Below are 111,995 nucleotides of genomic sequence, written 5' to 3'. Positions count from 1 at the left end.
GTTTGGTGGCGATAGCGGAGGGGTTCCACACGTACCCATCCCGAACACGACCGTTAAGCCCTCTAGCGCCGATGGTACTTGGACCGCAGGGTCCTGGGAGAGTAGGACGCCGCCAAGCAAAGAACCACTGCCGATGTTATTCGGTGGTGGTTTTTATTTATGTTCTTAGAACAACCTAATCTTAGACTAGGCTGTTTTTTTATATTTATGTAATAAACCTCATGTCGGATTAGAAGATCGTGCATGTACCTATAAACATAAGATTAAATTCAAACTATCCCGAAACGGGTTATGAATGCTTAAGGGTCCTTTGAGATATATTAACAAAATGGTTGGATTATAGATCAATAATGATCGTTCTCATTTAAGATGAATAGCTCTTGTTCTATTCTATTTTGGAATGATCGCTGCAATTTATTATTTTTTAGTACCAGATACTAATAGTAGGTGCTATAATAATAAAAACACTAACGGAGGTGCTAGTATGAATCAATCAAAAGCGATAATCACCGCATTCGGAACATATGTGCCAGAGCGCATCCTAAGTAACGCTGATCTGGAGAAAATGGTTGATACGAGCGATGAATGGATTGTACAGCGTACTGGCATGAGAGAACGCCGGATTGCGGATGACAACCAATATGTATCTGACTTGGCTACAAAAGCTGTTGAAGATATGATCGGTCGTTACCAGGTTAACGTAAATGATGTTGATATGATTCTATTTGCAACCAGCACACCTGAATATGCCTTTCCAAGTTCAGCTTCCAGAGTACAGGCCAATCTTGGCATTCCGCATACAGGAGTACTTGATCTAAATGCTGCTTGTGCAGGATTTACGTATGGTATGCAAATGGCAGATAGCTTAGTAACAAGTGGAATGTATCGCAAGATATTAGTGATTGGGGCAGAGACTTTATCTAAAATTACGGATTATACCGACCGCACAACCTGTGTGTTATTTGGGGATGGAGCTGGTGCCTTTTTAGTGGAACGATCTGATGGAGAAGGCGACTTTATGGCAGCAATCTCAGGAACACACGGAGAAGGCGGGGTTCATTTATATAAGAGTGGTTTGTCGTCAGAGATGAATGGGTTACCTTTAAAGGTCGAGGGGAGCCTTGTTCAAAACGGTAGGGAAATCTACAAATGGGCTGTACGCATGATTCCTGAACAATTAAGCCATCTCATCACGAAGGCAGAATTAGAGCCTGAGCAGATTGACTGGTTTGTGCCGCACAGTGCCAATATGAGAATGATCGAGGCAGTCTGCGAACGTGGCCCGATTCCTCTGGAACGAACGTTAACCAGTATGGAATACCGGGGGAATACGTCTGCTGCGTCCATCCCACTTGCATTGCAGCTTGCAGTGGATGAAGGAAAGCTGAAGCATGGTCAACGAGTGGCATTGTTTGGATTCGGAGGTGGCTTAACGTACTCGGGTCTCGTCCTAAAATGGGGCGTGCCAGACAGAGCCTAATCTCAAGCATGATTCCTGACATTATATCGAAGAAAGATGGGATACCGCTCAATATAGAGCGGTATCCCATCTTTCTTTTTTTCTTAATATCTTTTACCCTAACTAGAAAAATGAGCTGTTGATCTGATAACAGGAACATAATGGGTGAACTTGTGTGCTTTCATTATTATCTCTACTTTACCATGAGCCATAGTTTAGGATCTGAACCTTTTACATGATAAAACGGGTCATCTACATATGACTAATATAATGATAGCAGAGGAGCTGTGACTAAGTCGGCAAAATAATTACGGTGTCAGCTCAGGCGCTTGACGGTGATGAGTTCCTTGCTCGTAGCTATAAGCTAGCTTGATCAGTGTACCTTCGTCGAATGCACGCCCCAGAAACTCGATCCCTACTGGTAAGCCGTCAGTTGTGAAGCCTGCTGGAACTGTGATTGCTGGGAAACCAGAAAATGGACTGAGTCGGTTGTTGCCACCGGAAGTTTGTCCTTCGCCAATAAGGCCAGCAGCCTGTGTGGATGTAGGATAGATAATGGCATCCAGGTTATGATCTGCCATGACTTTCAGCAGTGACTCACGTGTAACTTGAGTACGTTTCAGAACGATGTCCTTATATTCTGTCGTATCTAACGTTTCACGTGCATCTCGTGCTCTCATTGATTGCTCCTGCGCTTTGTCGAATTCTCCAGAAGCGATGATCTCAGACAGACTATGGTAAGGAGCCTCTTCGCCTAATGAATCAAGGTAATCATTTAACTGGAATTTGAATTCGTATCCACTGAGACTTGGATATTTATTGATCTCCGTCAGGTTCGGGATGGAGATCGGAACTGCGGTAGCACCGAGTGATTTAAGTTCCTCCACTGCATTATGGATGACGTCAGCGACAGCCCTTTCTTCTGCTTTGGTGCTTGGAATCAGTTCTGGAGCGACACCAATACGTGCTCCTTTAAGCCCGTTAACATCCAGGAAGTCTGTGTAACTAGAAGGGATTTTGCCTACAGCGTAAGCAGTAGACACATCTTTTTTATCGTAACCTACAGTAGCATCGAGCATAATTGCAGCATCACTTACTGTACGAGCCATAGGGCCACCAACATCCTGCGTCAACGCCAGTGGAATGATACCTTCACGACTGGACAGTCCGATCGTTGGACGAATGCCTACGAGACTATTGAAGCTGGACGGAATACGGATTGAGCCACCTGTATCTGTACCCAAGCCGGCAGCAGCGAAGTTTGAGGCAATAGCAGCTCCTGTTCCGCCGCTAGAGCCACCTGGATAGTGATCAAGCGCATATGGGTTAAGTGTTTGACCTCCTAGTGAGCTGGATGTCGTGATGCCAAATGCGAACTCGTGCAGGTTCGTTTTGCCTAATATAATGGCGCCTGCTGCCTTAAGTTTCTTCACTTGTTCAGCATCGTGAGCTGGGATAGAGTCTTTCAGACAGATACAGCCAGCAGTGGTTGGCATATCATTGGTATCGAAGTTGTCTTTCACAAGAACTGGAATGCCATGTAGCGAACCACGAGCACCCTGAGCTGCCCGTTCTGCGTCTAATTGCTCTGCGATTTGCAGTGCATCTGGGTTTATTGTGAGAACAGCGTTAATGCTGACTCCCTGATCATCGTATTTTTCGATACGATCAAGGTATTGTTGTACGAGCTCTTTGGATGTCAGTTTCCCTTGCGTCATTGCCATCTGAAGATCCATGATCGTGGCTTCCTCCAGAACGAATGGTTTTATGTAGTTATATACACGGTCTTTTAATACAGCGACATCGTTCTCAGTAAGAATAGCGTTAGGTAGGAAGAGAGTATCCGTATACCCTTTCATCAGCCCAGCAGCGTTTAAAGAGGCTACAGCATCAGCATAATCAGCCTGTTCGGGTACATCCTTGAAGGAAATTGTGGCAGGGTCGAGTTTAAGCCATTGTTGCAAGGCTACGGCAACATCCTTACGCTTAATGGTAGTGCCGGAGAGCCTGTCCATAGTAAAAGGCACGCCTGCAAGCGTAGCCGCTTCTTCCATGGCTCCTACGAATGTTGCAGCACTAGCTGGTGTTTTGGCCAGGGTTATCGTTGCAGTAGAAGTTTTACTAGCTGGAGTAGCTGTTGCGGCAAATGCTGAAGGTACAGTAGTTCCTCCCCAAGTTGCAGCGATGACAGCACTCGCCATTAACAATGCCCCACTTTTTCTAAATACAGATCCATGATTAGTCATGTATCCACGCTCCCTTCCTGTGTCTCAGATGATGTGTGTAATTAATCTGTGAACAATATGCTTTTGCACATTCTATATGCATGTTAGGTAATCTTACAATTCTAATATTTATCCAAAAAAACGCATACATAATAACTTTATGTGAGTATTCCTCACAATATCTCTTGTTTTCATGTGCTAACAAAAGATATGAATCTATATATTTCTTGGAAATATAACTCATACATAACATTCACATAACACAAATTGGTCGTAAGCAATGTTATATGAAGTATAGGGTATAAGAAGTACCGATCTGGAATAGAAGCGCAAAGCATACCTCCACTGTGAAATGATATAATGAAATAATCTAAACAGCAGAACGTTAAGTGTATGTTCCAAAGCGGACGTTCTGAATAACCTCTTAATGTTTTACCAGAAAGGAAGAGATATGAAGTGAAGACATTGGTACTCGCAGAAAAACCGTCTGTCGCACGCGAAATTGCCAGAGTTATGGGGGCGCGTGATAAACATAAAAGTTATATTGAAGGGCCAAAATACATCGTAACCTGGGCGCTTGGGCATCTTGTAGGTCTTGCAGAGCCAGAGGATTATGACAAAAAATATGCAACATGGAATCTTGAAGATCTACCAATTCTGCCGGAGCGTACCAAGCTTAAAGTGCTTCGGGAAACGAATCATCAATACAAAGCGGTACAGCAATTAATGAAACGTCAGGATGTTGGCGAATTGGTCATCGCTACAGATGCCGCACGTGAGGGAGAATTGCTGGCCCGGTGGATTATGCAGATGGCACAGTGGAAGAAGCCGTTTAAACGTTTGTGGATTTCTTCTCAGACAGATAAGGCGATTAAGGATGGATTTGCATCACTGAAGCCAGGCAGTCAATTCGATCGTCTCTATGAATCTGCACGCTGCCGTGCGGAAGCAGACTGGATGATTGGACTGAATGTAACGCGTGCTCTAACTGTTCGTTTCAATGCGCAGTTGTCAGCTGGCCGTGTTCAGACCCCAACCTTGGGCATGATTATGGATAGAGAAAATGAAATAAATGGCTTCCGCTCACAAGAATATGAGACATTGACAGCAGATCTAGGTGGTTTTCAGGCCGTTTGGCGGGCAAGTGGCGGGGATTCTCGGATCTTTGACCCACAGGAAATGCAACAACTGAAGCAACGGATTGAGGGGCGTAAAGGTACTATCTCTCAAGTGAAGAAGAGTGAGAAGGTAGAGCCGCATCCACTAGCATACGATCTGACAGAGCTACAGCGAGATGCTAACAGAAAATACGGTTTCTCTGCCAAACAAACATCAAATGTTCTACAGCGCTTGTATGAACAGCACAAACTTGTTACGTATCCGCGTACAGACAGCCGTTATTTGACCTCTGACATGGTGGGTACGCTTAAAGAGCGGCTGGAGAGTGTAGCTATTGGTCCTTATGCCTCTATCGCACGTCCTTTGCTGCGCAAAAACCTGAATATCACGAAACGCATCGTAGACGACAGTAAAGTAACAGATCACCATGCCATCATTCCGACGGAGCAGACCGTGCTACTGAATCAACTTAGTCCGGAGGAACGTAAACTGTATGATCTCATTGTTCGTCGTTTTATCAGCTTGTTCTATCCAGCAGCTAGGTATGATTCTGTAGCGATCACCGTTCAGATCGGCAATGATTCATTCCATGCCAAAGGCACAACCGTGAAAGACAGTGGATGGCGTGAAGTATATGGTGGGGATTATAGCGATGATGACGATGACCGTACGGAAGATGATGCTAATCATGGGTCTGTGCTTCTGCCAGATGTGCAGCAAGGGCAGTCTGTAACCGTTCAGCGTTGTCATGTGAAGAGTGGACGGACGATGCCGCCTAAACGGTACACAGAAGCTGCTCTGCTCTCTCAGATGGAGAAACATGGACTTGGCACGCCAGCTACAAGGGCAGATCTCATTGAAAAACTGGTGAACTCCGATACGATTGATCGTCAAGGCAACAGCATGCACCCAACAGGTAAAGGAAAACAGTTAATTGAGCTTGCAGCTCCGCAGCTTCGCACCCCAGAACTAACGGCACGCTGGGAGGCAGAACTCGAGCGGATTGCTCGCGGACAAGGTAAACCAGGTCCTTTCCTGGATAGTATTCGTTCGATGGCGAAAGAACTGGTGTCAACGGTTAAAGGCAGTAAAGCTGAATACAAGCCTCATAATGTATCCAATAGTCACTGTCCTGACTGTAATGCACGATTGCTAGAGAAAAAAGGAAAGCGCGGTAAATTCTTAGTTTGTCCTACAGAGGACTGTGGTTATCGCCGCTCAGCAGAGAAGAGATTGTCGAACCGCCGCTGCGCACAGTGTCACAAAAAGATGGAGATCAAAGAAGGCAAAGCGGGATTATACGTGCAGTGCCTGCCTTGTGGAATCACGGAGACATTGGATAAGGATAAGAAGCATGTGAACAAACGCGAACAGCAAAAGCTGGTGAAGCAATATGCGAAACAGGAATCCATCGGTTCCAATCTCGGTGATTTGCTGAAGGCGGCTATGGAGAAGAAAGAGAACTAAAGGTGCAGGAGCCTCCATCTATTTTAGAATCCTTACAATACCAATCGCCGCATTGAATTCTATTGTGTTGGTTTGACTACAAAACGATTACGATACTGCTTAGGTGTGAGACCTGTATGTTTTCGGAATACCTTAATGAAATAACTCTGATCGTAAAAATTCAATAAGGGGTAAATTTCACTAAGTTGATAGTCTGAGAAAATAATGAGATTCTTCGCTTCTTCAATGCGCTGCTTCTGGATAAAAATCTTCAGAGCCTCTCCAGTCTCTTCCTTAAATTTACGGGAGAGATAGGAGGGGCTTATTTGAAGATGATTGGCAAGTACATCTAGATCGAGATCATCATAAAGGTGATTGAAAATGTATTCCTGACATAGCAGGATATCCTTGGAAAAGTGAGCGCGATGAACCTTCTCTACTCGTTCGGTAAAATCAACAAGAATGTCTTCGAGAAAAGTGTGGATGGATTCAATCCGAGGTACACCCTCAATTTGTTGTATATATGTATCGCTAAGGGTAAGAGCGACCTCCGAATACAACCCACCGTCAATAGCTGCCCGAGTTCCTATGGCAATAGCCGAAATAATGAGATTCTTTTTACTCCGAAGACTATCGTTCTTGGATAATATGCCGTACACCCCGTTAATCTCCATATGTTGTTTCAGGTAGAGCAACATCTTCTTCTTATTTCCTAGACGAACTTGTTCAAAAATTTTCCTCTCCGATAAATACGATTTATGATACAAGCCATTTTCTCGTTGTTCAAGCAATGAAAGATCAAGCACATCCTCCGTTTTGTTGTTGACCACATTCTGATTGTCTTCAATGACCTGCTCCAGATCTAACATTTCATTATGCAATAGGTAGTGAGCCAGTATAGCCGCACTGATTAACTGCCTGTGATCTACCGCTGATCCAGTTGTATCAAGTTGTTGATCGATCATATTGCTATCTAAGAATTTCTGAGAATTAGGCCATAAAATGAGGCGACCCTGCCCCTCCTTCGTGGAGATCGGCATGAGGATCAATTTATCCGCTTGCTTGTTAATGTAGACAAGATGAATTTTCTTGTAGAGAGGAATGGAGAGAAGGTGAACCACGAGCTCTCTAGATAGCTTTGTTTGGTTGGACTTAGAGGTGTGAGTGCTGGTAAAGCCATGTAGCAGTTCCGAACCATCCGTAATATAAAAAGTTGGGATACGGGTAGAGTCATAGATGGAATGGAAGATCCATTGAAGATGTGGGTCAGATATCATCAGTATAGCCCCCTCGTTAAATACGTGATTAATACCATTTATCACAAATTAATACCATAAATATATATAGAATTGATTTATATTTCAATTAGAAAAATAAAGCGCTTTCTAATATGGAGTACATAAGTATAAGCGAATTCTCAATTCTATGGGAATTAAACAATTAGCGAGGAATGAACGCTTACACTCACAACAATGAAAACGCTTAATTAGGGAGGGCACATATATGGCTGTTCACGAAGAAGTCGTAAGAAGGGTAACGGAAATCCATCCAGGTAAATCTAGCAAGACTCATAAAATTCCGTTGAAAGAAAAAGTTAGTTACGGTCTAGGGGATGTTGCTTCGAATCTCATTTATACTGTAATCACAACGTACCTCACCTTTTATTTTACTGATGTTTTTGGTCTGGGAGCTGCTGCTGTAGGTACGATGATGTTAATCGTGCGGTTTGTGGACATGATTGATAGTCCCATCTTCGGAGTTCTCATCGACCGAACCAATACCAAGTGGGGTAAATCAAGACCATGGATATTATGGTTCTGTATTCCATTTGCGTTATCTTCAGTGTTGTTGTTCATGGGGCCTGACCTGAGTCAATCAGGCAAACTGGTATATGCTTATATTTTCTATATTGCCTCTAGTGTTTTGTATGCAGCGGTCAATAATCCACTGACTACGATGTTATCTAGTATGAGTAGCGATGTTCAAGAGAGAACGGTCGCCAATACATTTCGTATGTTCGGTGGTCAGATCGGTGGTCTGATTGTGAACTTAAGCTTGCTGCCACTAGTCGCGTACTTTGGAGGAGGAGATCAGCAAAAAGGCTTCTTCTATACAATGACAATCTTTTCGGTTGTTGGTGTAATTATGTTTTTGATCACCTTCTTCAATACAAGAGAACGAGTACAGAGTGCTTCTGGGAATGAAGCTGTTCCGCTACGGGAAGGTTTGAAAGCGCTCAAAGGAAACAAACCTTGGGTCGTGGTTGCGCTGCTTGGATTAGTATTTTTCACAATGTATATTATCAAGCTATCTGCAGGGATCTATTATATTACGTACAATCTAGGGAGAAAGGATCTAGTGACGACGGTCAATACGCTTGGGATGATGACACTCATTGGCATACTATTAGTCCCGTTCTTAACCAAGTTTTTCAGTAAGCGTAAAGTTGTAATTACAGGAATTATCATTAATATTATCGGTCTGTTGATGATCTGGATTGGTGGTTCTGAGGTTAGCATGATCCTTGCAGGAACGGTCATTTCCGCAATTGGACTGGGACTTCCAGCGGGATTGTTATTCACTCTGATGGCGGATGCTGTAGACTATGGGGAGTGGAAATCAGGGGTACGTGCTCAGGGATTACTTGTATCTGCCTCAGGCATTGGGATCAAACTAGGATCAGGTCTAGGTGCAGCCATCCCAGCTTGGATGCTTGCTGCAGGAGGATATGTAGCAAACCAGACACAGACTGAATCTGCTCTGACAGCAATAACGATCAGTTATATTTGGTTACCTATAATTCTGAGTGCTCTTTCGATCTTGATTATGGCTTTCTTCAAATTCGAGAAACCGCATAATGAAATTATTGCTGAACTTGAATATCAAAGAGCACAGCAGCAATAACACAATCAGACAGTCTTGTTCACCAGTGAGTGATTGGGGACAAGACTATCTTTTCAAATCAACTTTTGGGCAAGGGGTAGGTAGGATGTATTTAGTATTGGATATAGGCGGAACGTTTGTGAAATATGCTTTGATGAGCTCTAGTGGGGATATCGTACATAAGGACAAGCAACCCACTAGGAGAACCGATCTTCAGGAACTGGAGGAAGTTCTATACTCTATCATTGATGGGCAAGAACTGAGTTCCCTCCAGGGCATCGCAATTAGTTGTCCAGGAACGATTGATGTGGAAACAGGCATTGTTTATCACGGCGGATTTTTTCCATTTTTGCATGAGGTCAATTTGGCGAAGCTTCTTGCAGATCGTTATAATATCACCGTTTCAATTGAAAACGATGGGAAATGTGCTGCACTTGCCGAATTATGGCTTGGAAGTGTAAAACACGCGAAAGACTCCATTGTGCTTGTGCTTGGTAGTGGAATCGGCGCAGGTATTATTGTAGACGGCAAGCTCCAACGAGGGGCGAATCTGTCTGCTGGGGAAGTTAGTTACATCATGAGTAAGATTGATCCTGTGACAAAAGAAGCTACGTATTTTGGTCTGGATTGTTCCGCAGTAGGAATGGTTCAGCAGATCGGTGAGAAGAAAGGGTTGCAAGATCCTGCCGATGGAGCAGCGGTATTTGAGTTTATCAACCAACAGGACCCGGAAGCTACGGAAATATTCAATCATTATTGTCTGAATGTAGCGGTGCAGATTATGAATTTGCAATATATTTTAGATCCGGAGCTGTTCGCCATTGGGGGTGGGATCAGTGCCCAGCCTGTTCTCTTGGAGCGTTTAGAGTGGGCGATTAATGAACTGAAACGAACTAATCCATTTCATAAGGCAAGTCCTAAGATTACGGCTTGTACGTTCAGGAACGATGCTAATCTGTATGGGGCACTTTACAATTTTTTGGACAGACAGGATACACGAATTCGTACCACTTCCCAAGCGTAGGCACATCTTCGTATAAGATCCTCCGTTTTCAGGCAACGTAAGCTAAGGAGGTGATACCCATATGCCGCACAACAAACCAGAGAAACGTCATAATCAGCAAAATAAAGACAGTATCCGCGAAGAGAGTATCGCTGTGCGTCCGGAGAAAGCAGCCAAACGTGTACCAAGTTTAAACGGGATACCCAAAGAGGAGTCTTAGATAGGCAGTAAAATTCAGTTCCCTTTCCCGCGTTGAACATGTGCCAGTCTTAGGATTATAATGGAGGCAGGGAGATGTCCCGGGATAGGGGGACTGCTTAATATATGCAAACCGGACTTATCTTGTGGTTTATATTTATTAACGTAGTAGGATATCTGGTGATGTCCGATGACAAAAGGCGTGCACAGCAACGTCGAGATCGTACACCTGAACGTACATTGTTTTTGCTTGCATTCATCGGTGGTGCGCTTGGAGTCTGGATCGCCATGTATCGCAAAAGGCACAAAACGAAGCATCCGAGCTTCACGATCGGTATTCCTCTGCTTTTGTTTCTGAATGCAGTAATGTATGGTTACTTTCTCCAGTAATGGTTTGAGATGAACTGCACTGGATCAAACTTTTTCTAGCTAATTATTCTTAGATCGTAGTATACAAGTTCGATCCATCTCACAGGAGTTGATATGTAAATTCATTCTTATGAATGGTTCATCTTAGCTCTGGAACGTTTAAAGAATGACATGGAGTACAAGGTTTTAATGTGCGTTAGGATATTACCCCGAGGCTTGCTTCGGATGTTATACATATAAAGGAAGGGACGGGATTTACATGTTATTTTCCAAAATCTTAGTAGCTTATGACGGCTCCAAAGCTTCAAATAAAGCACTTGATCGCGCGATTGAATTCGCCAAAGTATCACCAGATGCAGTACTGGATGTTATTCATGCATTTGATTTCCCGCGTGTATTTATCGGCGAGGGATTGGCGCCACTGCCACCTTCTCTCAACAATGACTATTACAATCTTGCAGTACAAACAACGGATGAAGCCAAAGAGCGAATTCAGGCTGCTGGAGTAACGGCTAATGTGGATCTGATCCAAGGAGCTGCTGCTGAAGTGTTGCTTGATTTTGCAAAAGAAAATGGCTCAGACATCATTATTATTGGTAGCCGTGGGCTGGGTGGAATTCGGGAGTTTGTTCTGGGCAGTGTCAGCCATAATGTAGTACAGCATGCTCAGATTCCAGTACTTATTGTTAAATAGTGTAGAAGTGTACAGCACTTCAAAGGAAAAGCCGGTAGTCTTCGAGAGATTGAAGAGGAGCCGGCTTTCTTTTATGGAATGAAATGGTTAGTAGAATACTGTGATATGGGTAATTCCCGAACATTATATTTGTCAATATGTTAAATGTTCGTCTTTAAGTTGACATTCGCTGTAGGGGATTGTTAAAATGTTAGATGTGTCGATCAGGTGAGAATAAGGTCGAGTAGGAACGAATGCTGTTGAATATTTTATTAGATTATAAACGAAGTTTGCAAAAGACTGAACCTAGAATTTTGCAATATAGAGATTTGCTCGTATAACGCCGGGAATAGGCCCGGAAGTATCTACCCGGGAACCGTAAATTTCCGGACTACGAGGAGATACGGCTGAGAGTCGCATGGAATTAAAGTGCGGACAGCAAGCCCCTTTTGGCATGCCCAAATGCGGGATACGTATTTCTTGGAGTCCGGTGTCCGGAGAAAATGTATGTTTTCGCGGGTAGCGGATTTTTTTGTTCCATGAGCATGAGGGTGGAACCAAAAAGGAATGCTGGAACGTGACATTATCCAAAAAGCTCAGACGGGAGTTGAATGTATTCATGTCAGTGCAAGTTGCTGTAATTATGGGCAGTAAGTCAGATTGGGAAACGATGAAGCATGCGTGTGAGGTGCTTGATGAGTTAGAAATCGGCTATGAGAAAAAAGTGGTATCCGCTCATCGTACACCAGATTTGATGTTTGAGTATGCAGAGCAAGCCATTGATCGAGGATTCAAGGTCATCATTGCGGGTGCAGGCGGGGCGGCACATCTACCTGGCATGGTAGCAGCCAAAACGATGTTGCCAGTGATCGGCGTGCCTGTGCAGTCTAAAGCATTAAATGGTCTCGATTCCCTCTTGTCCATTGTTCAGATGCCTGGCGGAATACCTGTTGCTACCGTTGCCATTGGTAAAGCAGGAGCGACGAATGCAGGGTTACTCGCTGCTCAGTTCATCGGTGCTTTTGATGAGGAAGTTCGGAACCGTGCGGAAGCTCGTAGAGAACGAATTAAACGTGAAGTGTTAGAAAGCAGTGATGAGTTATGATGATGCCTAATAAGCAGTCAGAGGCGACTAGCGAAGCCAAACGTGTACTGCTTCCTGGACGGACAACGATTGGTATTCTGGGAGGTGGCCAGCTCGGACGTATGTTAACGTTGTCTGGAACGGCGATGGGGTATCGGTTTGTAACGCTTGATCCTGTCGCTGATGCACCTTGTGGACAAGTTGCCCGTCAGATTGAAGCGGGTTATGACGACGAAGCTGCTGCTAGGAAATTGGCGGAGCAATGCGACGTAATCACGTACGAGTTTGAAAATGTGGATGCTGGCGTTGCCGCTCTTCTGGAGCGTGAATCCTACGTGCCTCAGGGAAGTACATTACTTTATACTACGCAGCATCGTCTACGTGAAAAGCGGGCCATTGAAGCGGCGGGTGTGCGCGTTGCCCCTTATCGGGAAATTACCAACTTGGATACAATGCAAGCGGCTGTTCGAGAACTAGGTGTCCCATGTGTGCTGAAGACGGTAACCGGTGGGTATGATGGCAAAGGCCAGCGCGTTATTCGCGAGGTTAGCCAAGCGGTTGAAGCTTACGAAGAGCTTGCCTCCACAGGTGCGGAATTGGTGCTGGAGCAGTTCATTAAGTTTGATTGCGAGATATCGGTAGTTGTTGCGCGTAGTACACAAGGGGAGATCAAGACCTTCCCGGTAGCCGAGAATATTCATGTGAACAACATTCTGCATACATCCATTGTTCCAGCAAGGGTACCAACGGAGATTCAGCTGGAGGCACAGAGATTGGCGGCAGCCGTTGCAGAATCGATGCAGGCAGTTGGTTTGCTCGCGGTTGAGCTGTTTGTAGCAGCGGATGGAAGACTTTATGTGAATGAGCTAGCTCCAAGACCACATAATTCGGGGCATTATACGATGGAAGCTTGTGCGACTTCACAGTTTGAACAGCATATTCGTGCCATTTGTGGATTGCCGCTTGGAGACACAACACTGTTAAGTCCTGTGGTTATGGTCAATGTGCTTGGTGAGCACCTGGAAGGGGTCATCGATCGGATGGGTCAATCAGACACAGAAGCGATGGAACTCGGGGTTATTCCCAAGCTTCATATATATGGTAAAACTGAAGCGAAAACAGGAAGAAAGATGGGGCATGTCAATCTGCTCTGTCAGGATGTCGAAGAAGGATTGCAATGGATTGAACAAACTAATCTCTGGAGGAATATAAATTCATGATCGAACGTTATAGCAGACCCGAAATGAGAGCCATCTGGACGGAAGAGAACAAATTCAAGTCATGGCTGGAAGTTGAAATTTGTGCATGTGAAGCGTGGGCAGAGCTTGGAGTCATCCCGAAAGAAGAAGCAGCATTGCTTCGTCAGAACGCATCTTTTGACATCGATCGCATCTATGAGATTGAACAGGAAACACGTCATGACGTTATCGCATTTACACGTACAGTATCCGAAAGTCTGGGCGCGGAGCGGAAATGGGTTCACTACGGACTGACTTCTACAGATGTAGTAGATACGGCATTGGGATATGTCCTTCGTCAAGCCAATGAGATTCTGGAACGCGATATCGTGAACTTCATTGAAATTCTGCGTGAGAAAGCACTAGCATATCAGCACACACCAATGATGGGGCGTACACATGGGGTACATGCGGAACCAACGACGTTTGGTTTGAAAATGGCATTGTGGCATGAAGAGATGAAGCGTAACTTGGAGCGTTTCCGTCATGCAGCAGACAATGTGCAGTTCGGCAAAATCTCCGGTGCAGTTGGAACGTACGCGAACATCGATCCATTCGTAGAAGAGTTTGTCTGCGAGAAGCTAGGCACGAAACCGGCACCAATCTCCACACAAACATTGCAGCGTGACCGTCATGCGGAGTATATGGCTACATTGGCACTGATCGCAACTTCCTTGGACAAGTTCGCTACAGAAGTGCGTGCACTGCAAAAGAGTGAGTTCCGTGAAGTAGAAGAGGCTTTCGCTAAAGGTCAAAAGGGATCTTCTGCAATGCCGCATAAACGCAATCCAATCGGTAGTGAAAACATCTCAGGTTTGTCCCGCGTCATTCGCGGACATATGGTATCTGCATATGAGAACGTAACGCTCTGGCATGAGCGCGATATCTCACACTCTTCCGTTGAACGCGTAATCTTGCCGGATGCAACAATGTTGCTGAACTACATGCTGAACCGCTTCGGTAATATCGTGAAAAACTTGACGGTGTTCCCTGAGAACATGAAACGCAACATGGAGCGCACCTTCGGCGTACCGTTCTCGGGCCGCGTTATGACGAAGCTGATCGACAAAGGCTTCAGCCGTGAGCAAGCGTACGATACAGTTCAACCACGTGCGATGCAAGCATGGGAAGAGCAAAGACAGTTCCAAGACATCGTGAAGTCTACACCTGAAATTACAGAAGTGCTGAGCGAGGAAGAAATCGCAGATGCATTCAACCCATCATGGCACCTGAAGCATGTGGATACGATCTTCAAAAAGCTTGGTTTAAACGACTAATACTCCCAATAAGGCTAGAAAGCAAAATGATGGGTCTGCAAGGAACGTAGAGGACAGAAATAAGCTGAAGAAGCAAAGCGTTCGCCTGAAAGCTTTCTGAAAGAAAGCTGCATCGGAAGCATAAGCTATTCCCGGATTTTCACTTTGAAAAAGTGGAACCAAAAAATCTGGGAATAACAGCGATCGGAAGATTGTTCTGTCAGCGGAGTGAAGTATGGACCATGGGAATTTTCGTTTATAGCCTTATATCTCCTGAAAGAAGGTGAGCCAACATGGCGTTGTCCACTGCGGCGGATCTCGTTAAAGCTCCTTTGTTATATAAAGGAAAAGTACGTGAATTGTACGATCTGGGTGAACATTTTTTGATCGTAGTTACAGACCGAATTTCCGCCTTTGACTATGTGTTAGAACCTGCGGTTCCTGAAAAGGGTAATGTGCTCAATAAGCTGAGTAGTTACTGGTTTGAGCTAACGGGCGATATGATGAACAATCACGTCGTTCATACAGATGTGAACCGATTGGGTGACATTGTAACTGAACCTAATCTGCTCAAAGATCGCATCATGGTTACCCGCAAAGCGGAGCGTATCGATATCGAATGCGTCGTACGTGGATATATCACCGGGGGCGGTTGGAGACAATATGAGAAAAGCGGTGAGGTCAACGGTATTACACTGCCGGAAGGACTTCGCAAAAACGCGAAACTCGATTCTCCCATTTTCACGCCAGCAGCCAAAAACGACGTTGGACATGACGAAGACATTCCAATGGATCGTATGAAGGAACTGGTTGGAGACGCGCTGGCCATCGAGCTTCAGGAAAAAAGCCTGCGCTTGTACGAATTCGCACGTGATTACTGTGATCAGCGAGGTATCATCTTAGCAGATTGCAAGTTCGAGTTCGGTATGGTGGATGGCAAAGTCATTTTGATCGACGAAATCTTTACGCCAGATGCTTCCCGCTTCTGGGCTAAAGAAAACTATGCGCTTGATATCGAAATCGATAGCATGGACAAAGAACCGGTTCGTACGTATCTTGCTGGTACGGATTGGGATAAAAACAGCCGGCCAGATCCATTACCTGGGCAGGTTGTGGAGGCGACAACTGCAAGATACGTCGATATCTATAATCGTTTAACGAAAGAGGTTTGAGGCAAGCTACGGGAAAGTTTGGCTTTCGATCGCTGTTGCCCCCGGAATGATTGGATTGGAATCCTTTTTTCAAAAGGAAACATTCCGGTTGCAAAGGCGAACGTTCCACTTCTCCAGCTCAAATCTTTCCCTCCGCCAGTCTCAAACTGGGGAGAGGTAGTATTAAATAAGGCTTCCTCAGATATGGAAGCCTGTAAAGAACAGAACATTCAGTTAATGTTACACATGTTATCTGTAACATTAAAGAACCGCTTATATGTAAACGTAGTGGTTAAGATCTCAACCACTACCCACCGTGCAACGTAAAAGGTTTAGGCCTTTCAAAAAAAGCGCCGTAGGATCAGGCGGAGGGGCGGAATTGTTCGTAAAGGAGCGAAGCGTTCGCCTTTGTCCCCGGGTTTTGACCGCCGAGCGGGCTAAACAAATCAAGAAAACCTGGGGACAACAGCGACCTGCAGAACAATCTGCCCCGGAGCCCACCACCCAAGGCCAATCATTTTTTTAACAGCATAAAGCATTTATCCCGTTCATTACTGAGGAGGAACATAAGGATCATGATTAAAGCAACCGTATATGTCACTATTAAGCAAAGCGTACTCGACCCGCAAGGCGTAGCAGTTCAAGGAGCCCTTCATTCGATGGGATTCAATGAAGTTGAAAGTGTACGGATTGGTAAAGTCATGGAACTGAACTTGGAAACGACAGATCGTGTAGAAGCGGAGAAACGATTGAAAGTGATGTGTGAGAAGCTGCTCGCGAACACCGTTGTTGAAGATTACCGCTACGAATTGGAGGGTTAATCTCATGAAATTTGCAGTTCTTGTGTTCCCTGGCTCCAACTGCGACATCGACTGTTACAAAGCAGTAGAAGACGCGATTGGACAAGAGGTTGATTATGTATGGCACACGGCTACAGATCTATCGGCTTATGATTGCATTCTGGTTCCGGGTGGTTTCTCGTATGGTGACTACCTGCGTTGCGGCGCCATTTCCCGTTTCGCACCTGTAATGAACGAGGTAGCTAAAGCTGCTGAAGAAGGTAAATATATTCTGGGCATTTGTAACGGATTCCAGATCCTGACCGAAGCTGGTTTGCTTCCAGGTGCATTGATCCGTAACACATCCCTGAAATTCCGTTGTCATGATACCGTATTAAAAGTAGCCAATGCAGATACACCATTTACACGTGACTATACGCAAGGTGAAGAGATTATTATTCCAATTGCACACGGTGAAGGAAACTATTATTGCGATGATGCGACACTTGCAAGCTTGCAAGCGAACAACCAGATCGTATTTACGTATGGCAGCAATCCGAATGGTTCCCTTGGCGATATCGCGGGAATCAGCAATATCGGCGGAAACGTGGTCGGCATGATGCCGCATCCAGAGCGCGCAGTAGATTCATTGCTCGGCTCAGAAGACGGCAAACGTATGTTTACATCTATTTTGAAAGCATGGAGGGATAAGCATGACGCAGCAGCTATCCGCTAAGGAACCGACAGCAGAACAGGTCGCAGAACATAAACTTTACGCCCAAATGGGTGTGTCGGACAGTGAATATGAGCTGATCTGTGAATTCATGGGACGTAAGCCAAACTACACAGAGATTGGTGTCTTCAGTGTAATGTGGTCTGAACACTGTGCATACAAAAATTCCAAACCACTCTTGCGTCGCTTCCCAACAAGTGGCCCGCGTGTCCTGATGGGACCGGGTGAAGGTGCGGGTATCGTCGATATCGGGGATAACCAAGCCGTTGTTTTCAAAATTGAAAGCCATAACCACCCTTCCGCGGTTGAGCCTTACCAAGGCGCAGCGACAGGTGTTGGCGGCATTATCCGTGATATTTTCTCCATGGGTGCTAGACCTGTGGCATTGCTGAACTCCCTACGTTTCGGCAAGCTGGAGAGCGATCGCGTTAAATATTTGTTCGAGCATGTCGTAGCTGGTATTGCGGGATATGGTAACTGTATCGGTATTCCTACGGTTGCGGGTGAAGTCATGTTTGACGAGAGCTACGAAGGTAACCCATTGGTTAATGCAATGTGTGTGGGTCTGATTGATCACGATAAAATTCAGCGCGGTGTAGCTAAAGGTGTAGGTAACCCGGTGTATTATGTTGGACCGCCAACAGGCCGTGATGGAATTCACGGAGCAACCTTTGCTTCGGTTGAATTGACTGAAGAATCCGAATCCCAACGTACAGCGGTTCAAGTCGGTGATCCATTCATGGAGAAACTGGTTATGGAATCCTGTCTGGAATTGATCGATACAGGCATCGTGCTGGGTATTCAGGATATGGGCGCTGCGGGCTTAACATGTTCAAGTGCGGAGATGGCAAGTAAAGCAGGCAATGGTCTCGAATTGTATCTGGATCAGGTGCCACAGCGTGAAGAAGGTATGACCCCTTACGAAATGATGCTGTCTGAGTCTCAGGAGCGTATGTTGTTCGTGGTTGAGCCGAAGGATGAAGCACAGGCGATGGAAATCTTCGAACGCTGGGGTGTTATCTGTGCCAAGGTTGGTAAAGTTACGGATGATGGCCGTCTGAAACTGATTCACCATGGCGAAGTGGTTGGAGATATGCCAGTAACGGCACTGGTTGACGAATGTCCGGTGTATGATAAGCCATCTTCTGTACCTGCGTACTATGAAGCTAGTGCTTCCATCGACACGCTTCGTTACGACGAAGTGTCGGATCTCGGTGGCGCGTTGAAACAAGTGCTCGCTTCGCCAACGGTGGCAAGTAAGAAGTGGGTTTATGATCAATACGATTACATGGTACGTACAAGCACAGCCGTTCGTCCGGGTTCAGATGCAGCGGTGGTAACGATTCGTGGAACACGCAAAGGTCTCGCGATGACAACGGATTGCAACGGACGTTATGTATATCTTGATCCAGAAGTGGGCGGAAGAATTGCGGTAAGTGAAGCTGCGCGTAACATTGTATGTTCTGGTGCAGAGCCACTCGCGATTACGGACAACCTGAACTTCGGTAACCCGGAGAAACCGGATATTTTCTGGCAGATGGAAAAAGCGGTTGACGGTATGGCTGAAGCTTGTCGCGTATTGGATACACCAGTCATCGGCGGTAACGTAAGTTTGTACAATGAAAACGCCAAAGGCTCCATCTACCCAACACCAGTTGTTGGTATGGTAGGTCTCGTTCATGATACGGATCATATCACGACACAAGCATTCAAATCCGAAGGAGATGTCATCATCCTCCTCGGTGACACGAAAGCTGAACTGGGCGGCAGCGAGCTGCAATACGCCGTTCATGGTCAGACCGAAGGACGCCCGCCAGAGCTGAACTTGCAAACGGAAAAAACGTTGCTCAGCACCGTGCTCGAAGCAATTCAATCTGGACTTGTTCGTTCGGCACATGACTTGTCCGAGGGTGGTCTGGCGGTTGCACTGGCTGAGTCCTGCATTAGCGGTAAAGTAGGCGCACAAGTGAACGTGGAGACTACACTGCGCGGCGATCATGCACTCTTCAGTGAGAGCCAGTCCCGTATTTTGCTATCGGCTTCGCCGGAGCAAGCAGGTAAGCTTGAAGCATTTGTACGTGAACGTGGTGTTCCTGTAGCTGTGATCGGACGTGTAGAAGGTAGCAACTTGACTATTGAACTGAACGGAACATCGGCCGTGAACGAACCTGTAGGAGGTTTAACTCAGGTCTGGGAGGATGCGATTCCATGTCTCATGAACTGATGACAGGACCGTTGTGGACAGGCGATTATTATAATGAAGGGTCCGGTAAGGAAGGGCTCGACAAATTGAAAGAAGAATGCGGCGTTTTTGGGGTGTTCAGACACCCTGAGGCCGCTTCGTTATCCTATTATGGTTTGCATGCTTTGCAACATCGGGGCGAAGAAAGTGCGGGCATGTGTGTAAGCGATGGCAATCAGTTTAACTACCATCGGGGTATGGGTCTGGTGAAGGAAGTATTCACGAAGGATCTGATGCAGACATTGACCGGGGATATCTCAATCGGACATGTTCGATACTCAACTAGCGGTGATAGCAAGCTGACCAATGCACAGCCACTGGTATTCAAATATCGTGACGGTGATCTGGCCGTTGCGACCAACGGTAATATCGTTAACGCACCAACGATCCGCCGTGAACTAGAACAGAGCGGTTCAATCTTCCAGACGACAAGTGATACAGAAGTTATCGCCCATCTGATTGCACGTTCTCCTAAAGGTCTGGTTGAAGCGGCGAAAGACGCATTTAAGCGGATCGTTGGGGGTTATGCGTTTTTGATCATGACGAATGATAAATTGCTCGTTGCTTCTGATCCGCATGGCTTACGTCCGTTGACGATGGGGAAATTGGGAGATGCGTATCTATTTGCTTCCGAAACCTGTGCGCTCGAAACGATTGGTGCTGAATTAATACGTGATATTGAGCCGGGTGAGCTGCTTGTACTGGATGCAGATGGACTGCATGAAGATCGATTTGATCATCATAAACATCGTAAAGCGCTGTGTGCGATGGAATATATTTATTTTGCTCGTCCCGACAGTGACATGAATGGTGCGAACCAACATGCTGCACGTAAACGGATGGGAAGCCGTATGGCGATTGAAGCATTTGTAGATGCGGACTTGGTTACGGGGGTACCAGATTCCAGTATCTCTGCGGCAATTGGATACGCTGAACAGACGGGGATTCCATATGAGATGGGTATGATCAAAAATAAATACACAGGTCGCACATTTATCCAACCGAGCCAGGAGCTGCGGGAGCAAGGTGTAAAAATGAAACTTAGTGCCGTGCGTCGTGTCGTTGAAGGCAAACGTGTAGTTATGATCGACGATTCCATTGTGCGTGGTACAACATCCCGCCGAATCGTTAATATGCTGCGTGATGCAGGAGCTACCGAGGTTCATGTGCGCATTACATCACCGCCTTTCAAAAATCCATGTTTCTATGGCATAGATACACCGGATAGTCGCGAATTGATCGCCTCACAGCTGTCGGTGGAAGAGATTTGTCGTGAAATCAACGCGGATTCTCTCGCTTTCCTTAGTCCAGACGGATTGATTACTTCTATTCAGGGAGATAATCAGAATGATTACAAAGGTGGACTATGCCTAGCGTGCTTCGATAACGATTATCCGACTGAGCTCGACTTCAATGGCGAAGAAAAATTCGGATGTAGCTGTTAATCAGAGCATATGAGAAAAAGTTATAGCGAAGGCGATATTTTTCTGATTCCGATGCATGATGGGCGTGTTGCTGTGTGTCAGATTGTATGTGCGCTGAAAGGCCGATTCAAAAAGACATTTTCGTTCGGCGTGATGAGCGTTCAACATGACGAGACCGTGAGTTTGAAGGATGGCGAGTTCCTTGCCTATTCTTTCGGGGAGCGTAAGAGCATCGTAATTTTCACATCACCGGCACATCTCAAAGATGGAACATGGAGAATCATCGGTAACATACCGCTTACTTCTGCGAAGAAGGAACTACAGATATTTCAGTGTGCGGGACATTTGTACAATGGAGATGAGTATATCCGTAATCTCTCACCGGCAGAATACAGTCAGTATATTACGCTCGGCGTGGCAGGGTTTGAGTTAGTACAGAACCATCTATTAGAGATGGAATGATAAATACGATTCTTGGAATGAAATATAGAACCAGATGAAGGGTGCGATGGTAGTGTCAGAAGCATACAAAAACGCCGGCGTCGATATCGCGGCAGGCAACGAAGCGGTAGAACGGATGAAAAAGCATGTAAAACGTACCTTCCGTCCGGAAGTCATGACAGACCTGGGTGGATTCGGCGCTCTGTTCGGCTTGAACAAGGATAAGTATGATGAGCCTGTACTTGTTTCCGGTACAGACGGTGTAGGAACGAAGCTGAAAATCGCGTTTGCTATGGATCGCCACGATACGATTGGAATTGACGCGGTAGCCATGTGTGTGAATGATATTGTCGTACAGGGCGCTGAGCCATTGTTTTTCCTAGACTATCTGGCATGTGATAAAGTCATTCCGGAGAAGATTGAAGCGATTGTTGCGGGGATTGCAGAAGGCTGTCATCAGTCCGGCTGTGCGCTGATTGGTGGCGAAACGGCTGAAATGCCGGGGATGTACAGTGAAGGTGAGTACGATATTGCCGGATTTACCGTAGGTATTGTGGATAAAGCAAAAATCATTAACGGGACAACCATCGCTCCTGGCGATACGGTGATTGGACTTGCATCCAGTGGTGTACACAGTAACGGCTTCTCCTTGGTACGTAAGTTGCTGTTGGAGCACGCTGGACTGAGTTTGCAGGACGAAGTGCAGGAACTCGGTGGTAAGCTGGGCGATGCGCTGTTGGAGCCTACGAAGATTTATGTGAAGCCATTGTTGTCCTTGCTGGATAACGTAAAGGTAAAAGGTATGGCTCACATCACCGGTGGTGGATTCATTGAGAATATTCCTCGGATGATGCCTAGCAACGTAAATGTGGATATTGACTACGGCTCTTGGCCAATTCTGCCGATCTTCAACCTGTTACAGGAAAAAGGTAATGTCACTAACCGTGATATGTTCACAACATTTAACATGGGGATCGGTCTTGTGCTGGTTGTTAATGAAGCTGATGCCGCGGAAGCTCTGCAACAACTGAAATCATCTGGTGAAGAAGCGTACATCATTGGCCGTGTTACCGAAGGAGATGCGCGAGTAACCTTCACAGGAGCGGATGTTTAATGACGAACTACCGAATTGCTGTATTTGCCTCGGGTGAAGGGAGTAACTTTCAGTCATTGGTCGATGCAGTGCGGAACGGGGGGCTGAATGCATCCGTTGAGTTGTTGGTATGTGACAAACCTGCTGCACGTGTCGTGCAGCGGGCACAGGATGCTGGCGTGGATTGCCATCTCTTCACTCCGAAGAATTATGAGTCACGAGAAGCCTACGAGAAAGAGATCGTTGAAGTGTTAGAAGCGAAAAATATAGATCTGGTCGTGCTTGCCGGATATATGCGTTTGCTCACTTCAGTCGTGGTGGATCGGTATGCAGGACGATTGATTAATATCCATCCCTCTCTTCTTCCAGCGTTTCCTGGCAAAGATGCTGTCGGACAAGCATTAGAATACGGTGTGAAGATTACAGGTGTGACTGTTCATTTTGTGGATGGAGGTATGGATACAGGGCCTATTATTGCTCAGCATCCAGTACCGGTTTTGCTCGGGGATACGGCGGAAACCATCAGCAAATCTATTCACGCTGCCGAACAGCAGCTATACCCTGAAGTTGTCTCTTGGTTTGCTCAGGGTCTGATCCAATTAAACGGACGCCACGTCACCGTTAACAAACCGGTTTGATATAAGTTGCCTCTTTTTACACGTTAACGGAGAGGACAGAAAAAACCTGGAAAAGCGAAGCGCTCGCCTAAAAGCTTTCTGCAATAAAGCTACATCGGAAGAATACGCTTATCACCGGATTTTTCCCTTGAGAAAAGGGAATCAAAAAAATCTGGGGATAACCGCTACTCTCAAGGTTGTTCTGTCATCGGAGTGTTCCGTGTAAACACCATGGTTCAACATATATAACAGAAGTCGAATATTGGTACGCATTTTGTGATATTTCTCGGGAAATAAATCGGCTGTGTTTCGTCATGAAACGCGAAGCTATGGGACATTAAAGGAGGAGCATATTGTGAGTATCAAAAGAGCGCTGGTCAGCGTATCGGATAAAACAGGCATCGTGGACTTTTGCCGCGAGCTGTCGCAAATGGGTGTAGAAATTATTTCGACAGGGGGCACAAGCAGCCTATTGTCGAAGGAAGGCGTACCTGTTATCGGAATCTCGGATGTAACTGGATTCCCGGAAATTATGGATGGACGTGTCAAAACATTGCATCCCGCTGTTCATAGTGGATTGCTTGCTGTTCGTGATAACGAAGAGCATACACGTCAGATGGAAGAACTCGGCTTAGGTTACATCGACTTGGTTGTTGTTAATTTGTATCCATTCCAGGAGACAATTGCAAAACCGGATGTGGCGTATGAAGATGCCATCGAGAACATCGATATTGGTGGTCCAACTATGCTCCGCTCGGCAGCCAAAAACCATGCTTTTGTCAGTGTTGTTGTAGACGCTGCTGACTACAGCCAAGTGCTGGAGGAAGTACGTAACAGTGGTGATACTACGCTGGAAACACGCAAACGGCTTGCGGCAAAAGTTTTCCGCCATACGGCGGCTTATGATGCACTTATCTCTGATTATCTGTCCAATGTGAATGGTGACCCACTGCCAGAGCGTTTGACCGTTACTTACGAAAAGCTCCAGGATTTGCGTTATGGCGAAAATCCACATCAACAGGCGGCATTCTACCGCAAACCACTTGCTGCTCAGGATACATTAACGACAGCCGAGCAATTGCATGGTAAAGAATTGTCCTACAATAACATCAATGATGCCAACGCAGCATTGCAGATCGTGAAAGAATTCGAAGAGCCTGCTGTAGTCGCAGTAAAACATATGAATCCTTGCGGCGTAGGTGTCGGCGAGAGTATCTATGAAGCTTATGGCAAAGCATATGCAGCAGATCCAACCTCGATCTTTGGCGGGATTGTTGCAGCTAACCGCATTATTGATAGTGATACTGCGGCGAAATTGAGTGAGATTTTCCTTGAGATTGTACTCGCTCCTGACTTCACACAAGAAGCACTTGAAATCTTAACGAAGAAGAAAAATATTCGTTTGCTCAAAACGGGTGAATTGAGTGCGGCTCGTAATCGTGAGAGTCAGTTCGTGGTGACATCTATCGATGGTGGTATGATTGTACAACAATCGGATGTACATTCCATTGAAGCTAGCGAATTGAACGTGGTGACAGATCGTGCACCTTCCGAAGAAGAGCTGAAACAACTGCTGTTTGGCTGGAAAGTGGTTAAACATGTGAAATCTAATGCGATTGTACTCGCGGCAAATGACATGACTGTAGGTGTTGGCGCTGGACAGATGAATCGTGTCGGTGCAGCCAAAATTGCAATTGAGCAGGCTGGCGAGCAAGCTAAGGGAGCAATCTTAGCATCCGATGCATTCTTCCCAATGGGAGACACCCTTGAACTGGCTGCCAAAGCAGGCATTACGGCTGTGATTCAACCTGGCGGTTCCATTAAAGACGAAGAGTCGATCAAAGTAGCAAATGAGTATGGCATTGCTATGGTGTTCACAGGCGTTCGTCATTTCAAACACTAAGACTACACAGTAATACCAACCACGATGAACAAGCGAATTCGCTTGTTCATCCTCATTTTGGGAGAAGAATCGATAGAGGTAAATGGATCAGTGTATATAATGTAGTTGAAATAATTATATAACGAACATCATTCATGAGGGGGAAACGAAGCGATGGATATTCTGGTAGTTGGCGGCGGTGGCCGTGAGCATGCGATCATCTGGGCATTGGCGAAGAGCCCAAAGGTAGATAAAATTCACTGTGCTCCGGGAAATGCAGGTATTGCACAGCTAGCCGAATGTCACCCAATCGGGGTGCATGAATTCGATAAACTAACCGCGCTGGCTGTAGAGCTAAAGGTTGGTCTGGTTGTCATTGGACCAGATGATCCACTTGCAGATGGTATTGTTGATGCATTTGACGACACACGTATTCCAGTGTTTGGTCCACGTCGAAATGCAGCCGAGATTGAGGGTAGCAAAACATTTATGAAGGATCTGCTTCATAAATACAACATTCCAACTGCAGCCTACGAGAAGTTCGATAACTATGAACAAGCACAGACTTATCTGAATGCGCAATCCATTCCTGTGGTAATCAAAGCGGATGGGCTTGCGGCAGGTAAAGGTGTAACGGTAGCTTACTCACGGGAAGAAGCAGATCAGGCGCTGCGCAGCATTATGGTGGACAAGGTATTTGGAGAGGCCGGTGCCAAGGTCATTATCGAAGAATTCCTCGCGGGTCAGGAAATGTCCATTCTCGCCTTTGTCGATGGGGAAACGGTTCGTCCAATGGCTGCAGCTCAGGATCATAAGCCTGTATTCGATAACGATCAGGGGCCTAATACTGGGGGGATGGGTACATATTCACCATTGCCACACATTGATTCTTCTATTATTGAAGAAGCGGTCGAGACAATTATCAAACCAACGGCGAAAGCGATGGTATCTGAAGGACGTCCATTCCAGGGTGTTTTGTTTGCTGGGCTGATGATCTCTCCTGATGGTAAACCTAAAACGATCGAATTCAATGCTCGTTTTGGTGATCCAGAGACACAGGTTGTGTTGCCTCGTCTGAAGTCAGATCTGTTCGACATTTTCTGGGCAACGGTTCATGGTAAGTTGGCTGAGATTGAAATTGATTGGAGCGATGAAGCTGCTGTATGTGTCGTACTCGCTTCCGGTGGTTATCCAGGTCCATATGCTAAGGGTGTACGGATTGAAGGGTTGGATGAAGCCAAGGATGCTATTGTGTTCCATGCAGGAACAGCACGCAATGAATCAGGTGAATGGGTAACGAATGGGGGACGGATCTTGGGTGTTGTTGGTCTGGGTGCTGACATTAGTGAGGCCAGAGACCAAGCATACGCGCAAGCGGAGTTCATTCGTTTTGAGGGTAAACATCAACGGTCTGATATAGCTGCCAAGGCATTGGTTTAATAGAACAAGGAATATTAAAGGCTCGTAGGAAATACGCTGATAGCAAAGTGTATGCATCCTCCGAGCCTTTTGTTGCGTATACTGATTATATGAAACCGAAGAGTAGTTTTAGTTTTATCCCAGAAGTGCAAGACTGCTGCATATCATTCACGCCACTTAAATAGCACAAAAAGATGGTGTTTAGGGAATAAATACGTAGTGTAGTAATTGTATAAATAAACAATTAGATGGATGGATCTTCATACATATAGACTATTCTGTGAACAATACATATGGTTAAGTACTCCAAACCATAACGTGCAACTGGATGGTTGGGAGCAGAACGTGGTATACTTTTCTGAAACAGGAATGAACAAGAAGGGAGGTGGATATCTATTGGGAAGGCGATATTGTAAACTGTCCAAATGGAGAATTAAGGTGGAGTAAATCGGGGAAACAGTTAACAGCATGAGGGGTAACCCTGTTTGGATTGAGAAGGTTTCTAGCATGATTGCTGCATCCTTAGTTCCTGTTTTAACAACTTACAAAGCCAAGGTTGACCTATGTAAGTTCATCATTATCGATTTTATATACGTTTTACGCTTCAAGTTTAGTTGGAAGTAAACAATGTTAACAACGATCAGCCGTTATGGAATTAACAAGGTTAATGGATAACGCTGTAACTATTTCTGGAGGTGAATCCCTGAGAATCGGGGAAATCATTGGACATAATCACCATTATTAATTTAGCATTACTAGTTATCTTGATTGCATTAACTGCATTTTTCGTTGCATCCGAGTTCGCAGTTGTTAAGATTCGTACGTCACGAGTAGATCAACTGATCTTGGAAGGAAATAAAAAGGCTGTTCTTGCTAAAAAAGTCGTATCCGATTTGGATTATTATTTATCGGCCTGTCAGCTTGGTATTACCGTTACGGCTCTGGGGCTTGGTGCCTTGGGTAAACCAACGGTGGAGAGACTGTTATATCCGGTATTCGAATATTTGAGCATTTCGGCTGCCGTATCTTCGGTTGCTTCCTATGCAATCGCCTTTATTCTAGTCACTTTCCTTCACGTTGTTGTGGGTGAAATGGCACCCAAAACACTCGCAATTCAATTTTCGGAAAGATTGACGTTGCTGCTCTCACCGTCGCTGTATTGGTTCGGTAAGATTATGTATCCTTTCATCTGGGCGCTGAATGGCACATCGCGTGTGATCCTTCGCGGATTCGGCGTGAAGCCAGCAGGTCACGAACAGGCTTATTCGGAAGATGAGATCAAGATAATTATGAGTCAAAGCTATGAAGGCGACGAGACGAATCGAACTAAGCTTTCTTATATGGAAAATGTCTTTGTGTTCGATGAGCGCGTAGCTAAAGATATTATGGTACCGAGAACAGAATTGGTTACACTGGATCAGGAGATGGTCTACGATGAGATCATTCCGATTCTAGATGAGCACAACTACTCGCGTTATCCTGTCGTCGAAGAGGGCGATAAAGACCGTATTGTGGGCATGGTCAATGTGAAGAAGATTTTGCCTGACATGGTTACTCGCAGAGAATATCAACTCTCGCATTTTGTTCGTGAGATTCCTTTCGTTTCGGAAATTACCCGTATCCAGGATGCGATGATCAAGATGCAGCAAGAACGAGTGCATATGGCTGTAGTCGTGGATGAATATGGGGGTACGTCGGGAATCCTGACGATGGAGGATATTCTAGAGGAGCTTGTTGGTGAAATTCGTGACGAATTCGATGCCGACGAAGTGGCAGATATCCAAGAGACGGGTGAGAACCAGTATCTCATTAACGGTCGTGTCCTATTAGACGAACTGGAGAGACAGTTTGGTTTGAATTTTGAGGGTAATGAAGAGATGGATACCGTTGCAGGCTGGATTCAGTTCCAAAAGGGAGTTCGCGTTGACAACGGAGATACCGTTGAGCACGGTGATTATGTCTGGACGGTCGTTGAAACCGATAATTACCAGATCAAGCAGGTACTACTGGAGCGTACTAACGGGGCAGAAGTTGAAGTTCCGACCAGCAGTGTATCTGATTAAGGCCATTTTAAAGTGAATGCTTGAATGATGGAGTTCAACACATGAAATATAATTTACTTGGAGGTGAATCCCTCATCTGAGGGAAATCATTGGACGGAATAATAGCCTTGAATTTATTTTTGGTCGCGGTATTTATCGGACTGACTGCATTCTTCGTAGGAGCCGAATTTGCAATTCTCAAAGTCCGAATGTCTCGAATAGATCAATTGATCTCTGAGGGAAACAAGAAAGCAGTACTTGCTAAGAAGGTCGCACACGATCTGGATTACTACCTCTCTGCCTGTCAGTTGGGGATTACGATTACAGCTCTCGTGTTAGGGGCATTAGGTGAACCTACCGTAGAGAAAATGTTACATCCGTTGTTTGACCGCTTAGAAGTACCAGCGGCATTATCTACTGTGTTATCTTATGGTATTGCGCTTGCCATCATCACGTTCTTGCACGTTGTTATTGGTGAGTTGGCACCTAAGACGCTTGCGATTCAATTTGCTGAGCGCATGACGCTGTTGTTAGCACCACCTTTGTACTGGTTTGGTAAGATCATGAACCCGTTCATCTACGCGCTTAATGGCGCTGCTCGTCTTCTGCTTGGTATCTTTGGAGTTAAGCCAGCAGGGCACGATACTGTTCACTCCGAGGAGGAGTTGAAGCTCATCGTGGCTCAGAGTTATGAGAGCGGAGAGATTAATCAGACTGAGCTCGACTATCTGAAAAATATCTTTGCTTTTGATGAACGTCTCCTACAAGAGATTATGATTCGTAGAGAAAAAATCGTTACACTGGAAAAGGAAATGCCTATTGATCGCATGATCGAAGTTCTAAACCGGCATGAATATACACGTTATCCTGTTGTCGCAGGTGGAGATCAATCTCATTTTATCGGATTCATTAATACCAAAGAGATGCTGACAAGTCTGGCAGCAGGCCGAGAGTTCAACATGAACACCTTTGTTCATGACATGCCTAAATTCTCAGAGCAATCCCCAATTAAGGATGTTCTTATTCAGATGCAACAGAGTCGCGTTCATATTGCTGCGGTGCATAACGAGCAAGGCGAAACTGTCGGTATGGTTACGATGGAGGACATTCTGGAAGAAATCGTGGGCGATATCAAGGATGAGTACGAACACAAGGATTTGGTGAATCCACCGAAAAGACTGAAATTGGTATAATTGAAATTCAAAATGTAACTTCTTTAGAACCGGGTTATCCCGTAATGAAAGAAGTAGGGTAAGCTAAGGCAGATTTCCGATTGCATCGGGGATCTGTCTTTTTGTTTTGGACAAATTAGAATGAAGAAGATGCGCAACAGGTTTCAAGAACGACATAAATCTTAAATTTAAAACAAATGCTTGCAATTTGGATGGGGATGGATTAATATAAATTTAAAGAATCTTAAATTAAAGATAAATAACAAAAAGTAATGATGAACAGCAGTAAGAACAAGCAATAAAACGCGCAACAAGAAATGCAATAAGAACAAACTGCAATAAAACAGCAGTGAGAATAAATAACGACTTCAAAATCAAATGATCAACCAACAAAAATAAGGGAGTGGATGTTATGTTCAGAACTTCAGGAATTCACCATGTTACCGCTTTTGTAGACGATGCACAGAAAAATGTTGATTTTTACGCCGGTGTACTGGCTCTGAGATTGGTGAAAAAAACAATAAACTTTGATGCACCCGATGTGTATCATCTGTATTACGGGAATGAAGGCGGAGCGCCTGGAACGATCATCACATTTTTCCCTCAGAAAGAAGCAAGAAGAGGCGTGATTGGTTCAGGTCAGACAGGGGTTACGGTCTATGCTATTCCGACAGGCAGTCTGCCATTCTGGAAAGAACGTCTTACTTCTTTTGATATCCCTTTTGAAAATAAAACACGGTTTGGCGAGCAATATATTCGTTTCTTCGATAAAGGTGGTCTGCTGCTGGAACTGGTTGAACGTGAAGAAGGTCAGCCGAGCCAGTGGACGTTCAATGGTGTAACGCCAGAGCATGCAATCAAAGGCTTCGGAGGTGCGGTATTATTCACTCATGTACCTGAGAAAACAATTGATGTGCTGGAAACGATGCTTGGTCTGGAGCAAGTCGGTGAAGAGGATGGAATCATCCGCTTACGTGCTACCGGAGATATCGGTCAACTCATCGACATTCAATCGACAGGAATCCAGCGCGGAATCGGTGGAGCTGGAACGGTACACCATATTGCATGGCGCGCTAAAGACTACACCGAGCATGAACAAGTACAGAAAGATCTGGAGCAAGCTGGTTATTATCCAACGCCGATCATTGACCGTCAGTACTTCAACGCCGTATATTTCAGAGAGCCGGGAGGTATATTGTTCGAGCTGGCTACCGATCCTCCAGGATTTGCACGGGACGAACCACAAGAGAGCATGGGCGAGAAATTAATGTTGCCTGAATGGTACGAACCACAACGTGAGCAGATTGAACAGATGTTGCCACCAATTCAAGTACGGGAATGGAAAGGAGACGCAAAATCATGACCAATACAATGAAACATATTTATAAAGCAGGCTCACAGCCTGATGCACCGACGTTGCTCTTGCTTCACGGCACAGGAGGCACGGAAAATGATCTAGTCGGTCTGGCTGAGATGATTGCACCTGGAGCTGGTATTCTGGGGGTACGTGGAAATGTATCTGAAAACGGTATGCCTCGCTTCTTCCGTCGTTTAGCCGAAGGTGTATTCGATGAACCAGATCTGATCGCACGGACGGCAGAGCTGGGCGCGTTCATTGATGCAGCAGCCGTAGAATATGGCTTTGACCGCTCGAATGTCATTGTCCTTGGTTACTCCAATGGAGCTAATATTGCTGCAAGCCTAATCTTCCATCAGGCGGATGTGTTCAAAGGAGCAATTCTACATCATCCTATGGTGCCATTACGTGGACTTGAGCTACCTGATCTGAAAGGCTTGCCTGTATACATTGGAGCAGGGGAGAATGACCCTATCGTGCCTAAACGGGAAACTGAAGAGCTGGCGAGCTTGCTAAGCGAAGCTGGAGCAACAGTGCACATGCACTGGGAGCGTCAGGGACATCAGCTTACACGTACCGAGGCAGAAGCTGCGGCAGCATGGTTTGCGTCTCAGGCGTGAGGCTTTACGGAGTGACGGATATCGAACATGGGATAACTGCTCTGTGAGAGGCATAGTTGGACAGCTTGATCTTTAGAGATCAGGCTGTTTTTGTTTTTTTTGCACAAAAGAATAGGAATAACCGTTATGTAAACGTTGCGAATGGGGTAAACATTTGAAAGTGCATTACGAAACCATGTATGCTTTATCTTATATAACAGATCATGAACTGGAGGGGTTATTATGGAACGAAACATCAAAGAATTGGTACAGCGGATGACTTTGGAAGAAAAAGCGGGCATGTGCTCAGGTCTCGATTTCTGGCATCTAAAAGGGGTGGAGCGTCTCGGTATCCCATCCATCATGGTAACGGACGGCCCACACGGGTTACGTAAGCAGGATTCGAGTGCTGATCATCTGGGTCTGATGGCAAGTGTGCCTGCAACGTGTTTCCCATCTGCAGCAGGGCTGGCAAGTTCATGGGACACCGAGTTAGCGCGTCAAGTCGGCGTTGCTCTCGGGGAGGAATGTCAGGCGGAGGACGTATCCGTCTTGCTTGGCCCGGGTGTTAATATTAAACGTTCACCGCTGGGTGGGCGTAATTTTGAATATTTTTCCGAGGATCCATTATTGTCCACACGTTTGGCCGCGGGTCATATTAAGGGAGTCCAGAGTCAGGGTGTAGGCACGTCATTGAAACATTTTGCTGTGAACAATCAGGAAGAGCGACGCATGTCGATTGATGCCGTTGTAGATGAACGAACGTTACGTGAGATTTATCTTGCGAGCTTCGAGGGTGCAGTGAAGGATGCTCAGCCGTGGACGGTGATGAACTCCTATAACAAGGTTAATGGAACCTATGCAGGTGAGAATGAATGGTTACTTATAGATATCCTTAAGAACGAATGGGGTCATGAAGGCATTGTTGTATCAGACTGGGGTGCTGTGAACGAACGTGCGGATGCGCTGGCGGCAGGTATGGAGTTGGAGATGCCGGCAAGTGGCGGAATTGGCGAACGTAAGGTCATTGATGCTGTAGAGAACGGTGAACTGTCTCTGGAGAAGCTGGATCGAGCAGTGGAGCGATTGCTTACACTGATCTTCAAAGCGGTTGATCATAAGCAGGAAAATGCAACGTATGACAAAGAGGAGCACCATCAGCTTGCGCGTAAGGTGGCTTCCGAGAGCATGGTTTTACTGAAAAATGAGGAGAGCATCTTACCGCTACAACGCGAAGGTTCTGTTGCACTGATTGGTGCCTTTGCACGTAAACCACGCTTTCAGGGTGGTGGCAGCTCTCATATTAATCCAACCCAAGTGGATGATATTGTGGATGAGATGACTCGTGTGGCGGGTGAAGAGGTGAAGCTCACCTACGCACCAGGGTACCGAATTGAAGCAGATGATGTAGATGAGTCATTGATGGCTGATGCGATTCAGACGGCTCAGACGGCGGACACGGCAATTGTGTTCGTAGGACTGCCAGACCGCTATGAATCAGAAGGGTATGATCGTTCGCATCTGCGCTTGCCAGACAACCATATCCGTCTAATCGAAGAGGTAGCTAAAGTACAACCACGTGTCATCGTTGTCCTAAGCAACGGTTCACCTGTGGAAATGCCGTGGTTGCCGAAGGTACAAGCTGTGCTTGAAGCATATTTAGGTGGTCAAGCCGTTGGTGGTGCAATTGCTGATTTATTATACGGTGAGGTAAACCCGTCGGGGAAACTGGCAGAGACGTTCCCGATGCAGCTTAGCCATAATCCCTCCTATCTTAACTTTCCGGGTGAGGGTGATCGGGTCGAATATCGTGAAGGAATTTTTGTAGGGTATCGTTATTATGATACCAAGCAGATCGAGCCTTTGTTCCCGTTTGGTTATGGTTTGAGTTATACGACGTTTGAATATGCCGACCTTAAGGTAAACCGGACTGAACTAACGGATCAGGATGAGGTGCAGGTAAGTGTCCGTGTAACCAATACAGGGGACAGAGCCGGTAAAGAAATCGTACAGCTCTATATCCGTGATGTAGAGAGCACCGTCATTCGTCCAGCCAAGGAGTTGAAGGCATTCGCCAAAATTCAGCTGGAGCCAGGCGAGTCGAAAGTGATTGGCTTCTCCCTAGATAAGCGCTCGTTCGCTTATTATAATGTGGACATGAAGGATTGGCATGTAGAGACGGGAGAGTTCGAGATTCAGGTCGGCAGTTCTTCCCGGGACATTCATTTACACACACGAGTGACCGTAGAATCCACGGCTACCTTTATCCCGACGTATACACGTAATAGTACACTAGGCGATATTCAGCGCGATCCTGCCAATAAGAAGCTACTGGAGCAGGCATTGAAGCAATTCCAGGAAGCAAGCGGCTTTGGCGATGACGATGCTGGAGACCATGCAGATATGATGGATGCCATGATGAAATATATGCCGCTACGTGCTCTCGTTGCCTTTAGTGGCGGGGCTATGAGCGAAGAGAACATGAACGAGTTGTTGGAGAAACTGAACAACAAGGATCATGGCATTCGAGCATAATCGTTGTTGTGGCAGCATGATATCCACGGATGAGTGGATGTATCATAAGTTCGAACCCGATCCAATGATGGATCGGGTTTTCTTTCTATTTATAATATGAGATGGATAATTTAGAAAAGAGAAGAGAGGGGCTTAGCTGTGCTATGCTTGTCGTAAAGTGAAGAATATTTTATAATTAACTGATAATCATTTTCAATTAGATTCGGTTCAGGATGACTATACAGATAAACGGGAGGGGAAATATGGATCATCGTCCTAGCTTACATACGTTTGGTTCAAGTGCATATATTCAGACCCGTGATGGTCGCAAGCTGCATTATATGTCCAAAGGATCAGGCGAACTGACAGTGGTATTTGAATCTGGTATGGGGCTCTCGAGATCTACCTGGGGTTTGGTTGCACCAGCTATTGCTGAGCACGCACGAACAGTCGTATATGATAGAGCAGGGGCAGGACGAAGTGAAGTAGATTCTGCTCCGCGCAGTCTGAACCGAATGGCAGAAGATCTGGGAGATTTGCTGTCTGCATTGGAGCCAGGCCCGTTCATTCTTGTTGGGCATAGCTGGGGTGGGCCAATTGTGCGAACTGCTGCGGCTGCCAATACATCCCAACTACGAGGAATTGTACTGGTGGATCCATCAGATGAACATTGCGAGTTGTACTTCTCCAGTCTGGCTAAAAAAAGCTTTGCCTTGAATGGCTTCCTTATTCCCATCATGGCTCATACGGGCTTATATCGCTTGCTCGGAAGTAAGGCTGGAAAGGTTCAGCCAGATGATGTTGTAGCAGATCATCTCAAAGAAGATTTTACTGTGCAGGCAGCAAAAACGATGCTTGCCGAAGGCAAAACATTTCTGGATGATATGACAGCACTTCTGGCACAGCCCCCAGCCTTGGATGATCTTGAGGTCAGCGTGATCTCAGGTACTAAACCAGGCAAGGGAGAAGGGAAGATTAGACCTGCCCTCATTGCGGCGCATCGTCAGACTGTGAGTAAGCTGTCCAATGCGAGATGGATTGGCGCAGATCAGTCCGGTCATACGGTTATGTATACAGATCCACAGGTCATTATTGATGAAACTGTAAGAATGATAAATAATGTGAGCTCAGGCGCAACAATAGAGCAAAAGTGATACAATAATAAAAAAAGAGAGCAGTGCAAGAGCATTGCAGCCAATATAAGTGGAGTGTGGAGATCAGATGAAACCAGTGGAACCAACGGGTACCATGAGTCCCGGACATGTCGGTGTAGGCATGGAAGATATCGTACGCGCACATCATGTGCTGCGTGAAGTCATTGTACGGACACCTCTACAGCGGGATGCTGTATTGTCGGCCAAATATAATTGTAATGTTTATTTAAAAAGGGAAGACCTTCAAGTCGTGCGTTCCTTCAAAATTCGGGGCGCTTATAACATGATTCGTAGCCTTACTCCAGCAGAGATGGAGAAAGGTATTGTCTGTGCAAGTGCGGGGAACCATGCGCAAGGCGTGGCTTTTTCATGTAATGCACTTGGAATCCACGGCAAAATCTTCATGCCGAGCACGACGCCGAACCAAAAGGTAAAGCAGGTACGTCGCTTCGGAGGCAGCAATGTTGAGGTAGTACTGATTGGTGACACGTATGACGATGCGTATGCTGAAGCGATGCGTGCATGTGATGAACATGGGATGACGTTCATTCATCCGTTTGACCAGCCGAAGATTATTGCAGGCAACGGTACAGTGGCGATGGAGATTATGGAGAGCCTCGATGAAAATGCCGATTATGTATTCGTAACGATTGGCGGAGGCGGTCTGGCTGCTGGCGTTGGAACGTATATGAAGACAGTAAGTCCAGAAACGCGCATTATCGGTGTTGAACCGCTTGGTGCTGCATCGATGAGTGAAGCAATGTTCCGCAAACAGGTGGTTACACTGGATGATATTGATAAATTTGTGGATGGTGCAGCCGTTAAACGGGTTGGTGATCTCACCTACAATATCTGTAGTGGAACGCTCGATGATATTGTGAAAGTCCCGGAAGGTAAGGCTTGTACAACTATCCTGGAGCTATACAATGAAAATGCGATTGTTGTTGAGCCTGCCGGCTCACTGGCGGTTGCTGCACTGGATCAGTACCGTGAGCAGATCGCAGGAAAGACTGTAGTATGTGTCATCAGCGGCGGCAATAACGATATTGACCGGATGCAGGAGATCAAAGAACGTTCCCTGATCTATGAAGGGTTGAAGTATTACTTCATGGTTAATTTCCCGCAACGTGCAGGAGCTCTGCGTGAATTCTTGGAAGAAGTTCTTGGTCCGGATGATGATATCACGCGGTTTGAATATACGAAGAAGCATGACAAAGAAAATGGGCCAGCATTAGTTGGAATCGAACTGTTACACAAGGAAGATTACCAACCATTGATTGAACGCATGAACCGTAAAGGCATTGCTTATACGGAACTAAACAAAAATCTTAATCTGTTCAACATGTTGATCTGATGAATGATTCCAACATGTCGATCAATGCTGGTTCTGAAGAGGCGCGTTCTCTGATCCGACCAGCACGTAAAGAGGATGTAGATCAGGTCATTCCGTTACTGTACCAAGCTATAGGCGATATTGCTTATGCCTTGGCGGGTGAAGGTGAGCATGAGGAAGCGATGCGTATTCTGCAACAGTTCTTCGTGCAAGAAGATAATCGGATCAGCTATCGTAATGTGACGGTCATGGAGCAAAATGAAGTTGTGGCAGGGATTCTAGTGGCCTATGACGGAAGCGAAGCAGACCTGCTGGATGAGCCGATTCGGAATCGACCTGGGCGCAGACAGGATGAGAAGTATGCTCTAGTCAAAGAGACACGTCCGGGTGAGTATTATCTGGATACGTTGTCCGTCAGTGAAGCATATCAGGGGCAGGGCATCGGGAGAGCGCTGATGGCTGCTTTTGAAGAGAAGGGGCGCACTCTCGGGCACAAGCAAGTATCCTTGATTGTAGAGCGAGATAATGGTCGTGCCTTGATGCTGTATGAACGACAGGGCTACGTCAAGGATGATGTGCTTGTCATTGCAGGACATGAGTACAGCCATATGGTTAAGCCGGTGTAGTAGATAGACGAATTGAAGAGTGAATTATTATACTCTAGTTAAGCCGAATTAACCGTAATTAAAATGAATTAAAACCAAAATCAAAACCGCGATAGGTCAAAGCCTGTCGCGGTTTTTTTTGTGTACATTTAAGCTACAACACGGAGCATTAAAGTTGGGTCGTAATTGGACAACAAAATGTAAGCTAGCTTGAATGGTAAAAGAGCGACAAGAAGTGCAGAAATCAAACTGAGTAAATCCTGTCTACCTATCTGCTTATTCCCCATAAGGGGTAAGTTTAGCGACTAGAGTCGTTTGGTAACGGAACATTGATGTCCAGCCAGGCTTCAACAGCCGTTGTTTTCTCGTATTTGGCTTCACGTACCACATCCATGAAGGAGGCAAGCTTATCTAGAAAAGGGCTATCGACAGTCGCTAGTCTTTGGATGACAGATGTGTATCCTTTCTGCGCATTAGGCACCATTTTATTCGTCTCGTAATCAAATAACGGCGTGTTATTTAGTCCGTAGAAGGTGTACATGGTGTAACTATCAAGCAGGTTCTGCACTTGCTTCACCCGATTCGATGCTGGATAAAGCTCTAGAAATTGCTCCTGATTACGAGCACGAAGCAATATTTCCTGATAACCGATAAGTAGCCCACCGTCTTCTGCTGGGATCTTCTTAGTCTCTGCAGCCATTATATTCATGTATTGCGAAATGTCAGGCTTCACGTTGGCATTATATTTTTGGAAGGCAGAGTAGTTCATGATGGGGTAGAGAGAACCCTCAATCATGACGAGTTTGTAGCCGCTATCGCGTGCTTCTTTTAACAGGCTCTGTAGACTGCTATCCTGAGTACGCTTCATTAATCCCGTGAAAGTATCATTCCATTGATAAATCTTCATCATCTTGTCCTGCACATTAGGAACAAGCATGCGGTCTGTCATAGTCGTTAATGTCTTCAACCGAGCATTCTCTAATTGTAATACCATCAAGCTCAGATGGTGAGACGTGACTTGTGTAATTCGGTTCGTTAAATAAGCGTCCGCGGCAATTAAGCCATTCTTATGTTTAAGCTTGGATTGAAATGTCTTATAAATGGCAGCAGAACTACTGGTGGTTATTTTGCTCTCGGAAGTGGATGACGCGGCAGCGGCGACTCCTGTTGTGCCTGTCACTCCAGATTGAATTAGCAGTGCAAGAGCTGTCACTGCCATGATGACGCGTACTACGTTACGTTTGGCCGATGGGTACGAAGGTGTCATATGTGTAAACCTCCCGTGAATTAGAAAAGTGTGTGAGAAGAGCGAAAACACGATAATTCCATTTGTACTAACAGTAAACGATTTGAATCGAGATGTTGTTTCGGAATAGTGACAAAAAGTTCTGTTATTTTTAACTTTTGAAAGGTAGAAGATGGAAGGGGGTTTCTGTAAAAATATATTTTGGAAGGATGGAAACTTTTCCATACGTCCGAACGTCATAGATGTACACAGGAAATTACAGGAATTCATTGTGATGAAATGAATACATTTTGCAGTTCAATAATGATAAGAATGGGGATATCGGGATATGAGGAAAGCTGGAGGAAATCAAGTGAAAAAGGTGATGTCAGCATTGGCGGTATCAGCCATGTTAATGTCAGCACTACCAACGTCGGTTATGGATGCTGCTGCAAGAATTAGCATTTATATCAATGATGCAGAGATATCTTCAGCTCAGGCACCTGTAATGAAGGGTGGGCGTGTACTGGTTCCATTAAGATCGATCTTCGAAGGATTGGATGCCAAAGTACAGTACACGAACAAAACCAAAACGATTAAGGCAACACGTGGCGATCAAGAAGTCTCACTGACGCTGGGTTCCAAAGTTGCTTACATCAATGGAGCAGCCGTAGCGCTGGATGTACCTGCCAATACGATCAAAGGAAATACGATGGTTCCCATTCGATTTGTGAGCGAAGCTTTTGGGGAAAAAGTATTCTGGAACTCCCGTATGCAGCGGGTAGATATTAAGAAAACGGAAGCACCTCCTGTGGATGATACACAATATTCAGCATGGAATATTTACGGCTCTGTATCCGGGAGTAATGGAGATGGGCGCGATCTCACCGTAAGCTTCACACGTCCAACCTCGGAAAGAGCGGTATCGGCCTATCGTGTCATGCTGGTCAAAACCCGTGATGTGAATGGCTTCAACGAGTCTTCGGCAACAGCCGTACCATCTGCAAACTATACAACCATTACACCAAATGGCAATAATCCTAAGTTGACACTCAACGCACAGACGCGAGATGTGAATGGAGATCTGTTGAACTCCAATGAAACTTATCGCTTGTATGTACTTACAGTGGGCAATAACAACAACAACTATAAAAATACACTCAGCTGGTCTTCTCAAACGTTGAAATTATCCGCAGTGAAGACAGCCGTTCAATCCGTGACTAGCTTGCGTGCAGCAGACATTAGTGATTACGGCGATGGACGCGATCTGGAGATTAACTTCACGCAACCGAGCAATACGTCTAACATTACGTATTATCGTGCATTCGTGGTGAAAGCGAAGGATGCTTCTTCATTCAATCTAGCTGCAGCGAACAAAGTGAGTAACGCCAATTCAACGATTATCTATAAGGCTAATACGCAAACAATGAAGAGCCAGTTCAGCTCATCCACGCGTGATACATCTGGAGAAATTATCAAAAATGGTACAGCCTACGTTGTCTACATTCTGTCCGTGAGCACTAATGCGGCAACAACAGACAACAAACTGTCTGCTGCATCTGCATCATTAACACTGGGAGTTAACGCTACAACAGCTCCTGTAATCACCCAGGTTAAAGATAACTCTGACTATGGGGATGGACGCGATATTCAAGTGAGCTTCAACCGCTCATCCGATGAATCCAAGGTATCGAGCTACCGGATCTTTGTGGTGCGTAATGCTGTATCCAGTAGCTTCAACTTGACTACAGCCAATAATTTGTCATCTAACTTCTATTATACGGTGAACAAAACAGGCAATAACATTACGACAACGCTACCTTCTTCAATGAAGGACACGAGCGGTTATAATGTGACGAACCTGCAGGATTATCGGATCTACGTGCTGGCTGTAGGTAACAATGGTGCTGCCAATATATTGTCTTCCTCCTCAGCGGTGTTGAGATTGACGAACAATGGGAATGCAGGGGCGGTAAGTAACCTGACGGTTGCCGATGTAAGTGACATTGGAGATAGCCGCGATCTACGGGTTTCATTTACCAAAGCTACAGATGAATCTAGAGTTTCATCGTACCGCGTGTTCGTTGTTCCTTCTGGTAATGTAGGCAGCTTTACGCTGAATGCAGCGAATGCTTCATCTTACTATCAACAAGTGAACAAAACAGGAGGTAATCAGACCTTCACACTTTCTTCTGGTCTAAGGGATATCTATGGTACAACCATTAGAGAAGGTGTAAGCTACCGTGTGTTTGTTCTATCGGTAAGCAGCAGTGGGAACGCTAGTCAGAACTCATTGTCCGGTTATTCTCTACCGATTACACTTACCAAGAATACTGTACTGACTGCACCATCCAATGTTCAGCCTAAGGATATTGGGGATAATGGTGACGGCAGAGATTTACAAGTGACGTTTAACAAATCCACGGATGAGACGAATGTAAGCCAATATCGCGTTTTTGTGGTAAGAGCGAATAGTAATTTTAATCTGGGTAACGCCAATGCACTGAGTAGTTCGTATTACAGAGCTGTTGGCAAAACAGGATCAAACCTAACTGTTAACTTCTTAAGGGATTCTAGGACAGTCGATGGTGACCCAATAATTAATGGTGTTGATTATAAAGTCTACGTACTGGCAGTGAGTAGTAACAACTCCATTGCTAATGTGTTGTCTTCTTCATCAGGAACCATTAGATTGACAGCCAACACTGCGGTAGCGGCAGTGACTGGTGTTAAGGTAGAAGTGAAAAAGCAAGGTCAAGCAGGGGATGCTTCGGATGTTTCTATAACCTTTAACAAGCCAAATGATGATGGAATTGCTGGATATAGAGCATTTATTGTACCTGCAAATCAAGAAGGATCATTTGATAGAAGTTCTGCTCAGGAGATTGGTTACTATGTTTCAATCCAAAAAAATGCTGCGGGTAGCTCAATCGGGCTGAATACGGGGCATAAGGATATTAATGGTAGACCACTTACTACTGGCCAAAATTATGTAGTATTCGTTTTGTCCGTATCAGAAGATAATAATAAACGTGCTTCTAATCTGTCTGCTGCTTCCAGTAGCTTTGTAATTTTAGCTCAAGCTCCTCAAATTGTAGATGTCAAAAAAGCTACGATAAGTGGTTTTGAAAATACCAGTACAGTATCCGATGCAAGTTATGAAGTAACTTTTAGTGCACCATCAGACAATGGTATATCAGAGTATCGACTATTTGTTGTTGAGGGAGCAGGTGCTTTAGATCCAACTTCAGCAATCACAAACCGTAACTTCAACCCAATTCAAACGAATGAAGTTAATGATGGTAAAATTAAAGTAACTATATCTGCTAAGGATTCCGCTGGAAATCCCATTGAGGTTGGAAAGTTTTATAAAGTGTATATATTGTCTTATGCTAACGATTCAACGAAATATAACAGTGCTCTTTCTGGGGCATCTGGTTCAGTTGAGTTGAAATTAGCTCCGCAACCAACACAAGAAACACCTGCATCCACTAATACACCAGCTGTAGATGCATCAGGATCAGAAAATAATCCGGGTGCCACACTATAAGTTGGAGTAAACAGTATGAAATAGTATAACCATAAGCCATAAGTAACGCTTCCTTTCAATACGAAAGAGAGCGTTACTTTTTTATTTGAGGCAATTCCAATTTTACAGAATACAAATAAAATTCTATTAATTTTAAGGGGACGTAATCACATGCAATACCTCTTAATTTAAAATTCCTGTCGCCAAATAGGTTCCTTAGGCTGGTTGTCGAGTCAGACAAACAAAGGGATAATAGGAGGAATAAGCACGAGAAGGACATGTCCGAAAGGAATGATGGAATGCTCGCATTTCGCTTGACCGGCTTGCCGGATTCCCGGTTGCCGCTGTATTTGTATTGCGTTGGAACACATGAAGAGAAGCCGCAGCTCAGACCTGATGGGTTTCCGGTGTATCAATTGTTTTTGTCACGCACTGGCATGGGGAAATTGAAGATTCCCGGTAAGGGAGTTTGGTCAGTGAATGCTGCGCAGATGTTTGTGATCGAACCTGGGGTAGCTTATGAGCATATGCCTCATTCCAAATCTGGCTGGGAACTTGGGTATATCGGTATTGGAGGAGAATCTGTTGAATCGGTGCTTCATGCCGTTGGGTTACTACCTTCGGAACCTCGGAATCTGAAGGATATGGAACAATTTTGGTCAAGAATGACGGATATCTGGCATGCACCAGATCAAGGACACACAGATGGCTGGAACAACTCAGCCTTGATATATCAGCTTATTCTGGATATCGCACGTTGCATCGGATCTCATGAAGAAGCAGGCTCGTTAGAGGTGAGCTCATCCTCCGTAATTGCTGCAGAGCGGGAGAATGATCCGGGAAGTGAGGCATTTGCTCGTGCTATTGAGTTGATGCATGTACACTATCAGGAGGATCTTTTGTTGAAGCATGTTGCGGAAGCGGTAGGTTACTCTGTACAACATCTGAATCGTTTATTTCATCAGAAGCATGGGGTAACCGGGCATCAGTATATGCAGCAGCTAAGATTACAAAAAGCCTCCCAATGGCTGCAAGATCACCCTCAATCTAGTGTTAAAGAGGCGGCGGAGATGATCGGTATGGAAGTGAATTATTTCATTCGCATGTTCAAACGTGAATTCGGGGAAACCCCTGGCAAAGAGATCAAACAGCGCAATCAGTTGAAGGCTAATCAAGACAGTCTCCACTAAAATGCATTGTTAAACCTCATAAACCATTTAGTCAGTTAAGGTTAAAAAGTATCATACATGCATATACCTCATAAGAGGTGACGATCTAAATAAATAAACCAAAAAGGAGCCATTACGGCTCCTTTCCTAACTGAAATATCATTACCAATACCAATTGGTATCCGCTTTACATTAGTAGCTAGCTTAACCCTTCTTTTGACCAAAGAGGGGGCGCAATAAAGCCAACCCTACGATACCAATCACTAGACTAACCCACGGTGCTAGGTTAAACACAGGCAAGCTGTCACGCAATGGGTATCCCACAAACAAGACAAGTACGACGACAGCAAGGTAGATAACGATCCCGCGTAAATTAATTTTCGGTACAGCATTTCTGTCCGCACCTTGATCATCTGGTCGCTCAGCTAGACGGCGTAGCATCTCTACAAGAGCAATACCTCCTACGGCTGCCACGATGATCGAGAAAAGGCTAATATGACTAAACGGCTCGATGTCACCATCTGTCCAACCGATAATTAAACCAGCTCCACCTTGAATCAGCAGGATAAAGGACACAGATGCCCAAGCAATCATCGCATACCATTTCGGCGTGCGTGGTTGTTTCTGTTGCTGTGTGCTATTCGTTTCAAGGCTCTTTGGATGCTCAGAAGATGCGCTATCTTCTTCCTCATCCAGACTCAGGCCAGAGTGTACAGCCGCCTCTAGGTCGTTTCCATATAACTCTTGAGCAGAACGCCCATCCTTTTGCGCCTGAACGATCTCTTTTCCAGCAGATAAAATCCACTCTTCTTGTGCTCTCTCATCCGCAGTGGTGTTTCTCGCAATGGTACTAATCTGGTTAAATAATTTCACATTATCCGGTGTCATTTGACTCAATTCAGTCATTTGTCGATTCTGTATTTCTCTTAGCTTCTTATAGGAAATCCCCACGAATTGCTCCCCCTGTCTAAACCCTTTTCCGTCCCCAATGAAGTGGAAACCCTAACGGTAATTTAGTATACGGGAAGGGCGGTCTTTTCGCAAAGTCATTCCTTATAAAATAGCTGCTCATGGTTCTTCCATATCCAGATACAGGCGAGAATTACACAGGTGCATAATACCACCAGCTTACCATGAGCACGAATCCATTCTATACACTGTTCCATAACATTCAATCCTTTCGCTAGAAGGCACGAGGGAGGTGTGAGTTGTAGCTATTTTTGTTATTTTTCCCATGGTTCATTATTGCTATGCAATGCGTGCCTGAACTCTCGTCTCATAATATTGCGATTGTGTGAATTGTGAATAAAGGAAGCTGGATTCCACCACAATAGTAGCATTTCCAAACGAAAATCTAAGGATGGGAGTGCGACTACGATGAATCAGTCCAACAATGATCTGACGCGAAAACTACTGATGAACAGTAATTCCCGCGGTGTGATGGATGAGGTTGTTCCATTGGAGCAACTAAAGGAGGATACAGAGGTGTCAGATGAGCTTACAGAAGGAAATGAGCAAGAGGGAAGCTTCTGGGCGAGTTCTGATTTTGCACGTGAGCACGAGTGGCAGGGACAGACTGAGACACATGCTATGTTCCGGCGAAGTTACGAGTAAATGCAGCATAAATGAATGAGCTTCATTTAGATCCGTGTGATTACAGGGGTTCCATCTCAGGCAAATCAGTTGCTTGATTGGAACCTCTTTTGTATGTGTACATTTTATGGAACGGACGACACATCCAACAGGAATTTGGCATCGGATGAACAAATGTACATTCATTTTTGGGGCGTGCATGTCGATAAAATAACAATAAAGAGTGGTTGTTGTAGGTGCTATACTTTCCAATGAAAAGAGGAATGCACTCACGTTGACGTGAAGGTTCTGAGATGATAATATACTATTACAACTTTAATACACATTAAACTTATCGGATTTATATATAATTAAAAACGATATAGGTTTAAATTAATAACTTACCCGAGAACGGAAAGGACAGAAATAACCGGAAGAAGCGAAGCGTTCGCCTTTATCCCCGGATTTATCCTTTTAGAAAAGGAATCAAAAAATCTGGGGATAACAGCGATCGGAAGGTTGTTCTGTCCTTGGAGGGACTAATGTAAGTAATTATTATATGAACATATATTGTCAGGGAACGGAAAGGGGAAATCGGCATGGAGCGTCAGATCAGCATTCGCCATGGAGAGGAAGAATTAACAGCCACGATACATTATCCAGTGGTTAAGGACATTAAGGAGGCGAACCACCAACAGCGGGTTCCTCTGGCTGTCATCTGCCATGGTTTCGTGGGAAGTCGGATCGGGGTAGATCGTCTTTTTGTCAAAACTGCTCGTGAGCTGGCTGAGGATGGATATCTAGTGCTGCGCTTCGATTATGTCGGTTGCGGGGAGAGCAGTGGCGAATATGGGGCTGAGGGACTGGAGTCTATGATTGCTCAAACCCGCTCTGTACTGGACTATGCTGTGAATTGCAGTGATGTAGACCCGACCCGAGTGACTTTGATTGGTCATAGTTTAGGTGGTGCAGTGGCACTGCTGACAGCTGTTCGTGATAAACGCGTTAAGAATCTCGTGATGTGGTCATCGGTAGGTTATCCATTCAATGATATTGTGAAGATCACTGGACGGGAAGTGTACGATGAAGGCGTGAAGGTTGGTGCAGCTGACTACCTAGGATATAAATTCACACCAAAATTCTTCGATTCACTGGCAGAGCATCAACCATTTCAAGAGGCTGTCAAATTTGGCGGCGATGTGTTAGTCGTTCATGGAACGTCAGATGAGATCATTCCAGTTGATTACGCATTCTTGTATCAAAAGGTATTCTGGATGCGTCAGGAAGGTCGCTGCGATAAGGAGATTATCTTTCAGGGAGATCACACCTTCTCTTCAGGCAAGGAGCGGGAACAACTGATTAGTCGGACAAGAGAGTGGCTGGGTGAGCGTCAGAAGATCGAACAGGATTGGCAGCACTGGATGATTTAAGCAAAGTAACGGGGAGTAACTTGGAAAAGCGCCTTCTTCGGGTTAAAATAGAGAGGTAAACATCCTATCTGTGTCTGGAGGTTGGCAGCAATGACATTACCCGCACTATTCATTGCGCATGGTTCTCCCACTCTGGCGTTGGAGAGCAGTGACTACACTCATTTTTTGAACGAGCTTGGAGACAGGCTGCCGGCTCCAAAGGCAATCGTTGTATTTACCGCACACTGGGACTGTCCCGAGCCTTCGGTGACGATGGATGAGTCTCATCAGACCCTGCATGATTTTTACGGATACGCTCCAGCCTTGTATGACATACATTACCGTGCAGTTGGGCAAACGGATATTGCGAGCGAGATTTGTGCGTTATTCTCACGTAGCAACTTGCCACATCGACCTGTTCGTGGGCGCGGGTTGGATCATGGCGTCTGGGTGCCGCTGCTGCATATGTACCCCGAAGCCAACATTCCGGTTATTGCCGTATCGGTAGACTCTCTGCGTTCTCCACAAGAGCAGTATGATATTGGGCGTATGCTGGAGCAGCTCAGGCATGACAATGTGCTGATCATCGGTAGTGGTGGAACGGTTCATAATTTGAGAATGCTGGCACAGGATGATGAGCCACAGGACTGGGCCGTAGAGTTTGATGACTGGCTTGGAGAGCGTCTACAGCAGTGGAACACCAGAGAATTGTTTCTGTATGAAAAAAAAGCTCCCCATGCGCGGACAGCAGTTCCGTCCTATGGTATGGAACATCTGGCTCCATTGTTCTACGCGATGGGCACAGCAGATATGTCTCGCACAGCGAAGCGATTATTCCAAACGTATGCCTGCGGCACGTTAAGTTTGAATTGCTGGCAGTTTGGAGACGGCATATAACTTGGAGCAGATAAGAACAGACTAGATCTATGAATATAAATAAGCAAAAAGGTTCCGGCAGTCACTTAGTTGACTGCATGGAACCTTTTTTTGGTGTTCAGGATGGTATAGTTTTAGAATATGCAAATATATAAATTATCGCCTTTAGCTTAACTAAAGGACTATTTGCGGATTTCAAATAACTCACATTCGGTACGTGAGTGATAGGCCAGTTCACTGACACTGGACTGAACAACAACCGTTTTCTCGTCAAATCGGATGATAACACCTCCAGAGTCAATTTGGTGGTTATCTTTGAATACCCGAATTTTATGTTTTGAGGTCATGGCTTCCTGGAAATCGGCGTCAGTTTCGAGACGGCGCTGCGTAGTCATAGAGATACTCCTTTGTTCTGTTGGACTTTATACCATCATAATATGGGATTCTACAGGTGGGCAAGTGTATAGAGCTGGATATGAGCAACTTGCATTGTAACGCTTTGGAAAATTAGAGTTATATTTGTGATTAGTATCATTAAAAATGTAAAAATGTGCAAAAAAATAAAATCTGGTTAGCTAACGGATTTCTATATTTTTTCTTGATTTATAAAGTAAACTAAGCGTAATCATGTTATACGCTACGGGAAAATCGCATGCTGATGGGGATGGAGGCTGTTCTCAAAATGCAAGCTCATCAGGACCGTGTAACAGAGTGGCGAGAAGTTTTGCTTCAGGTCGCTAGACATCAGAGTACAAACATCATTTTACGGCTTGGCGGAGCTGCATTTAGCATGAGGAACAATGTGTAAATAAGCGGGAGATATTGGAGTGATTCATTATACCTGTCGTGTCTTTTGGAAGATCATGCTGGTCTTTGTGCTCGTGTTTACTGCATTGGTAGCTTCCATCCAAATGCTCCAATCACACGTGCGGAGATGGCCGTTATGGTTAGCCGTGCGCTGACATTGACTGACGTTGCGACCAAATCCTCCTTTACTGACGCAGCCAGCATCCCGGCTTGGACAAGCCAGGCAGCAGCTCACATGCAGCAATCGGATCTGATGAAAGGTCGAGTCAATGGAGCATTTGATTCTTCGGCGCTGACAACCCGTGCGGAAGCAACGCAGGTGTTGATGAGAGCCGTTTTACGATGTCGTATCGTAAAACGGCTTTTTTTTCATTTTTTATCGTGTTCACACCTTACGTAGAGTCTAGATCATAGAATAATTGGACATAAAAAAGCCCCGCTCCCAGGGGGGACGGGGAGCAGGGCGGCAGCATTGTTGATAATTTTTGTTAAGCTGTTTTGTGATTTGCGCTAATGGTTGGTGTGTCTTTGGTGTCATTACCTTTGTTACGGCTGAACAATCCGCGAAGGTAAGGCAGTACCCAGTGATCCAGACCGATTTTACCAGCATTTGCACCAGCGACTACAAGGAAGATTTGCATCAGTACCAGTTGAGCATTCGTGCTCACAGTACCCGAGAAGAGGAACGCGAAGTTCATGACCAATGCCATCAGTGCTGCCAGTGTTGTGAAGCATCCAAGGATGAGACCCAGACCTACAAGGAATTCACCAAGTGGGATAATGAAGTCGAACAATCCAGCGTTTGGTACAGCGAATTTCTCTAAGAACGTTCCCCACCAAGCTTGAACTGTAGGATTCTCACCAGTTGCTTTTCCAACTGCGCCTGCAAGGAATCCACTAGCTTGGAATCCGCCGGTCAATTTGCTCCATCCGTGAGTCATCCAATCGTAACCGATATACACCCGAAGTACTGTCAAAATCCACATTGCCACTTTGTTTTCTCTAAGCCATTGGTTGAAGCTGAACATATAAACCACTCCTTCATGGAATCTAGTGTGTGTTGTTTTTGTTTTTCTAAGTGATCACCTTTGATGTCTTTATTGTATAGTTCGAGGACTGTTTTGTTTGTGATAAAAATCACAATCTAATTCAAATTTTAAGTAAGGTTTGAGAAGTTCACAGTTAGGACACATTTCGTTTCTAAATCATCGTTTCATATGAAGGTTTAGGGGTAGAGAATTGCTCCCAAATCAAAGACAAACCACTGCTCTTGTGATTAAATGGAAAGAAAAACGTGAAATGGTCTTCTACATGAGATATTCTCCACATCTTAGATCCAGCCATACCGTTCAGGAGGTACATTGAATTGAAGCTTTTCCCATGGAAACGAACTGCATCCGCTACGTCCCTACTTATCCTTGCCATCAGTCTTGCTGCGTGTCAGGACAAAGAGTTAGCCCAGATGCCAGAGCAGCCGAATAATGTTCCAGCACCCGTACAGGAGGAACAAGTCGTCGAAGAACCAGCCAAAGCTCTCTTTACTGCCCCGCTTACAGGTTTGCCTTCTAATGAAGCTATCACAAACAGACCCTTGGCTGTAATGATTAATAATGCTCCTGCCGCAAGGCCTCAATCGGGTCTAAGTTCTGCAGATATTATATTGGAGGTACTTGCAGAGGGAGGGATTACCCGGTTTATCGCAATATTCCAGAGTGAAGGCGGCGCTGAGACGGTTGGGCCTGTGCGTAGCATTAGACCGTATCTGATCCAGCTTGGCGAGAGCTATGACGGGGTGCTTGTTCATGCAGGCGGTAGCCCAGAGGCGTATTCGATTTTGCAACGACAACAAAAACAACATATGGATGAAATATCTAACGGTGGGCCATATTTCTGGCGTTCCTCGGATCGTAAAGCTCCGCATAATCTATACACCTCTGTGGACAAGCTGAGAGAAGGAGCCGATATCAAGGGCTACAGTCACGATAGTGCATCGCCTGTCTATACCTATAAGGAAGAAGGTTGTACTTCTGGCGGAGAGACAGCGAAGCAATTCGAAATTCATTATTTATTGAATAGTTACCTTGTGACGTATGATTATGATGAAGTTAGCGGACGATATATGAGATTGGTAAACGGCAAAGCCGATCAGGATATGGATAATGGTGAACAACTTGGAGCAGCTAACATTATTGTTGCGGGTGCAGATCACAAGGTGCTCGATGATGTAGGGCGATTGTCCGTCAATTTGGAGCAAGGCGGGGAAGCGATGTTATTCCAGAAGGGCAAGATGATCCGTGGACAGTGGGAGAAGGAGCGAGGCGATATCATTCGATTTGTGCAGGATGGCAGTGAGGTAGCACTTGTGCCGGGTAAGACGTTTATTAGCATTGTGCCGAATCAGCCGAGTTTTGCCGACCATGTGAAGCTGAGTGAGCAATAAATAAAGTCAACCCGAATTGTGAAACAGCAGCAGATGACAATGAATGGAAAAATGGATGAGAAATGACATGAATCGACGAATTCAGATTCCGAATAGATGATGATTCAGGTCGTGGAATTTAGCTCTGGTGTGAAAATGAGATTGCCGTTACATCCGGTTTTCGCTTCCATTTGTAAACGCAGTGTAAAATCTAACCTTGAATTTGCCAGTGATACCAAATAATTAAGATTCATTTCAGATTAATGTGATAAGAATATAAAAAAGGATCACACCTTTTGTACAAACCATGAAACAAATATGATAAGATATCAAAGGTTGTCATTTCATGTTTCATCGGTTATCGGCAATTTCTCGTAAAGGGGATAGAGCTATGAAGCTTAAGAAGAAGAAGGATATATTTTTTGAAACACTGGAGAACATGGCAGACACGGTTGTTCAAGCGGCAGATTATTTCTCCCAGCATGTTTCCAACCTTCAGGATGTGACTCTTTTTGCCAATGAAATGAAGAAGTACGAGTCGAAATGTGATGATTACGTGCATACGATCATTACAGAACTCAACAAAACATTTATCACGCCGATCGAACGCGATGATATCATGGAGCTGACAACAACTCTTGATGACGTATTGGACGGAATCGAAGCAACGGCTTCCCGTTTCTATATGTACCAACTGACGGATCCAGACGAGTATATCGTTCAATTTGCTGACATTTTGCGTCAATCGGCTTACGAAATTCAGAAGGCGATTCATTTGCTGTCACAGAAAAAATTGCTCGCTATCCGTGAGTACACCATTCGTTTGAATGATCTGGAAAACCAGGGCGACGAAGTACTGCGCATGTGTATCAAAAATCTCTTCGCTACCGTGTCAGATCCAATTGAACTGATCAAGCGCAAAGAAATTTATGAGCGTCTTGAGACGACGACGGATGCTTGTGAACATGTAGCGAACGTGCTTGAGTCCATCATCATGCGTAATTCTTAAGGAGCCAGAGAATAATGGAAACAACGATTTGGGTATTAGGTATAGTCGTCTTCCTTGCACTGGCGTTTGACTTCATCAACGGGTTTCATGACACGGCGAATGCCATTGCCACTTCAGTATCAACACGGGCACTGACGCCGCGACGTGCGATTCTACTCGCAGCCGTGATGAACTTTGTCGGTGCAATGATGTTTACGGGTGTTGCGAAGACGATTGGGGGGAGTGTGACCGACCCCACCAAGCTAGATAACGGGATTGAGGTAGTCATCGTCACCTTGATCTCGGCGATTATCTGGAATCTTGTAACCTGGTGGTTCGGAATTCCTTCTTCATCCTCTCATGCACTGATTGGAGCGTTGGCAGGAGCTGTATTCGTAGGTGCAGGATCGGACAAGGTGAAGTGGAGTGGATTTATTGATATCGTTGGAGGTTTGTTGTTATCACCTCTGATTGCATTTGCCATAGGTTATGTGGTCATGATTATTCTTAAATACATTTTCGCTAAACGCAGTCCGCATAACGTGAACAAAGGGTTCCGTACGGTACAGATCTTCACAGCGGCACTACAGGCGTTTACGCACGGTACGAACGATGCACAAAAAGCGATGGGTATTATCACCTTTGCTCTCGTTGCAGCCAAAGTACAAGACCATTTGGAGGTTCCGCTGTGGGTTAAAATTTCTGCAGCAACAGCCATGGCACTTGGTACTTCCATTGGTGGTTGGAAAATCATCAAAACGATGGGAACCAAAATCTTTAAAATCGAACCGATTAATGGTTTTGCTGCCGACTTGTCAGCGGCTTCCGTTATTTTCACTGCGACGTTACTACATCTTCCGGTAAGTACAACGCATGCAATCACATCCGCGATTCTGGGTGTTGGTTCTGCTAAACGTTTCTCTGCCGTAAAATGGGGACTCGCTGGACGGATCATTATTACCTGGTTCATTACGATTCCAATTACTGCAGCATTAGCAGGTTTGCTGTACTGGATCATTTTCTAAAAAAATATATTCCTAATCATGACGGACAAGCTAGTCACAGCTGTTCATAACTTTGTGAATATCGGGATATGTGGATAATTATACAACCAAAAAGAAGAGACGCCTGTGCATGAACGTGTGGACAGGCTGGATATGTGGATAGCCATCCGTGGAATGATAAACCAAAAGATATTTATCCTGTGGATACAGGAAACTGTGGATAGGGAATGAGAGAAGCCAACAGGGTTGGCTTTTTTTGTTGTCGTGTTCGTAGAAGTTTCTATATGTAGCAAGAACTATTGGGTGAGTGCAGGAGACGATAGGATGATTAAATTGTACAATAACGTAAAGGATACTAGGACAAGGACGTGGTCTAATTTATGATACGTACACTCGCAATTACACGAGATCATCAAGTCTCCGTAAATGTGCCACTGGCAGAGCTAGATTTGAACGATTACGCCTGGGTATGGGCAGATTTTAACCAGCCTACGAAAGAAGAAAGCCGTATGCTGGATACATATTTTCATTTTCACCCATTAGCTATAGAAGATTGTCTACATGTATTGCAGCGTCCGAAGCTCGACTATTATGATAATTTACAGTTTCTCGTGTTGCATGCCTTGAATCCAGTCACGTTGGAAGCGGAAGAGGTGGACTTGTTCTTAGGTACTAACTTCTTAGTTTCATTCCATCATGGTGTACTTGAAGAGGTCGATGAGGCTTGGGAGCGGTTATTGCATCACGCACATGAACGAACGATCTGGGCTCGCGGCCCGGTAGCTGCAGCCTATACCGTGATGGACAAACTAGTCGATCATTATTTTCCGTCCTTGTTTGCCATTGAGGATGAGCTAGCAGATCTGGAAAACCGGGGTGGCAGGGAGTCAGTAGAGGATCTGATGAACCAGGTGTTCGACCTGCGTAGCAGGCTACTTAAGCTCAGACGGACGGTAGTTCCTATGAGGGATCTGCTCTACCGGGTAATTAATTCCCAACATGTGCAGCGGACAGGAGAGCATACAGCGTATTTTACAGATATTTATGACCATCTGCTCAAGTTGACGGATATGATTGAGGCTGATCGAGAGATGACAGCAGATCTGCGGGATAGCTACATTTCGCTGAACTCCAACCGAATGAATCAGATTATGAAAACACTCACGGTGATTACAACGGTGTTTATGCCACTTACGCTGATCGCGGGGATCTATGGGATGAATTTTGCTTATATGCCTGAGCTACAGTGGAAATTTGGGTATGGTGCGGTACTGTTATTGATGTTTGTGCTAGGCGGAAGTATGGTGGCATGGTTTGTGAAGCGCGGATGGTTCAAGTGAGAACGTAGAACTCCAAACATTACATCAGTATAGGCCACAGGGCAAAATCTCAGACGGTATTAACGGTCAGGAGATAGTTGCCAGGTGGCCTTATGATTCTTCTATATACAAGGGAAATCAAATGTATCCACATGTGAATAAGTTTTTGGCGGAAAATAAAGATGTGCATAACTTTTGGGTTTGTCGCTACGTTATACTGTGACTCTACACTTCCACTACAAAAGAAGCGGCGCCTGTCTCTGCCCCGTTCACAATAATGGTTAGCGTGTGCAGACCGGCATAGTATTTTCGCGTGGTAATCACCTTGAACGATTGCTTCGTAGTTACTCGGGTTCTTCCTGGCGGGTAAACCTTGTCAGAACATTTGAAACGTTTGGGTGCCTGTTTGCCATTAGCCTTCATATAGCCCATCTCGTATTCAATCCGCAGCATCTGTGCTTCACCGCTCTCATTTACCACATCGAACGAAAAATGAAGTTCCTCGCCAATGACTACGGTCTCCTGTGCAAGCGTTAGGTGTTCAATATGGATGGCTTCCTGTTCAAGATAACCGAATAAACGCAATGCTTGAACATGTCCTTGCTTAAGTAGGGAACGACACGCGTGACGTACAATCCAGTCGGTATGTTCATGCTGCCCATACCAAGTGGATGCGAGATCGAGAACCAGATCAGGATGATCCTTCGAAATGTCATTGAGATGGTTTGCCACACTTTTACGGACATAGAGTGACTCGTCCTGTTTCAATGTATGGAGGATAGGGAGGGCTGGTGACGGATCGCTAACTAGACTTCGGAGCTTACTGCCCCATGGTAAACGCGGACGGCTGCCTTCGCTTGCTAATCTACGAATATGTTCATTCGGACTGCCTGTCCATTCCATCAAATGCTTCATTGTTTCAATGGGATAACGCTCAATAAACGGGCGTACCGCAAACTCCGAGCTGGAATAAGGTGTGAAGACGGTTAGGTACTTCATGGATAATTCGTAGTGCTCTGGCTCAAGCCCATTGACTTCGATATAATCCGGTACGAATAAATATTCGACACCACGCATGTCCGGTGCAGCCTGCTCAATAATTTGTAACGCATCCTCATAACGATCTGGCAGTACTTCGGTTAGAGCGAGGGTAATTCTGCGGATTCTTCCCTTGAACTCTAGTATGTCCCAGCCTTCGGCAAAGACAAGATCGCGAAAACGCTGAGTATCCAGGGGGGGATGGAATTGTTGCAGTAGCTTACCCGTGCGTTCTATTAATGCAGGTGTGTATTTATCTTTAAAGAGTTCCATAGTCTGCCTCCTTGTTTCTTATGTAATGGCTAAGTTCAGTTATTGATTATGTTCAATATGGCCGACCAACTAAATGTGTGCAATGGTTGGGTTAACATATATAGTATACCTTAATTTAGAGGAATAAGAACATAGGTTCTTAATAAAATTGGAGAAAAATGAAGGCACCTTCTTTCTTCAAGAAGGTGCCAGAGCGTACGTTAACGTTTGCTGCTTTTGGGACGACGTTTGGTGGGAGTTGTTTTGCGTTTTACCGTGTTGCTACGGCGACGAGGAGTTGTTGTCGTTTTTTTGCGGCGTTTACGTGGCCGAGGCGAAGAATATTCCTCATAATCCGCATCTGCCTCGCTGTTATTGTTTTTCCCTTTACCAAACGGCAGAATCCCCATCACCAGTTTCATCATTGGTGCCATTTGCTGAATACCGCCGACAACTTTTTGCATTTTGCCGATACCGCTCATGATGCCATCAATACCACCGAAACGGTCGATCATTCCTTTTAATTCACCGATGTTGGCAAGTGAGAACCCTGAGCTGCCAGACGATGCAGGTTCTTGAACCGGAATAGGGGCACTCACTGGGGCGCCTCCGGCATAAAAATTGGGGGCAGGTGCGCCTTGCCCATAAGGAACCAGTCCAGATGCCTCCACCTCAGCGAAGTTTGGATAATATGGTTCCACGCCAGGATACATGGATTGAACCGGAGCCTCATTTAATGAACGTTGGATAACCCCTGGCGGTGCATAGGCTGAAGTATAAGCCTGCCGTTGCCGATGTGAATGGGAAGACGGACGTTGCCGTGGCGTAGGCTGGCGGTGATAATAATGCTGTGGCATAAACAATCACGTTCCTTCTATGTTGGATTTCGGAATTGCGTTCCCTCAGCTTGGTGTCAAACGTACATAACAAGGCCGAGAAGGAACTCCCTTTTGCTATACTGTATGTCATTCGCGGAGAGACGGCGTAGGCGGGTATCACGGAAAACGGGATATTTGCGGATTTGGGCGCATGGCATCAAAGGGGATTCTATGACGTATTCGGTAGTTCGGACACAAAATTGTAACATTTAGGATGGTTAAAATCCTACATATTTAATCGGGAATATACAGGCGAAAAACTGGATATACTGCGGGATTATCACGAGTTGTACGCGGAGGGAGGACAATAGTTCTTTTGAAAACGGTAACATGTATTTTTATTCTGCACTGCGTGAAATCGTTAACGCTTGAAATACCAACTCAGGATGCGTACAATGGGGGTACACAGTAACCGCTAGGGGATGATGATAAAATGCAGCTGAAAAAGCTAAATGATAAAAGTATTGAGCAATTATTCGAAGCCATCTTAACACTGAAAGATATTGAAGAATGTTATGTGTTCTTTGATGATCTATGCACAGTAAATGAGATTCAATCGATGTCTCAACGTTTGGAAGTTGCCCGTATGCTTGGTAAAGGCAACACGTATAATCAGATTGAAGCGGAGACAGGCGCAAGCACTGCGACGATTTCCCGCGTTAAACGTTGCCTGAACTATGGTAACGATGGATATAAAATGACCTTGGAACGTCTGGGACGCTAATGATGAAGAAACCGGGTGTACTTATCATTAGTCACGGCTCTCAGGAGCAAATCTGGGTAGACGCCGTGGATGACGCGATTGCTCAGTTGAACCTACCTGAGGCTATGCCTGTTGAAGCCGGTTTTCTTGAACTTGTGGAAGGACGCCTGATCCAGGACGGTATCGACCGACTGGAAGCACAAGGTGTTACCGATCTCTTAGTCGTACCTCTATTTGTATCTTCAGGCAGTACGCATGTGGATGAGATAGAGTATGCGATTGGCGCCAAAGACGCGCCAGAACGCGAAACTGATCTGGAACCATTCCATGTCACAGCCAAGGTACACTTCGGCTATCCGGTCGATAACGATCCTGATATTGCTGTTATGGTGTGGGACAAGGTGAAGTCACTATCGCAGGAGCCTGAGCATGAAACGATTTTGCTGGTGGGTCATGGAAGTATCCGTGATGGATTCCGTCAGCGCTGGGAAGCAGGTATTGCTTCACTTGCGGAACGGGTTCGTGAGGTTAGTGGTGTAGCACACACAGATTATGCTTTACTTAACCCGGAGAGCGTGTATGATAAGGCGAAGTATTGGAGTGAAGAGCAGGGGAGCCGGGTAATCGTGGCGCCGCTGTTTTTGAGTGCCGGTTATTTCACCATGAACGTTATTCCAGAGCGCCTGAAGGATCTGAATTACGCATATCGTGGTGAGACGTTACTGCCACATCCGCTCTTAGGTCAGTGGCTGGAACGGCAGATCCGTATTTTGTTAGACCGGTGTCGTGCGACTGAGGTGTAAAGCTTTCTTTTGAAGAAAGAAATGTTAGAACTTCCTTGTGTCCATAAACGATAAGACAAACTCAACATGAAGATTTCTGATATGCTTCCATCATAGTACAGCGTAGATAACCAACACGTCTACGGTAACTGTGATGGGAGTTTTTGCAATGTCCATATTAAGTTCAACTAGTCCTAAGGCAGATGCTATCATGACAACTTCTTCTTGAAATTACGAGTTATTGTAAGCGTTCCCGTGTTATAATGGATGAAGTTGTATACAAGTTACCTAAAACGTTTTCTGTTTTGTGATTTCATACTCTGAAAGTGAGGTTCAGTGATGATTAAAGTAGCGGAAGATAATCAATATGTTGAATTGACAAGCCCGACAAGTATGCCGAAGGCATCCGGATTTTTGTGGAATGAGAAGATGATGATTCATGTGAATTGCCGGGGATATGCTGTAGCTCAATTCATGCAACCGGAACCTGCCAAATATTCATACGCACCCAATCTGGAAGCCAAGACGTTTATGCAACCGGAGCAGCCATATTATGCCCATCATCCGGGAAGATTCGTATATATCAAGGATGAAGAAAGTGGCGAACTTTTCTCAGCTCCATATGAACCAGTTCGTAAAGAGGCGGATGAATATACCTTTGCTGTAGGTAAACACGATATTCACTGGAAAGTTGTCCAAGACGACATTTGCATCGAGATGTCCCTGCGTCTCCCGAAGGAAGATGTGATGGAGCTATGGCGTGTGCGAGTGACGAACCTGTCTTCGAGAAAACGCAAGCTTAGTATCTATCCGTATTTTACGGTCGGCTATATGTCATGGATGAACCAATCTGGGTCATATGTAGAGAATCTGCAGAGCATCGTCTGCTCGGCGATTACGCCGTACCAGAAGTATCAGGATTATAGCAAAATTAAAAATTATAAGGACAAGACCTATCTGCTTGCAGAGCATAAGCCAGTCTCATGGGAAGTGAATCAAGAGAGCTTCGAAGGCGAAGGAGGACTTCATGCTCCTTCGGCTCTTCAATCGGATACACTACGTGGTGGTGATGCGCGGTACGAGACGCCTGTGGCTGTGCTGCAATATAGATTGGAGCTAGATGCAGGCGCGGAGCAGGACTATCGCTTTATCTTTGGCCCGGCTTATGATGAAGCAGAGATTGAGAGCGTCCGCCAGCACTACTTTTTGAGCAAAAATGAGAATGGGCAGGACGGATTTACCGTAGCCGAGCAGGAATATGCGGATTATGTTGCCGCAGGGCAAGGCAATATCCAGATCGAGACACCGGATAGTGGGCTGGATAACATTGTGAATCACTGGCTACCTCGCCAGATGTACTATCATGGTAAGACTAATCGTCTATCCACCGATCCGCAGACACGGAATTATTTGCAGGACAATATGGGCATGAGCTATATCTTGCCAGAGATTGCGAGAGAAGCCTTCCTGACGGCTATGTCTCAGCAGGAGATCAGCGGCGCGATGCCTGACGGTATTATTTTGCATCCGGACGCCGAGTTGAAGTACATTAACCAGATTCCTCATACCGATCACTGTATCTGGCTTCCGGTCTGCCTCAAGACGTACTTGGATGAAACGAATGATTACAGCATTCTGGAGGAACAAGTTGCTTTTGCAGATAGTGAGCAGCAGGCTTCTGTATTGGAACATATTAATCTTGCGATGCGCTGGTTGATCCATGAGCGGGATGGCCGAGGACTGAACTACATTAATCAGGGTGACTGGTGTGACCCAATGAACATGGTAGGATACAAAGGCATTGGGGTGTCCGGCTGGCTGACGATTGCGACGGCATATGCATTTAATGTGTGGGCAGATATTGCTGAACAGGCAGGGCATGTTGAAGTTGCAGGCGAATTCCGTCAGGAAGCCACGCAGACCAATGCTGTAGTGAATGAGTATCTGTGGGATGGTGACTGGTATGCGCGAGGCATTACGGATGATAACGTCGTGTTTGGTGTCAGCACGGATGTGGAAGGACGCATCTATATCAATCCTCAGAGCTGGGCACTCATGAGTGGGGCTGCGAATCAAGAGAAGCGGGAGAAGTTAATTCGCTCGGTAGAAGAGCAACTGGAGTCACCATATGGGGTCGAGAAGCTCGCACCGTCCTTCACAGCTATGCGTGAGGATGTCGGACGGGTTACGCAAAAGCATCCCGGAAGCGCAGAGAACGGAGCGGTATATAACCATGCTGCAGCATTCTATACCTATTCGTTGTATCTGGTCGGAGAGAAGGAGAGAGCCTATCGTTTGCTGCGTAAAATGATACCAGGCCCCAATGCCGAGGATATAATCCAGCGGGGACAACTACCAGTATTTATACCCAATTATTATCGCGGAGCCTATCGCCAATTCCCACGTACAGCCGGACGATCCAGTAATCTGTTCAACACAGGTACGGTACCTTGGGTCTATCGTTGTGTGATTGACGGTCTGTTCGGATTACAAGGTCACCCGCAAGGACTTCTAGTTCGTCCACAACTGCCTGAGGATTGGAACGAAGCTTCAGTTACGCGTTTGTTCCGTGGGGCTGAGCTGCATGTAAACATGGAGAAGGATGCATCTGTCGAGGTGATGGAAGTTTATGTGGATGGTCAACGGATTGATGGCGATATCATCACGAATATACAAGCTGGGACAAGCTATAATGTAACGGTGAAATTACCTTTGTAGAGTTGTTTTTGTGAAAATATTTTTAGTAATGATCTGTAGCTATCTTTGTAGAACTTAGCATGCAGTAAATATTGATCGGTCTTTATTTTCATAAATACGAGTAGTATCTAGTGCTCTGAAGAATAGCTCATATTCTAAACTGTCTCCTTGATAAGGGGGCAGTTTTGCTATATTGATTTTTTTGAGATTAATCGTTTTGTCAGAATGAATAAAACTCAATCAAGCTTTAATTCTCTAACATTAGTTGTAGATTAGATTTCCGAATAATCGTCAGAATGATCATATTTCAATGCAAATGCGACTTCGTAGATCGAGGTCGTTTTTTTATGTAGCATGCAGGGCATGCCTTATGACTCTGAGAGAAGGAGATTTTGCTGAATTAACGTTTCAGGCAAAGAACTTTTTCGCAGGATACCGGGGGATATGAAGAGAAAGTAACGCAGCAAGGGACAAACAAGCTGTTAAAGATACTCATGTGAAAGAGCCCCTAAATGAAATTGAAATCGCGTCCTAATATGTTGAGTGGTATAAATGAATTTATATGGATAGTATTCGATATTGTTAATGATCTTCATCTAGCGGACTGATCAGAGAGGAGTAGGCCTATGTCCGATTTTTCATGTGGAGCAGCAAGGTTTGTAGATACTGTAGTAGGTTAAATTTTGCTCAAGCGGGTAGAATGGTAGTTTATATAATCGGTTTTAAAAAACATCGTGTGTTATGTAAAATGAACCATTTTCATCGAGGACTAGAATGGTTGCGCTCTATAGGCTAGGACAAGTTCACATTTGATGATATGATGTAATATAAAGGCTTAGGGAATGAGACGGAATTCCTTAAGCATAGATATAGGATAACAATATTGTTAAGGCATGATTAACGGATAGGATGAGTTGGGTAAATTCTGGATAGCGCAAGATGCTTACAATGAAAGCTAAATGAGAATGAGATCGTTCAGACTCATGGATAATGTGGAATAGGTGGCGTATGAGATGAAAAAGGCTCGCTTAATATATAATCCGACCTCAGGCCGGGAAGAAATGAAGAAACGTCTGGCTGATGTGCTGCAGCGTTTGGATCAAGGCGGTATTGAAGCTTCGGTACATGCAACAACGGGTGAGGGAGATGCGACTCGTGAAGCAGAACTCGCCATTGAACGTGGATACGATATGATTATTGCTGCTGGCGGCGACGGGACGCTGTATGAAGTTATCAACGGTATGGCTGAGCGTGAGAATCGTCCACCATTAGGCGTGTTTCCACTCGGAACGACGAATGATTTTGCGCGTGCACTGGGGATCCCAAGGCAATGGGAGGATTACGTGGATCTGGTTATTAACCAACGGCTTCGTCCTCTGGACCTTGGGAAGGTGAACGATAAATATTTTATCAACATCGCAGGTGGAGGTTCATTGACTGAGCTGACCTACGAAGTGCCGAGTCGTCTAAAAACGATGATCGGGCAACTGGCCTATTATATGAAGGGCATTGAGAAAATGGCGAGCCTGTCTCCGCAGGAGCTAATTATCCGCGCGGCAGGACAGGAGGATATTCATGATGAATTCATGCTGTTCCTGATCGCTAATACAAACTCCGTTGGGGGCTTCGAGAAGCTTGCCCCAGGTGCAACGATTGATGATGGATTGTTCGATGTCATTGGTGTCCGCAAATGTAACCTAGCTGACATGATCCGCCTTGTAACGCTTGCACTGCGTGGTGAACACCTGAACGATAAGAAGGTTGTTCATTTCCAGACGGATTATATGGAAGTGACTTCACCAGGATATGTGCAACTGAACCTCGATGGAGAGCTTGGCGGTACGCTTCCGGCAACGTTTAAGAATCTGCGTCATCATTTGATGCTGTATCGTTGATTCAAGCGGAAGCTGCAAGCAGTAGGAGACACTCTTTTGTTGAGCAGATGCTACACGCATGAGTCGATAGATGGAGTGGTTAAACGTAGAGCTTTTCCAGTTGCGGTGATTGCTGAGATGACGTATAATCTCATGGGATTCGTGCTAACGAACCCAGGAAGCCTTATTCTGGCGATATCAGTAAAATTAGAATTCTAACGAATCTCAGCGTCGCTATATAGGCTGAAATGATCCAAAAAGATATGGAAACGCCATTGTAGAATGAAATAACGTCTCTGAAGTTCGTTAGAATTTTGGAACGTTATTTTTGATGTAAATAAGGTGTCTAAGGTTCGTTAGAGTTGATTATATATTAAGAAGAAAGAAGTGAATGTACGTTGTCTAATACGAACCGTAGCGGTCGTGGAAAAAACCGCCGGAATTCGGCTGCCTCTCAAGGGCAAGGGAACGCATCAGCATCCCGTCAGTCGAGTCAATCATCTCGTCCATCTACACGTCAGCAAGGAAAAGGGGCGCGGCCACAAGGCGCATCTCTTTCTACCGCTCGTCCGCAGGGACGTGTGCGTGAATCAGCGTCAATCGAAGGATTACCTGTTAGCAAAAATGAAGAGACGGTCATCGACATTATTGGCATGAACCATGATGGTGAGGGCGTAGGCCGTGCCAATGGTTACACACTCTTTGTGCAAGGTGCACTTCCGGGCGAAACGGTACGTGTGCGTGTGATGAAAACCAAGAAGCAGTATGGCTATGCCAAACTTCTGGAGATCGTAAAGGCGAGTCCGGATCGGGTATCCGCTCCTTGTCCAATTTATGATCAGTGCGGCGGCTGCCAGATCCAGCATATGAGTTACGCTGGACAGCTTGCTTGGAAACGCCAGCTCGTGGTGGATAATTTGCAGCGGATTGGTAAGTTGAATGTGATGGTGGAGGACGCGGAGACACTGGTGTCAAACTCGCAGCATAATGCTTCAGTTGATGCGGCGCAGTTGGCGGGACGGTCAGAACAGGATGCAAATGAAAAAAATGGACAGGCTGCTTCAGATGCCAACAGTAACGAAAGTAACAGCATCCGTCTGCGGCTAGAAGGTGTCACGAACGAAGAAGACACAGCGCAGGGGATTCGTGTACTTCCTACAATGGGCATGACCGAGCCTTGGCGCTATCGTAATAAGGCACAGGTGCCGATTGGTGTAACCGAAGGTGGGCTAGTGGGTGGATTTTATGCCAAAGGTAGCCACCGGATTATTGATATGGAGACATGCCTCATCCAACATGAGCACAACGACGAAGTGGTTGCGAAGGTGAAGGAGATCGGCAGTCATTTTGGAATTAGTGCGTATAACGAAGAGACTGGCCGTGGACTTTTGCGTCATGTCGTTGTGAAAAAGGCATTCCGTACAGGCGAGATGATGCTCGTGCTTGTTACCAATGGTCGGGATATTCCGTACAAGGACGAATGGATTGGCAGTATCCGTGAAGCGATTCCGCAAGTGGCGAGTATCTGTCAGAACGTGAATAAGAAACAGACAAACGTGATCTTTGGTGATGAAACCCGTGTCCTATGGGGTCGTGATGTGATCTATGATTTTATCGGCGATGTGCAATTTGCGATCTCAGCTCGTTCATTCTATCAGGTAAACCCGGTGCAGACAGAAGTGCTGTATGGGAAAACGGTAGAGTATGCTGGACTCAGCGGCAAAGAGACCGTTATTGATGCCTATTGCGGCATCGGTACAATCTCTCTTTTCCTCGCGCAGCATGCGGATCAGGTATATGGGGTTGAAATTGTGCCTGAAGCCATTGAGGATGCGCGTAGCAATGCGATGTTGAACGAGATGAAGAACGTGAAGTTCGAAGTCGGTGCATCTGAGGATGTAATTCCACGGTGGAAAGAGCAAGGCATCGAAGCTGATGTCATCGTTGTCGATCCCCCGCGTAAGGGCTGTGACCCGCGCTTGCTTGATACCATTCTGGAGATGAAGCCAGAGCGCGTGGTGTATGTGAGTTGTAATCCAAGTACGTTGGCACGTGACTTGCGTGTGCTGGAGGATGGCGGATATCGCACGGTAGAGGTTACGCCGGTTGATATGTTCCCCCATACGGTGCATGTGGAGTCGGTGGCGATGTTGGTGAGAGAAGACTAATAGTTGAGGTGTATTGGCCTATATAGCAACGGAGCGGGTAAAGTCCCGCTTCTTTTTTTTGACCATAAGTTTAGTCATGGGGCGGCTATGGATAGCCGTATTCTGTTGCAGCCCCACCCAGTGGCCGGCGAAAAGGAAATTATTTCTGAGCCGATGTTACGGCTTGTCATATCTGTCTGAAATTTTGGATAATATCGTCTGTATGCACAAAGAAAGCCCGGATCAGATTGACGGGGAGAAAACAAGGAACGTAGTGATTCTATTATTAACAGGAAGCTAGCATACAGACCTGTCTTTCTATCAAAATAAAACGCTTTAGAGAGTACCCCTAATTAACTCAATCTCCCCGCACAAAATCGTAAGAAATCCTTATATACATCATCTCAGTCTCAATTACCTGAACTATACAAGGAAGAGATGCAGACGCAATTAAAAGAGTTACTCGCCCTGCATCTCAAATGTTCCCATTCTAGCAAGTTCTTTAATCGGAGTTTAAATGTCAAAAAAGTCTACACGCGTAGTATTAAGCAATTGATGTAATTGGGTGTTTAACTTGTACAGGATAAAGGTCTTCATCATTTGTTTTTACAAATAAGCCACTATGAGAGATAGTGCTTTTTATATTGATATCCTTATAATCTGGAGTATAATGAAAGGTTATTTTTTCGATATTTCCACCTGCAATCTTAGTCAAGATATCTGAAACTTTGACTTCATTTATAAAGATAATATCGAAGGTGTCCATATGATTGTTTTCTTTCTTATAAATAGCAATAGCATTCTCATTTTCCAAGTAATAAATATCATCACTAAAAACGTTAAGGCAATAATACATTAATATTCCTTGAGTGCAATCAGTTCCAAAACGTTGAGAAACGGGCAATCTTTCTGAGGCAAATTTGTAAATAAAACGTATCTCATCTGCTTTACTTACATTTAGTTTTCTGATGCCTGTATGCTCAAATTGGCTTGGTGTAACGTCTATTGAGAATTCACGCTCTTCTACTGCTTTAAATCCAAACTTGGGATAAAAATCAAGAACCGTATTATTGGCAAAGAGATACATGATATCATACTTGTTCTCATATTCCTCTAGAACCTTGTTCATTAAACTTGTAGACAATCCTGTTCTTCGATATTCAGGATGTATCATTACTGTTCCGATTTGTATAGCTTTTTTCTTCTCACCATTAATAATTAACTCAAGAATGTTTACTGAAACATTTGCAATGATCTTATCTCCCTCAACAAATGAAAAAGGAATGTATCGTTCGCTCCAAAAACCTTTTTGATACCAATTTTCAAAACTTAAATCAAAAGTGTTGGTAGCAAGTTCGAAAAAACTCTTTCTAAGTGCTTCATTGTTTTTATAATCCTTCGTAAATATAAGTTCCTTCATTGTATTCTCCTCCTTGATTCTCAAAAGTGACTGTCTATATATTTCTGTATATTAATGGTATTATCACATACTTACTAGGCGAAATATAATTATCTTAAAACAAAATACGATAAAAAACTGTTTGAATCTCGAAAGATGTTTAGCCAAACTGGCTTGTTTGATCCGTTGATTGCTCAGATTTGTGAGAATATGTTAGAAGAATTGAAACCAAAGAATAAACTCATAAAAGTATTAGCTGATCGCCATCCAACTATGCTGAGTTCCGTAGAATGCTTGCGGATGATGGAATGGATATAAAAGTTATCCCCGAAAGTAAGTACCTTCAAGAATTAAGATTGTAAAGAGGATTATGGAAAGTTTTGCCGAATAGTTCAATGTACCTATAAGAAAGCATCAGGAGGGAGTCAACAGAAGTGCAAAGTACTACAAGATCAACCGCCAATCAACCCAACAGGACAACGTCAGCCCAAGCTAACAGGGCTATCGAAAGCCAAACAGGAGGAGCAGGGAGGCAATCGAACACAGCAAATAAAGCTGTTGTATGTCGCAAATGCAAGTCACAGCAAGTCGTAGCTAACAAAAGAGGGTATAGTTTCGCAAACATGTTTAAAACTTTGGGATGGATGGGGTTATTTCCTTTCTTATTAGTGGTGATTGGTACGATTGTAGCTTTTTATTTTCAATCGAATGCAAGAATAGAAATTGGTGGAATTAGTAGTGGAAGTAGTACCGGAGATGGACCATTTGGAGCTATATTAGCGATCATCGGAGTTCTTTGCGGGATATCCATGTTTACATCCTTGCCTGTAAGTATCCTTGTCGGGTTCGCTGGGAGAAGTGAAATTGTTAACGGCTGTATGAACTGTGGCTTTAAATGGAGACCTGCTAAGAAGAAGTAAATTATATGATGGGGAGCATCTACCCCTGCTGAGCTTTAAGGAAGTTACATAATATTACATTTACCTATTCCTTTCGGACTCAAGCATCTAATGCTTGGGTCTTTTAACGATTCTATATTAAGTAATTTTTTTTCTAATTCTGCTATCAATAATGATGTAGTGTGCTACAATCTCCTGAGATTGGGTATTATACGTTCAAAAAGCAAGTTGCTGAGCTTATCAGTCCTCGTTGAGAACAATAAGCTTAGTGTAAGTCAAAGGTGGGTTTTGTTATGTCCAAAAACGATAATATGCTAACCATTCTATGGATGTTGAATTCGGGAGAGAAATGGACTGCCAAGCAAATATCGGAAAAGTTAGAGATAAGTATAAGAACCGTTTATCGATATATTGATGCATTGTGTGTCAGTGGTGTTCCGATCATATCTGACTCAGGCCACAATGGCGGGTATAGCTTGCTGCACAATTTTATTAAATCTCCCTTGCTTTTTAGTATGGATGAAAAAAAGACATTGCTTCACGCTGCCCTATTTGCCAAAGAAGCCGGATATCCGTTGAGTGAAGCATTAGAGAATGCAACATCCAAGTTGAAAATGTATTCGAATCAGGAGCAGGAAAGGTTACTAAGCCATCAATTAGCCGGGTTTGAAGTCATAAACCGGAAGGGCTACCCCGCTGTTCAGCCGGTATTGCAAGAACTAGAGTTTGCTGTAGCAAATGAAGAGTCTGTAGAAATTTGTTATCGTAAAAAACATGAAGAGCAGTCGCAAAATAGGGTGATTGACCCTTATGGCGTGGTGAATTGGAACAATAAGTGGTACACCATTGCATTTTGCCACCTTCGGAATGAGATCCGAAGCTTTCGGGTAGAACGAATTTTGAACATCACACGCACGCCATTCTCATTTAGTCGTCCCAATGATTTTTCAGCGCGTACTTTTTTTATGGGGAATCTGTTGCCAGATGTAGCAGGTAAATCCGGATTAATTCCTTTAATTATTGGTGGCAGGGCAGAGGCGTTGGATGATTTATGCTTACATTGGTTTTTGGAGCATCATTTACAGGAACGAACAGCAATGCAAGCAACCTTTTTACTTGAAGAAGATTTACTGTATACACATGTGCCGTATATCATTTTTCCTTATGGAAAATCCATTCAAGTTATAGAGCCACAGAATCTCAAGAATAAACTCGTGGCGGTAGCATCAGAGTTAATGGAATATTATCAAGCTTAATAACTTCACTGACAGCAGTTGTCAGTGAAGTTATTTTATTATAATGATAACCACTCATGAAAGATGAATGGTTGCTGTTACTAATAACTTTATGAGGAGCACTTAGAAATGAATAATACCGTATATCTTTATGTGTTTGATACCATGTCCGATTGGGAGATCGGTTATTTAACCGCCGAATTGAACTCTGGAAGATACTTTAGACAGGGGCTGGCTCCAGTCCGAATAGTTACTGTTGGAGTAGCAAAGACGCCAGTAACAACCATGGGCGGATTGAAAATAATGCCTGAAGTAAGCGTGGATGAATGCAATATTAGAAACGTAGAGGCACTTATTTTACCTGGTGGAAATACATGGACAGAAGCTGTGCACGAGCCCATATTAAAAATTGCTGAGATGTGTTTAGAGGAAGGGATCGTCGTTGGAGCCATTTGCGGTGCTACCATAGGACTTGCTCAAGCGGGTTTGCTAGATTCACGTCAGCACACAAGTAATGATATGGCCTACCTTAAAATGATCTGCCCCTCTTACACAGGCGAAGAATATTACCATATGGAATCTGCTGTCACCGATGGGAAATTGATTACTGCATCCGGAATAGCTCCATTAGAATTCGCTGTACATGTTTTAAAAGCACTAGATGTATTTTCTCCCAAAACATTAGATGCTTGGTATCGTCTTAATAAAACTCATGAAGCTACATATTTCTATGAATTAATGAATTCAATCCAATGACAGTTTAGGGGAAAAGCTCAGCAATTCGTATAAGGATTATGAACCATGCTAACTGTTGTTGGCGTGGTTTTTGGTATGAGCGTCTATTACCAAGCTATGCTTGTTGATGTTTATTCTCAACCCCTCCTAGAAATTTGCAGGGTACATTATGATGTAATAATGATATTATTTGGATGATCAACTTACTTATTGCGCTCTTGTAGATTGGGGTTGAGTACATAATGAGAGAGAGTCTTAGAATGGGTTCTCGTACGATTTGGATTTATATTATTGGAGCCATTGTTGCTGGTTTAGTTGGGGGTTATTTTGTTCTCTCTGCGCCGGACTCTCCTAAGTTCCAAAGTGAAGAAGGTATGCTGGATTTAACGCAGATTCAGGTTAGTACCCATCCGCAAAAGTTAACAGGGGAGTGGGCGTTTTACTGGCAAGAGCTGTTATCGCCTCAGGACATCCGAGTTCGTTCGGAACGGGATGGACATCAGGATCGCTGGATCAGCATTCCGAGTTCATGGCTGGGCTACCCTTTAGCAGGTGAGCAGCTGAAAGGGACAGGCTATGCCACCTTTGGATTGGTCATCCAGCTAAGCGAGCAGGATCGAAACGATAGGCTTGCTTTGCGGCTGCCTAGCATTTTTAATGCGTATAAATTATGGGTCAATGGGGAGCTACTAGCAGAAGTTGGTAAGGTTGGTCAGGACAAGCACAGCATGACTCCGCAATTGGAAACAAAGCTGGTATATTTTCAGCCCAAAAGCGACACGGTAGAGTTGGTTATGCAAATATCCAACTTCCAACATCATCGTGGCGGCATGACCAAGTATATTGAGCTGGGTGGCAGTGACGTACTAACGACTAAGACCAATTTAAATCTGGCTAGAGATATGTTTGTCACGGCAAGTTTGCTAGTGATTGGCTTGTATAATCTACTATTGTTCTCGCTGAGACGCAAGGATAGAGCCCTATTATATTTTGGATTGTTTACTGTACTGCTTGGTATTCGATCCTTGTTCAACGGCGAGCTTATCTTTACACAATGGATGCCTCATTTCCCTTGGGAATTGCAGTTCAAGATGGAGTATCTGATTCTCTGCGTCAGCGGTTATATCATCACCATGTATTTTGATTGTATTTTTCCGCATTATGTATCCCGATGGTTTCGTCTGAGTACCCGGATCGCAACTGGTGCATTCTGTATCCTTGTTGTGATTACCCCTGCACTTATATATACAAAATTATTGCTGGCGATCGGTGTAATGGTTGTTCTACAAATGGTTTATCTAATGGTCGGGCTGGTTCGAGTAGCAATGCGACGTATGGAGGGAGCGCTGCTCTTCCTTTTGGTGTCGGTGGTTACTTTGGTCGCAGTAGTGAATGACTTTTTATATTTCAACGGATGGTCGGTGATCGGAAATACCTCCCCGCTTGGCTTGTTGATATTTACATTCGCGCAGATGATATTGCTATCATCGAGATTTACGAAGACAGCAACAAATGAGGAGAGAATTGCCCGTGAGTTGCAGAATGTTAATGACAAGCTAGTTGAAATGAATATGAATTTGGAAGGAACCGTGCAGGAGCGCACGCAGGCTCTTTCTGCAGCTCATGATGATCTTCGCACTTCTTATGACAGATTGCTTCACTCCGAACAGGGGAGAAAGAAGCTTCTTGCTTATATTACGCATGACTTGCGTATGCCGCTGTCCAGCATGCTTGGGTACGTAGAAGCTGTACAGGACAGGGTCAAGCCGGAGCGTAATGAACAATATCTGAAGTATATTCGGGAGAACACGATCAGGATTAACCGCATGATCGAGGAGTTATCCTTTTTATCTCATTTGGAGACTGGACAGGTCTCGTACCGAATGGAGCCGGTTCAGATCATTCCCTTTTTACTTAACTTCTATGAACAATATGAGCTGGTCGTGCGTGATGCTGGATTAGATTTTATAATGGATATCGGAGATGTGGAAGAGCAACTACCTAACGCACCTATTGTCGAGATGGATGCAAAAAGGGTAGAGCAGGCCTTATTTAATCTGGTGTCGAATGCCATGAAGTTCACCTCCAGAGGAGGAGTGGTTTGTATTGCGCTAGCTGTGAACGAGGTGGATCAGGCTGGTCAGGTGATCATAAGCATACAAGATTCCGGCATGGGTATTCCTCCAGATCAGCTTGAGCAGATCTTCGAACGTAATTACAGATACGATCAACCGGGGTTGGATAAGGGCACTGGGGGTAGTGGACTGGGGCTAGCCATTTGCAGAGAAATCATACTTGCACAAGGCGGAACAGTTCGAGCGGAGAGTGACGGCAAGTTGGGAGCGACATTCTATGTAACGCTTCCTTGTATTGAGAGGGAAGGAAGGGGATGACAGGATGGACACTTACAAAATAATGATCGTCGATGATGATCCCCATATATGCGAGATCGTTCAGGTGTATTGCGACAGGGAGGGATTTACCTCTACCTTCAGTCATAGTGGGACAGAAGCGATGAAGCTGCTTACAACGTTTGAGCCGGATTTAATTGTGCTGGATGTATTGCTCGCTAATGAGAACGGTATTGATTGGTGCAGGAATGCGCGTAACCTTACCAGTGCACCGATCGTGTTTCTGAGCAGCCAAGAGGAAGACGAAGTGAAAATTAGCGCATTAACCTATGGTGGCGACGATTATGTAACCAAGCCGTTCAGTCCAGGAGTACTCATGGCCAAGATCAAGGCGCACCTTCGTAGAGTGTCTTCAGGTAGAAGGGAGCAACTGCTGGAATTACCGGGTCTGACCCTGGATTTCTATACACAGTCTGTCAACATAGAGGGGAAACCTATCTTTTTATCAAAAAAAGAGTTCAGCCTGCTGTCCTATATGGCACAAAACGTGAATCGTGTCATCAGTGTGGATACATTGTTTCAAATCATCTGGGGCATGGAAAGCCTGGAGGATACAAGAACGGTCGCGGTACACATCAGTAATTTACGTAAAAAAATCGAGGCTGACCCTGCCGACCCTGAGCGAATCATTACAGTTCGGGGGAGCGGTTATATGTTGGTTGCTAACAATGCGTCATAAGCATGAGTATACTGGCAGATGGATAAAGATAGATAACTCTAGATAAAGGTAGACTCATTAGAAATAGCGGCCTAAGGGAGATATCCCTACGCTTTGGGCAAGTGGAAATAGAGGCGATTTCAATCCTTCAATGAGAAAACTCTCGTATATAGGTCTCTTCATTGACCAGTACGATATTCCTTATGTTGCTTATGAGGATTCGGCACAGGGTCAACGGGCAACCATCATGAAATACGGGGCGAGTGGGTCGCCGTGGACAAACCTGGTTTCTCCTCAACTGAAGTTCATGATATACAAGCCACTAAAGGCAAAGATTGCAATCTTTCTATCATGTTTAAAGAGAGAGCTGCGAGAACTAATCAGCTTACACCTAACTGGACTAAAATCTATATACTGAAGCATAAGATTGAATAATTTAGATTTCTAATAACAAACAGCAGAAGAACGAGCTGTCCCAAAGCCACAGACATGGCTTGGACAGCTCGTTTTTGCGTTAGCAAGGCATGGGACATAAACATAAACATCAAATATGAGTCGAATCTACATGAAGTAAGGCTGTGTTATACTTTAGTTGTTTTCTGCTAGTGGAGATGGCTCCGTTCTAAGGTGCCAAAACGGACAATTCAATTTATAGCGCTTGTTACCTACTGTGGACTGATACGTAATAAGATGAAAACTTGATTTTTTATAACTGCAGGAGGTGTCCCGTGGCATTTATTCAACTGAAATGTCCGAATTGCAATGGCAAGATAGAGCCTAAAGGGAAACGGCTGTTCAAATGTCCGTTCTGTGAGACGGAACTGCTGCTCCAGGAAAATAACGTATACCATGTAGATCAATCCGTTCACCATTATCACGGGACAGCTGTTCCAACCAGACCTGTCAGGTCAAAACCAAAACGGAACGGCTTGCTAGCGGGTTTGCTGGTTCTTGCTCTTTCCGTCTATTTTATATGGATTTTCGCCAATCAGGGAAGTGGGGGAGGGGCAAGCCAATCCCATGTTGTGCGGACAGAGCCGGAAAGCGAGGTGCTGCAGCTCTTCCTGAGAGACATCTTTGATAAGACGGAGGCTATGCCGTCGTTAGAGGAACTTGGCAGCATCCGTTTTTTATCCGTGGATAAAGCGGATGACCGATGGCGGTTCAGGTACAGCTTCGACGATCCCTTCACAAACGAGCAGTCAGAATGGAAAGAATATGTCGTGACAGATAAAGTGCTGAATACCCAGCGAATTGAGCAGAAGGACTTCGAAGCGTTTTCGGGTCTGACTGGTCTGGACTTAAATGGGGAGTATGAAATAACCCAGACGAGAGACATGAGCTTCAGTCATATGAAGAATTTGAAAAGTTATTCGTCTGGCTTCAACGAATCGTTCTATGTGTTCGCTTCTTATTTCGGTGATAAGAGCCGCATTCAGCAATTAACGACTCAGATACGCAGCAATGACGAAATGGCACGATTGCTTGAATTTTCTAATCTGCAGAATTTAAGCATTACATACGTTGATGAATCGGTTACCGATTTTCAATTACTGCAGCAGCTACCGTTACGTTCACTTGCGATTACAACAATAGACGATCTGAGCTTTTTGTCCACGCTTCCTTCTTTGGAATCATTAAGCATCGGCACCAGTGAAGCGACTGACTTCAGCAGTCTGTATGCACTCAGCCAGATGGAAGAGTTAAAATTTGACGGCGTGCGAAATTTGAGGACGCTCGATTTTGTAGCCAGCATGCCTAAGCTTCATACTCTGGATGTAAATCAGGTCAGCCTTGTTAGTCTGGAACCATTGCGGAATAAAGCATCACTCACCAGGCTGAGGCTTGCGGATGCAGGAGCACAGGAGACACTGCAAGTAATCAACAGCTTGAGTTCATTGTCATCGCTTGCCGTCTCTGGTTACTATAGCACGGCGCCAGAGCTCAACCTCCCCCGTGTAACTGAATTGGTGCTGCCTGGCTCCTTCGTGCCGTTTCTTCATGCACCCGTGGTTAGTAACCTAACCGTTAATCTGAACAGCAACGGGATCAGTGGCAAGGATTTAATACGGTTTCCGCAGTTGTCGGAGCTTTCATTGCTGGAATCAGGCAGCTTTACTCAGGTGAAGGCATTGAATCAGCTGCCGAAATTGCAAGTATTGAACGCTAGCGAGACATCCTTTTACGGGGAAACTCGGGAACTGTTTCAATTATCGAATCTTACAGCACTTGAATGTTTGGAATGTACGTTCCAGCTGGAGGGAGATGCTCCTTATGATAACGGCAAGCTGGAGCAGTTGAATCTGAATAACTCATATTTCTCACTCGATAACAATCATGTTGAGGATTTGGAACGGATAACACCCTACCTGACAGGTTTAACAGAAATACGTTCCTTTACTCTACAGGACAGTTCCATCCAAACGCTTGATTTCGTAAAACAATGGAAAAAACTAGAGATTTTGCACGTAGAGAATAATGCGATATCCAATCTCAACCCGCTAAGCGAGCTTACCTCTTTAAGAAAGGTCTACATCACGGGTAATCCAGTTCAGAACAAGACGATTTTGGGCGACAGGATTGCTGTCTATTAAGCTGTGCAAATTGTCGGGAGTTTACTTCTAGGTTGCAATCATCACGTAAAAACCCGGACTGGCTTTGATGCCCAGTCCGGGTTTTCGTCTGTAATAATGGTTTTCTGTATCATCACTCCATAGCAAAATGCACAACGGCACTATATAACATCTTGTTGAGAATGGGGTGGTACGTCACTTGATGCTGAACGTGCTTCACTCGCAGCATCAGCGCTTTGTTGATTCCGATTCGATCCTCGATCGCACGCTCCAGCTCATTCAAGTCATAAGCTTGTACACACTCAACTTTGTCTTTAATCATATCCAGTGAAATTTCCATATCTCTTTCAGGCCTCCTCCAAATCTTAATTGCAGGTTAAGAGCCTGCTGAGCTTCATTGTAGAGTAGCTTTTCCAGTCCGACAAGAGCTTAGGCGCTCCAAAAATGAACAATGAAATCTAGTTGTTTAAAGATTGTCTATCGCTGAAAATGAAAAGAGTCTAATGAGACGAAGGCACTCGCCCGATAAATATATAAATCATCATCAAATGTAAACATTGACTCCAAACCGCCAGCCTTTAGCTTGAACTGAGAAGGAGGTCACAGCCAATGATACGTGTCATGTTAATTGACGATGAAGCGGATGCATTGAATTTGCTTGAAATATTGCTTAAACAAGTGGGAAATGTCGAAATTGCTGGGACATATCTTAATCCCATTCAGGCGATTGATGCTCTAAACCAAACGATGGTCGATGCAGTGTTCTTAGATATCCAGATGCCGGGTATGAAGGGGACTGAAGCTGCGCGGCACATCAGAAATATCTCTCCTGAGTTACCCATTATTTTTACGACAGCCTATGCAGAATATGCGCTGGAAGCGTTCGAGATCGATTCTACGGATTATTTGCTTAAGCCTTTTACGGCAGGCAGATTAGAGAATACAGTTGCACGGATAACCAAAAATCTTTATAAGCAGGCAGAACCAACACAGCCCAACAAGACTCCTGTTCCAGCGGTTTACTCACTCGGAGGGTTTCACATCGTTTCACCGCTTGAGACGGGGACAGAAGTGGTTTGGAAAACCAAAAAGGAGCGAGAGCTCTGCGCATTCCTGATTCATCATGAAGGGAGGCGTGTGAATGCGGGGATCATTATTGAAGCTTTATGGCCAGGATATGATCTCGATAAAGCCAAATCGTATTTATACACCTGCCTTTCTTATCTGCGGAGAAGCCTGACGGCTCAGGAAATCCCGATCCATATTCGCAAAGGGAATCAGGGTTTCTTCGCTGAACTCAACGGGATCACATCGGATGTTGCTCCATTCGAGAAATTACTAAACCAAATATTGGACGAAGAGAATCTGCCAGAGAAGCATTACAATCAGATGAATGAGATCTACACCGGCGATTATATGGATGGTTGCAATTTCGACTGGGCATTTGCCAGACAGTTGGAGATCAAATCATTGTATGTTCGTGTTCTTCGCAAATGGAGTAGGTATTACCGTAGCCAAGAAAAGCTCTCACTTGCGGCGGATAGTTTACAGCGACTACTCACGTTATCTCCCGACTCCGAGACCGACGGTCGCGCGCTAATCAGGCTTCATCTGGAGCTTGGTAACCGAAGCGAAGCGTACCGTGTTTGCCTGCATTTGGAACAGGCTGTACGTATCCAGCTTGGAACAGAATTAGAGGAGGAAACTATGTTACTGGTTCGACAAATGAAGGAAAGACAGAGTGCACAGCCCAATGAAACGTAAATTTATCGCTGTGCTAATTACAGTAGCGATGCTGTTCGCCACTTATGGGTTACTGCTGACATATTTCACAATGAATAAGAAAACGATGCCCATTGCAACCCATGGAACGATGGACTTGACCGATTGGGCATTTGATAAAAATGGTGTTGTTCGTTTAGATGGACAATGGGAGTTCTATCCCCATCAGCTGCTCTTCAGCCACCCACTGAATACAGAGAGTATGGGAGATCAGGCAGCTTCATTGATTCAGGTGCCTGGTTATTGGGCCAAACAGATGGATACGTTGGGCATGGCAACATACCGGTTGAAGATTCGGATAGATGATGACAGTGTTGTATATGGCATCAAAACAGCCGCCGTTCTTCTCTCTAACAGGCTTATTGTCAATGGTCAAGTTGTAGGCTCCAGCGGAGATCCTGATTTGAAAGAGGACTATAGGGCACTCAATAAGCCATATGTCAGTTACTTCACACTAAAACAGGGTTGGAACGATATTCTGGTCGAGGTCGCTAATCACGAATTTAAAGTTGCCAGCGGAATAGGTGAATCGTTTCAACTGGGTAAAGCTGATCAGATTTCTAGAATTCGTGATCTTGCAACGGCACATGACTGGGTGGTCTTAACCGCCTTTTTGATCATGGGGCTTTATTTTATCGGCCTATTCTCTCAGAGGAGAAACGATCTTTCCCTTATCGTATTTGGATTCGTTTGTTTATTTATCGCGGCGTTTACAAGTGTCAGTGGTGAGCGGGTATTGTTTGATGTCATTGGGCCATTCCCATTCTGGCTCTATTTCCGAATTCAAATGGTAGTGACCGTTGGGGTAGGCGTAGGATTTTTACTATATGTGTACACCGCATTCCGCCCCTACATTCACAAGTGGCTTACTAAAGGAGGCTTAGTTACAGGGACGTGTCTACTCCTCTTGCATCTGGCCTTCGCTACGCAAATTACAACAGGACTGCTACGTCTTGTGACATCATTATATGTCACGTTAGCTCTACTTTACGCAACATATGTGTTTGTTCACGCTGTTCTACATAAGGTTGCTGGCAGTTGGTATCTTGCCGTGGCGGCTATGGCGTTAAACGCATTGATTCTGAATCAGAATTTGAACGTATATTTCGGCGTGCCTATCTATTCTTTGCCACCAGTCGAGCCATTTCTTGTACTTCTCATGCTTGCACTGTTGATGTCGCTTCGCTTTTCCAATGCTTTTCAACGGATTGAGGAGCTTTCTGAGCAACTGCTGGAGGCAGATAAACACAAGGATGATTTTCTTGCGCGTACCTCGCATGAGTTCAAGACACCTCTGCATGGCGTGATGAACATATCACGATCTATGCTTGATGATGTTGCCAATCCGGTTACAGCTGGGCAGCGAGAAAAGCTACAACTAATGATTGAGGTCACCCGAAAGCTGTCTCAGCTCGTCTATGACATTCTCGACTTGTCCAAACTGAAACAGGGAGAATTCAGGATCGTTCTTGCACCAGTGGATGTGCGTTCTGTCGTGGAGGTTCAGATCCGTTTCTACGCCTATCTCTGTACAGAGAAGGATATTCAACTCATCAATCAGGTTCCAGCGGACCTACCTCTCGCGCAAGCTGACGAAAATCGAATAAGCCAAGTCATCAGTAATTTGCTTGATAACGCGATTAAGCATACGGAGCATGGAACGATTGTTGTCACCGGGAAAGAACACGGAGGGATGCTCCACTTCGAAGTTAGGGATACAGGTGCAGGTATTGATCCGGATGATCTGCCGCATATTTACGAGCCATTCAAGTCTACGGAGGAAATTCGGAAGCATAGCTTCGGGCTTGGGCTGCCAATCGCGAAGCAACTGATCGATCTGCAAGGAGGTGAGCTTGATGTAATGTCTACGTTGGGGGTGGGTACAACTTTTACGTTTACACTGCCGATGGCATTACAACATAGCGATCCTTGGGTTCCTTCATCTACATCTTATGCTCATCCCTTGGAGAAGGAATATTCATTCTCGACGCCTTATATTATGAATCCTGAAGGTCATCGAACGGTACTAATCGTTGATGATCAATATGTGAATCTAAAGGTGTTGCTGGATGCGTTGCAATCGCTCAATTATCGTGTTATTGCGGTCAAGGATGGTTACGAGGCGCTCGAACAGATTGCCCAGCCAGGTAGAATTGATCTGGTCATTCTCGATCTCATGATGCCTGGTATGTCTGGATATGAAGTCTGTCTAGAAATTCGAAAAAGGTATTCACTGCTGGACTTGCCTGTACTCATGGTAACAGCAGCGCTGCAACCGCAGGATAAAGTGGCGGCATTCCAGGTGGGAGCCAACGATTATTTGCCTAAACCATTTGATCTGGAAGAACTGAAGGCTCGAATTGGAAGCTTGCTTGCCATGAAAGAGTCGCTTGGACGGGCAGTTCATATGGAGGTAGCGTTCCTTCAATCACAGATCAAGCCACACTTCCTATATAATGTTCTCAATAGTATCGTATCTTCGAGTTATACAGACGTGGAGCGTGCAAGGAACATGATTATTGCATTGGCAGATTATTTACGTGGCAGCTTCCGGTTTAGCAATACGGATGAACGTATCGAATTTGATGAGGAATTCCAGCTTATTCAAACGTATGTGGAGATTGAGCAAGCAAGGTTCGGGGATCGAATCTGCTTCAAATATGATATCCCCGAAAATGCTTATCGCTCGAAGATGCCGCCGCTGCTGTTACAGCCGTTGGTTGAAAATGCCATCCGTCATGGTATCGGAGCTCGAATTGAAGGCGGAACGGTAGAATTGAAAGCAGAACGATCCGAAGGTGGTTGGTTATTCACTGTAACTGATGATGGAGTCGGAATTTCTACTGAACGAATAGATCTGTTACTTGAACAAAACGAATTGAATGGTGAGCACGGCGTAGGCTTGCGGAATATTAATAAGCGACTGAGATTTGAATACGGGACTTCACTGGAGCTCGCAAGCGAGCCAGGGCGTGGAACGAGTGTTGCCTTTCGTATTCCGGATATACAACCTTAATGGAAAAATAGGTTATAACAATGGGTTCCATCGCATTTGCGATGGAGCTTTTTTGTATTGGCATAGCGTTAGTTCCAACAACATCTGGAATGGTTGGGTTTACATGTTCTACAAGCAATAATTAATAGATAGTTGTGCAATTAAATTCGTCGAAGAATGTCGAAAATAGTCATTTTTTAAGGTTTTTTTAAGGTGCCCTCCGTTATGCTGATTTGAAATATACAGATGCATCAGTAGAACGAGAAGACGGAGGGATAGATGCGTAATGGATTCAGTGAAAATAATGAGGAAGAAATACAACGGATACTTTCGAAGAATGGCACACCTGTTGCTAGCCATCATTATCTTTATACCATCCTTGGTGATTGGAAGCGGGGTAACGTCGGCAGCATCCGGCTGGTCGATCATCGATGGGTACGTTCCAACTGGAATTAATGTAGATCCAGCCATGAGAGGTGAAAAGCCTACCATACTGGAGTGGAATGGTGAAATTTATGTAGCATGGAAAGAAACAATTCCGAGTACGCCTACGATTAGTCAAATCAGAGTTAAAAAGTTTAATGGCTCAAATTGGGTTAGTGTTGATGGGGGTCACCCAACATATGGTTTAAATTACGATATTAACAGAGATGTCGAGTCTCCAGTACTAGCTGTTTATGACAATGCGCTGTATCTGACTTGGTTGGAGAGAAATGCTTCTTATACTGCACAAGTTCGGGTCAAAAAATATGATGGTACGAGCTGGACAAATGCTGAAGGGGGGAACCCTGCCGGGATCAATGAAAATCCTTCCATCACAGCATTAAGTCCAAAATTGACTGCATATAAAGGCGAGTTGTATGCAATTTGGCAAGAAGCAGCTAAGATTCGTGCCAAAAAATTCAATGGTACGACGTGGACAAGTCTTGATGGCGGCGGAACGGATGGGTTGAATATAGCCCCAGGCAGTGGAGCAGGTGGGCCAACTATGATTGTATTTGGAAATGATTTATATGCACTGTGGTCTGAAAGAGTATCTGGCGGCTTCAGTACAGTGCGCGCTAAGAAATATGATGGCACCAACTGGACAGTCGCTGACGGTGGAGCTGGCTTGAACAAGGTTAGTTGGAACAACGCGATTAGTCCATCTCTAAGTGTTATGAATGATCAATTGTACGTAGCATGGGTGGAAGCTCGTGGGGGGCAATATAGCACGGATGATCAGATTCGTGTTAAGAAATTCGACGGCACTACTTGGACTAATATTGATGGAGATGGCGAATACGGTATTAATGTGAATATCGGGCTACGCGCTTTCGAGGTTCAGTTAGCGGGTTTGAATAATGAACTATATGCCATATGGACCGAGAATTCAAACGAGTGGGTAAGTGGAGTTCCCGTTTTTAAAATCCGTGTGAAAAAATATGATGGCAATGGATGGGTTCTAGCGGAAAACGGAAGAAATGGGGGCTTGAATGCTTTTGGAACTAAAACAGCCGTGCACCCTGCTATAACAGCCATGAACGGAGCGCTGTATGCGGTGTGGGATGAGAATGACAGAAAAGTAGTAAATATAAGGGCAGCCCGGTTCACCCCGCCCCCACCACCAAGCGTCACTAGCGTTACTGTAAGCCCAGTTACAACAAGTACGATGCAAGGTGGTAACAGACAACTATTTGCTGCTGTTAACGCAGTTGGAGAGGCATCAACGACGGTAACATGGGGCAGTAGTGATGTCACAAATAAGGTAGCCGTAAATGCTACGGGCTTAGTTACTGCTGCACGAGACGCAACGCCAGGTAATTACATCATCACGGCGACTTCCACATTTGATAGTACCAAGACAGCAACATCAACTGTTACGGTGACATATGCACCAGCAGTTCAGAGTATAACGGTTAATCCAAGCACTGATAGCCTGATGCAGGGGGAGAGCACCCAGTTAACGGCAACGGTAGTAGCCGTAGGTGGAGCACCAGACACGGTAAACTGGCATAGCAGTGATCTCAGTAATAAAGTAACGGTAGATGCAACAGGGAAGGTTAGTGTGGCATCCGATGCTGCACCAGGTGATTACACCATTACAGCATCTTCCACTTATGATACTGGCAAGAGAGAATCGGCGGTCATTACGGTGCGATATGCGCCAGCCGTGAATAGCGTTAGCGTTAGCCCAGGTACTGACAGTATGATGCAGGGAGAGAGCAGACAACTGGTTGCAACGGTAAATGCCGTCGGTGGAGCCGCAGATACAGTGACTTGGGCTAGTAGTGACACGGATAACAAAGTTGCGGTAAGTGATACAGGCTTCGTGACGGTCGCAGCAGATGCTGTGCCAGGGAACTACACGATTACGGCAACTTCGACGGTAGACAACAGTAAAGAGGGTACAGCAACCATTACGGTGACGTATGCACCAGCAGTAAATGGAGTTATCGTTATGCCTGATCCAGCAAGCATTGTGCAAGGAGAAGGTACACAGTTAGAGGCAATCGTTGAGGCAGTTGGTGGAGCTTCGATGGATGTGACGTGGATCAGCAGTGACCAAACCGGCAAAGTCACGGTAAGTAATACAGGTTTTGTAACGGTTGCAGCAGATGCTGTGCCAGGAGACTATACGATTACAGCTACATCCATTGAAGATGGTAGCCAAATGGGAATGGCAACCGTTACAGTGACATATGCACCAGCCATTCACAATATCAGCGTTAATCCGGAAAGTGTTAATGTCGCACAAGGAAATAGTGAACAACTCACCGCCACGGTAACTGCGGTCGGCGGAGCCGATCCATCTGTGATGTGGATCAGTAACGATTCTAGCAACAAGGTAACGGTAAGCGGCGCGGGGAATGTTAACGTTGCTCCCGATGCTGTGCCAGGAGACTATGTGATTACAGCGACATCCGTATATGATCTAACCAAGGTTGCAACGGCGAACATTAAGGTGACGTATGCACCGGCCGTGAACAGTGTCATGGTTAACCCGGCTACGGACAGTCTTATGCAGGGAGAGAGCAGGCAACTGTCGGCAACGGTAGATACCGTAGGTGGAGCCGATGTAACGGTCACGTGGAGCAGTAGCGATACAACCAATAAGGTAAAGGTTAGCGACACAGGTTATGTTACGGTGGAAGCCGATACTGAGCCAGGGGAATATACCATAACCGCGACCTCCACAGTAGATATCAGCAAAAAGGGTAGCATGGCACTTACAGTAACAGCAGCTCCAACGTATACGATTGCTCCCATTGAAGATCGCACATTGGAGTCGCTCATGCTCGATTACGAATCTGGTACTCAGGAAACGAATACCGTGTCCATTCAGCATACGGGTACGGGAAATCTGGTTCATTTATCTGCATCTCTGATCGGGGATGATTCGGATGCATTTATTATCACCCAGCCGGATACTGAATTGATTGCTGGAGATCAGACAGAGTTCACTCTGCGTGCCAAAGATGGATTGCCTGCAGGAACATATACCGCTACCGTTACGTTGACAGCAGATCGGATGCTACCTGTCACTTTCAAAGTAACACAGGCGGTGAATCTGCCTAATGCACCAGCGAATCCTCGGAATTTGACAGCAGAACCTGGGGATGGTCATGTCACGTTGAAATGGGAAACGGAACCCGATGTGAATTACCGGATTTACATGGCATCCGACGATGGTCCTGACCTCATGGTTGAAATCACGGAGGATGCATCATCACCTTATACAGTCCCTGAATTGGTTAACGGTAAAACCTATTACTTTGTTGTAAAAGCAGAGAATAAGGGAGGGCTTAGCGAAGCCTCCAATCAGGTTAGCGTTACTCCATCAAGCGTTCCAGAGGTGCCAACAGATGTGACAGCGACTCCGGGTAACGGACAAGCCACTGTAAGATTTACAGCGCCAACTCATGATGGTGGAAGTCCAATTACGGGATATGAGGTAACTGTATCGCCAGGGAACACGATAATTACAGGCACCACTAGTCCAATAACAGTACCAGGATTGAGTAATGGAACAAGCTATACGTTTACGGTGAAAGCCATTAATAGTGCAGGCAAAAGCATGGATTCGGCGAAGTCCAATGTAGTTGTGCCAGTAGCAGCTTCTGCTCCGCCAACCAATCCGCCTGTAACAGAAGCTCCATCGACCACACCAGTAACGCCAGTCATACCACCGACAACAGCACCAACAGCACCAACAGTGCCAACAACGGTGACGACAGGTGTCGATATTCTGGTTAATGGAAAAGTGGAGAATGCCGGACAAGCGACGATATCCCGACGTGATCAACAAACGGCATTGACGATTGTAGTGGATCAGCAGAAGCTGAATGATAGATTGGCGGAGGAAGGACGAGGTGCTGTTGTCACAATCCCGATTCGCCAAACATTTGACGTCTTCGTCGGTGAGCTTACTGGTGAAATGATCAGGACGATGGAAGATTATCAAGCTGTACTGGAATTCCAAACGGAGCAAGCTTCATATACCGTGCCGGCAGGGCAGATCCGTATTGGGGATATTGCAAGCCAAGTTGGAGGAGCTAGCGACTTGCAGGGAATCAAGGTACAGATTGAAATCGCAGCTCCGACCTCTGTTCAATCGGACATTGTAGGGCGCGCGGCCGCTCAGAATGAGTTAACACTGGTTGCTCAGCCCTTTAACTTTACGGTTAATGCTGTTTATGGTGAGAAGTCAGTTGAAGTCAAAAACTTCGATGCTTATGTGGAGAGAACGATAGCTATCCCAGATGACATAGATCCGAACAAAATTACAACTGGTGTTGTCGTGGAGCCGGACGGATCGGTTCGCCATGTCCCGACCAAAGTACGTCAGAACAATGGCAGATACGAAGCTCAAATTAACAGTCTTACCAATAGCACATATGCCGTGGTATGGCATCCCCTACAATTTGATGATGTAACGAATCATTGGGGCAAAGATGCTGTCAATGATATGGGATCTCGCATGATTGTGGAAGGTGTCGGCAACGGCAACTTCAATCCTGATCGAGCCGTGACCCGTGCAGAGTTCACTGCAATCGTTGTACGTGGTCTGGGACTTCGACCGGAGAGTGAAGAAACGCCATTTTCTGATGTTCAGACCATGGATTGGTACAATGGTGCGATTCGTACAGCAAATGCTTATGGACTGATCAACGGCTTCGAGGATGGTTCCTTCCATCCAAACGAAACGATTACGAGAGAACAGGCGATGGCCATTTTGGCAAAAGCGATGACGATTACTGGGCTGAAAGACAGCCTGAACTCAGGAACTCTGGATACAACGCTCCAGTCATTCCAAGATGAGACTACGGTATCCAATTGGGCACGCAGTAGTGTAGTAGATAGCGTAAAGTCGGGTCTTGTGCAGGGGCGCAGCCAGTCTCAATTAGCACCAAAGGGTCAGATCACCCGTGCCGAGATTGCAACGATTATGCAGAGATTACTGCAGAAGTCGGATCTAATCTAAGTAGAGATAGGCGTTTAAACGATTCTTGCGGTGAATGCAAAAATATCGCCTGGAAAATAAAAAAGCGGAACGATGGCTCTGAGCAGCCTACGTTCCGTTTTTTTCGTTTCAAGCCAAACTTGGAACACCTGTTGAATGCCATCAGTTAGAGACAGCACCGCATTGGCAGAATTGTTCTGATCTACCGCTTGTATCAGTGATTTGTTCGCAATGATGGACATGATACTAACCGCAACGGCTGTCCAAATTACACCTGCTACCTCTGAACGGTATTCATGATTGCGCTATCGTGCGGATAAAGGGAGGCAACTGGTTTAGCCGCCATTATGATCATAAACGGCAAGCATACGCATGACAGTCCCCATCGTAAACATAGGTGAATGTCTAGCATTATGAATTGAGTAAGAGCTCACTCCATTATTGATGCAATAACTATTGTTGCTTTCTTAGTCCAGCGTGTTTATGAATTTAATCAATATATTAGAAGCAACATTACTTTATTTTAGATAAGTTCATTTTGGGCGGAATGGTTCCGAGTAGCCTTGCGATTTTTGTTATTTGCCCTCGGTGATGAAATTCATGGGTTATGCAATGTGTAAAAAGCCATAGTTCAGTTGCTTGAGCGGTATCACTCATCCAACTTGCTTGAACTTCAGGGTTCCAGCTGTCTTGAAAACTATGGAGAAATTCGTGAACGAGAAAGTCTGTCTTTTCAAATAAAGCACGCATCTTCTGTACATCTTGAATAGACTGTGGTCTTAATTTGGGGATAGATCGGCCAAGTCCACGAACGCCTAACCATACGCGATAACAATCTGTGACATGTACATGCAGGTCACGGATGGAATCTCCACCTAGGGCTTCAACGGGTTGAACATACGCGGTTAGGGGCATGGTTTCACACATCTGGAAAAGGGATTCTCTCGTTCGCTTCATCATTTCGTACTGATGCATTAATACATCCGCTTGACTAGTTAATTCATCCATGAACATTAATCTCCTTTTAGAGTAGACTGAACTTTCAGAACTAAATGGATAACCCTAGTTTTCCTTTATAGCATCGGGTGAAATAGTTACGCCCAATCCCGCCCTTGCGTAACATGGCTCATGATTGATACTTTCGTACATATTCGTTTCTCTCAATTAAAGATTATAAATATCTATAATATCTTTAATATATCAATATGTCAAACACATATTTAGTTATGATGTAATCGTCATGGAATGAATGAAGAGATGAAAAAAAAGAAGTTGGTTTACATATAGGCCATGAAGTTGTCAGGCTCTGTATGCTTCTCTCGGGGGTGTGATATAATCGGTCTACAGATGTTTTATCATTTCGGGATACATGATTTCCCTAGTACGCATAGAGAGGTTTTGGATATGACGAAAGACAATTTTTGGCGTGAATTACCACGACCATTTTTTATACTAGCACCGATGGAGGATGTGACGGATGTTGTGTTTCGTCATGTTGTGAGTGAAGCAGGGAAGCCTGATGTATTTTTTACAGAATTTGCGAACACGGAGAGCTACTGCCACCCAGAGGGGAACAAAAGTGTGCGCGGACGTTTGACGTTTACAGCGGACGAACAGCCTATTGTGGCTCATATCTGGGGAGATAAACCGGAATTCTTTCGTGAGATGAGTATCGGTATGGCAAAAGAAGGCTTCAAAGGCATCGACATTAATATGGGTTGTCCTGTAGCCAATGTTGCAGAGAATGGGAAAGGGAGCGGCCTGATCTGCCGTCCTGCAATCGCTGCAGAGATCATCCAAGCTGCCAAAGCCGGGGGATTGCCTGTCAGTGTGAAAACAAGACTCGGCTTCACAGACGTAGACGAATGGCGTGAATGGTTAACTCATATTTTGCAGCAGGACATTGTGAATCTGTCCATTCATCTGCGGACTAGAGAGGAAATGAGCAAAGTCGATGCACATTGGGAACTGATCCCTGAGATTAAGAAACTTCGGGATGAGATTGCGCCGCATACACTCCTGACGATTAACGGCGATATTCCTGATCGTGAGACTGGCTTGAAGCTCGCTGAACAGTACGGTGTGGATGGCATTATGATTGGGCGGGGGATTTTCCAGAATCCGTTTGCCTTTGAGAAGCAGCCTAAGGAACACAGTAGTGAGGAATTGCTTCATCTGTTAAGGTTGCACCTGGATCTGCATGACCAATATGCAGCACAAGAGCCACGTTCATTCAGTGCGCTTACACGTTTCTTCAAAATCTACGTTCGTGGATTCCGGGGCGCAAGTGAGCTTCGCAATGATTTAATGAATGCAAAATCAACAAGTGTCGTGCGGACGCTGCTCGATGAGTTTGCAAGCAAGAGTCAAGATAGGGTAGAAGAGTCGTAACATAATGGAAAAAAAAGTAAAGCTAAACTGCAATTCTTCTGACTTCATGTCGGAGGAGAAGCAGTTTAGCTTTTTTCTAAGTTGTGACCGACCAACGCTTTTAAAGTCTGTGTAATACCTATATCCGAAGGAAGTTTGCCTTGATATTCAAAACAAGGGATACTTAGAAAAGCTTGTGTACGTTCTCGTCGTACTTGCCTCTAGACCCTCAGCGAGAATACGCCGGTTGAACCATCGCCACTGGCTGAGGATTGGCAAGTACCCATTGCACTGCCAATTCGCATAATCTGGCAGGCGCATCATAGTCCGATCCTTTGCGAAGCCTACTTACCAAGTCGGAAGTCTCTTGAAGAAGAGCCGGAGTTAACGGTGAACCCGTACCGAAGTGCTGCACCAACGCATCTAGCATCTTACGGTAATCGGCATCCCAGTTGCCGCCACCATTGTCCAATACTTCATGGGACACACGCCCTGTGATCCGAATAACTTCTCCCTGCACCGTTGGGGCATGGCCTTGGGGCGGGATGAGATATTCCCATAGCTCTTGGTGTTGCTTAGGCCAGGTGGTTGCTGTTACTTGAATGGGCGTATTTCCATCATGCATGATGCGTTCAGCCACCGGCTCCACATCAAAGAGCTGATACAGCTTAAGTAGTGCACCTGAAACCTCGTCAACACGGTCTCTATTATATTTTTCTCGAACGAATTCGAAATTCTTGCCTATTGCTTTTACCGACTCTTTCATCTCCGGGGTGACCGATGCTCCAGCATCCAACAGAATGGTGGAGATTTCCGCCATATGAACAATATCTGCATTCCGGCAATTGATTAAGCCCTTAGCCAGTGGAGTATTTCCCCTTGTATTCTGCACGTTAATATCTACACGATGGTTAACCAACTCTTGTACCACTTGGGTTCTATACGAACCTACGGCTGCGTGCAGCGGTGTCTCGTTCTGGTAATCAACAGCATTCGGATCTGCGCCCAATTCAAGAAGCAAGCGTACATTCCCTGACCAGTGTGCTGCATGAGTGTGAAGAGGTGTACATTGGTATTTGTCTTGGGCGTTAACATCAGCCCCTTGTTCCACTAACCAGCGAACGAGTTCATCGGAAATCTTCCGTAAGCTGAGCGCTGTACCTTTGCTATAGCCCCCGCGGGCATTCCATTCGCATTGCTCAAATACCTCTTTGACGGCAGCAACATCATTATTGGCAATAAGTTTCTCAATATCAGCGGGTAAGGTTGTTTTCTTTTTTTTAGCCATTCGTTTATTCCTCTCCTCTATAAGTACTGACCTTCTTCAACTGAAAAAGCGGTTATACACGTACACACTAAGCCACGCAGCAAGGAGGACCCATACGATAATGAACAACGTAGCCGTGTACCAGTTTCTAGGTTTGTTTAAAATCTCCTGTGCTTTGGGTCTGTTCTCTTCAAGAACCACCTGAGGTATCATTTTTAGGGCAAGGACGATGCCAATAGGAACGATAATGAGGTCATCCACATAGCCTAGAATGGGTATGAAGTCTGGGATAAGGTCGATGGGGCTAAATGCATAAGCTACAACACACAATGTAAACAGCTTAGCAAACCATTTTACTCTAGGGTCACGGTAGGATAGGTACAAAACGAGCAAATTGGTTTTAAGCAATTTCGCAGCTTGTTTTAGTTTTTGTAAGATGGTGATAGTCCCCCTCTATATATGTACATCCTTTTTAACTTATTTAAGCGGAATGTATAGATCTATCTTGGAATTAGGGTGGTCATATCCCAAATAACGTTGATCGTATAACTCAAAATCCTCTCGATCGTCCATTTCTTCTTTGGTATTCAGCAGCCATGTGCCCCAAATATACTGGAAGGTCTGAGGTAGCGCGCGAAGTGATCCGGTATGAGTGAATACCGCGTAACGTCCTGCTGGAAGTATCTTTTGCACAAATGGTTCAGGCAGATCTACAAAAGAATCAACCTCCACACCAGCAATCTCTGTGAATACCACCTCATCACTCATCTCGTACAAGCTGTTCTCATGACATGCCTCGCAGATACCAAATCCTCGTCCAGGAACGGAACGGTGGGGGATCTGGGTAGCGATTCGATTGAACTCCTGCCATAAGGCGGCTAACTTATTATCCTTAAGCGTCGTGTGTCCACGTATTCCGGCAATCTTCGTTTGGGGAAACATGACAATGGTGGGCTGCGTGGTGACGTTGAGCGTCAGATGATCCAAATCGTTCGTGTGCAGTTTCGACTTGGAAGCAATAAAGGTGTCTAAGCGATTGATGCGGTATTCCTGTGGACTGATCCTATAGTTGAATTTAAACGCACGGCTAAACGACTCGGACGATTCGAATCCATTTTCCAGCGCAATCTCAATAACCTTTTTATTCGTATAAAGTAAAGCCTTCGCTGCACTTGCTAATCGCCGTTTCTTAATGTAACTGCCAATGCTCTCTCCCAATATCGCGCTGAATTGGCGGTTCAAATGGTAGTAGGAGTACCCTGCTGCTCGGGCAACCTCCTCCACTTTGATCGCTTCACCAAGCCTATCTTCGATATAGATGATCGCCTGCTCTAATGCTGGTCGGTAGTCCAATAGGAATCCCTCCATGATCAACGGTGCAATGATTGGTATCCGAACATCGTAGTGTCCGCTCTCTCCAAGCTAATCTGAATCGTAGTTGATGTTTCTGATATGGGTTGTCTGATATCGTATGTGTGCCAGCCATTGGCGGCTCTGCCGCCCCAACATAACTCTATTATACCGTCTGCGGGGGAGAACAGCATGCTTTTGGTGGTACCGAAATAGTCCTCAAAATAATGACAACACAGCCCATTGGGATAGCTCGACAATAACATGTCCTTGAGCTGTTCATGTGTTACACCCGTCGATCCCTCCAGTTGGGAAACAATCCATTCCGCTCGTCGCAAAGAATGAATCGCAGCCTGCGGCTCATAACTCACGAGTTCCGGAAGAACGGGATGATTGGTCGCCCAGAGGAACTGTTCTGGCGAGGCTGGATCCATGTGCTTCGTAGCTTGGTTACCATCCATCGTTTCGAATAAAGCGGCGTTACCGGATTGATCAAGCAACATCATATTGACATTACAGGCGATTGGCATGTCTTTGAGATAGAGCAGCGCTTCTTCAACATTAGTACAATGCTCCAGTACCGCCCGAATAGCCGCCCAGAAATGTAAACCTTTAAGCTTAGGGGCTCGCATAAAGTGCACAGCCCCAACGGGAAAACCGCAAGCACTCATCGTTACCACAAGTCCATGCTCATTAAACCCATCGTCACGTCCAAAGCTCATCGTACTCGTTCCCATGTGTGTGTATTTACCTGTGACAGAGGTTCTAGCAAGAACAAAATCCTCCATCTGATGATTGAATTCATAGTTGCGAGCAAGTAAAGGTTTGTTCTGTGCTGTCATCGAGGGCAGCAGGGCAATCTGGCTGCATCGCGGGAGCAGATAAGATAGGGCATAATATGCAATTTGTTTGGCAGGTACGTGTAAGGCCTCTGCAAATCCAGTAATCTCTTCCGTTATGCCTGGGCACCATTCATCGAAGAGATGTACTGCCTCTTGATATTCTTTCTCGCCAAAGCCTTCAAGTGTGCGTGTATACGTGAGTTGTTGTTCTTTATTTTCAGAAATTAGTGTACCTAGTCTATAGCCAATTTCGTAGTTTGTACCTTGTAATTCTAGTGTATGAACGGGAAGTGTTAACATCGCGAACCCTCCTTTTTTCCAAAGTTTAAGCCAGAGAGAGAAGGGGTGCATGATATTTTGTGCTGTTTTTTGAGCTATACTAAAGTAAGATGAAAAGTGGAATGGATGTCTTAAAATTCATTTCGTGAACATGGTGTGCAGCATCTATCAAATGGGTCAACATAGGAGGAATTATGTCCTGGAGTAAATTGAAGCAACAATTGGAGAGTTTCCTCTGTCCTGCGTTAGTTGGAAGAGTTGAATATGGATCAACCAGTTACCGGTATTCACCGGATAAGGCTGGACTTAGTTATCTTGTTGTAGATAAGAAGAACATTCTTAATATGATGGATAAGACGACCCCGATCCGCTGGTACCAGTCGGATCAGGAGATCAAGAATGATCCGCAGATTGAGATTCCGGTCAGTGATGAAGATATTGAAGAGGTTAGAAAAGCGACCAAAGGAAATGTACCAGAGGATCGTCTCCCCGTCATGGCAAGAAGCAAGAAAAGTACAGCTGTAGCGAAAGAGATTTTGTCCGCACAGACTGCACTAAGTAAATCCAATTTTAACGTGGTGGCCAATACGTTTTTAACGACTTCTATAGAAGTAAGCCTGGAGAGCGATGATATCTTGCTGAATATTCTGGCTCTGGTGGACAGGCGTGTAGGTAAGAAACGAATATTGAACATGTCCGAGAAGGTGAAGTCTAAGCATTCCGCTGTGCAGTATTTTTATGAGTTACGGCGTAGCTCGTTATAGCTTTTAGCTATAACTAGTTATCCATTATTGATTATTCTTCGAACTCAACTTCTCGTGATATGATACTCGTACACAACGAGGGGGTTATTTACATGACTGATAAGTTCCAGATCGTAGGAAGTTTATTGCGGCCGGATGAGCTGCTAGAATATAAAACGCAAATTGAACATCGTGATGACATTAAGTATCCGTTCTATAACAATTTTGAGGGATATGCACAGTGTGAAACGAAAGCTATCGAGCAGGTGGTCAAGAAAGAAATTGAGCATAACCTGTCGATTATTACAGATGGTGAATTCTCCAAATCCATGTGGCATCTAGATTTTGTGTGGGGCTTTGGTGGAGTGGAGCGTTATATCGCGGATCATGGATACTTTTTCAGAGACGTGGATGGCACTTCGAAATATGAAACACGTAAAGACATTGGGCTTCGCATCACTGGTGAATTGAGCGGCAAGAATCACCATTTCATTCAACTGTTCAAGCAGCTGCAAGACACGGCTGGTGATCAGCAAACGAAGCTTTGCGTACCTTCACCTTCCCATATCTTCGGTGAGTTGTCCTGGTCGGATAACATTGGTGGCACAGATGCGGTGTACCAGAACATTCAGGAGCTCAAAGCAGGGCTTGTCAAAGCTTATAAAGAATTCGTGGCGGAATTCGCTGCGGCTGGTGGCAAAATCCTGCAATTCGATGATTGCTTGTGGGAGCTGTTTGCAGATGACAACCCGAACTCTCCGTTCACTGGGGAGCACATCAATCAAGAGGAAGTACAAGGTCTCGCGACTGAATTCATTGATATTAATAACACTGTGATCGACTTCGGTCATAGCCTTGGCTTGAAAATGTGGACACATAACTGCCGCGGTAACTATGATTCCCGCAATATGGGTGGAGGATCATATGCGAAAATCGCGAATCTATTCTTGAAGCAGTTGAAATATGATCGTTTCTTCCTGGAGTGGGATGATGATCGTGCAGGTTCGATTGAAGCACTAGAAGTATTCAAAGACAGACCTGAAACGGAAATTGTATTAGGTCTGCTATCTTCCAAAACAAGCACACTAGATGATGAAAATCGGGTAGTTCGTCTGTTGGACGAAGCATCCAAAATTATTGATAAAGATCGCTTGCTGCTATCCCACCAATGCGGGTTTGCATCCTGCGACGGTGGTAACGAATTGAGTGAATCCCAGCAATGGGCGAAGATTGATCAAGGTCAACGGATTGCCAAGCAATATTGGGGGAACTAAGAACGTATCGGAAAAGTAGTATTACTTCATTCGTCGCAGTCTTAGTTTCTAGATTCGAATAGAGATACATGAAATTCATAGGGATGGCTTGCAGATTCAGCAATGGATCGCGAGTCATCTCTATTTTGTATGCCGACTTCAACCTTATATCTTTTCGATGAATTCCTTCTTGAGACGGATGTTACGATCCATCGCTTGCAGGAGGTCGTTATTCTACCAAGATGTATGATGGAAATGAAGACAATAAAAAGGGGATAAGTGCTTTATGTTCAGGATCTAAGCCTTTTTATACGGCGTATAACACGGGAGGAAATGTTGATGATGGGGAAGCTAATTGAATTCAAACAGGTTTCTAAAGAATATCAGATTGGTGAAGTGCGAATCAAGGCGCTGGACGAAGTGAATTTTACAATAGCCGAGGGTGAGCTTGTCGTTATTTTGGGAGCAAGTGGTGCGGGGAAAAGCACGATTCTGAACATCCTTGGCGGCATGGATACGGCTACGTCAGGTCAGGTTATCATCGGCAATCAGGACATTACGAAATGGAACGAGAAAAAATTAACCGCTCATCGCGGGGAGAATGTTGGTTTTGTATTTCAATTTTATAACCTTATCCCGAATCTGAATGCATTGGAAAATGTAGAGTTTGCCACGGAAGTATGCAGGGATCATCTCGACGCGGAAGCTGTACTGAACCAGGTGGGACTGTCGCATCGTCTGCACAACTTTCCATCTCAGCTCTCTGGTGGGGAGCAGCAAAGGGTTGCTATTGCACGAGCGCTCGCCAAGAATCCAATGCTTCTTCTATGTGATGAACCAACAGGCGCTTTGGACTACGTCACGGGCAAGGCTGTATTGAAGCTTCTTCAACAAGTGAATCGGGATCACAAAACATGTGTCGTGCTGGTCACCCATAATGCCGCAATCGCTCCAATCGCTGACAAAATAATTAAGGTTAAAAGTGGTGGCATCGAATCCATCACAATCAATGATAACAAACAAAGCATCGAAGGAATTGAATGGTGATGAAGAAATTAGTCGTGAAGCTGTTTAGAGATATGAGACAATCGGTTGTCCAATGTATCGCGCTGATATTGGTCATCGCCGTAGGCGCCTTCTTCTATGCAGGATTAAGCAGCTACAGTCAGAAGCAGCGTGAGTACACCGAGGATTATTTTGCAACATATAACTTAAGTGATCTGAATGTGTATTATGACCGTGTGGCTGTAGATGATGTAGCACAATTCGCTAAAGTTGACGGAGTTGAACGTATTGAAGCGCGTTATACAACGGATGCATTACAATACTTCGATGGTTATACAGCGGCATTCACTATCCATTCACTGCCGTCCGACAATCAGATCAATAGACCGATGATGATAGAGGGTCGTCTTCCTTCCCTACCTGCTGAGATCATGGTGGACTCGCATTATGCCGAGGAACATTCGTATCAGGTTGGTGATTCGATTCGTTTGAGCACGAATGGAGGAGAAGTGGCGTTTGAGATCAGCGGACTGATTGAGAATGTAGAATATGTGAAGAAAAATGCTACGCAAGACCATAAAACCTATGCCATAGCCTATGTTGCCCAAGAAGCGATTCCGAAGATTGCAGACAGTCTGTATTACAATGAATTGCTCATTGATGCCAAGCAAGGGCATGATGTGGATCTAATCGCGCAGACCTTGGAAGCACAATCTGCAGACCTATCGTATCTAGGGCAAACGAGCAAAGAGCGGTCATTCGGATATGCCCAGATTCAGCAGACCATCTATAACAACGGCATGATGAGTAAAGTAATTCCACTTATTCTCTTTTTGATCTCAGCAATTATTTTGTTTCTAACCATGTCCAGAACAATCGATGCACAGCGTAGTCAGATCGGCATCATGAAGGCTCTGGGAATTAAGAATAGCTGGATTATGTTTCATTACATGGGGTATGCTCTGCTGGTTAGTTTAATCGGCTCTCTTGTAGGCTGCATCATAGCCCTATACGTGTTTATCCCATTGGTTACAGCATCTAGCGCCAAATCGTATTCATTGCCTGGCATTACATTTTCACTCTCTCCATGGTTGATCCTACCGCCGCTACTGTTCTCTAGTATCTTTGGGCTCTTGTCCGTCTATTGGAGTGGTAAAACGATACTTAACGAGCGTGCAGCTCATGTCATGCGTCCGAAGCCACCCCGCAACATGAAGAACCTACTGATCGAACGAATTCCAGGGATGTGGAAACGGATTTCCTTCAGCCACAAAATCATTTTGAGAAACCTATTTCTGAATAAAAAGAAGGCAATGGCAAGCTCCATCGGTACGATGGTGAGCATGGTGTTGCTGATCATCGCCGTAGGTACCCAAGCTTCATTGCTGAAAATAGCTAATCAGATTGAGGATGTGTATACCTATGATCTGAGAGTAGATTATAAAATGGGTACTGCATTAGAGGGGATCGATCTGCCCTCAGGCATTCAAAGCCAACACTTCATTTCTACACTACCTGTGGAATTAGTAAGTGGGAATAACAGAGAGAACGCTACGATGGTAGTTATGGACCAAGAAAACAACCTCATTAAATTGTTTGATCAAGCAGATCAACCAATAGCTATGGGTGATCATGGTGTAATTGTACCGAAATCCTATGCGGATCATTACAACATCGTAGAAGGTGACTTCATTCAACTGCGCTTCACGCAGCCGGAGCGACGGAATCAATCTGTAACGATGGAGGTTGCCCAGATTACGAATCAGTTTAATCACCCATCCTTTTATATAACTCCAGCCTATTTAGAGAGCTTCCAGATCGATAACCGTCCAACCTCGATGTTGATAAAAGCTAATAGTGATATGGAGTTAGCAAGCATCCGCGATTTTTTTGAACAGGATCAGCGCGTGAACTCTCTTACGGACAAAGCCAGAATACAGGAATCGGCCAGATATATACTGAATCAGAATCAGTTTATGTTTGTGATGTTCATCATAAGTGCGGTAGTTCTCTCCTTAGGAGCCGTCTACACAATCTCTTCTATTAACATTCATGAAAGGAATCGAGAATTAGCCACACTCAAGGTTCTGGGGTATCCTATAGGTAAAATTAACAGTCTTATTTTTAAGGAAAACATCATATTAACTGGCTTGGCAGCTGTTGTTGCCGTACCTTTAGGTATGTACTGTTTTACAATTGTGATCAATGCATTATCTAGTACTCATCAACAAATCCCAGATCAATTAAATGTGACAGGCCTGCTGATCTCCATACTACTGGCGTTCTTGCTTACCATGTTGTCCAACCTGCTATTAAGAAGGAACATTGCCAATATTCATATGACGGAGTCGCTAAAAAGCGTAGAGTAGCAAATCGAATTGATGCTGGAAATAGAGTAGCAAAATAAATAGAATTAGTGTGATATGCCCCACCATGAATCACAGTAGAGGACGCAAAAATCTCTACCAGGATGAATGGTGGGATTTTTTTGCAAAACCTTTAGCTGGTGTTAAGCGTATTAATGAATATGATGATTTGAGAGATTATGTAGCCTGTGGGATTTAAAAGGAGATATTTCGATATGAATGCTCAGATGGTTGCATGACAAGAAGGGAGAGCAGCACCCATGACACTTAATCCAACACCACTAAACCAAGAACAGCTCTTGAAGGAGCTAGACACACTAGGGTATTCCAATAGGATGAAACAAATGGCGCTATTGGCGCGTGTACACCGAGATGATGAAGGCTATTCGGCGTTACTTATCAGCTTGCTGGAGAGCGGCACTGCGTACGAGGCACATTTGGCACTGACTGGCGCTCAAGTCGCTAAGGATGCACAGGCTGTAATGTTCGCTATGCAGCATACCAAAGCAGGGGTCAGGGGGCGGGCAGCTAGATTGTTGCCAGAGCTCATCACCGATCCTGAATATGCCATTGAATCCGAGATCACAACGATGTCGCACCATTGCCGTCGCCATTTGTTGCAGAGCATTGTGAACATCGGTAGAGAGAATTGGGCAGAGCGATTATTGCCGGTTGTGCTTACTCGCTGGGGAGCCCATGAGGCTGCTGTGTTATTGTCTGTATGCAGCGAGGAGACGGTTCGTAGTAGGCTCTCTGACTTAGGTTATGCGGTACATAATTGGCGGAAGTTAACGAGACGTTTCCCGGATCTGGTTGCCGAATATCTGGAGAATGAGCTGCAGAAGGCTACGCAACGGGAAAAGGGATATGTATGGTGGAAGCTTTCTTCCGCCGTTGAGAAACTTAGTGTTACAAGACCTGCTATCGTTATAGATTGCGCCCTGAAGTATGGACCGAAGGACGAGATTCATCCTATACTTAGGCGGCAATTAGGTATTCTCATTCAGGCTAACCCTGAGGGTGTATTTGAACTGCTGACAAGAGAAGAGGCAAGAGGGTATCTTCTGAATCATGGGGTGCCAGCAGGTATTTTGAATAAAAGAAAGTGGTTTACGACAGCGCAGTGGACCACTCTGGTCGCCCTGCTTGCCGATCAGCCATTGCATGTTGCCAAGGTGCTGGATACACTCGCTCCATCATCTCGTGAGGCGATGTTTGATGCGGCCTATCCGGAAGCTGAGCGCAGAACACGTCTATTCCCTACTTCGTTGCTAGATGTGTTACCCCATCAACTGCGCGACAAAGAAGCTGCGCGTATGCTGAAGCTTCGGGAGATTCGCGATGATCAGGAGAAGGCGCTTGATATTACAGCAAGGCGTTTGATTGAAAATGCGAGAGCGGAGCTAGAGGGATCCGTTCAAGTATCTAATGCGGATGAGCGTGCCCTAGCTTATAGGCGGTTGATTCAGAGCACAATTCTATCTCGGCGCGGTATGGATGATACACTTTATTTCTTGATCCGAGTCAAAAACGACCAAGATCCGGTTCGATTTGCAGTTATATCGGAACTGTCGAACAGTCCCGCGCACATGTTCAAGGAGGAGCATATAGAGGATCTAACAGTGTTGGTAGATAGTGTGGTTGAAGCGAGAGATACCTCATATGGAACGAAGAACGTAACGGAAAGATTGACTTTTGACTTACTGAGGGAGCATGCACTGGAGCCAGAGAGTAGGCTGTTTAAATTCGCTTTGCGAACTTTTGAGAGAATGGTTATGCGGGATGGGCAGTTTGTGTTGTTCGCCAAAGATTGGGATAGCATACCGAGTCATGCACTTCAGATTTTGTTTGATGAGATTTATAATTTTGCCACGGAAGCTAACAAACGTGAAAATGATGATGTAGTCCTACGGATGGCGGATGCGTTCGGTAAAGCTGTAGAGCGATTGCCGAAGCTCCAGCTCCTATTGGAGCAACTGGTGAAAACTCAAAAGTCTCCTGCACAGGCTGTTCGGCACTGGCTAGCTCCCCATAAAACGCGGGATGAGAGAGTCAGAGAGCTGCTCGACAGAGATCTGTCCTTCATTGCTTTCTATGAGGTGTTCAGCCATCTACATTTGAAACGACAAGAGTGGCTCGATCCGTTTATCTCAGGAAAAGTTATTAAGGGAAAACATTTATCGGGCAAAACGATCTATCTTGTGCCAGCCTATAATGGCTTTTATCGATGGCTGCCGCGTCAGCAAAAAGTACTAGCTACCTTGCTTGAACGAGTCGCATTAGATGCCAAGCGCAGCTTCCATGAGCGTGCATCGGCGATGAGAAATCTTGCAAGTATGCCCGACTATACTTCGGATCAACTGGAAGTCCTGTTGCAGGATAAGGAAGTACACGTCGTTGAAGCAGCCCTTCATGCCTTTTCGCTATGGGAAGAGCCTGAGAAGGCACTCCCTATTTTGTTAGACAACCTAGAGGGAGACCGGGCACGTGTTGCCATGTATTCAATTCCTAGATGTGCACGCAGAGTAAGTCCAATTTTGTTAACGTCCATTCTCTCCGAATTGTTAAACCGGGAGAAGCTGAAAGTTACGGTTAGAAAAGAAGCGATTCGACTTCTGGGCGCGTATAAAACGAGTGAGAGCATGTCTCTACTCGTTCGGGAATACGAGAAACCAAATACGCACAAAGACGTGATTATTGCCATAGGGCATGCGGCAAGGCAGTGTCTTGACGATGAACGTAGCTGGGCGATGATGAGCACAATGGCTTCGTCTCCACAGCGAGATATCGCACGGAGCCTACTGAACCAGCAACCAGGGGATCTTCCCGTGTCCGCGCGTCCGCGGTATCTGCAATGGATTACAGAAATTGCAGGTCACACGGATTCGATCGTAGCGAAAGAGGCTTTCCGAGCAATGACCCAGTGGGTGAACGGGAACGAAGATGTGATTGCGGCTTGCGCAAGTAGGGCACTCGGGGATCTTCAGGACAGCACACGTTGGGAAGCGGCACTTGATACACTCATTGCAACTTGCCGTGATGGACAAACGAATGAACAGGTCATCGCCGTGTGCAGACAATTGGTTGAGACCGAAACGACAGCTGATTGGAATGCCGGTACCGAGCGAGATCTGCCACACCGTCAGCGTTTGCTCGCCTTAATAGATAAACTTGCCTCATTGCCTCGCCCTGCACGGCGGTTACTTATACCTTTGTATGAAGGCTTGATTGAATGTCTCCAGTCTCAAGATACGATGAAACCTTCTGTGATCAAGTTGCAATTAGCTATGACGGATTGGAGCGATACTGACGGAGCAGTCGCTAGTTTGAATGTTGTTATGCCGATGGTGGATGGACAGCCTTATTTGCTCGATTTTGCCTATCATCAGATCGCCCGGGTCGTCAATGGCAGCGTAGGTTACTGGAAACCGGAGAGGCTGCTTGAAATCGTGGATCGGTTGAATGCTCAGTCGCAGATCGCTTCCTCATATATAGGTCTGTCGCTGTTGAAAATCGGCGGAAAGGCTTTATTATGGAACGAGGCTTCTGCCGATCGTTTAAGGACTTATCGAAATCATGAACATGAGATTATCCGCATGATGGCATTGGATCTGTGGACTGTTGTTGAATAATACGATCTGAGTTCGCATTGGTTATTAGTCCTTGCTAAGCTAGAAAAAGAATAATCAAAGACCGGTCTCTGCCTGCCTCTGGAGGTGAGTCCGGTCTTTTTGATTTATTTCATTTTAGGAGGAGCAAAAACACAATTGTGATTCATCTCACTTTCATGCTATTCCAACTACTTTAAAATTAATGGAATGTGTATGAGGAGGAGAATGGATGATGAAACCTCAGATGATGCCTCAGCTGAAACCACGAGATTATGCTAAGTATCCGTTCATTGTGATTTGGGAGGTCACACGAGCGTGTGCTCTGAAATGTCTTCATTGCCGCGCGGAAGCCCAGTATAGAGCAGATCCAAGGCAGCTGACAACCGAGCAGGGGAAAAAATTGATCGATGACATTGCGGCAATGGAAGAACAGCCGTTATTTGTGTTTACGGGTGGTGATCCGTTAATGCGACCGGATTTATTTGAGTTGGCAGAGTATGCTATCAAGGAGAAGCAGCTTCCTGTCTCCATGACACCAAGTGCTACACCCAAGGTGACACGTGGTGCAATAACAAAAGCAAAAGAAGTAGGTTTATCCCGCTGGGCGTTCAGCTTGGACGGTTCGACAGCGGAGATTCATGACCATTTTCGCGGAACGAAGGGTTCTTACGATATGACGATGAAGGGAATCCAGTATCTGCAAGAAGCCCACATTCCGATTCAAGTGAATACCACTGTTTCCCGATACAACCTGCACGATTTGCAGGCGATTAGCCGGAAGGTGAAGGAGATGGGCGTGGTTCTGTGGAGTTTGTTTTTCCTGATCCCAACAGGGAGAGCCCAAGAGAAGGATATGATTAGCCCAGAAGAACATGAAGAGGTCATGAAGTGGATGGTGCGTATTGCGCAAGAGATGCCTTACGGTGTGAAGTCTACGGAAGCACCGCACTATCGGCGAGTGATGATGCAGGAGCGCGGGGCAGCGGGACCCGAGCGGAGCCCCATGAAACGTGTGGATATGCTGGGACGTGCACCTCAAAGTGTGAATGATGGGGATGGTTTTGTGTTTATCAGTCACACCGGCGATGTGTATCCTAGCGGATTTCTGCCTGTCGTGTGCGGTAATGTGAAGGAGCAATCACTTATTGATGTGTACAGGAATTCTCCAGTAATGCAGACGTTGCGAGACAAGTCCCAATTGCAGGGCAAATGTGGCGTCTGTGAATTCAAAACGATGTGCGGTGGATCAAGGGCAAGAGCGTATGCGCTTACGGGAGAATATATGGCGAGTGATACAGCGTGTGCCTATATTCCGTCTGCGTTGCGACAAACATAATATTGGTGGGAAGTGTGAAATGGATAAACAACGCAGGAAGCAGATTGTTATTGCTGGAGGCGGAATCACGGGACTTAGTACAGCTTATTATGTAGAGCAGTTGTGCAGGGCACACGCTATCGAAGTAGAGATCGTGTTGGTGGAGAAAAGTGATCGATTCGGCGGACATGTGCATACCGGGAAAAAGGATGGATTTGTCATTGAACGGGGACCGGATTCGTTTCTTGCTCGTAAAACTTCCATCATTGAACTGATGCAGGAGCTGGGCATAGGTGATGACATTGTTGGCACAAGGCCTGGGATATCCCACAGCTACATTGCTTATCGGAATCAGCTGCATCCCATCCCGGATGGCTTTATGCTTGGTGTACCAACGAAGTGGAAGCCGTTCATCACAACGAAGCTATTGTCTGTGCGAGGTAAGGTGCGTGCTGCTGCCGATCTGGTTTTGCCAAGAAGACCGAACGTGGAGGACGAATCCCTGGGACAACTGCTTCGTAGACGCCTGGGAGATGAGGTGTTGGAGCAGATTGCCGAGCCACTGCTGGCAGGCATCTATGCAGGCAATGCAGATGCTCTAAGTGTGCAGGCTACCTTTCCGATGCTGCAAGAAACCGAACAAAAACATCGGAGCTTAATTGTAGGTATGCTTGGTGTACGGAAGAGCAGGGCTCCGAAGCAGACGACGCAATCGAGCCAGACGACAAGTAAAACTGGAAGTGGTAATGGTAGTGGTAGTACAAGTACGGTGAAGAAAAGCATGTTTCTAAGTGCGCGTGGAGGGCTGGAAGAGGTCGTGACTCATCTCGAAAAGGCATTATCCTCCAGTATTAATATGATGAAGAATACGGAAATATCAGGTGTCACACATGAAGGGGACGGCTATGTTGTTCACTTGCATAACGGAGAGAAGCTTCATGCCGATGCGATGGTAATGGCTACTCCAGCCCATATAGCAGCTAGGTTATTGCCAGACCAGTCTATATCCGAGTTACTACAAACCATTCCCTATGCATCCGTGATGAATGTTATACTTGCTTATCGCCAGCAGGATGTGGGCATCTCCTTGGATGCATCGGGCTTCGTAGTTCCTCGTAAAGAAGGACGTACGGTAACCGCCTGTACCTGGACGTCTTCCAAATGGGCGCATACGGCTCCAGAAGGTCATATTCTGTTACGAGCTTACGTGGGCAAATACGGCCAAGAGAATAATGATCAGCTCTCAGATGAGAAGCTGGTAAACCATGTACGCCATGAACTGGAAGAGATGATGGGCATATCTGCCGAGCCAATCTTTACGGAAGTGAACCGACTTCCCGATGCGATGCCACAATATAAGGTGGGACATCTAGAGCGTATGCAGGAGCTTGATGATGCATTGGCAAATGTCATGCCAGGCGTGTACCTCGGTGGTGGGGGATACCGGGGGATCGGAGTTCCGGATTGTATATCCCAAGGCAAGGTTATGGCGAATAAGTTGTTAACCAGATTAGTAGATATAAGTGTGTAGTTTTTAGGTTCTTAATCAAATTGTCGCCGCTCTCTGGAGTGGCGGCTATTTGCGTTGATGGTGGCTGAGAGAGCATTGAAAGTGATGACTTCAGCTCTTTGTGAATGTATGATGTGGGAGCAACTGTGATAAAATAAACATAGGTCTAATTCCATCGTAAACTATGAATATTGTTTCTATAGAAAGGGGTATATCCTCCAATGAATCTGGAAGAAGTGATGCAGGAGCTTGAAGCCTTGGGCAAGGAACGGACGAAAAAAATATATATGTCCAATGGCGCGCACGAACCACTTTTCGGTGTAGCTACTGGTGCGATGAAGCCGATGGCTCGCAAAATAAGGAAAGACCAAACGCTTGCGGACGAACTGTATGCTACAGGCAATTATGATGCGATGTATTTTGCTGGCGTTATTGCCGACCCCAAAGCGATGACGGCTGCGGATTTTGAACGCTGGATGGAAACGGCATATTTCTACATGATATCTGATTACATCGTAGCGGTCACACTCGCAGAGACGGATATTGCTCAAGAAGTCGCCGATGCTTGGATTGCGAGTGGGGATGAGCTGAAGATGTCAGCAGGTTGGAGCTGTTACTGTTGGTTGCTCGGAAGCCGGAAGGATGATGAGTTCTCCTCAGATAAGCTAGAAGCAATGCTGGAGCAAGTGAAAGATACAATTCATGATTCGCCGGAACGAACAAAATTTTCTATGAATAACTTTATATATACTGTAGCGACATCTTATCAACCTCTACATGATCAGGCAGTGGAGACGGCTAAGATGGTTGGCCCTGTTGAAGTGAACAAGGACAAGCCTAAGAGCAAGCTAATACAAGCTTCTGAGAACATCCAGAAGGCCGTGGATCAAGGTCGGATAGGTTTTAAGCGCAAATATGTAAGATGTTAGAACGAGATTGGATGAAGAAAACCGCTACCTATAAAGGAGCGGTTTTCTTATTCTACTTGATGCACACCATAATTACGTATACAATCACAATTTCTTCATTCTAAGGATAGGGTCTTGATCATGAAAAGCAATACAAACTGCGAGTGAACTTTCAATAGGTAGTGATTGATATGCTTTGGCATAAGATACAACGGTTCTAGCGATTAAGTATATGGTTGAACCGAGAGCTGTCTCATTACCATCAAATCCTTCTAACGCATATATGTCAGCAAACGCTTCTAAAGAAGGGCCTTCTAGATCCTCAAGCCAATCACTAGCCCAATCATCATCATGATCCTCGAGTGAACTGTATTGCTCACAAATATAAAAAGCACTATCCCAGTTGTTATCTAAATCATATTCAAAGTAGATTGCTTTGGCCGATTGTTGCTGAGCCCATGTAATAGATTGGTGAAGGCCAGATTTAAGGTCATGCACATACTCATTTAAGTTTACTTGCTTAATTGCAAGGGCTCGATCCACTCCAGCTAACTTGGAACAAATACGGAAATACTTTTCTTCAATTTCTTCAAGGTGCTTACCACTTAAGTCTACCTGTAGTTCATCTAAATACTGGAATATGTCCATCGGGCTACCTCCAATGTTACTAAGGTTGAGTATAGGGCTGATATATTTGTGGTTACACATGAGTTTATTTTCACTTAAAGGAACTAGTTACCACTATTAATGGCTTTGTAGAGGAGTTCTTCGTAAGCCTTCACACTATCGCTATCTACGGTTTCTACCCCTGTAAACACATTCTTAGTGTTGTGATAGAAGGCAAGAGCGAAGTCTCTTACGGCAGAAACATCGTGATGTTCTAACACAATGGCTTGAAATAAATTGTTTAACATGTATTCTGCATTCGAGCCGTCTTTGAGATATTGGAAATTAATGAACTCCTGAAGGACATGGTACTTAAATTCTTCGAGTTCATCTGTTGTAGGCTTGTACTCCCGAGTAAGCTTTTCGGTAGCTTCCGCTTTGGCTATAGGTGACAGATCGCTGTCAGCCAATTCATTTATTTTTGATCTCCAATCTACCGATGCTTGTTCTGTTTGCTCAGTCTGTTCCGGCTGTTCGACGGCACTGGTCGTAGATACTTCCTCTTTTGCCACATCCGTATTTTCTGCTTCAGTTGCTGTTGCGCTTTCTGTACCTTCTGTACTTTCAGTACTTGCTGGTGCAGTCTCTCCTGCCTTTGTCGTTGCAGTGCACGCACTCAACACGGAAGCTACAATAAAAGCTGATAAAACGAGTACTAATTTCTTCACAATATTTCCTCCATTGGTATGTAATCTTAATAAATCTACCAGATGATATGTGAAGTTTCTACGTTCATTGGGTTCATTACAAGATGTATAGGCATAAAAAAGGGTCATTTACGCCGATGCGGATGCTCATATCAATTGGTGATAATAAGGGGAAATGCCACAGATTGATTCTCCTTCATCCGCATCATTATATGATATAATTTTTCACTGAGCGTACAAAAATGGAGAGCAAGCACGGTTATATGTAGCTACTTCATACCTGCGCCCCGTTTGCAATTTAGCATAGGTGGAAGACTTCAAAGGCAGCGCTCATGTCTAGTGTATGGAGCTGCAGATAGATAAAATTATTTTATTATAGGAGTTGTCTAACGGAACATGAATAAAAAAGAAGTCGCGCATATACGCAAACAATTCAAAATGGATCACGATCTACTGAATATTCACGATATTCTTAACGTCTATATTACGAAGGAAACGAATGAGGTCTACCACTGGGAGCGCCACCCGTTTGAACTAGTGGATCGGGAGAAGCAAGAGCTATACATGGGGAATTTCAAAAAACTGCTGACCGGCGAACTAGATCAGAAATTGTTCGAGCTGAAGTTTCAAGAACAGGCAGAAGAGCCTGCACAGGTGATGCTGCACCAAGCACTCGTAACAGGTGATCCGGACGAATGGTCAGACCTGATGTTGCTGCTTGTGGATCGTATGCTGACAGATGCGAAGTATGAGCGGGACATGGTAGTTACGTTTGTTAAGGGGCAATACTACTTACCAACTCAGGCCAGAAACGAAGCAACGGAAGAGAGTGAGAAGAACGAAGTGTTTGCTCATCCCTTCATTCTGTGTAGCGTAAACTCAACGGAAAAACAGAAGAAGACAATGTTGTTTGACTATGTGGAACGGGAGTTTAAGTATAATGTCATTGTTGATCCAATTATCAAATTAAGCACGCCAGAGCAGGGGTTCCTGTATCCGAGCGTGACAGACAATTATTCTGACGTAAATCGTGTTCTATATTGTACTGGGAAATCCAATTTTCCAGATCCACACTTTGTAGAACAGGTGTTGAATGGCGATCGGTCTGTGACAGCACTGGAGGAACGAGCAATTTTTGAAGATATCGTGAAAGAGATCACGGGGGAACAAATGGATGCGTCTACCCTTGCTCATGTATATGAAGAGATTAATCGAGTGATTGAAGTTAGTGAAGAATCACACGAGGAAGAGCCACCGAAGCTTGATTACAAGGATGTGGAGCGTGTACTCACCGCGAGCGGTGTAGAGGATCTGACAGCGGAGAAAGTAGAGCGGGCATTCGAGACCATTGTGGATAACAAGAACTATGAGTTGAAGGCCAATAGTGTCATGCCGAAATACACTTCCAAATCGATCAAAATTGATACAAAGGTAGCCACAATCTCCGTCAGTCCGCAAGATCTGAAATACGTAAGACAAGTCAACTATCAGGGGAAACGCTGCATTATGATTGAGGTTGATGAGGATGCTGTTATTGAAGGATTTACACTTACTACAGAGAACTTATAAAAAGATAGTGATATAAAACTTTCATGGTATGAATTATATTCCCTATATGATAGTCAAAAGCCCAATGCCTAAGCGATACACCGCCAAGGCACTGGGCTTTTTTTAACTTTTCGGTTACAAGAAGTACGTCTCCGAAAGAACTGTTTCAGGTTCATTCACTAAGTTGCGTCTTTACTATAGAAGCTTATCGCTGCACCAACTGCTGCTAACTGCTGCTGGACGAGGATGCGGCTGCGGCCGCAGATGCCGCGGCAGCGGCCATTGCTGCCTGCTGGGCAATGAGCATATTCACGATGCTGGTCGATAGACTTGTAGTCAGTACGCCGTTCCGTATATCCGTAACATGGCTCGTGGCAACAAGTGCCGAAGAATGAAGCAATAACTCCTGTTTGGTAACTGACCAGGAACCAAATCCTTTTTGCTGACGCAGCTCTTCAAAGGTTTGGTTAACCTCCTCCACAATTGTACCTGTGTCAATGGGAAGTAGGGAGAGTACACCCAGCGTAGGAAGGGTCTGTGCTCTGTCCATCCGCAATCCCATTGCGCGGAACGCGTCATTTAATTCAAGCAATCGCGTTCCGACCTGCGTTGAATGCTCACCTAGAGTAAGCACCTGAGTTAATGTCTGCAAGCCATTCCCCGCGGAGAATTCACGTCGTAGCTCCGTGTAGAGCTCCTCCATACGTGCAACCGCCGGCTCAGGCTCTAGTGTGGACAGTGCAAGCATTGAGGCAAATATGTAGTCATCCTTACCTGTCAAGAAAGAATGCTCTGTCTTCATTAGGTCATAGAATAGTTTAGCTCGTTGTACGGTGTTTTCAAATTGTTCTTTAGGTGCGTGTGCGGCAATCTGATGCGCCGCGATGACAAGATAATCCGAGGCGCGGAATTTATGTTCTTTCATCATGTCATACACCATCAGACTGTCGGCCAGTAAGTCTTCTCGTTCTGGCGCAAGCGTGAGGAATGAAGAGAGCAGGATGGCCGTATTACCTCTGAAGGTGGAGAACAATCCAGTATGTTCCTTAATGCGTTCGTGGCTGATCTTAATCCCATCCGTATCCACGGTTTTATTTTCCGATGCGTACAATAAAGCTGCCAGGCGATGGATCATCACATTTTGCCATTTAAAAGCTTTTTTCATCATGTGAGTGTTGGAAACGAATAATTCAATTCTTGCCGTGTGTTGCTCTAACATAAGCCATCCTCCTGCAAGTTCGTATGAGTTCAATTTGAGATATCTATCATTTTATACCCAACCTGTGAATTCGAGAATGGATGCTTTAGCAGATTGAGCTTCAGACTGGGCTGCCTTTCGCCATGCTTTCGGCGATTGTCCCATTAGTTTGGCGAAGCAGCGATTAAAGCTGGAGATGGATCGGAAGCCAACTTGCTCAGAGATGGAGAGGATTGACGCATCCGTGCTTTTCAATCGTTTACAGGCTTCCTCAATTCGAGTACTGTTCAGAAAATCGAGCGGCGTAGTCCCCATAAGTTCGTGAAATTTGCGGCGAAAATGTGTGGTGCTCAGATGGCATAAATCGGCGAGGTAATCGACGCTTACAGGCATCATATAATTTTTGGTGATAAATTCTAGCACTGGTGAAATGACTAATTCCCCTTGAAGGTCGGGCTCTTGATCCTGCTCGGACCAGCTCTCGTTGCTCGCATGAATTCGAAGCAGCTCGATATACAGCGACATTAACAACCCATATGCGCTCTCTTGATAGTAGGGAGACTGCTGCTTGATTTCTTCTACGATAGATGTTGCGAGCGTGTAAATCTTCGGATGCTGCTCTTTATTCAAAATGCAATTCATTCCCTGGATTGCCCATAGGTTAGGTTCGATGTGGCTTTGGGCTGTTTTCAGTGAGTGACGGAAGAGCTCTTCTGGGGAAAAAAAGATATACGCCCACAGGCTGGCGGTATTAGGCGAACTGTAAGTAGTATGCGGAAGATAGCGGGGAATGAAGGTGATGTCTCCTGCCCGAAAAGGCACAGATTCACCCTTAATCTCCATAATGCCTCCATCCGAGTAACAAATGCCTATCTCCATATGGTTATGAAAATGAAGGTGCTCACTCTTGATGTCTGATATTTTCCAGCGATCCCCGCTGAGCAGCAGGACAGGAAAATCAATGGGTAGGCTATAGTGCCGGTATTCGATGACGGGTTTCTTTTTTTTTGGCATATTCGATGCTCCCATTCATAAATGATTGAAATTGCGCAGTTTTGTTGCGAATATGCTTAGATTGAGACTATTTTACTGCGTACAATGGAATAAGTAAAGCGTTTACAAAAATGAACGGACACCTCTCAGAACGCACTTGGGGGCGTGTACGCAGGAGAGGGGTATGACAATGCTTCAAGTGAAATATGATAGAGAAGAGATTCTTAAGGTTATTGATACCGTTACCAAGAAAACACTAGATATGGATTTGACGTGGGATTGGCCCTGCGGTGTAGCCTATTACGGAGTATCTAGAGCCTACCAGACGACAGGCAACCAAGAGATTCTGGACAGGCTTGTGAAGTGGGCAGACGAATATATTGAGCTAGGTCTACCGAGCTGGACAGTAAATACATGTGCGATGGGACATATGCTGATTACGCTATATGAAGAGACAGGAGATCAGAAATACTGGGATATTGCGATGAGCAAGGTGAATTATCTCCAGAATCATGCGCTTCGTTTTGGAGACAATGTGCTTCAGCATACCGTATCCGTTGCCAATGATTTTCCGGAACAGGCATGGGCGGATACGTTGTTTATGGCGGCGTTTTTCCTGCTTCGTGTGGGCAGCAAGTTGAAGGATGAGGCGATGATTCAAGATGCTTTGAATCAATATTACTGGCATATCAAATACCTTCAAGATCCAAGCACGGGTCTGTGGTATCACGGCTACAACAATGTGAACAAGGATCACATGTCCGGATTCTACTGGGGAAGAGCGAATGCTTGGGGTGCGTATACGATGTCTCAGGTAAAACCTCAGTTGAAAGAGTGGTACTTATACCCACAGTGTATGGACGTGGAGTGTTCACTTCGTGATCAACTGGCGGCTCTGAAACTACTTCAGACGGAGAACGGCCTATGGCGGACGGTTTTGGATGATGCCGAATCGTATGAGGAAGTTTCTGCATCCAGCGGAATTGCGGCAGCGATGATTAATAACGGCAACCCGCTTCATACCAAATATGTACAGAAGGCGCTGGAAGGCATTTTGCAAAATATTAGTGAAGATGGCCGTGTCTTAGGGGTATCTGGTGGCACTGCGGTCATGAAGGATCGGGACGGATATCGCAATATTCCTAAAGATTGGATTCAAGGCTGGGGTCAAGGGCTCACACTCGCTTTTCTGTCCGACATGTTGAGATAGGGAGGGAACCAAGTTGTCGAAAACAACGAAAGGCTCTTTTACATTACCGGGTGAATCCGGTTATGAGGCGTTAACACTGGAACTTGCTGATCGCTGGGGTGCCGATGTTATCCGTGACAGTGATGGTACCAAGTTGTCTGATGAGATTATTAATGCTGGATACGGCATCTACTCGACCATCTGCATCATTCGGGATCACAACGATTGGGCATTTCGTAATCTGGATAAGCTGCAACAGTGCTTCTTGATTACGAACCCAAAGGTGGCTGTGCAAGATTACATTTCCATCTATTTGATGGAGGATTTTTTTGCTGAACAGTTTAAGGTGAATGACTCGAAAGAGGCGTTTAAGTATTGGCAGGTGTATGACCGAACGACGGGTAAGGAAGTACCAAGTGAACAGTGGAATTATGAGCGGGAGTCTGGAAATGTGGTTCTCACTGGCATTGTTCCTTGGCATAAATACACGGTTAGTTTTTTGGCTTATCGGATCTGGGAAGAGATCTCCATGTACAATCACACCACCAATCATTGGGACAAAGAGCATCTGATGCAGATTGACCCGATCTATACAGAAACGCAAACCTATCTGCTCGATTGGATGGAAAAGTGGTGTGTAGAGCATCCGGAAACAACGGTTGTGCGATTCACGTCCTTGTTCTATAACTTTGCTTGGATCTGGGGTAGTGATGAGCGGAATCGCCATCTGTTCTCAGACTGGGGCTCATACGATTTTACCGTAAGCTCCAGAGCGCTGGATCTGTTTGCCCAGAAGTACGGGTATTCATTGACGGCAGAGGACTTTGTGAACGGTGGGAAATACCGGGTTAGCCACATTCCAGCACAGCAGCGCAAACTCGATTGGATGACATTTATTAATGATTTTGTCATTGAATTCGGGAAGCAGCTGATTGATATCGTGCACAGGCACGACAAGTTAGCTTATGTATTCTTCGATGATAGCTGGGTGGGCATGGAGCCCTACAATGATCGTTTCCAAGAGTTTGGATTCGATGGCATGATTAAATGTGTATTCTCTGGTTATGAGGCACGGATGTGCTCAGAGATTAAAGTGGATACGCATGAGATCCGCTTGCATCCATACCTGTTCCCAGTGGGATTAGGTGGACTGCCTACGTTCAAAGAGGGCGGAGATCCTACACTGGATGCGAAGAAATATTGGATTAACATCCGGCGTGCGCTGCTAAGAGAGCCGATTGATCGAATCGGTCTGGGAGGATACTTACATCTGGTTGAGCCGTATCCTGACTTTGTGGCGTATATTGAGAAGATTGCCGATGAATTCAGAGAGATGAAAGAGCTGCATCAGGCTGGCAAGCCTTATCAATTAAAGACCAAGGTAGCAATCCTGCATAGTTGGGGGAAATTAAGATCCTGGACATTGTCTGGGCATTTCCATGAGACGTATATGCATGATTTGATTCATATTAATGAGGCGTTGTCCGGGTTACCGGTTGACGTGCAGTTTATTGATTTTGAAGATATCCGTCAGGGAGCACTTGCAGATTGTGACGTCGTGATTAATGCGGGTTCGGCGGGCTCCGCCTGGAGTGGTGGAGAACATTGGAATGACCATACTTGTGTAGATATTCTGACGCAGTGGGTGTATGAAGGTGGAACCTTCATTGGTGTGAATCAGCCTTCGGCGGTAGAGGGGTATGACCAATTTTTCAGAATGGCACATGTGCTGGGCGTTGATGAGGATACTGGCGCAAGAGTGGTTCATGGCAAATGGTCGTATACCGTGAAGGATGAGCATCAATTAGTTCCTGAGGGAGCGACTATAAAAGGCAAAAATAATATTTATCTTACCGACGGAGCAGCAACCGTAGTCAATGATCAAGATGGCGACATTACGCTGTCTACGCATGACTTTGGTAAAGGAAAAGGAATTTATCTGTCTTCGTTTGAATTCACTTGGGCTAATGCAAGATTATTGCTTAATCTAATTCGCCTAGCAGGTCATGAGCCGAGTGAGTCAAAATACATTTCAGATAATTGGTATACGGAGTGTGCCTATTATCCAGAAAGTAAGATATTGGTCGTGATCAACAATAGTGATCAGGCTCAGTCCACAACGATTGATACGGAGTATGGGCAACAAACGTTCGAACTCGAACCGTATGATACGGTGATCACGAATATTGGTGTGATTAAGTCCGTATAGGAATAATTGCGTTTTAAGATTACGGTATAACTCTATTAAAAAAAGCTCAAGCGACTGACGAGATTCGTCGGAAGCTTGAGCTTTTTGTCTGGGATAAATTATATAACGGAATTAATGTCCTTTCGTCCGTTTATATTGTTCAGAAAACCTTAATTTTCGACTGGATTGATAAGTTAAATGCGTATTATACATTTATTTGATAGAAAATACATGAGGAAAAAATTGCTTTTCGTCTCATGGCGTTGTTCACTCCAGTCAGCTACGCTTTTCTATATACCGGGTATTATACCCGGAATAATGTAACTTACAAGTGCTGAACTGATTTTTCTTCACAAAATATAACGAAAACATAACGACATCTTTATATCTCATGTGAAAATTTGATGAAGTATAACAAA

At 45.1% G+C, this 111,995-nt stretch carries 86 protein-coding genes, 1 rRNA gene, 2 pseudogenes and 1 riboswitch; of the genes and pseudogenes, 69 read left to right on the top strand and 20 right to left on the bottom strand.

The features are described 5' to 3' along the window. Nucleotide 1: 1 nt before the first annotated feature. Nucleotides 2-118 (top strand): 5S ribosomal RNA (rrf, locus tag MH215_RS13525). 366 nt (nt 119-484) lie between these two features. Beyond that, complete coding sequence (locus MH215_RS13520; protein ID WP_239290782.1) at nt 485-1,480, top strand: ketoacyl-ACP synthase III; 996 nt, start codon at nt 485-487, stop codon at nt 1,478-1,480. A gap of 287 nt (nt 1,481-1,767) precedes the next feature. Here MH215_RS13520 and MH215_RS13515 read toward each other — a convergent pair whose 3' ends face one another. Beyond that, nucleotides 1,768-3,705 (bottom strand): amidase family protein, encoded by a 1,938-nt coding sequence (locus MH215_RS13515; RefSeq protein ID WP_239290780.1) that lies wholly within the window; start codon nt 3,703-3,705, stop codon nt 1,768-1,770. A gap of 435 nt (nt 3,706-4,140) precedes the next feature. Between MH215_RS13515 and MH215_RS13510 the strand changes: the two genes are divergently transcribed. After that, nucleotides 4,141-6,270: a DNA topoisomerase III gene (locus MH215_RS13510; RefSeq protein ID WP_239290778.1), complete on the top strand. Its 2,130-nt coding sequence runs from the start codon at nt 4,141-4,143 to the stop codon at nt 6,268-6,270. Nucleotides 6,271-6,329: 59 nt separating this feature from the next. On the opposite strand, the gene MH215_RS13505 is transcribed toward MH215_RS13510, so the two are convergent. Next, nucleotides 6,330-7,526 (bottom strand): helix-turn-helix domain-containing protein, encoded by a 1,197-nt coding sequence (locus tag MH215_RS13505; RefSeq protein WP_239290776.1) that lies wholly within the window; start codon nt 7,524-7,526, stop codon nt 6,330-6,332. Between the two features lie 226 nt (nt 7,527-7,752). Here MH215_RS13505 and MH215_RS13500 point away from each other — a divergent pair, with 226 nt between their 5' ends. The 26 genes from MH215_RS13500 to MH215_RS13375 all read left to right on the top strand — a co-directional run bounded on the left by MH215_RS13500 (nt 7,753) and on the right by MH215_RS13375 (nt 37,531). After that, nucleotides 7,753-9,153 carry a glycoside-pentoside-hexuronide (GPH):cation symporter gene (locus MH215_RS13500; RefSeq protein WP_239290774.1) on the top strand — a complete coding sequence of 467 codons (1,401 nt, stop codon included), beginning with the start codon at nt 7,753-7,755 and terminating at the stop codon, nt 9,151-9,153. A gap of 85 nt (nt 9,154-9,238) precedes the next feature. Then, nucleotides 9,239-10,156 (top strand): ROK family protein, encoded by a 918-nt coding sequence (locus MH215_RS13495; protein WP_239290772.1) that lies wholly within the window; start codon nt 9,239-9,241, stop codon nt 10,154-10,156. 61 nt (nt 10,157-10,217) lie between these two features. Continuing rightward, complete coding sequence (locus MH215_RS13490) at nt 10,218-10,355, top strand: hypothetical protein (RefSeq protein WP_239290771.1); 138 nt, start codon at nt 10,218-10,220, stop codon at nt 10,353-10,355. A 104-nt stretch (nt 10,356-10,459) separates the two neighbouring features. Then, nucleotides 10,460-10,723 (top strand): DUF1294 domain-containing protein, encoded by a 264-nt coding sequence (locus MH215_RS13485; protein ID WP_056693006.1) that lies wholly within the window; start codon nt 10,460-10,462, stop codon nt 10,721-10,723. 238 nt (nt 10,724-10,961) lie between these two features. Next, complete coding sequence (locus MH215_RS13480; protein ID WP_239290770.1) at nt 10,962-11,396, top strand: universal stress protein; 435 nt, start codon at nt 10,962-10,964, stop codon at nt 11,394-11,396. A gap of 292 nt (nt 11,397-11,688) precedes the next feature. Further along, nucleotides 11,689-11,789, top strand: a riboswitch (purine riboswitch). A 205-nt stretch (nt 11,790-11,994) separates the two neighbouring features. Further along, nucleotides 11,995-12,480: a 5-(carboxyamino)imidazole ribonucleotide mutase gene (purE, locus tag MH215_RS13475; protein ID WP_056693037.1), complete on the top strand. Its 486-nt coding sequence runs from the start codon at nt 11,995-11,997 to the stop codon at nt 12,478-12,480. After that, entirely contained in the window at nt 12,480-13,679 is a 1,200-nt protein-coding gene (gene purK, locus MH215_RS13470) for a 5-(carboxyamino)imidazole ribonucleotide synthase (RefSeq protein WP_481857436.1), read from the top strand. Before purE ends, purK begins: the two co-directional genes overlap by 1 nt. Then, nucleotides 13,676-14,974: an adenylosuccinate lyase gene (gene purB / locus MH215_RS13465; protein WP_056693002.1), complete on the top strand. Its 1,299-nt coding sequence runs from the start codon at nt 13,676-13,678 to the stop codon at nt 14,972-14,974. Before purK ends, purB begins: the two co-directional genes overlap by 4 nt. 272 nt (nt 14,975-15,246) lie before the next feature. Further along, a complete protein-coding gene (locus MH215_RS13460; protein ID WP_239290769.1) occupies nt 15,247-16,125 on the top strand; it encodes a phosphoribosylaminoimidazolesuccinocarboxamide synthase in 879 nt (292 codons plus the stop codon). Nucleotides 16,126-16,679: 554 nt separating this feature from the next. Further along, nucleotides 16,680-16,925 (top strand): phosphoribosylformylglycinamidine synthase subunit PurS, encoded by a 246-nt coding sequence (gene purS, locus MH215_RS13455; RefSeq protein ID WP_239290768.1) that lies wholly within the window; start codon nt 16,680-16,682, stop codon nt 16,923-16,925. Nucleotides 16,926-16,929: 4 nt separating this feature from the next. Beyond that, on the top strand, nt 16,930-17,619 hold the full coding sequence (gene purQ / locus MH215_RS13450) for a phosphoribosylformylglycinamidine synthase subunit PurQ (RefSeq protein WP_056692994.1): 690 nt from the start codon (nt 16,930-16,932) through the stop codon (nt 17,617-17,619). Continuing rightward, nucleotides 17,597-19,840, top strand: coding sequence for a phosphoribosylformylglycinamidine synthase subunit PurL (purL, locus tag MH215_RS13445; protein ID WP_239290767.1), 2,244 nt, complete (start codon nt 17,597-17,599; stop codon nt 19,838-19,840). The genes purQ and purL overlap by 23 nt, the downstream gene beginning before the upstream one ends. Beyond that, nucleotides 19,825-21,303, top strand: a complete 1,479-nt coding sequence (gene purF, locus MH215_RS13440) for an amidophosphoribosyltransferase (protein ID WP_239290766.1) — start codon at nt 19,825-19,827, stop codon at nt 21,301-21,303. Before purL ends, purF begins: the two co-directional genes overlap by 16 nt. Nucleotides 21,304-21,312: 9 nt before the next feature. Beyond that, nucleotides 21,313-21,744, top strand: a complete 432-nt coding sequence (locus MH215_RS13435; RefSeq protein ID WP_239290765.1) for an immunity 26/phosphotriesterase HocA family protein — start codon at nt 21,313-21,315, stop codon at nt 21,742-21,744. Nucleotides 21,745-21,796: 52 nt separating this feature from the next. Further along, nucleotides 21,797-22,837, top strand: a complete 1,041-nt coding sequence (purM, locus tag MH215_RS13430) for a phosphoribosylformylglycinamidine cyclo-ligase (protein ID WP_239290763.1) — start codon at nt 21,797-21,799, stop codon at nt 22,835-22,837. Next, nucleotides 22,837-23,454 carry a phosphoribosylglycinamide formyltransferase gene (gene purN, locus MH215_RS13425; RefSeq protein WP_239290761.1) on the top strand — a complete coding sequence of 206 codons (618 nt, stop codon included), beginning with the start codon at nt 22,837-22,839 and terminating at the stop codon, nt 23,452-23,454. The genes purM and purN overlap by 1 nt, the downstream gene beginning before the upstream one ends. 334 nt (nt 23,455-23,788) lie before the next feature. Next, the gene (gene purH / locus MH215_RS13420) at nt 23,789-25,336 is read left to right on the top strand and encodes a bifunctional phosphoribosylaminoimidazolecarboxamide formyltransferase/IMP cyclohydrolase (protein ID WP_239290759.1); all 1,548 of its coding nucleotides are present in this window, start codon (nt 23,789-23,791) and stop codon (nt 25,334-25,336) included. Between the two features lie 153 nt (nt 25,337-25,489). Continuing rightward, the gene (gene purD, locus MH215_RS13415) at nt 25,490-26,755 is read left to right on the top strand and encodes a phosphoribosylamine--glycine ligase (protein WP_239290758.1); all 1,266 of its coding nucleotides are present in this window, start codon (nt 25,490-25,492) and stop codon (nt 26,753-26,755) included. Nucleotides 26,756-27,456: 701 nt separating this feature from the next. Then, nucleotides 27,457-28,797, top strand: a complete 1,341-nt coding sequence (locus MH215_RS13410) for a hemolysin family protein (RefSeq protein ID WP_239290756.1) — start codon at nt 27,457-27,459, stop codon at nt 28,795-28,797. A gap of 89 nt (nt 28,798-28,886) precedes the next feature. Continuing rightward, nucleotides 28,887-29,969, top strand: a complete 1,083-nt coding sequence (locus MH215_RS13405) for a hemolysin family protein (RefSeq protein ID WP_056692970.1) — start codon at nt 28,887-28,889, stop codon at nt 29,967-29,969. Nucleotides 29,970-30,360: 391 nt separating this feature from the next. After that, the gene (locus MH215_RS13400) at nt 30,361-31,311 is read left to right on the top strand and encodes a ring-cleaving dioxygenase (protein WP_239290755.1); all 951 of its coding nucleotides are present in this window, start codon (nt 30,361-30,363) and stop codon (nt 31,309-31,311) included. Between the two features lie 8 nt (nt 31,312-31,319). Beyond that, complete coding sequence (locus MH215_RS13395; RefSeq protein WP_056693031.1) at nt 31,320-31,925, top strand: alpha/beta hydrolase; 606 nt, start codon at nt 31,320-31,322, stop codon at nt 31,923-31,925. Nucleotides 31,926-32,147: 222 nt separating this feature from the next. Further along, nucleotides 32,148-34,439: a beta-glucosidase family protein gene (locus tag MH215_RS13390; RefSeq protein ID WP_239290754.1), complete on the top strand. Its 2,292-nt coding sequence runs from the start codon at nt 32,148-32,150 to the stop codon at nt 34,437-34,439. 242 nt (nt 34,440-34,681) lie between these two features. Beyond that, on the top strand, nt 34,682-35,572 hold the full coding sequence (locus MH215_RS13385) for an alpha/beta hydrolase (protein WP_239290753.1): 891 nt from the start codon (nt 34,682-34,684) through the stop codon (nt 35,570-35,572). A gap of 67 nt (nt 35,573-35,639) precedes the next feature. After that, entirely contained in the window at nt 35,640-36,926 is a 1,287-nt protein-coding gene (ilvA, locus tag MH215_RS13380) for a threonine ammonia-lyase IlvA (protein WP_056692960.1), read from the top strand. Nucleotides 36,927-36,940: 14 nt separating this feature from the next. Then, entirely contained in the window at nt 36,941-37,531 is a 591-nt protein-coding gene (locus tag MH215_RS13375) for a GNAT family N-acetyltransferase (RefSeq protein WP_239290752.1), read from the top strand. Between the two features lie 277 nt (nt 37,532-37,808). On the opposite strand, the gene MH215_RS13370 is transcribed toward MH215_RS13375, so the two are convergent. Next, the gene (locus MH215_RS13370) at nt 37,809-38,777 is read right to left on the bottom strand and encodes a hypothetical protein (protein ID WP_239290751.1); all 969 of its coding nucleotides are present in this window, start codon (nt 38,775-38,777) and stop codon (nt 37,809-37,811) included. A 331-nt stretch (nt 38,778-39,108) separates the two neighbouring features. Here MH215_RS13370 and MH215_RS13365 point away from each other — a divergent pair, with 331 nt between their 5' ends. Continuing rightward, nucleotides 39,109-42,285 (top strand): stalk domain-containing protein, encoded by a 3,177-nt coding sequence (locus tag MH215_RS13365; RefSeq protein ID WP_239290750.1) that lies wholly within the window; start codon nt 39,109-39,111, stop codon nt 42,283-42,285. A gap of 257 nt (nt 42,286-42,542) precedes the next feature. Next, nucleotides 42,543-43,454: an AraC family transcriptional regulator gene (locus tag MH215_RS13360; protein ID WP_239290749.1), complete on the top strand. Its 912-nt coding sequence runs from the start codon at nt 42,543-42,545 to the stop codon at nt 43,452-43,454. 183 nt (nt 43,455-43,637) lie between these two features. Here the strand turns inward: MH215_RS13360 and MH215_RS13355 are convergent, their stop codons facing one another. Next, the gene (locus tag MH215_RS13355; RefSeq protein WP_239290748.1) at nt 43,638-44,384 is read right to left on the bottom strand and encodes a DUF1129 family protein; all 747 of its coding nucleotides are present in this window, start codon (nt 44,382-44,384) and stop codon (nt 43,638-43,640) included. A gap of 426 nt (nt 44,385-44,810) precedes the next feature. Here MH215_RS13355 and MH215_RS13350 point away from each other — a divergent pair, with 426 nt between their 5' ends. The 3 genes from MH215_RS13350 (at nt 44,811) to MH215_RS13340 (ending at nt 47,311) form a co-directional block, all read left to right on the top strand. Next, the gene (locus tag MH215_RS13350; RefSeq protein WP_239290747.1) at nt 44,811-45,047 is read left to right on the top strand and encodes a hypothetical protein; all 237 of its coding nucleotides are present in this window, start codon (nt 44,811-44,813) and stop codon (nt 45,045-45,047) included. A gap of 557 nt (nt 45,048-45,604) precedes the next feature. Continuing rightward, nucleotides 45,605-46,435: an alpha/beta hydrolase gene (locus MH215_RS13345; protein WP_056692944.1), complete on the top strand. Its 831-nt coding sequence runs from the start codon at nt 45,605-45,607 to the stop codon at nt 46,433-46,435. A 90-nt stretch (nt 46,436-46,525) separates the two neighbouring features. Continuing rightward, nucleotides 46,526-47,311, top strand: a complete 786-nt coding sequence (locus MH215_RS13340; RefSeq protein WP_239290746.1) for a DODA-type extradiol aromatic ring-opening family dioxygenase — start codon at nt 46,526-46,528, stop codon at nt 47,309-47,311. A 161-nt stretch (nt 47,312-47,472) separates the two neighbouring features. Here the strand turns inward: MH215_RS13340 and MH215_RS13335 are convergent, their stop codons facing one another. Beyond that, the gene (locus MH215_RS13335; RefSeq protein ID WP_239290745.1) at nt 47,473-47,685 is read right to left on the bottom strand and encodes a hypothetical protein; all 213 of its coding nucleotides are present in this window, start codon (nt 47,683-47,685) and stop codon (nt 47,473-47,475) included. 287 nt (nt 47,686-47,972) lie between these two features. Between MH215_RS13335 and MH215_RS29055 the strand changes: the two genes are divergently transcribed. From MH215_RS29055 to MH215_RS13330, 3 genes and pseudogenes are all read left to right on the top strand, one after another. After that, nucleotides 47,973-48,098 (top strand): hypothetical protein, encoded by a 126-nt coding sequence (locus MH215_RS29055; protein WP_275446094.1) that lies wholly within the window; start codon nt 47,973-47,975, stop codon nt 48,096-48,098. 45 nt (nt 48,099-48,143) lie between these two features. After that, nucleotides 48,144-48,230, top strand: a pseudogene (locus MH215_RS29330) (S-layer homology domain-containing protein); the annotation flags it as partial. A 3-nt stretch (nt 48,231-48,233) separates the two neighbouring features. Then, nucleotides 48,234-48,497 carry an S-layer homology domain-containing protein gene (locus MH215_RS13330; protein WP_239290744.1) on the top strand — a complete coding sequence of 88 codons (264 nt, stop codon included), beginning with the start codon at nt 48,234-48,236 and terminating at the stop codon, nt 48,495-48,497. Nucleotides 48,498-48,585: 88 nt separating this feature from the next. On the opposite strand, the gene MH215_RS13325 is transcribed toward MH215_RS13330, so the two are convergent. Further along, nucleotides 48,586-49,125, bottom strand: coding sequence for a DoxX family protein (locus MH215_RS13325; protein WP_056692933.1), 540 nt, complete (start codon nt 49,123-49,125; stop codon nt 48,586-48,588). A 338-nt stretch (nt 49,126-49,463) separates the two neighbouring features. Between MH215_RS13325 and MH215_RS13320 the strand changes: the two genes are divergently transcribed. The 4 genes from MH215_RS13320 (at nt 49,464) to corA (ending at nt 53,848) form a co-directional block, all read left to right on the top strand. Continuing rightward, on the top strand, nt 49,464-50,537 hold the full coding sequence (locus tag MH215_RS13320) for a DUF3048 domain-containing protein (RefSeq protein ID WP_239290743.1): 1,074 nt from the start codon (nt 49,464-49,466) through the stop codon (nt 50,535-50,537). 370 nt (nt 50,538-50,907) lie between these two features. Continuing rightward, nucleotides 50,908-51,525 (top strand): DUF47 domain-containing protein, encoded by a 618-nt coding sequence (locus MH215_RS13315; RefSeq protein ID WP_056692927.1) that lies wholly within the window; start codon nt 50,908-50,910, stop codon nt 51,523-51,525. A 14-nt stretch (nt 51,526-51,539) separates the two neighbouring features. Beyond that, nucleotides 51,540-52,529, top strand: a complete 990-nt coding sequence (locus tag MH215_RS13310) for an inorganic phosphate transporter (protein ID WP_056692924.1) — start codon at nt 51,540-51,542, stop codon at nt 52,527-52,529. 359 nt (nt 52,530-52,888) lie between these two features. Beyond that, nucleotides 52,889-53,848 (top strand): magnesium/cobalt transporter CorA, encoded by a 960-nt coding sequence (gene corA, locus MH215_RS13305; RefSeq protein WP_239290742.1) that lies wholly within the window; start codon nt 52,889-52,891, stop codon nt 53,846-53,848. Nucleotides 53,849-54,052: 204 nt separating this feature from the next. Here the strand turns inward: corA and MH215_RS13300 are convergent, their stop codons facing one another. Then, nucleotides 54,053-55,138, bottom strand: a complete 1,086-nt coding sequence (locus MH215_RS13300; protein WP_239290741.1) for a DNA alkylation repair protein — start codon at nt 55,136-55,138, stop codon at nt 54,053-54,055. Between the two features lie 200 nt (nt 55,139-55,338). Continuing rightward, entirely contained in the window at nt 55,339-55,974 is a 636-nt protein-coding gene (locus tag MH215_RS13295) for a tyrosine protein kinase (protein ID WP_239290842.1), read from the bottom strand. 454 nt (nt 55,975-56,428) lie between these two features. On the opposite strand from MH215_RS13295, the gene MH215_RS13290 reads away from it, so the two are divergent. The 6 genes from MH215_RS13290 to rlmD all read left to right on the top strand — a co-directional run bounded on the left by MH215_RS13290 (nt 56,429) and on the right by rlmD (nt 64,219). Further along, nucleotides 56,429-56,719 (top strand): YerC/YecD family TrpR-related protein, encoded by a 291-nt coding sequence (locus tag MH215_RS13290; RefSeq protein WP_017690665.1) that lies wholly within the window; start codon nt 56,429-56,431, stop codon nt 56,717-56,719. A gap of 2 nt (nt 56,720-56,721) precedes the next feature. Then, entirely contained in the window at nt 56,722-57,501 is a 780-nt protein-coding gene (locus tag MH215_RS13285) for a sirohydrochlorin chelatase (RefSeq protein WP_239290841.1), read from the top strand. A 318-nt stretch (nt 57,502-57,819) separates the two neighbouring features. Further along, complete coding sequence (locus tag MH215_RS13280) at nt 57,820-60,198, top strand: GH36-type glycosyl hydrolase domain-containing protein (RefSeq protein ID WP_239290739.1); 2,379 nt, start codon at nt 57,820-57,822, stop codon at nt 60,196-60,198. Between the two features lie 992 nt (nt 60,199-61,190). Beyond that, nucleotides 61,191-62,072, top strand: a complete 882-nt coding sequence (locus MH215_RS13275; RefSeq protein ID WP_239290737.1) for a diacylglycerol kinase — start codon at nt 61,191-61,193, stop codon at nt 62,070-62,072. Nucleotides 62,073-62,111: 39 nt separating this feature from the next. Beyond that, nucleotides 62,112-62,270, top strand: coding sequence for a hypothetical protein (locus MH215_RS13270; RefSeq protein WP_239290735.1), 159 nt, complete (start codon nt 62,112-62,114; stop codon nt 62,268-62,270). Between the two features lie 179 nt (nt 62,271-62,449). After that, complete coding sequence (rlmD, locus tag MH215_RS13265) at nt 62,450-64,219, top strand: 23S rRNA (uracil(1939)-C(5))-methyltransferase RlmD (protein ID WP_239290733.1); 1,770 nt, start codon at nt 62,450-62,452, stop codon at nt 64,217-64,219. Between the two features lie 523 nt (nt 64,220-64,742). Here rlmD and MH215_RS13260 read toward each other — a convergent pair. After that, nucleotides 64,743-65,618, bottom strand: coding sequence for a GNAT family N-acetyltransferase (locus MH215_RS13260; RefSeq protein ID WP_239290731.1), 876 nt, complete (start codon nt 65,616-65,618; stop codon nt 64,743-64,745). Between the two features lie 239 nt (nt 65,619-65,857). Between MH215_RS13260 and MH215_RS29325 the strand changes: the two are divergent. The 7 genes and pseudogenes from MH215_RS29325 to MH215_RS13225 form a co-directional block, all read left to right on the top strand. Beyond that, nucleotides 65,858-65,953, top strand: a pseudogene (locus tag MH215_RS29325) (rRNA (guanine-N1)-methyltransferase); the annotation flags it as partial. A 267-nt stretch (nt 65,954-66,220) separates the two neighbouring features. Further along, nucleotides 66,221-66,517 carry a hypothetical protein gene (locus MH215_RS13250; RefSeq protein ID WP_239290729.1) on the top strand — a complete coding sequence of 99 codons (297 nt, stop codon included), beginning with the start codon at nt 66,221-66,223 and terminating at the stop codon, nt 66,515-66,517. A 272-nt stretch (nt 66,518-66,789) separates the two neighbouring features. Then, a complete protein-coding gene (locus tag MH215_RS13245; RefSeq protein WP_239290727.1) occupies nt 66,790-67,752 on the top strand; it encodes a helix-turn-helix transcriptional regulator in 963 nt (320 codons plus the stop codon). A 108-nt stretch (nt 67,753-67,860) separates the two neighbouring features. Next, the gene (locus MH215_RS13240; RefSeq protein WP_239290726.1) at nt 67,861-68,487 is read left to right on the top strand and encodes a type 1 glutamine amidotransferase family protein; all 627 of its coding nucleotides are present in this window, start codon (nt 67,861-67,863) and stop codon (nt 68,485-68,487) included. A 221-nt stretch (nt 68,488-68,708) separates the two neighbouring features. Then, entirely contained in the window at nt 68,709-70,859 is a 2,151-nt protein-coding gene (locus MH215_RS13235) for a sensor histidine kinase (protein ID WP_239290725.1), read from the top strand. Between the two features lie 4 nt (nt 70,860-70,863). Further along, the gene (locus MH215_RS13230; protein ID WP_239290724.1) at nt 70,864-71,556 is read left to right on the top strand and encodes a response regulator transcription factor; all 693 of its coding nucleotides are present in this window, start codon (nt 70,864-70,866) and stop codon (nt 71,554-71,556) included. A 707-nt stretch (nt 71,557-72,263) separates the two neighbouring features. After that, complete coding sequence (locus MH215_RS13225) at nt 72,264-74,129, top strand: leucine-rich repeat domain-containing protein (RefSeq protein ID WP_239290723.1); 1,866 nt, start codon at nt 72,264-72,266, stop codon at nt 74,127-74,129. 112 nt (nt 74,130-74,241) lie between these two features. On the opposite strand, the gene MH215_RS13220 is transcribed toward MH215_RS13225, so the two are convergent. Continuing rightward, nucleotides 74,242-74,448 (bottom strand): DUF2536 family protein, encoded by a 207-nt coding sequence (locus tag MH215_RS13220; protein WP_239290722.1) that lies wholly within the window; start codon nt 74,446-74,448, stop codon nt 74,242-74,244. Between the two features lie 269 nt (nt 74,449-74,717). On the opposite strand from MH215_RS13220, the gene MH215_RS13215 reads away from it, so the two are divergent. The 3 genes from MH215_RS13215 to MH215_RS13205 all read left to right on the top strand — a co-directional run bounded on the left by MH215_RS13215 (nt 74,718) and on the right by MH215_RS13205 (nt 84,349). Next, nucleotides 74,718-75,872 carry a response regulator gene (locus MH215_RS13215; protein WP_239290721.1) on the top strand — a complete coding sequence of 385 codons (1,155 nt, stop codon included), beginning with the start codon at nt 74,718-74,720 and terminating at the stop codon, nt 75,870-75,872. Beyond that, nucleotides 75,862-78,906 (top strand): sensor histidine kinase, encoded by a 3,045-nt coding sequence (locus MH215_RS13210; protein ID WP_239290720.1) that lies wholly within the window; start codon nt 75,862-75,864, stop codon nt 78,904-78,906. Before MH215_RS13215 ends, MH215_RS13210 begins: the two co-directional genes overlap by 11 nt. A gap of 265 nt (nt 78,907-79,171) precedes the next feature. Further along, complete coding sequence (locus MH215_RS13205) at nt 79,172-84,349, top strand: Ig-like domain-containing protein (RefSeq protein WP_239290719.1); 5,178 nt, start codon at nt 79,172-79,174, stop codon at nt 84,347-84,349. 14 nt (nt 84,350-84,363) lie between these two features. Here the strand turns inward: MH215_RS13205 and MH215_RS13200 are convergent, their stop codons facing one another. Beyond that, complete coding sequence (locus MH215_RS13200) at nt 84,364-84,570, bottom strand: hypothetical protein (RefSeq protein ID WP_239290717.1); 207 nt, start codon at nt 84,568-84,570, stop codon at nt 84,364-84,366. Between the two features lie 271 nt (nt 84,571-84,841). Continuing rightward, entirely contained in the window at nt 84,842-85,336 is a 495-nt protein-coding gene (locus MH215_RS13195; RefSeq protein ID WP_239290715.1) for a DinB family protein, read from the bottom strand. A 396-nt stretch (nt 85,337-85,732) separates the two neighbouring features. Here MH215_RS13195 and MH215_RS13190 point away from each other — a divergent pair, with 396 nt between their 5' ends. Beyond that, entirely contained in the window at nt 85,733-86,719 is a 987-nt protein-coding gene (locus MH215_RS13190) for a tRNA dihydrouridine synthase (protein ID WP_239290713.1), read from the top strand. 208 nt (nt 86,720-86,927) lie between these two features. Here MH215_RS13190 and MH215_RS13185 read toward each other — a convergent pair whose 3' ends face one another. The 4 genes from MH215_RS13185 to MH215_RS13170 all read right to left on the bottom strand — a co-directional run bounded on the left by MH215_RS13185 (nt 86,928) and on the right by MH215_RS13170 (nt 90,457). Next, entirely contained in the window at nt 86,928-87,986 is a 1,059-nt protein-coding gene (locus tag MH215_RS13185; protein ID WP_239290711.1) for an ankyrin repeat domain-containing protein, read from the bottom strand. A 36-nt stretch (nt 87,987-88,022) separates the two neighbouring features. Further along, nucleotides 88,023-88,373, bottom strand: coding sequence for a YkvA family protein (locus MH215_RS13180; RefSeq protein WP_239290710.1), 351 nt, complete (start codon nt 88,371-88,373; stop codon nt 88,023-88,025). A gap of 69 nt (nt 88,374-88,442) precedes the next feature. Then, nucleotides 88,443-89,318, bottom strand: a complete 876-nt coding sequence (locus tag MH215_RS13175; RefSeq protein WP_239290709.1) for an AraC family transcriptional regulator — start codon at nt 89,316-89,318, stop codon at nt 88,443-88,445. Between the two features lie 17 nt (nt 89,319-89,335). After that, complete coding sequence (locus MH215_RS13170; RefSeq protein ID WP_239290708.1) at nt 89,336-90,457, bottom strand: C45 family autoproteolytic acyltransferase/hydrolase; 1,122 nt, start codon at nt 90,455-90,457, stop codon at nt 89,336-89,338. 173 nt (nt 90,458-90,630) lie between these two features. Between MH215_RS13170 and MH215_RS13165 the strand changes: the two genes are divergently transcribed. The 8 genes from MH215_RS13165 (at nt 90,631) to MH215_RS13130 (ending at nt 103,168) form a co-directional block, all read left to right on the top strand. Then, nucleotides 90,631-91,200, top strand: a complete 570-nt coding sequence (locus MH215_RS13165; protein ID WP_056692838.1) for an SF0329 family protein — start codon at nt 90,631-90,633, stop codon at nt 91,198-91,200. Nucleotides 91,201-91,292: 92 nt separating this feature from the next. After that, entirely contained in the window at nt 91,293-92,453 is a 1,161-nt protein-coding gene (locus MH215_RS13160) for a cobalamin-independent methionine synthase II family protein (RefSeq protein ID WP_239290707.1), read from the top strand. A 321-nt stretch (nt 92,454-92,774) separates the two neighbouring features. Continuing rightward, a complete protein-coding gene (locus MH215_RS13155; RefSeq protein WP_239290840.1) occupies nt 92,775-93,479 on the top strand; it encodes an ABC transporter ATP-binding protein in 705 nt (234 codons plus the stop codon). Continuing rightward, on the top strand, nt 93,479-95,806 hold the full coding sequence (locus MH215_RS13150) for an ABC transporter permease (protein ID WP_239290706.1): 2,328 nt from the start codon (nt 93,479-93,481) through the stop codon (nt 95,804-95,806). Before MH215_RS13155 ends, MH215_RS13150 begins: the two co-directional genes overlap by 1 nt. A gap of 257 nt (nt 95,807-96,063) precedes the next feature. Further along, entirely contained in the window at nt 96,064-99,435 is a 3,372-nt protein-coding gene (locus MH215_RS13145; protein ID WP_239290705.1) for a HEAT repeat domain-containing protein, read from the top strand. 223 nt (nt 99,436-99,658) lie between these two features. After that, nucleotides 99,659-100,750 carry a TIGR04053 family radical SAM/SPASM domain-containing protein gene (locus MH215_RS13140; protein ID WP_239290839.1) on the top strand — a complete coding sequence of 364 codons (1,092 nt, stop codon included), beginning with the start codon at nt 99,659-99,661 and terminating at the stop codon, nt 100,748-100,750. A gap of 19 nt (nt 100,751-100,769) precedes the next feature. Beyond that, nucleotides 100,770-102,260: a protoporphyrinogen oxidase gene (gene hemG / locus MH215_RS13135; protein WP_239290704.1), complete on the top strand. Its 1,491-nt coding sequence runs from the start codon at nt 100,770-100,772 to the stop codon at nt 102,258-102,260. 200 nt (nt 102,261-102,460) lie between these two features. Next, the gene (locus MH215_RS13130) at nt 102,461-103,168 is read left to right on the top strand and encodes a DNA alkylation repair protein (RefSeq protein WP_239290703.1); all 708 of its coding nucleotides are present in this window, start codon (nt 102,461-102,463) and stop codon (nt 103,166-103,168) included. Between the two features lie 84 nt (nt 103,169-103,252). Here the strand turns inward: MH215_RS13130 and MH215_RS13125 are convergent, their stop codons facing one another. Beyond that, nucleotides 103,253-103,795 (bottom strand): hypothetical protein, encoded by a 543-nt coding sequence (locus MH215_RS13125; RefSeq protein WP_239290702.1) that lies wholly within the window; start codon nt 103,793-103,795, stop codon nt 103,253-103,255. Nucleotides 103,796-103,878: 83 nt separating this feature from the next. Next, a complete protein-coding gene (locus tag MH215_RS13120; RefSeq protein ID WP_239290701.1) occupies nt 103,879-104,481 on the bottom strand; it encodes a hypothetical protein in 603 nt (200 codons plus the stop codon). Nucleotides 104,482-104,856: 375 nt separating this feature from the next. On the opposite strand from MH215_RS13120, the gene MH215_RS13115 reads away from it, so the two are divergent. Further along, on the top strand, nt 104,857-106,029 hold the full coding sequence (locus MH215_RS13115; RefSeq protein ID WP_239290700.1) for a DUF4317 domain-containing protein: 1,173 nt from the start codon (nt 104,857-104,859) through the stop codon (nt 106,027-106,029). Nucleotides 106,030-106,234: 205 nt separating this feature from the next. On the opposite strand, the gene MH215_RS13110 is transcribed toward MH215_RS13115, so the two are convergent. Then, complete coding sequence (locus MH215_RS13110; protein WP_239290699.1) at nt 106,235-107,227, bottom strand: DUF4003 family protein; 993 nt, start codon at nt 107,225-107,227, stop codon at nt 106,235-106,237. Nucleotides 107,228-107,278: 51 nt separating this feature from the next. Beyond that, nucleotides 107,279-108,220 (bottom strand): AraC family transcriptional regulator, encoded by a 942-nt coding sequence (locus MH215_RS13105; protein ID WP_239290698.1) that lies wholly within the window; start codon nt 108,218-108,220, stop codon nt 107,279-107,281. A gap of 169 nt (nt 108,221-108,389) precedes the next feature. On the opposite strand from MH215_RS13105, the gene MH215_RS13100 reads away from it, so the two are divergent. Continuing rightward, nucleotides 108,390-109,409 carry a glycoside hydrolase family 88/105 protein gene (locus tag MH215_RS13100; RefSeq protein ID WP_239290838.1) on the top strand — a complete coding sequence of 340 codons (1,020 nt, stop codon included), beginning with the start codon at nt 108,390-108,392 and terminating at the stop codon, nt 109,407-109,409. Between the two features lie 13 nt (nt 109,410-109,422). Then, nucleotides 109,423-111,597, top strand: a complete 2,175-nt coding sequence (gene gnpA / locus MH215_RS13095) for a 1,3-beta-galactosyl-N-acetylhexosamine phosphorylase (RefSeq protein WP_239290697.1) — start codon at nt 109,423-109,425, stop codon at nt 111,595-111,597. Nucleotides 111,598-111,995 lie beyond the last annotated feature (398 nt).

This window comes from Paenibacillus sp. ACRSA (assembly GCF_022346845.1).
GTDB lineage: Bacteria > Bacillota > Bacilli > Paenibacillales > Paenibacillaceae > Paenibacillus.
This window is presented reverse-complemented; position numbering and strand designations above follow the sequence as displayed.

Coding starts and splice junctions, on each gene's coding strand:
- MH215_RS13520 (WP_239290782.1), top strand. CDS start 485: ATGAATCAATCAAAAGCGATAATCACCGCATTCGGAACATATGTGCCA.
- MH215_RS13515 (WP_239290780.1), bottom strand. CDS start 3,705: ATGACTAATCATGGATCTGTATTTAGAAAAAGTGGGGCATTGTTAATG.
- MH215_RS13505 (WP_239290776.1), bottom strand. CDS start 7,526: ATGATATCTGACCCACATCTTCAATGGATCTTCCATTCCATCTATGAC.
- MH215_RS13500 (WP_239290774.1), top strand. CDS start 7,753: ATGGCTGTTCACGAAGAAGTCGTAAGAAGGGTAACGGAAATCCATCCA.
- MH215_RS13495 (WP_239290772.1), top strand. CDS start 9,239: ATGTATTTAGTATTGGATATAGGCGGAACGTTTGTGAAATATGCTTTG.
- MH215_RS13490 (WP_239290771.1), top strand. CDS start 10,218: ATGCCGCACAACAAACCAGAGAAACGTCATAATCAGCAAAATAAAGAC.
- MH215_RS13485 (WP_056693006.1), top strand. CDS start 10,460: ATGCAAACCGGACTTATCTTGTGGTTTATATTTATTAACGTAGTAGGA.
- MH215_RS13480 (WP_239290770.1), top strand. CDS start 10,962: ATGTTATTTTCCAAAATCTTAGTAGCTTATGACGGCTCCAAAGCTTCA.
- purE (WP_056693037.1), top strand. CDS start 11,995: ATGTCAGTGCAAGTTGCTGTAATTATGGGCAGTAAGTCAGATTGGGAA.
- purK (WP_481857436.1), top strand. CDS start 12,480: ATGATGCCTAATAAGCAGTCAGAGGCGACTAGCGAAGCCAAACGTGTA.
- purB (WP_056693002.1), top strand. CDS start 13,676: ATGATCGAACGTTATAGCAGACCCGAAATGAGAGCCATCTGGACGGAA.
- MH215_RS13460 (WP_239290769.1), top strand. CDS start 15,247: ATGGCGTTGTCCACTGCGGCGGATCTCGTTAAAGCTCCTTTGTTATAT.
- purS (WP_239290768.1), top strand. CDS start 16,680: ATGATTAAAGCAACCGTATATGTCACTATTAAGCAAAGCGTACTCGAC.
- purQ (WP_056692994.1), top strand. CDS start 16,930: ATGAAATTTGCAGTTCTTGTGTTCCCTGGCTCCAACTGCGACATCGAC.
- purL (WP_239290767.1), top strand. CDS start 17,597: ATGACGCAGCAGCTATCCGCTAAGGAACCGACAGCAGAACAGGTCGCA.
- purF (WP_239290766.1), top strand. CDS start 19,825: ATGTCTCATGAACTGATGACAGGACCGTTGTGGACAGGCGATTATTAT.
- MH215_RS13435 (WP_239290765.1), top strand. CDS start 21,313: ATGAGAAAAAGTTATAGCGAAGGCGATATTTTTCTGATTCCGATGCAT.
- purN (WP_239290761.1), top strand. CDS start 22,837: ATGACGAACTACCGAATTGCTGTATTTGCCTCGGGTGAAGGGAGTAAC.
- purD (WP_239290758.1), top strand. CDS start 25,490: ATGGATATTCTGGTAGTTGGCGGCGGTGGCCGTGAGCATGCGATCATC.
- MH215_RS13400 (WP_239290755.1), top strand. CDS start 30,361: ATGTTCAGAACTTCAGGAATTCACCATGTTACCGCTTTTGTAGACGAT.
- MH215_RS13395 (WP_056693031.1), top strand. CDS start 31,320: ATGAAACATATTTATAAAGCAGGCTCACAGCCTGATGCACCGACGTTG.
- MH215_RS13390 (WP_239290754.1), top strand. CDS start 32,148: ATGGAACGAAACATCAAAGAATTGGTACAGCGGATGACTTTGGAAGAA.
- MH215_RS13385 (WP_239290753.1), top strand. CDS start 34,682: ATGGATCATCGTCCTAGCTTACATACGTTTGGTTCAAGTGCATATATT.
- ilvA (WP_056692960.1), top strand. CDS start 35,640: ATGAAACCAGTGGAACCAACGGGTACCATGAGTCCCGGACATGTCGGT.
- MH215_RS13375 (WP_239290752.1), top strand. CDS start 36,941: ATGTCGATCAATGCTGGTTCTGAAGAGGCGCGTTCTCTGATCCGACCA.
- MH215_RS13370 (WP_239290751.1), bottom strand. CDS start 38,777: ATGACACCTTCGTACCCATCGGCCAAACGTAACGTAGTACGCGTCATC.
- MH215_RS13360 (WP_239290749.1), top strand. CDS start 42,543: ATGTCCGAAAGGAATGATGGAATGCTCGCATTTCGCTTGACCGGCTTG.
- MH215_RS13350 (WP_239290747.1), top strand. CDS start 44,811: ATGAATCAGTCCAACAATGATCTGACGCGAAAACTACTGATGAACAGT.
- MH215_RS13345 (WP_056692944.1), top strand. CDS start 45,605: ATGGAGCGTCAGATCAGCATTCGCCATGGAGAGGAAGAATTAACAGCC.
- MH215_RS13340 (WP_239290746.1), top strand. CDS start 46,526: ATGACATTACCCGCACTATTCATTGCGCATGGTTCTCCCACTCTGGCG.
- MH215_RS13335 (WP_239290745.1), bottom strand. CDS start 47,685: ATGACTACGCAGCGCCGTCTCGAAACTGACGCCGATTTCCAGGAAGCC.
- MH215_RS29055 (WP_275446094.1), top strand. CDS start 47,973: ATGCAAGCTCATCAGGACCGTGTAACAGAGTGGCGAGAAGTTTTGCTT.
- MH215_RS13330 (WP_239290744.1), top strand. CDS start 48,234: ATGGTTAGCCGTGCGCTGACATTGACTGACGTTGCGACCAAATCCTCC.
- MH215_RS13325 (WP_056692933.1), bottom strand. CDS start 49,125: ATGTTCAGCTTCAACCAATGGCTTAGAGAAAACAAAGTGGCAATGTGG.
- MH215_RS13315 (WP_056692927.1), top strand. CDS start 50,908: ATGAAGCTTAAGAAGAAGAAGGATATATTTTTTGAAACACTGGAGAAC.
- MH215_RS13310 (WP_056692924.1), top strand. CDS start 51,540: ATGGAAACAACGATTTGGGTATTAGGTATAGTCGTCTTCCTTGCACTG.
- corA (WP_239290742.1), top strand. CDS start 52,889: ATGATACGTACACTCGCAATTACACGAGATCATCAAGTCTCCGTAAAT.
- MH215_RS13300 (WP_239290741.1), bottom strand. CDS start 55,138: ATGGAACTCTTTAAAGATAAATACACACCTGCATTAATAGAACGCACG.
- MH215_RS13295 (WP_239290842.1), bottom strand. CDS start 55,974: ATGCCACAGCATTATTATCACCGCCAGCCTACGCCACGGCAACGTCCG.
- MH215_RS13290 (WP_017690665.1), top strand. CDS start 56,429: ATGCAGCTGAAAAAGCTAAATGATAAAAGTATTGAGCAATTATTCGAA.
- MH215_RS13285 (WP_239290841.1), top strand. CDS start 56,722: ATGAAGAAACCGGGTGTACTTATCATTAGTCACGGCTCTCAGGAGCAA.
- MH215_RS13280 (WP_239290739.1), top strand. CDS start 57,820: ATGATTAAAGTAGCGGAAGATAATCAATATGTTGAATTGACAAGCCCG.
- MH215_RS13275 (WP_239290737.1), top strand. CDS start 61,191: ATGAAAAAGGCTCGCTTAATATATAATCCGACCTCAGGCCGGGAAGAA.
- MH215_RS13260 (WP_239290731.1), bottom strand. CDS start 65,618: ATGAAGGAACTTATATTTACGAAGGATTATAAAAACAATGAAGCACTT.
- MH215_RS13250 (WP_239290729.1), top strand. CDS start 66,221: ATGTTTAAAACTTTGGGATGGATGGGGTTATTTCCTTTCTTATTAGTG.
- MH215_RS13245 (WP_239290727.1), top strand. CDS start 66,790: ATGTCCAAAAACGATAATATGCTAACCATTCTATGGATGTTGAATTCG.
- MH215_RS13240 (WP_239290726.1), top strand. CDS start 67,861: ATGAATAATACCGTATATCTTTATGTGTTTGATACCATGTCCGATTGG.
- MH215_RS13235 (WP_239290725.1), top strand. CDS start 68,709: ATGAGAGAGAGTCTTAGAATGGGTTCTCGTACGATTTGGATTTATATT.
- MH215_RS13230 (WP_239290724.1), top strand. CDS start 70,864: ATGGACACTTACAAAATAATGATCGTCGATGATGATCCCCATATATGC.
- MH215_RS13220 (WP_239290722.1), bottom strand. CDS start 74,448: ATGGAAATTTCACTGGATATGATTAAAGACAAAGTTGAGTGTGTACAA.
- MH215_RS13215 (WP_239290721.1), top strand. CDS start 74,718: ATGATACGTGTCATGTTAATTGACGATGAAGCGGATGCATTGAATTTG.
- MH215_RS13210 (WP_239290720.1), top strand. CDS start 75,862: ATGAAACGTAAATTTATCGCTGTGCTAATTACAGTAGCGATGCTGTTC.
- MH215_RS13205 (WP_239290719.1), top strand. CDS start 79,172: ATGGATTCAGTGAAAATAATGAGGAAGAAATACAACGGATACTTTCGA.
- MH215_RS13200 (WP_239290717.1), bottom strand. CDS start 84,570: ATGTCCATCATTGCGAACAAATCACTGATACAAGCGGTAGATCAGAAC.
- MH215_RS13195 (WP_239290715.1), bottom strand. CDS start 85,336: ATGGATGAATTAACTAGTCAAGCGGATGTATTAATGCATCAGTACGAA.
- MH215_RS13190 (WP_239290713.1), top strand. CDS start 85,733: ATGACGAAAGACAATTTTTGGCGTGAATTACCACGACCATTTTTTATA.
- MH215_RS13185 (WP_239290711.1), bottom strand. CDS start 87,986: ATGGCTAAAAAAAAGAAAACAACCTTACCCGCTGATATTGAGAAACTT.
- MH215_RS13170 (WP_239290708.1), bottom strand. CDS start 90,457: ATGTTAACACTTCCCGTTCATACACTAGAATTACAAGGTACAAACTAC.
- MH215_RS13165 (WP_056692838.1), top strand. CDS start 90,631: ATGTCCTGGAGTAAATTGAAGCAACAATTGGAGAGTTTCCTCTGTCCT.
- MH215_RS13160 (WP_239290707.1), top strand. CDS start 91,293: ATGACTGATAAGTTCCAGATCGTAGGAAGTTTATTGCGGCCGGATGAG.
- MH215_RS13155 (WP_239290840.1), top strand. CDS start 92,775: ATGGGGAAGCTAATTGAATTCAAACAGGTTTCTAAAGAATATCAGATT.
- MH215_RS13150 (WP_239290706.1), top strand. CDS start 93,479: ATGAAGAAATTAGTCGTGAAGCTGTTTAGAGATATGAGACAATCGGTT.
- MH215_RS13145 (WP_239290705.1), top strand. CDS start 96,064: ATGACACTTAATCCAACACCACTAAACCAAGAACAGCTCTTGAAGGAG.
- MH215_RS13140 (WP_239290839.1), top strand. CDS start 99,659: ATGATGCCTCAGCTGAAACCACGAGATTATGCTAAGTATCCGTTCATT.
- hemG (WP_239290704.1), top strand. CDS start 100,770: ATGGATAAACAACGCAGGAAGCAGATTGTTATTGCTGGAGGCGGAATC.
- MH215_RS13130 (WP_239290703.1), top strand. CDS start 102,461: ATGAATCTGGAAGAAGTGATGCAGGAGCTTGAAGCCTTGGGCAAGGAA.
- MH215_RS13125 (WP_239290702.1), bottom strand. CDS start 103,795: ATGGACATATTCCAGTATTTAGATGAACTACAGGTAGACTTAAGTGGT.
- MH215_RS13115 (WP_239290700.1), top strand. CDS start 104,857: ATGAATAAAAAAGAAGTCGCGCATATACGCAAACAATTCAAAATGGAT.
- MH215_RS13110 (WP_239290699.1), bottom strand. CDS start 107,227: ATGTTAGAGCAACACACGGCAAGAATTGAATTATTCGTTTCCAACACT.
- MH215_RS13105 (WP_239290698.1), bottom strand. CDS start 108,220: ATGCCAAAAAAAAAGAAACCCGTCATCGAATACCGGCACTATAGCCTA.
- MH215_RS13100 (WP_239290838.1), top strand. CDS start 108,390: ATGCTTCAAGTGAAATATGATAGAGAAGAGATTCTTAAGGTTATTGAT.